We start from the raw sequence: 115007 nt of genomic DNA, 5'->3' as shown, positions 1-115007 counted from the left end.
CCCTGCCATTTGGCATTGTCGTGGCGGTACTGATGGCCCTGCTGACCGACCGGATGGTCTATCGCTTCTATCGCAAGCAAAAATCGGCCACGATTGTCATGGTCATGGCCTCGGTCGGGGTGATGTTTGTCATGAACGGCATCGTGCGCCTTGTGATCGGCCCCGATGACCAGCGGTTCGCCGATGGTGGCCGTTTCATCATCAAAGCCAATGAATTCAAGGACTGGTCGGGCCTGAACGAAGGTCTGGCTTTGCGCAGCACACAATTGCTGACCGTGGTTGTGGCGGTGATGGTCGTGGCATGGATGTTCTGGTTCCTGCAAAAAACCCGCACAGGCAAGGCGATGCGCGCCTATTCCGACAATGAAGACCTGGCGCTGCTGTCGGGCATCAACCCCGATCGTGTGGTGATGATCGCCTGGATCCTGGCGGCTGCCTTGGCCACGATCGCGGGCGTGCTGTATGGTTTGGATAAATCCTTCAAACCCTTCACCTATTTCCAGCTTTTGCTGCCGATTTTCGCCGCCGCCATTGTTGGCGGGCTTGGCCAGCCGGTCGGGGCGATTGCGGGGGGCTTCATCATCGCCTTTTCCGAGGTGACGGTCACCTATGCCTACAAGAAGTTCATTACCTATCTGGTGCCCGAAAGCTGGGCGCCGGAAGGTTTGGCGCAATTGCTGTCGACCGATTACAAATTCGCCATTTCATTCGTCATTCTGGTGGTGGTGCTGCTGATCAGGCCAACCGGCATCTTCCGGGGGAAAGTGGTATGAGAAATGTTCTGCTCTTTGGCGCAATGGGCGCAGCACTTGCCGCTGTCGGCTTCCTGTCAAGCTGGACAGAGGCTGTGAGCATCCTCAACCTGTGCCTGATCTCGGCGCTGATGGCGCTGGGGGTGAACATGCAATGGGGCTATGCCGGGCTGTTCAATGTCGGGATTATGGGCTTTGCCGCGCTTGGTGGCGTTGCCGCCGTGCTGGTGTCCATGCCGCCTGTGGCCGAAACATGGGCCGTGGGTGGTGCTGGCATCGGGCTGACGGTGCTGGCGCTGATCGCCACCGTTGCCATAACGCTGTTCGTGCGCAGCAGGCTGGCGGGCCGTGCGCGCGCCTGGGCTACATTTGCCTGCGTTGTCATCGGCTATTTCGCCATTCGTGAAGTGTTCGACCCGGCGGTTGATGCGATTGAAGCCACCGATGCCGCGCGCACCGGCTATCTCGGTGGGCTAGGATTGCCGATCATGCTGGCATGGGTTGTTGGCGGGCTGTTCGCGGCTGGGGCGGCATGGATTGTCGGCAAAATCGCGCTGGGGCTGCGGGCCGACTATTTGGCCATTGCCACGCTGGGCATTTCGGAAATCATCGTGGCACTGCTGAAAAACGAGGACTGGCTCAGCCGTGGCGTGAAGAACGTCACCGCCCTGCCCCGCCCCGTGCCTTATGAGGTGGATTTGCAGGCCGCGCCCTGGTTCAACAGTTTCGCGGCATGGCTTGGCGGCGATGTGATCTCGCTCGCCTCGATCTTTGTGCAGCTCAGCTATGGGCTGCTGTTTACCATCGTGCTGCTGATTGTGCTGTGGTTCGCCGAACGCGCGCTGAAATCGCCCTGGGGGCGGATGATGCGCGCCATTCGCGACAATCGCGATGCCGCCGCCGCAATGGGCAAAAACGTGACAAAGCGGCATTTGCAGGTGTTTGTGCTGGGCTCGGCGGTTGTGGGGCTTGCGGGCGCGATGATGACCACGCTTGACGGGCAGTTCACGCCGGGCAGCTACCAGCCCTTGCGCTTTACCTTCCTGATCTGGGTGATGGTGATTGTCGGTGGCTCGGGCAATAACTGGGGCTCGATCCTCGGCGGATTCCTGATCTGGTTCCTGTGGATCGAGGCTGAACCCGTGGGCCGCTGGCTGACCGCCAGCCTGGGCGACATGCTGCCCGCCGACTCGCCCATTCGTGCGCAGCTTATCGACGCGGCATCCTACCTGCGCCCGCTGGTGATGGGCACGATCCTGCTGCTGGTGCTGCGCTTTAGCCCGAAAGGGCTTATCCCCGAAAAACACTAGCCGGCGCGCATAAAAAAAGGGGCCCGCGCGGCCCCTTTTTCATGGCTTTTGCCGGGCCTACTGGCCGGCGGTCGCCTCTGCCAGACAGTCTTGCAGGGCGGCCTCTCCAGCGGCGCGGCCTGCTTCGGTGTCGCCACCGGCGGCAAGGGTTGCGGCGGCGGCGGTTGCACCACATGTGGCAAGCTGCTCGGGCGTGGCCTGCATGGCGCTATCAACCGTTGCCGCATCGACGCCGGTTGCGGCTTCGGCGGCCTGTGCGGCGGCAGAGGCGGCGGCGGTGGCGTCTTCAGCGGCGGCGGCTTCGGCAGCAGCAGCGGCCTCGGCGGCAATGGTGGCCGCTTCCGCTTCGGCGGCGGCAGCAGCTTCTGCTACGGCGGCTGCTTCGGCGGCGGCTGCGGCTTCGGCGGCAGCAGCGGCGGTTTCAGCCGCCCTGGCGGCGGCGGCATCAGCCTCGGCCTGCATTTGTGCGGCCTGTTGCTGCGTGTAGTAATAATAGCCGCCACCGGCAGCCGCGAGAATAACAACGAGAATGACGATCTTTTTCATCTGTTTTCCGTTCATTGGTTATGGCGGCACAATCTGCCGCCCTGCCCGCGCATCTACGCAATTGGACGATCGGTTGCAATCAGCATATGGCAAGTCCGGCGGCAAGGCGCAGCAAAGGCCAAATCGGCAACCATTAAACTTCAGTTACTATTTGCCAGCGAGCCCACAAAGCGCGGGCGATAGGTGAGCTGGTTTTCCCAGCGGTCAACCGTAATCCCTACTTTGCGCGACAGCGGATAATAGGGCACATATGTTTCCACAAGAATGACGGTATCCGCATCGGCCATTGTTGGCATCAGGTCGAGATTCAGGTCTTCCTGCAAAAGCGGAACGCTGTTCGTTCCACGGTTTTCTGTCCAGAGAATCTGGTATTCGTCAGCATCCTCGTCATACATGATCGAGGTGATGCGCAGCCAGCCATTGCTGCGGGTTTTGGGCAGAAGGCTGTTTTGAAGCTGGAACAATTCATCGACATAATCATCATCAATAACCGTGAGGCGCGAAATGATGTCGCCAATCGTGAATGTGGCCTTTTCAGCCTGGTTCGAGGCGCGATACGCATCAAAAAACACGAAACTGCCCACCAGCCAGAAAAACAGGAACGGCGCCGAGATGATGAATTCCACCAGCATGGTGGCCCGATCATCGCGCAGATAGTCCTTGAACGAGGTGAGAAGCGCGCGGCGGGTCATCATGCGGGCTCGTTCACAAAGGCGGAATAGGTGATCATCCGGTAGCCGCCGGTATTATCCTTGGTCAGGCCAAGCCCCAGGCCGATGCCGGGGAAGATCGGGTCGGTCACAACGCAGGCGCGGATGAACATGATCTGCAGACGCACGCGTGCGCCGGGGTTGAAGCTGACAACCGGCTCGATTTCTTCGGCGCGGTCAATGCAGGTTGCATTGGTTGCGGGAAAGTCGCTGGGGCTGTCTATTGGCGTAAGTTCGATGATCATGTCGGTATCGCAATCGCGAAAGAACATCGAATTGCTGCACACGCGATCACGAATATCAACGCGGGTCACATTCGGTATTTTGCCAAGCCGCAAGTCACGCACGGCCAGGTCGAGCCCGCGTTCCAGCATCATGTATTTTGTGAGCAGCCAGCCGGATTCGAACACCGAAAACACCAGCCCGAACAGAACCGGCGCGATGATCACGAATTCAACCGTGCTTGTCCCGTCATCGGCGCGGCGAAAGCGCCGCAATTTGCGCCCAAGCCAGCTCATTCGACCAGCCTCAGGTTGGCGATTGTGGCGGCAATCAGCTTGAAGGCCGTGCCAAGGTCGGCGCCATCCACATCGAAGAAATGGCTCGCGGTCGAGGCGCAATAGCGCATGTCGTCATAGGCATCCGAACCGGCATCGATGTCAAACCCGACTGTGAACACAACCACATCATTGGCTTGCGCCAGGTCGCAAAGCGCGCGCATTTCCAGACGAGCATTGTATTCGGTGGTCGATTCATAGCTGCTATTGCTCGAAAGGTTCTGCGTGGCCCATTGCTGCACCTCGCGGTCCGAATTGTAATATTGCGCATAGGGTCGCCGCTGGTAGCGCGTATTGCCATCGGTCATGATGACGATGATTTTCAGCGCATCCGCGCCCAGAAATGGTGCCGGGCGGTCGGTTTGCGTAAATTCGCCCGCATCGCGCAACGCCGTCAGAAATGCCGCATTGTCAGGGTTCAGGATTGACAGCGCCCATTTGAAGGCAATGTTCGAGCCCGTGCCGTCATGCGCGCGGAACGAGCCGATTTCGGCTTTCAGATCGGCTGCGTCATTGGAAAAATAGGTGATCGCGCGCGCATTGCTGGGGCACCAGCCCCAATCCGCCTCGTAGCCACGGCTGCCCTCAAAGGTGAACCACTGGAAATGCGGCGTTTGCGGGCGCGAGCGCCTGCCGGGGATGTTCATGTCATCCATGTCGCCCGAATTGAAGTCGATGCAACGCGAATAATTTTGCGCGTAATTGTTGCCGTTGTTGAGGTAGTTGAACGCGGCCTGACCCGGATTGACCTGCCCGGCATAAGGGATAAGGTTCACGGTCGTCGTGGCGATTGTATCTTCGTTCAGGATCAGGTCGATGAATTCCTGCGCCTTGTCGCGCATCAGCGACAGGCGCCGCTCGGTCGCGCTGCCGCCGGTCAGTTCACGCGCCATCGAGCCCGAAATATCGAGCGCCAGCGAAATTTCGACATGCTGGCGCTGCTGCTCGGCAGCACCCGACGCGGCCACGGTCAGCGTGTTGATGCCGATGATCTTCAAAAAGAAAGTGCGAATCGTAAGCTGCGCGCGGGCCTGAACCCGGCGCGAATTGAGCGATGGAACAACCGGATCAACCTCGAGCGTCACAGGCGCGGGAAAGCCGGCGGTTTTCAGATAGCCGGCCACCACTTCGCGCTCGCCAATCGTCTGGTTGAAGGCGGCCGCCGCCAGCACGCCACGGTCCAGCCCGTTTTGCAACCTTGTGCGCACATTTTCATGGCGCATGAAGTCAATCGCGCCGCCTGCGGCCACGATCATCATCAAAAACATCAAAAGAATATAGGCGATAACGGCGCCGCCTTCGTCTTTACCATAGGACGAAAGGCGTGCAGCGAACCAGGTGCGCACTGTTGTCATATCTGTCAATCCATACCTCGATACCGCAATGCGACATCCCACTTCAGAACCAGTAATCAAACTAATTATTATGCAATTATGTTCATTGGTAACCGATGCAGCACAAAAAGTGAAGAGCTTTTAGTAACGCCATGATATCGCTCGACTCTAGCGGCGCTGATTTCATGCGATATGTTGAATCGATCTGATGCAGTTACTGTGTTTTCAACCAAAGATATAAAACCATTATATTAGGCTTTTAACCAAAGGTATAAGATGAATCCATATTCTGACAAGTAATGATACTACAGCGCGCCAGTGTCGATTTACGGAAGTTCATATAAATCCGTCCGGAATTTTTGTGCGCGCGCCACATAATGCGCCGCCGAGGCGATATGCCTGGCATGATTTTCATCATCCAACATGCGCACAACACGGGCCGGCGCCCCTACTATTAGTGAATTGGGCGGGATCACTTTTCCTTCAGTTATCAATGCATTCGCCCCCACCAGGCAGCCATCGCCCAGCACGGCGCCGTTCAATACCGTCGCTCCCATGCCGACAAGAACGGCATTTCCCAGCGTGCAGCCGTGCAGAATGGCGCTATGGCCAATGGTGCAATCTGTGCCGATGGTGCAGGGAAAGCCCATATCTGTATGAATAACAACGTTTTCCTGAATGTTGGATCGGTCGCCAACGGCAATCGGCTCGTTATCGCCGCGCAGGGCGGCGCTAAACCAGATACCCACATCCAGCCCGATGCGCACATCGCCCATGACATGCGCGCCGGGGGCAAGCCACAGGCGCCTTTCATCGGCAATTTTCGGGGTTTTGTCGGCGAAGGAATAAAGTGGCATCGGGCATCTCCTAGCTGGTGGAGATGGCAGTCTCCACAATTTGCAGGGCACGGTCCAGTTCAGCCTTGGCAATGGTCAGCGGCGGTGACAGGGTCAGCACATTTCCGGCGGAAATCTTGAAGCTGAGCCCCTCGGCAAGACAGGCATAATATATCCGCTCGGCACGCGCCGCATCGGGCGCACGGCGGTCGCGATCGGCGACAATCTCGATGCCAAACATCAGCCCGCGCCCGCGCACATCGCCGATATGCGGCTGGTTTTGCGCAAAATCCCGCAATCGCGCCAAGGCTGCGGCGCCAAGGCTGGCGGCGCGTTCAACCAGCCCCTCATCCTCGATAATCTGCAATGTGGTCAGGGCCGCGCGCGTGGTGACGGGGTTTTTTTCATGCGTGTAATGGCCGATGGCAAACTCGCCCGCCACATCCAGCGCCGGGCGGGCCAGCACGGCGGCAATGGGCAGAATGCCCCCGCCAAGCGCCTTGCCAAGGGTTACGATGTCGGGGGTAATTCCATCATGCTCAAAAGCGAAAAAGCGGCCGGTCTTGCCCAGGCCGGTTGGAATTTCATCCATGATCAGCAGCGCGCCGGCCTCATGGCAGGCCTTTTGCACCGCGGCCCAATAGCCGGGCGGCGGCACGATGGGCACGGCGCGCATGGGCTCGGCGATCACGGCGGCAACATCGCCCTCGCGCTCCAGCACATAGCGCACCATATTGGCGCAGGCGAGGTTGCAGGATTGCGGTCCGGGGTGGCCATAGGCGCAATGGTAGCAATTGAAGGGCGCCACATGCTCGGCCCCCGGCAGCAGCGGCCCGGCAATCTGGCTGCGAAAGGTCGCCTCACCCCCCACGCTGGCCGCCCCAAACCCCGCCCCGTGGAATGAATCCCAGAAGCTGAGCGTTTTGAACCGGCCCGTGGCGGCGCGCGCGATCTTGAGCGCAACCTCGTTGGCATCCGACCCGCCCGTGGTGAACAGAACCTTGGCGCTGCCCTGCATTTTGGCGCTCAGCGCCTCGGCCAGCTCCACGGCAGGCTCGCAGGCAAACCGGCGCGGGGCAAAGGGCAGCGCATCCATCTGCGCGGCAATCGCGGCTTTCAGGCGCGGATGGCCATAGCCGATATGATGCACGGAATTGCCGTGAAAATCCATGTAGCGCCGGCCGTCGAGGTCTTCGATCCAGATACCTTCGGCCCTGGCGATGGTCGAAACACAGGGGGTGGAGAGCGCCTGATGCAGGAACGCCGCGCTGTCACGTGCAAGCAACGCTTCCGATTTATCCCCGGATAAGCGCGCACGGTGCCGGGCCCGCGCAGTGCTACGGTTGGATTCGCCTTCCGTATGCGCGCGGGCCACCGGTGCTACACCCAGGGCAGGCTGTAGGTTTTGACATTGGTGAAGCTCTTCATCGCCTCGATCACGCCTTCCTTATAGCCGTTGCCACTGTCCTTGATGCCACCGAAAGGCGACATTTCGATGCGATAGCCCGGCACTTCCCAAATATTCACCGTGCCGACGTGCAAACCTTTAATATAGGCCTGCATCCTGTTGAAATCATTTGTGCAAACGCCGCTCGACAGCCCAAAGGCGGTGGCGTTCGAAACCTTCATCACTGCCGCGTCATCGTCGGATACGCGCACAATGGGCACGATCGGGCCAAAGGTTTCTTCCATCACCAGCTCGCTTGCATGGTCGACATGGTCCACCACAATCGGCGGCAGCAGCGCGCCCTTGCGGCCGGGGTTATACAGCACCTTGGCACCCTGGGCTTCGGCCATATGGACGCGGCTTTCAAACAGGGCGGCGGCCTTTTCATGCACCACCGTGCCAAGCTGGGTTTTCGGGTCCATCGGGTCGCCAAACCGCAGCGCCCTGGCGCGTTCCAGCACCAAAGGCACAAAACGCTCGGCCACGCTTTCCTGCACCAGAATGCGTTTCACGGCCGTGCAGCGCTGGCCCGAGTTTTTTGTGGCCCCGGCCACGGCCAAATCGGCGGCGCGGGCCAGATCGGCATCGGACAGGTCATTCAGAATGATCAGCGGATCATTGCCGCCAAGCTCCAGCACCTGGCGCTTGTAGCCCGCCTTGGACGCAATCAGCTTGCCCACCGGCACACCGCCGGTAAAGGTGATCAGGTCGATATTGTCGTTGGTGATCATCTCATCGCCAATATCGCCGGGCCAGCCGGTCACGACCGAGAGCATTTCGGGCGGCAACCCGGCCTCATACAGAATGTCGGCCAGGTAAATCGCGGTCAGCGGGGTCAGTTCGGTCGGCTTCACTACCATGCAGTTATTGGTGGCGATGGCGGGCGCGATTTTATGGCTGACCATGTTCAGCGGATGGTTAAAAGGCGTGATCGCCGATATGGCGCGCAGCGGTTCGCGCAGTGTAAAAATCTTGCGCGCCTTGCCTTGCGGGGTCAGATCGCAGCTGAAAATCTGCCCGTCATCAGAAACGCACATCATGCCCGCCAGCGTATATACGTCATAGGCGCGGCCGATTTCATACAGGGAATCCGAAATCGAAATTCCAAGTTCGGCGGTGATGATCGGGGCAAGTTCGGCTTTGCGCGCATTCAGCAACTCGGCCGCGCGAAACAGAATTTGCTGGCGCTCGTATCGTGTGAGCGTCGGTGTGTAACCTGCTGCAATTGCAAAGGCTTCTGCCGCATGGGCAGCATTGCCCGCGGGCACGGAACCGATGACCTCATCGGTAAACGGATAATGCACGGGCACACGGTCTTTCAAATCTACCTTGCGGCCGGCTATGCGCATGGCCTCGTGGCGAAGGGCGATGGGTGCGGTCATGGTCTACCCCTGTGCGGCTGCGGTTGTGGCATAAAAGAACCCGTCGAAATTGCGCAGACTCGGCGCTTCGGGCAGGTCGATGATACGGTTTACAATGAAGGGCACAACCTGTTCGGTCAGCCCGCCATGACTGCGCAACGGCTCGTTCAACGCCGCAAGATCATGGCGGTGCGCCGAGGTGCCGATGGTCATGTTCTCGCCCGAAATCATGGTAATATCACCAATCCGATCGGGTGGAAGCTGGTAGCGTTGGCAGGCATCTTCGCGGCCCAATACCTCTATCATATCAGGGATTTGCGCGAGTTTGTTAATAATTTCCGCACGATCGGCATCTTTGGGCAGATAGGCGGTGGCAAAGGCGCCAAGCGCGCCGTGATGCACGACATATGGGTCGGTGATCGGCAGGATCACGCGGGCCGCGTTCTTGCCCAGCCAGTCATCCAGAATATCCTGCACATAGATGACATTCGGCGCGCCACTCTCATCATGCTTGGGTTTCATGCCGTGGTCGCCGGTCACAACAATCGCGGCCCCCATCGCATCGAGCTTTGTCAGATAGCGGTCGAACATCTCGTAAAACGCATTGGCGGGCGCATCGCCGGGCTTGTATTTGTGCTGGATGTAGTCGGTCGTGGTCAGATACATCACATCGGGCTTCCATTCTTCCAGCAGCTTCACGCCTGCGGCAAAAACAAATTCCGAAAGCTCTGCCGAATAAACCTCGGGCTGCGCGAAGCCAAGCCATCTGGAGGCCGCATCCACCCCGTGTTCGGCCTGCGTGGTGGTATCGGATTTTTCGGCCGAAAAACAGCGCGCGCGGTCGGCATCGAATGCCAGCCCCGCCCCGAGCAAGGCGCGCAGCTTGTCCTTGGCGGTGACAACGGCAACCTTGGCGCCAGCATCGTAGAACTGCTTGAATATCGTCGGCGCGCGCAGAAAGCGCACATCGTTCATCATCACTTCGGTGCCGGTTTCGGGGTCGAACAGGTAGTTGCCGCAAATGCCATGCACAGCCGGCGGGGTGCCGGTGGCGATGGACAGGTTATTGGGGTTGGTGAAGGACGGGATGACCGAATGCGCCAGCCTGTCGGTGCCCTCACGGCGCATCCGCGCCAGTGTCGGCATAAGGCCGGCGGCAATGGCCACATCCAGATAGTCTGGCTCGCAACCATCAAGGCAGATGACAATCGCCGTGGTTTTGGGTGCAGGATAGCTGCGGTTATTGGTGGTCACGGGGGTGGAAATAGTCATGTGCAGTCCTTCAATCGGTCAGTTTTGCGCGTTCGGCCAGGGCCAGGGCGGGGGGTGTGGCGCTTGTCACGCCCATTTCAGCCAGGGTTTCGCCCACGGCGGCGACAACGGCGCGCATTGTATGCGCATCCATCTGGCCAATGCAGCCGATACGGAAGCTTTCAACCGCCGTCAGCTTGCCGGGATAGATGATGAAGCCCCTGGATTTGAGCGCATCGTAAAAGCGCGTAAAGTCGAACGCCGCATCATCGGGGCAGAAGAATGTGGTGATGATCGGCGAAAGCCATTTATCGGCCAGCAGCGTTTCAAACCCAAGCGCACGCATCCCTTCGACCAGCGTGTCGCGGTTATTGGCGTAACGCGCGCCGCGCCCGGCCACGCCGCCTTCCGCCTTGTGCAAGCGCAGGGCTTCCAGAAAGGCGGCTACCACATGCGTGGGCGGGGTATAGCGCCACTGGCCGGTTTTGTTCATATAGGCCCATTGCGCGTGGATATCGAGCGCCAGCGAATGGCTGTTGCCCCTGGCCGCCGCAAGCTCGGCATGTTTGGCCAGCACAAAGCCGAAACCGGGCACGCCTTCGATGCATTTATTGGCCGATGAGACCAGCGCCTCGAACCTCACTTCGGCAGGGTCCAGATGCACCGCGCCAAAGGCCGACATGCTGTCGATCAGCAGCTTGCGCCCGGCCGCATAGGTGGCGGCGGAAATTTCGGCGATGGGGTTGAGAATGCCCGAGGATGTTTCGCAGTGAATGGCCACAACATGGGTGATGGCGGGGTCTTCCGCCAGCATTTTCGCCACTTCAACCCCGCGCGGCGGCAGATAGTCGCCCTTGTCCAGCACCACATGGGCGCGGCCGAAATAGCGCAGCGTTTCGGCGGCGCGCAGGCCATAGGCACCATTGGCCAGCACCAGCACCTTGCCGGATTTCGGGATGAAACTGCCCAGCATCGCCTCGACCGCAAAGCTGCCACTGCCCTGCATCGGCACACAGTCATAATCCGCAGCCGCGGCACCGAGCATCGCCAGAAGCTGGGCGCGCAGGCTGGCTGTCATGGCGCGAAAATCGCCATCCCAACTGCCCCAATCGCGCAACATTGCCGCCTTCACCGAATAGGCGGTGGTCAGCGGGCCGGGGGTTAGCAGATAGGGCTCGCCCAGCCGTGGGGGTTCGATTTGAGGCATATATGCTCCGCGAAATGGCACCATGTGGTGGTGTTATGCGCGAAGTGGTGCCATTTGCAAAATCGTTAATTCAGATCGACCTATAAGCCTGGCTTATTCATCACTGCTGCCGCGGTTGCGCGCAGGCACGGCTTCGATCAACCGGCTGTCGTGCAACTGGCCTTCGCGGTGCAGAATCGAATAGGTGATCGAGGCGAAAAGCGAGTTGATCTCCTTGATGCCGCGCAGGGTTTCGAGGTGGATGTCGGAACTCTCAAAGCTCACCTCCTCGCCGCCGCGCAGGCGTTTCAGGTGCTGTTTGCGGCTTTTGCGCTCCATCATCGTCATCTCGCCCTTTTCCTCGAACAACACGCGGGCAAGGTCGGAATCGCTGGTCAGCAGCACGTTGTAGGAAAGCTGGATATTGGTCATCAGCCGTTCGTGCATCCGCTTCAGCTCGCCCCATCCGGCGGTGGAAAACTTCAGCCCCTTGCGGTTTTTCTCTTCGGCAAGGGTCAGCAGGCGCTTGGCCACGATATCGCCCGCCGTTTCGATGTTGATGGCATATTCCGACAGGTCGCGCAGGCGGCGCACATCGCCTTTGCAAAGCTCCTGCCGGCCCATCAGCGCGGTATAGCGGCGGATATCGGTGAAGGCCTTGTTCACCTGCCTGTCCATTGCGCGCACGGCGGCAATCTGCTCGGCATCGCCGCTTTGGTAAAGGTCCATGACCGGGCGGGTCATGACTTCTACCACCTGCCCCATGCGCAGCACCTCGCGCGACACGGCCCCAAGCGCAAGTTTGGGCGTGGTCAGCAGGCTACGGTCGAGCGCGGAAACCGGGCCAAGCGCGGGCGCCGGGGCGCGGGTGGAAAACAGGCCGGCGATAAGCGGTTCAACCAGCCCCAGAAGCGGCAGCCAGATCAGCAAAATCGCCGCATTGAAGCCCAGATGCACGAATACCAGCACTTGCCCGGCCCCGATGCGCCCGCTTTCAAGTGGCGGCACCAGCAGGTTCAGCACCAAAAGCGCCACAACCGCGCCCGTGCCGCGCAGCATGAGGTTGCCAAAGGGAATGCGCCGCGCCGCCGGGTCTTGCCCGCGGGTCAGCCAGATGGCGATCAGCGCGCCGCCCAGATTGGCGCCCAGCACCAGCGAAATGCCCGCCTGCAAGGGCAAAACGCCAAGGGTGACAAAGGTCACGCACAGCAAAATCGCCGCAACCGAGGAGTGCATGACAAAGGCCAGAGCCGCGCCAAGCAGAAAGGCGGAAATATAGTCACCCGCCAGAAACCCGGCCACAACGGGCAGGAAGGTGCTTTCGCGGATGGGTTCCGCCGCCTCGCCGATCAGCCGCAGCGAGAGCAGGATGAAGGCGATACCCAGCAAAATGCGCCCGGTTTGCTTGGGGCCGCGGGCCGAAAGCTTCAGGAACATCCAGCCCCCCACGGCCAGCAACAGCGGCACCAGCCAATCCAGCCGGAAGGACAGGATTTGCACCACCAGCGCCGAGCCCAGATCGGCCCCGAGCATAACCGCCAGCCCGTTGGCCAGCGAGATCACGCCGGAACTTGCCAGGCCAACAGTCAGCAGCGCAGCCGCCGTCGAGCTTTGCAAGATGACGGCCAGCACCATGCCTGCCCCGGCATTGGCAATGCGCGAGCCTTCGGCGCGGGTCAGAATGCGCTTGAAGGACGGGCCAAGCGCGCGCTCGATTCCGGTTTGCACCATCTTGACCGCGTAAAGCAGCAGCATGGTGGCCCCGGCAAGCTCCAGAATGAAGGTAAGCGTAGTCATTTGGCGTCTTTCAATTTCGGCGGGGCGATGTGCAGATCAACCCCCCAATGCAGCGCGGCTTTGGCAATGGGTTCAGGCGCTGGCTGGTCGGTGACGAGCAGCGCGAACTGGCCGGGCTCGCCCAGTGAAATGGGTGCATTGCGCTCAAACTTGGTGGCGTCGGCCACAGCAATGGCGGTGCGGGCCTGGGCAAGCATGACGCGGCCCAGATCGGCCTCGGCGGCATCGAACTGGCCAAAACCCTGCGCCGTTATGCCCGCCACGCTGACAATTGCAAAATCGGGGGTGAAGCGGCGCAGATAGTCCATCGCCTCGGCCCCGTAAGCGCCGCCATCAGAGGCGCGCAAGGCACCGCCCGCCAGCATGACCTGATGCGCCGCATCGCGCCCCAGCCGCCACGCCACTTCAAGCGAATTGGTGATGATTGTCAGGTTTTTGCGCGCCGCCAGCGCCTCGGCCACATAAATGCTTGTGGTGCCGGTATCCAGAAACAGGCTGGCGCCATTGGGAATGATCGCCGCCACCGCCTGCCCAATGCGCCGCTTGGCGCCCTTTTGGGCATTGAGCCGCGCGCGAAAGGCAGGCTCGCCGTTTTGCGCGGTGAGAAACACGCCACCATGCACGCGCACGGCCAGCCCCTGCCCTGCCAGCCGCTTGACATTGCGGCGCACGGTTTCTTCGGACACATTCAGCGCATTGGCCAATTCCGCCGTGCGCGACGAGCCGCCAAGCGCGCGCAGCATATCCAATGTTGCCCGTTCACGATGCGAGGAATGTTCACCCATATGCGCCACTGCTTTCGGGGCATTATTGCCCGTTTTTGTTGGTTTTGCAGACTATACCCACAATTACCAACAGAATAAAGCAAAGAAAACCCCCGCGCCGTGATGGGCGCAGGGGTTTGGGGCCTTGGCGGCTTCAAGCCTAAAAACAGGCTTTCAGCAGCTCGATCGTGTTGTCCAGCGTCATCTTGCGCGGATTGGCGCCGGCCGTCGGGTCTTCAATCGCCATTGCCGCCAGGTCTTCTATGCGGTCAGCGGGAATGCCAAGTGCGGTCAGGGTTGGTGGAATGCCAAGCTCGGCCCGCAGCGCCAGAACATAGTCATAAAACCCGTCAAACCCGCCGGAAATGCCCAGGTAAGCGGCGATGAGGTTCACCTTATCCTCGACCTCGGCGCGGTTGAATTGCAGCACCATCGGCATGACCACCGCATTCAGCGTGCCGTGATGGGCGTTGTAGACCGCGCCGAGCGGATGGCTCAGCGCATGAATGCCGCCAAGCCCTTTCTGAAAGGCCACGGCCCCCATTGCCGCCGCGCTCATCATATGGGCGCGGGCTTCGATATTGCTGCCATCGGCATAGGCTTTGGGCAGGTTTTCCTTCACCAGTCGCAGCCCTTCCAGCGCGATTCCGGCGCTCATCGGGTGGTAATAGGTGGTGCAATAGGCTTCCAGACAATGCGCGAACGCATCCATGCCGGTGCCAGCGGTAATCGCCTTGGGCATTCCCACGGTCAATTCCGGGTCGGCAATCACGACCGAGGGTAGCACTTTGGGGTGGAAGATGATCTTCTTCACATGGGTCTGCGAATTGGTGATGATCGAGGCGCGGCCCACTTCCGACCCAGTCCCCGCCGTGGTCGGCACGGCGACAATGGGCGCAATGGCATCGGCATTGGCGCGGGTATACCAGTCGCCGATATCCTCGAAATCCCAGATCGGGCGGGTTTGACCGGCCATGAAGGCCACCATCTTCGCCAGATCAAGCCCCGAACCACCGCCAAAGGCGATAACCCCGTCATGGCCGCCCGCCTTATAGGCGGCCACACCGGCTTCCATGTTCTTCTCGTTCGGGTTCGGGTCCACATCGGCAAATATCGCTCGGCCAAGGCCCGCCGCGTCCATGATATCCAGCGTTTTGGTGGTGACGGGCAGCGCGGCAAGGCCACGGTCGGTAACGAGCAGCGGCTTTTTCATGCCCGCCTGCGCGCAAGCCTCGGCCAGTTCGGCAATGCGGCCGGCGCCAAAACGCACGGCAGTCGGGTAAGACCAGTTGGCTTTCAGCTTCATTTTGTCACCTTCTTCAAATGGTAGGATTTGGGCCGCGTCAGGTTGTGATAGCCGATGACCGACAAACCGCCCCCGCGCCCGGTATTCTTGCAGCCCGTCCAGCACAAGGCCGGGTCAAGGTAGTCGGCGCGGTTCATGAACACGGTGCCGGTTTCGATTTGCGCACCAATTTCAGCAGCCCGCGCCGGGTCGGCTGTCCACAGGCTTGCTGTCAGGCCAAACTCGCTGTCATTCATCAGGGCAATGGCCTCGGCGTCGGAATGCACCTTCATAATGCCCACGACGGGGCCGAAGCTTTCATCGCGCATCACCCGCATGGAATGGTCAACATCGACCAGCACCTGCGGCATCAGGTAAGTGCCGCCATCGTCTTCGGGGAAATCGGCCGGGTCGATCAGCGCGCGCGCGCCAGCGGCAATCGCCTCGGCGGTTTGGGCGCGCACCTCGTTGGCAAAACGGATATTCGCCATCGGGCCAAGGGTGGTGGCCGCATCAAACGGGTTGCCCAGCTTGTATTTGCGCACTTCGGCGGCAAAGGCTTGAACAAAGGCATCGTAATGCCTGGCGGTGACATAAATCCGCTCGATGCCGCAGCAGCACTGGCCGGCATTGAACATCGCGCCATCAACCAACGTGGCGACGGCGGCGTCAAGATCGGCATCTTCCATCACATAGGCGGGGTCTTTGCCGCCCAGTTCCAGCCCGAAGCTGGTGAAGGTGCCAGCGCCTGCCCGCTCCATCGCGCGGCCCCCGCCCACCGAGCCTGTGAAATTCACAAAGCGGAAATGGCCCGCGCCGATCAGCGCCGATGTCGTGTCATGGTCCAGAAACACATTCTGGAACACCCCCGCCGGCAGGCCCGCTTTTGCGAAAGCCTCGGCAATGCGTTCGCCCACCAGAAGCGTTTGGCTGGCATGTTTCAGCACCACGGTATTGCCGGCAATCAGCGCGGGGGCAATGGTGTTCATCGCGGTCATATAGGGGTAGTTCCAGGGCGCAACCACCAGCACCGCGCCATGCGGCTCGCGCAGGATCCGGCGTTCGAACTGGTCGCTCTCCTCCACCACGATCGGGGCGAGGGTTTCGGCGGCAATCGCGGCCATATGCTTGGTGCGCTCGTTCAGCCCGCCATATTCGCCGCCATAGCGGGTGGGGCGGCCCATCATATGCGCAAGCTCCGGCACGATGCGCTCTTTATCATCGTTCAGCGCCTGCAACGCGGCCAGCACATAGTCGATGCGCGCCTGCAAGGGCAGCGCGGCCCAGGGCTTTTGCGCGGTCTTTGCGGCCTCGGCCGCTTTGGTCGCTTCGGCCAGTGGCAGGGCGGGCCGTTCGGCATAGATCGAGCCATCAACAGGCGAGATACATTGGATCATCTTGGTCATTTTCAGCCCCTTATGCGCGTTCAAACCCGCGCGAAACTTCGTAATCGGTGACGCGGCGGTCAAAGTCTTCCTGCTCCCACATCGCGGCATGGTGGTAGTGGTCGATCACATCATCGCCAAAGGCCGCGCGCAGCATTTCGGATTTGTGCATCGCGGCTGCGGCCATGCGCAGCGTTTTGGGCACCTCGCGGATTTTTTCGGCCCCGTAAGCATCGCCCTTGAACGGCGCTTCAAGCACGAGCTTGCGCTCGATCCCATCCAGGCCCGCCGCGATTTGCGCCGCCATTGCCAGATAGGGGTTCAGGTCGGACCCGCCCACACGGCATTCAATGCGAATGGCTTTCGTGCCTTCACCGCACATCCGATAGCCCGCCGTGCGGTTGTCGCGTGACCAAACCGCCTTGGTGGGTGCGAAGGTGCCGGCCGCAAACCGCTTGTAGGAATTGATATAGGGCGCAAGGAAATAGGTGGTTGCATCGGCATGTTCGAGCAGGCCCGCCACGTAATGCTCCATGAGTTTCGACATGCCGCCCTTGACAGAGGCATCATAAAACAGCGGCTCGCCGTCTTTGGACCACAGCGACTGATGCACATGGCTCGACGAGCCTGCCGCATCGGTTTTCCACTTGGCCAGAAAGGTCAGCGCGCGGCCCTTTTGCCAGGCGATTTCCTTGCAGCCATTCTTGGTCAGCGCATGGTTGTCGGCGGTCTCCAACGCCTCGGCATATTTGACGTTGATCTCCTCCTGCCCTGCATCGGCCTCGCCCTTGGAGCCTTCAACCGGAATGCCCGCGCCATTCAGCCCGTTGCGGATGGCGCGCATCACATCCTCTTCCTTGGTGGTCTGGAAAATGTGGTAATCCTCGTTGTATTTGCCCAGTGTTTTCAGCCCGGCATAATCGCGCGCGTGCAGGGTTTCATAGCTGTCATCGAACAGAAAAAACTCCAGCTCGGTCGCCATCATCGCGCGCATTCCCAGCGCGTCGAGCCGGGCGATCTGGCGTTTGAGAATGGCGCGGGGCGAATGCGCGATATCGCCGTGGCCGTGATGGTCCATGATATCGGCCAGCACCAGGGCGGTTTTTTCAAGCCAGGGAATGCGGCGCATTGTGGCCATATCGGGGCGCAGCGCATAATCGCCATAGCCCGCCGCCCAACTGGTTGATGCATAGCCCGATACGGTGTGCATCTCCATATCGGTGGCCAGCAGGTAGTTGCAGCAATGGGTTTCGGCATGGCCGCTTCTTACGAAAAAATCAGCCGTGAGGCGCTTGCCCATCAGCCGGCCCTGCATGTCGATTCCCGCGACGATGACCGTGTCAATCTCACCCGCCGCGACCGCAGCCTTCAGCTCGTCAAAACTCAAATTACCTGGCATGATTCCCCCTGATGCGCGCATTCGCCTGTATTCTGTGCCATATCGCACAGAATGTTCAACTCTGAAAATTATTCTACATTCCTGCCCGAAGCGGAGCAGGATGGCGGCGTGCCTACTGGGCCTTGGCCAATTCCTCGGCAAAATGGCACGAGGCGAAATGCTCATCGCCCATTTTGCGCAGTTGCGGCTCTTCCTTGCGGCAACGCTCCTGGGCAAAGCGGCAGCGTGTATGGAACTTGCAGCCCGGCGGCGGCGCAATCGGGCTGGGAATTTCACCTTCCAGCTTTTCACCCTTGCCCCGGTCATCGGGGTCGAGCGATGGCACGGCGGAAAGCAGCGCGCGCGTATAGGGGTGGTGCGGGTTGTTGAACAGCGTGCGGGTTGGCGCGGTTTCCACCAGCCGGCCCAGATACATGACGGCGACATGGTCACACGAATGCGCAACAACCGAAAGGTCATGGCTGATGAACAGAAAGGTCAGCCCAAGGTCTTTTTGCAGCGATTTGAGCAGGTTCAGAATATCGGCCTGAATCGAGACATCGAGGGCCGCCACGCTTTCATCGGCCACCAGAAAGCTCGGATTGGCGACAAGCGCGCGGGCGATGGAAATGCGCTGGCGCTGACCACCGGAAAACGCGTGCGGAAAGCGTCGCAAATGTTCGACATTCAGGCGGCACATGGCGGCTATTTCGCGCACGCGCGCATCGGTTTCGGCGCGGGTTTTTGTGATTTTCATCACTTCCAGCGGCTCGGCGATAATGTCGCGCACGGTCATGCGCGGGCTTAGCGCGGCGTATGGGTCTTGGAAAATCAGCTGTGCCTTCTTGCGGTAATTCTTCAACGCCTGTTTGCGCAAGCCGGCCACGTCGATCGCGCCATCGCCATCATCAAAAGTGACCGTGCCTTCGGAAATGGGCGCGGCTTTGAGCATGGCACGGCCCAACGTGGTTTTGCCGGAACCGGATTCCCCCACCAGCCCGAAGAACGAGCCTTTGGGAATGTCGAGATTGATGTCGTTCACGGCTTTCAGCAGGGTTTTGCGCGACAGCACGCCGCCACCCACCTCGAAATGCACCGACAGGCCCTTGGCGGAAATCAGCGGGGTGTTCTGGCTCATGCGGGCTCTACCTCGGTTGCGAAACACGCAACCGCGTGATGGTCATTTACATTGTGGAGACTGGGGACCGCGCCTTCGCAGCGCCCGGCAATGACCTGCGGGCAACGGGTGTGGAACACGCAGCCCGATGGCCGGTCAAGCGGGCTGGGAATGTCGCCCGGCACGGGGGTCAGCGGCGCATCAAGATCATCGAGCTTGGGCAGCGCGTTGAGCAGGCCAATGGTATAGGGGTGCTGCGGGCGGCGGATGACATCGCGCACCGGCCCGGTTTCAACGATGCGGCCCAGATACATGACCGCCACCCGGTCGGCGGTTTGCGCGATGACCCCAAGGTCATGGGTGATGAAAATGATTGCCATGCCAAAGTCGCGCACAAGGTCTTTCATCAGGTCGATGACCTGCGCCTGAATGGTGACATCCAGCGCGGTGGTCGGCTCATCGGCAATCAGCAATGCGGGCTTGGTCGACAGGGCCATCGCGATCATTGCGCGCTGGCGCATTCCGCCGGAAAGTTCGAACGCGTATTGCTCAAACCGTTTGGAGGCTTCGGAAATGCCCACGCGGTTCAGCATGTCGATGGAAATGTCGCGCGCCTCGGCCTTGGTCATTTTCGCATGGATGCGCAACTGCTCGACCATCTGCTCGCCAATGGTGATGGCGGGGGCAAAGCTGGCCATCGGCTCCTGAAAGATCATCGAAATGGCACCGCCGCGGGCAATAAGCAGCTCTTTGGGTTTTTTCAGCTTGGTAATGTCAACCTGCGCGCCCTTGTGGTTCAGCAGCAGTTTTGTGTGTTCGCCGATCACGGCATTGGCGGCGTTCAACTGCATCAATGCCTTGGCCGTAACCGATTTGCCAGAGCCGGATTCACCCACCAGCCCCAGAATTTCGCCGGGGTTGAGATGGAATGAGACATCATCAACCGCCGTGATCAGCCCCTCGCCGGTATGAAAACGGATGTTGAGGTTCTGAACGTCAATCAGCGGGGCGCTCATTTATTCACCTCCGAATAGGGGTCGGCGGCATCGCGCAGCCCGTCGCCCACCAGCACGAAGGCCAGAACGATGGCCACGAATATCGGCACGGGAATGAAATACCATTGATAGTTGAGCAGCACATCGACCTTGGTGACGTTTTGCAGCATGACCCCAAGCGAGTTGACCGGGTCTTTCAAGCCAAGCCCGATAAAGCTGAGCGCGGTTTCCGACAGCACCATATAGGGGAAGGAAATGACCAGATCGACGATGATGTAACTGGTAAAGCTCGGCAGCAAATGCCGGCGGATCACATGGCCCGAACTGGCCCCGCAAAGCTGGGCGGCAAGCACATAATCGGCGTTGCGTTCCGATAATATATGCGTGCGTATTCGTCGTGCCAGCGTGGTCCAGCCAAGCAGGCCAAGTATGAGTGATATGAAGAAGAACCTCGTTTCCGCCGACCACCCGTCGGGCAGGAAGGCGGCAACCGCCATGAAAAGCGGAATGGTTGGCACAACCTTTATGGAGTCGGTGAAAGCCTGCAAGCCGCTATCAATCCAGCCGCCGAAATAGCCGGATATGCCGCCGATGACCAAGGCCAGCACAAAGCTGATCAGCACACCCAGCGTGCCCACGGCAAGTGAGACGCGGATCGCATGGAAGGTGCGGCTCAAAATATCCTTGCCGGCGGCATCGGTGCCAAAAAAGTGGATATAGCCCCCGCCCTGCACGCCGAACAGATGCGTGGTAAACTCGATTCCCGGCGAGTTGATGTCAAAGCTCTCGCCCGGCAGATTGATCGAAAACTTGCCCACATACCACGACCAGCCATCGCTTGGCAGAAAGGTCAGATAGTTGCGTTCTTCGGTGGGGCGCGTCACCCAGCGAAAATTGGTATCGGCCCCGCGATAGCGTTCGACCCCCTGAATGAACGGCCGCCACGAACAGCCATTATCATCGCAAAACTGCGGGATTTGTGGCGCGCCGTTGGTGTAATTTTCATCGCGCCCGGCCGCTGTCGGGTCATAGGGCGACAGGAAGGGCGCAAACAGCCCCATCAGGATGAAGGCCAGCAGAAACCAGCCCGCGATCAGCGCGCCGCGCTTGGTTTTGAACCGCTGCCAGATCAGCTGGCGCTGGCTGGCGGTGAAATAATCCTCTTTTGAGGCGGTTTTCTTTTTGCGGAAAAACATGAGGCGCCCCTAGAACATAGACCGGCGGACGCGCGGATCTATCAGCGCCAGCAGAATATCGGTGATGAAGTTGAGAAACACGATCGAGCCGGTGATCATGAAGATGATCGCCCCTGCAAGCTGCTGGTCGTTCGATGAGGCCAGAGCTTCGAGCAGCAGCGCGCCGGCATCCGTCAGCACCAGAACCGTGGCCACGATCGGAAGATCGTTGAAAATGCGGTTGAGGTCATAGCCGATCGAGTTGATGACCGGCCCCAGCGCGTGTTTTGCCGGATAGCGCAGCAAAAGCCGTGTGCCAGACACGCCGCGCGCCCGCGCCGCCGTTACATAAAGCTTGTCCTTTTCATCCGACATCAGTGCGCGCACGGTTTGCAGCGCAATGGCGGTGGCCGCCCAGGCCAGAATGCCGATGGGCAGCCAGATATGTTTGAGCAGGTCGCCCACCCGCGCCCAGGACCAGGGCGCATCTTTATATTCGGCGCTGAACAGCCCCGTCAGCGTTTCACCAAAATAGACGGTCATGAACAGCATGACCATCAGCGCCAGCAGGAAGTTTGGCAGCGCAAGCCCAAGATAGGACACAATGCGCAAAACGCCATCGGTCATGCCGCCGCGCAGATTGGCGCTGGCAATGCCGATGGGTATGGCGATGAGGTAGGTGATAACGAGCGCCGACATTGCAATGGTCAGCGACAGCAGGAATTTCTCGCCCACAAGCTGGCTGACGGGCACACGCCACAGGCAGCTATCGCCAAAATCGCCCCGAATGAACACACCGCCAACCCAGTTCACCCAGCGGATGACATAGGGCTTGTCCAGCCCCATGCGCACGATTTCCGCGTCGATATCGGCCTGGGTGACAATGTTCCCTTGGGTGTTTTTATAGGCGATATAGCGTTCCGCGCAATTGCCGGGCACAAGCTCCATCAACGAGAACACGATGAAGGACACCACTGTCAGCGTGAACAGCGCAAGGGCTGCTCGGACCGCGACGAAACGTAGGAATAAGGGCATGGATGCGTTGCTTTCAAAACGGGCGCGCCCCCCGCAAGGGACGCGCCTTTTCTTTCAGTCCCGGCGGCCTATTCCGTAAGCGACCACTGGGTCGGACGGTAGGGCAGATGCCAGTAATACTCATACGACCAGGTATTGGGCGCACGGAAGTTCTGCAGGTTGTTGGAGTGGTAAACCGGCCCCGGCGCCTGCACGAGCGAGATGAGCGGCTGCGCATCCAGCATCATCTGCACCAGCGCGGTGCCCATCGTGTTATAGGCATCCGATCCGGGTGCCTGTGCCTGCCATTCCAGAACGGCGGCTGCCATTTCCTTGGTCCATTCCGGCGGCTCGATGCCTTGCGCGCCACCTGTCTGGTTCCACTGGTCATACAACATGCCGGTGCGCACATCGAAATAGCCGCCAAACGGCACCGTAAAGACCTGCGGATCGGAGCCAACCGAGGCAAGCGGGCGGCCAAAGCGCCAGGTGACAACGTCAAGCTCGTTGGCCGATTGCGCGGCACGATACTCGTCGGATGTCACCTCTTTCACCGTGGCGTTTACGCCAATATCGCGCCAGTTTTGCGCAACAAGCTCAACTTCCGTTGCCGAAATACCCTGGGTAGAGAACTGGATGTTGAAAATCAGCTCGCCACCGCCGGGCAGATCGCGCCAGCCATCGCCATTGGCATCGACAACACCAAGCGCATCCAGCCCGGCAGCCGCGGCGGCGGGGTCATAGGCAATATTGGTATTGCGCTGCTCTTCGGTCACAAAATCAGGTGCCGGGTCGATCCCGATTGCGGGAATGGCGGCACCGAGGTCGAAGAAGGCAACCGAGTTGATCTCGTCACGGTTGATCGCAAGCGACATGGCCTGACGGAATTCGACATTGTTGAACAGCTCGAACTTCACCGGATCATTGGGGGTGAGGTTGAAGCCGATGACCGGCAGCGAAATCTGCGGGCGCAGATCGATCGTGTAATTGCCCGCTTCCTGACCGTCGAGCAGGGTTGGCGCATCGGGCAGGTTCACGTTCTGGGTTTTATAGTCGATCTCGCCATTGAGCATTTTGAGAATGCGCACTTCGTTGTCGCGCACATAAAGCTCGTTCATGCCGTTGATATAGGGAAGCTGGTTGCCCGCCGTATCGACCATGAAGAAATAGGGGTTGGGCACATAGTAGCGATGCTCGGTATCGTCTTCGACGGTGATAAAGCTTTCAAGCGTCGGCACAACCGCGGCCGGAAGGCTTGGCACGCGGGCGGCATCGCGCAGAATGGGCGAGGGCACGTCTTTCCAGTCCGAAGCGCCGTAATAGTAGTTGATCGCCTCATACCCGTCGGCAAACCCCAGGGCCTGCGCATTCGCATTGCCATCGGGGTTGATGTCGGGGTGGAACTGGCCAAGGAAATGCACCGGCTGGAAGGGCTGGGTATAGTCTGCCGCCATACCGGCAAGAAAGCCGGGCTTTGGCGCTGCCATCGTGAAGCGCACGGTCAGATCGTCAAGCGCCTCGACAACCATCGGCTCGCCACCGGCCAGCCACAAATCGCGCGGGCTTTCGATGATATTCGGGTCCATCACCAGGTTGTTATACCAGAACACCACGTCGGCTGCGGTAAACGGCGCCCCGTCCGACCATTTATGGCCAGCGCGCAAGGTAAAGGTCAGCTGGGTGAAATCGTCGTTCCACTCGTAACCCTTGGCAACCATCGGCACCAGGGTCGTCAGATCATCGGCAAAGCGGATGAGGTTGACATGGCGCACCGACATGAAGTCGGACGTGCCGGATTCCGTGGCGTTGGACATACCGTCCAGCACGCCGCCATAAGATCCGATCATCTCATAGGGGGCAACAACCAGCGGCTCGGCGGGCAAACGCTCGGTCAGGGGGGGCAATTCGCCATTGCCATAGATGCGCGCGTTGAATTCCGCAATATCGGGGTTTTCCTGAAAGGTCAGCGTGCAGTTGGCATTGGCCTGAAATTCGGCCAGATCGAACTGCTGGGGGTAGGCACCGGGTGCCACACCCATCGCGTCGGCCACGGTGACTTCCGGACAACCGGCGGCATAGGCCCCGGTGCCGGTCATCAGAACCGCGGCAGTTGCAAGAAGATATCGTTTCATAGCTCTCTCCAATTGGGTGACGAGGGGCGCCAGACTGGCGCCGCGCCGGCATTCACATAGATGTGGGATGCGACGTCTGTGTGACATCGCTAAACTTACTCACACCCCGCAAATTACCGCGGAGTGCCGGATATCGAGATTCGTGTGACGGGCGCCACGCCGAGAATTGGGCGCTAGTGGTCATCAATGAACCCTCCTGAGGTTGGCATACCTTTATCGGCGGCCATCTACCGGGTCTGCCCCGGTGTGCTATGTTGCACCTGCACAGGCTAGTGCGTAAATGGATTGCGCAAAAGGTCCATTAATAAAAAAAACGACAGGCCAATGCTTTTGGCTGTTTTTTGTGCGCAGACTGCTGCATCACTAGGCAAAACGCACATATCAACGGGTATGGACAATGGCAAAAACCACGCAGGGGGCATTGCTAAGCACGATCCTGGTGGATCGCGGCACCGATATTCCGATTCCCGTGCAGATCGCCACGGAAATTCGCGAGATGATTCTCAGCCGCGTTCTGGCTGCCGGACAGCGCCTGCCTTCGAGCCGGGCGCTGGCGCATGATATGGGCGTTGCGCGCTCATCGGTTGTGCAGGCAATGGAAACGCTGGTGTTTGAAGGTTTCGTGACATCGCGCACCGGCGATGGCAGTTATGTGTCATCCGACATCAAACTGCTGCAAGACCGCGGCCCGCAGCGGCGCAAGCCCGAGGCCGGCAAGGGCCAAAACACGCCCCTGCCCCGGCTTTCGGCCCGCGGGCGCGATATCATGGCGCTGGCCTACGAGATGCGGCCAAATCTTGTGCGCGCCTTCACCACCGCCGTGCCCGCGCTCGATGCGTTTCCCACGCGGCTATGGTCGCGGCTTACATCGCGGTTTTTGCGCAACTCCGATACGGCGCATATGGTTTATGGCCCCGCCGAAGGCCATGCGCCGCTGCGCGCCGCCATTGCCCAGCATTTGCGGCTTGGGCGCGGGCTGAATGCCGATCCAGGCCGCATTTTCATTGTGAACGGCGCGCAAATGGCCGTGCAGCTCTGCGCAATGGTGCTGGCCGATCCCGGCGATATGGCTGTGTTTGAAGACCCCGGCGGCATTGGCCCGCGCAATGCGCTTAAAAGCCAGGGGCTTTGCACCATTCCCGTGCCGATTGATGCCGAGGGGCTGGATGTGGCCCGCGCGCGCGCAGCGGCCCCCGATGCACGGCTGGTGCTTGTCACCCCCAGCCACCAGCACCCGACCAGCGTGATCATGTCGTTGCGGCGGCGGTTGGAGCTTTTGGCCTATGCCAAGGCGGCGGGCGCCTGGATTCTGGAGGATGATTACGATGGCGAGCTGCGCTATTCCGGCGTGCTGCAACCCAGCCTTGCCAGCATCGATGCCGATGGTTCGGTCATCTATATCGGCTCTTTCGCCAAAACCCTGTTCCCCAGCCTGCGGCTTGGCTTTGTCGTGGTGCCCGATGCGCTGGTCGATGTGTTTCGGCTGACCATGTCGGCCTGCATTCAGGGCCTGCCCGTGCTGCCACAGGCGGTTGTGGCGGCGTTTATTTCCGAAGGGCATTATGCCGCCCATATCCGCAATATGCGCCAGCTTTATGCGCATCGGGCCGCGCTTTTGCTTGACCACGGCGCAAGGCAACTGGCCGGCAAGATCGACCTGCGCCCGGTGACAACCGGCTTTCACACCGTCGGGCGGCTCGACAGTTTGCTCGACCCGAATGCACTGGAGCGGCGTCTGGCCGAACGGCAGGTCAGGCTTGTATCGGTCAACCGCTACCGCGCGATGCCCGCCAGTGACAACCGGATGATTTTGGGGTTTAGCTGTTGCAACGAAACCATGATCGCCAATGGAATGCAAAGCATCGCCAGCACGATAGAGGCGATGGAAGCCGAACGGAAAGGACGCAGCCACCGTGCCTGAACCCCAGAAGAACGTGCTTTTCATTGTGTTCGACCAATTGCGCGCCGATTGCATTTTCGGCGCTCTGGCCAATGCGGTGCCGCTGCCGAACCTGCGCGCGCTGGCACAGGACTCGGCGGTATTTTCCAACCATTTCAGCGTGGTCAACCCCTGCGGGCCGGCCCGTGCCAGCCTGCTGACGGGGCAATATGCCTTCAACCACCGCTCGGTGCGCAACGGCACGCCTTTGGCGGCTTGGCATCCGACCCTGCCGCGCGAACTTCGCAAGCTGGGGATAGAGCCGCGGCTCTATGGCTATACCGATACCAGCCACGACCCCGAAACAATGCACCTGAATGACCCCGACCTGAAAACCTACGAAGGGCTGATGCCCGGCTTTCGCGAAATGGTCGAAATGCGGCTGGAGCAAAGCTATGAATGGAAGGCCGATCTGAAGGCCAAGGGCTACGCTCTGCCCCAGGGCTTTGCGCCGTTCTTTCAGGGCGTGCCGGACGCGGGCGGCAAGATCGAGGTCAACAGCCCCGCCTTTTATGCCGCCGAAGACAGCGACACCGCCTTCCTGACCAATGCGCTGCTCAAATCGCTGGCCGTGCGCGAGGATGAAAGCTGGTTTGCCCATGCAACCTTCATCCGCCCGCACCCGCCGCTTTGCGCGCCCGCGCCCTATAACACGCTCTGCGCCCCAGCCGATATGCCGCCGCCAAACCGTGCGGCAAAGCGCCAGCTTGAAGCAGCGGCGCACCCCTATCTTGAGGCGACGGTCGGTGCATCGCATCTGAACAACGTCATCTTCGGGCTGGGCGGCCGCATTTCGGTGGATAGCGCGGAAGATGCCCGGGCGCTGCGCGCCATCTATATGGGGCTGGCGGCCGAGGTTGACCATCATTTCGGGCGGATCATGAGCTATTTGCGTGACTCTGGCCAGCTCGACAATACCTTGCTGGTGGTTACGGCCGATCATGGTGAAATGCTGGGCGACCATTACCTTTGGGGCAAACAAACGCTGTTCGAGCCCGCTTTTCATGTGCCGCTGTTCATCCGCGACCCCGACCGGCCTGCCAGTTTTGGCCGCAAGCTCGCCGCGTTTACCGAGGCGGTTGACATTACCCCGACCATTCTAAGCTGGCTTGGCGCCACCCCGCCCGCCGCCATGAACGGGCGCAGCCTGCTTGGGCATCTGGGCGATGTCCCGCCCGAAGACTGGCGCGACCATGTCTTTTACGAGCTTGATTTCGGTGAGCCTGGTGAACCGACCATCGCGCAAGCGGCGCTTGGCCTGCCTTTGGCCGAATGCAACCTTGCCGTGATCCGCGAGCGCCGCTTCAAGTATGTGCATTTCAACGCGGGCCTGCCGCCCTTGCTGTATGATTTGCAGGCCGATCCGGAGGAATTGCACAACCTTGCCCCCGACCCGGCTTTCGCACCCGAGCTGCTGCGCCTGGCGCGCAAAATGCTCGACCACCGGATGCGCCATGCCTATGCCAGCCATTCGGGGCGCAAGATAACCGGCAAAGGCGTGGTCGGACCAGGCTAGGCATGGTGCAATTTTCGGTTTGACCATTTGGTCAAAATCCTGTTTTCATAGGGAAACGATCAAGAAGTGAGCCCGATGGAGCAAAACCCGCGCCCCGCCCGCACGCGCATTCAACGTGCCAATGCCAAGAAAATTTTTCAGGCCGCGCTGGATGTGTTTTCCACCGACGGGTTTCGTGGCGCAACGATCGAGCAAATCGCCCAGGCGGCGGGCATGTCCAAGCCCAACCTGCTTTATTACTACAGTTCCAAGGAAGAAATTTACCGCACGGTGCTGGATGCCACGCTTGCGCTGTGGATGACGCCCTTGCACAGTTTCAACCCCGATGGCGACCCGCTTGACGAGATTCGCCGTTACATTCGCCTGAAACTGGAAATGGCGCGCGAATACCCGCGCGAATCGCGGCTGTTCGCCAATGAAATGCTGCGCGGCGCGCCGGTCATCGGCGATGTGCTGGAAAAATCGGCCAAGGCGGTGAACGAGAAATGCAAGGTGATCGAGGGTTGGATCGCCCAAGGCCGATTGCAGCCCGTCGACCCGCGCCATTTGTTCTTTGCAATCTGGGCCACAACGCAGCATTACGCCGATTTTGATGCGCAGATTTCGGTGATACTGGGGGCCGATGACAAGGACCGCTTCAAAACCGCCGCGCAAAGCATAGAATCGTTGTTCTTTGGCGGCTTAAAGCCCGGCTAGGCGCCTGGCCGAGGCATTGCCCGCCACAAACAGGGCCACCATGCCGCTGGCGGCGATGAGCGCGCCAAGCCATACCGCGCCCGGTGCTGCCTCCAGCCCCAGCGCAAGGTTCCAGAGCAGCACAAAACCGGGGATGAGATAGGTATAGGCCATGACCTGCCCCGCCCCGATGCGCATGGCTGCGAATTGCACCAGAAAGAAGGTCAGCGCCGAGGCCATGATCGAGGTATAAAGGATCGTGACCCAGACAATTGCCGGCAGAGCCGCCCAATCGGTGCGCAGCAGGGCCGGCAGGCCCAGCACAAGCAGCACCAGCGCACAGCCCGCCAGAACACCCAGCGTAAAGGTGACCAGCGGCTCGCCACGGTTGAGCTTCTTGACGAGCGCCGCATAAAGCGCATGGCCCGCACAGCCGATGAAGAACACCTTTTCGCCAATGCCAACCTCGAAGGCCAGAAACGCGGCCCAATCGGCGCGAAATATCACCCATAAAGCGCCGATCGCCGAAAGCCCCATTGCGGCGAGCATGGCCAGACTGGCGCGCTGGCGCAGCAGGAACCAGCCAAATATCGCGCTTAAAATCGGGGTCAGGGTGAACACCGCGCTTGTGGCCACGCCGGTTGTGCGCTGCAAGGCCCAGAACATCGACACAAAATAGCCCGCCATCAGCCCGCCCATCAGCAGATATCGCCAGGCTGCGGCGAAATAGGCGGAGCGCAACACACCGCGCGCCCGCGCCAGAGCCGCCAGCACCGCCACCGCCAACAGCATACGCGGCGCGTTCAGCGCCAGCGGATCGATATGCGGGGCGGCCAGTGCGCCAAGCGAGAACGAGCCTGCGACAATGGCCGCAAAGACCAGCATCGCAAGGTGCCCCGCATTCGCACCCTCAAACATTTGCGCTATTCTGCGGCAACGGCGGGGTTGTTCGGATGGGTCGTCCAATCGCCATGCGCGGCCTCGACCACCTTGCCGGTGCGCGCATCGACCATGCCGGGGGCAAGCTGCTCCATCGTGATGCAATCTTCGACCGGACAGACATTTACACACAGGTTGCACGCAACGCATTCATCATCCTGCACCTCGAACACCCGGTCAGCCGACATGGTAATCGCCTGATGGCTGGTATCCTCGCACACGGCAAAACAGCGCCCGCATTTGATGCAGGCATCCTGATCGATCCGCGCCTTGGTGATGTAGTTGAGGTTCAGGTTGTTCCAGTCAGAGCAGTTCGGCACGGCGCGGCCAATAATGGCATCCAGATTGGCATGGCCCTTTTCATCCATCCACTGGCCAAGGCCCGAGATCATCTCGGTGACAATGCGAAAACCATAGGTCATGACGGCGGTGCAGACCTGCACATTGCCCGCCCCCAGCGCCATGAACTCGGCCGCATCGCGCCATGTGGTTATGCCGCCAATGGCCGAAATCGGCAGGTTGGCGGTTTCGGCATTGCGGGCAATTTCGGCCACCATGTTCAGCGCAATCGGCTTCACGGCAGGCCCGCAATAGCCGCCATGCGCGCCCTTGCCGTCAATCGTCGGCTCGGGGGCGAAACTGTCGAGATTCACCGAGGTGATGGAATTGATCGTGTTGATCAGGCTCACCGCATCGGCCCCGCCACGATGCGCGGCTTCGGCGGGTTTGCGGATGTCGGTAATATTGGGCGTAAGCTTCACGATGACCGGCATTCGCGTATATTGCTTGCACCAGCGCGTGACCATTTCGATATATTCCGGCACCTGCCCCACCGCAGAGCCCATGCCACGTTCGGCCATGCCATGCGGGCAGCCGAAATTCAGCTCGATCCCGTCGGCATTGGCGTCTTCAACATGTGGCAGAATTGCTTTCCATGCCTCTTCCTCGCAAGGCACCATAAGGGAGACGACCATCGCACGGTCGGGGTAGTCGCGCTTCACGGCCTTGATTTCGCGCAGGTTCACTTCAAGCGGGCGGTCGGTGATCAGCTCGATATTGTTCAGCCCCAGCAGGCGGCGGTCGGCCCCCCAGATCGCGCCATAGCGCGGGCCGTTGACATTGACCACGGGCGGCCCTTCGGCCCCAAGGGTTTTCCAGACCACTCCGCCCCAGCCGGCCTCGAAGGCGCGGCGCACGTTATATTCCTTGTCGGTCGGCGGCGCCGAAGCCAGCCAGAACGGGTTGGGTGATTTGATCCCAACGAAATTTCCACGAATATCTGCCATGTCTTAACCTCCGCTATTGCCGGGCCGCTGTTCAGCTGGCCGCAACAGGTTCCCAAAGTTCTACTTTTCGCCCGTCCGGGTCTATTATATGGGCAAATAGCCCAATTCCGTCCATGTCTTCCCGATGGACAGGCAGCACGCCCTGTTCAGCACAGCGTGCCAGAATACCCACCAGATCATCCACCATCAGATTGAACATAAAGCCCTTATCCGCAGCAGCCGCATTGTCACTTTCGCCGCCAAACAGGCTGAAAACTGATGCCGCGCCTGGCTGTTCGGCCGCGCGTGTGGCGGGCAATGCCACGCCGCCCCAGTTTTCAAATTCCAACCCCAAAACCCGATGATACCATGCGCGCAGCGCGTCGGGGTCGGGTGAATGCAGAAACAGGCCGCCAAGTCCGATCACATGCGCCATATCAGCCCGCCTTCATGCTTTCCAAAAGGATGAGATCGCCTTCGCTGTCGCGCAGCATGGCCCAGCGCACACCCGGCTTCCACGGCGCATCGGTATGCCGCTTGAAGCCCAGCTTGCCGGCATAAAAGACCAGCGCACGATGCTGATCGCGCACTGGAATCTGCTGAAAGCTGATGTTTTTGATCATGACAAGGCCCGGTGGATGTCTTCTGCCGCATCGCGCCCCTCGGCGACGGCGGTCACAGTCAGGTCTTCGCCGCCAAGCGCGCAGTCGCCACCTGCCCAGACTCCGGCAAGGCTGGTGCGCCCGCGCGTGTCGGTGACGATTTTGCGGCGTTCAATCTCCAGCCCTTCGGGCGCGCCCAGCAGGGTCTGGCCGATGGCGCAGAACACCTGATCGGCGGCCAGCGTGGTCACTTCGCCGGTCGGCTTCAGCTTGGCATCGGTGCGGTCAAGCTCGATCGCCTCTACCTTGTTGCTGCCGGTAATGGCGCGCGGGGCGGCGTTGAACAGCAGGTTCACACCGTGGCTGGCGGCCAGATCCTGCTCATACCGGCTGGCGCCCATATCCTCGCGCGTGCGGCGATAGGCGAGCGTTACATCCTCGGCCCCCAGCAGCTTGGCCTGCACGGCGGCGTCAATCGCCGTCATCCCGCCGCCAATAACCACCACACGGCGGCCAATGGGCAGGGTGGACAGGTCTTTTGTCTGGCGCAAGGTGGCGATGAATTCCACCGCATCCTGCACGCCGTCCAGATCATGGCCCGGCACGGCAAGCGCATTCACCCCCGCCAGCCCGATGCTCAGGAACACCGCGTCATACTCGGCCTGCAGGCTTTCCAGCGTCAGCCCTGCGCCCAGCTTCTTGCCGTAATGCGGGGTGATACCGCCGATCTTCAGCAACCAGTCCAGCTCGGCCTGCGCAAAGTCATTGGTGGATTTATACGAGGCGATGCCGAATTCATTCAGCCCCCCGCCCTTTTGGCGCGCATCAAACAGCGCCACATCATGGCCCTTCATGGCCAGACGGTGGGCGGCGGCCAGCCCGGCGGGGCCAGCGCCAACCACGGCCACGGTTTTGCCTGTGGCGGCGGCGCGCGTATAGGGGTGCGTGGCTTTGGCCATCAGCACATCGGTCGCATAACGCTGCAACTGGCCGATGATGACCGGCTTGCCCTCGGCCACCTCGCGCACGCAAACCTCTTCGCAGAGCGTTTCGGTCGGGCAGACACGGGCGCACATGCCGCCCAGAATATTCTGGTCAAAAATCGTGCGCGCGGCGGCTTCGGGCGTGCCCGTCGCGATCTGGCGGATGAACATCGGAATGTCGATGCTGGTCGGACAGGCCACCATGCAGGGCGCGTCATGGCAGAAGTAACACCGATCTGCCGCCACCCGCGCCTCATGCGCATCCAGTGGCGGATGCAGGTCGGAAAAATTTTCTGACAGCGCCTCGGCGCCCAGTCGTCCTGCGGCAATACCCGGTTGCATTCTGGCCATTCCTGTTGGTCCTCTCTGGCTTTGATCGGGTCCGGCTTCTTGAGCTTGGCCAATTCCTGATCATTTGGTCAGGAAATGCTAGGCGCGATTCGAAATTTTATCAACTGGTAAAATCGGCCAATTTCAACCGAATAGACGAGTGAAACAGTAAGGAAATAAGGCGTGCAACGCCAATACCGGGCCAAATGCAGCGGGGCGCCCGAAGGCGCCCCGCATGTTCAGTTATTGAAAGGCCAGATCGGTCACGGCATGGGTCCAGGCACCTTCCGGCGCACGGGTAATGACCGGGTCGGACTCGGTGCCAAGCAATGTGGCAACGGTGCGGTCGTAATCGGCAACATCAAGCGTGCCGTTGCTGCCCGCGGTCAGCTTGGCAACCTCGGTCATCATGCGAATCTGGTGCGCCTCGGTCTGGGCACCGGTTTCGTCATATTCCAGAACGATCATGGCGGCATCTTCCGGGTTTTCCTCAGCCCATTTCCAGCCGCGCATCGAGGCGCGCACAAAGCGTGCCATCCGGTCAACGAATGCCGGATCATTCAGGTTGTCTTCCATCACATAAAGACCGTCTTCAAGCGTGGCCACGCCCTGGTCTTCATATTTGAAGGTCACAAGCTGCTCGGGCGTAATGCCGGCATCAATCACCTGCCAGTATTCGTTATAGGTCATGGTCGAAATGCAATCGGCCTGGCCCTGCAGCAGCGGGTCAACGTTGAAGCCCTGCTTCAGCACCTCGACACCATCCGCCCCGCCATTGGTGGGAATGCCAAGCGCGGCCATCCAGCCAAGGAACGGATATTCGTTGCCAAAGAACCACACCCCAAGCGTGCGGCCGGGAAAGTCTTCAGGGCCGGTCACGCCGCTATCGGCCATGCAGGTCAGCATCATGCCGGATGATTTGAACGGCTGGGCGATGTTCACCAGCGGCACGCCACGTTCACGCGCGGCCAGAGCCGATGGCATCCAGTCGACGATCACATCGGCACCGCCAGCCGCGATCACCTGCGCGGGGGCGATATCCGGGCCACCGGCATTGATTGTTACATTCAGGCCCTCTTCTTCGTAGTAGCCGTTTTCCAGCGCAACGTAATAGCCTGCAAACTGCGCCTGCGTGACCCATTTAAGCTGAATGGTCACATCTTCCTGCGCAGTTGCGGCAAGGGGCAGCAGCGCCATTGCGCCCATTGCGGTTCCGATCAGTAGCTTCTTCATCATCGTCTCCCTGTGTTGCGGCGTCTCAGCGCCGTTGGCTTGGATGCCAGAATGTGACGCGCTTTTCAAATAGCGCAACCACGCCGTAAAATGCAGACCCGGCAAGCGCCGCGACTACAATCGTTGCCCAGACCATATCAAGTTCCAGGCGGCCCGCCCCCGTGGAAATGCGAAAACCCATTCCCACGATAGGCGAACCAAAGAATTCTGCAACAATAGCGCCGATCAGCGCCAAAGTGGTGCAGATTTTAAGCCCGTTGAAGATAAAGGGCGCCGCCGAGGGCAGCCGCAGTTTCAGCAGCGTTTGCGGATAGCTGGCGGCATAGGTGCGCATCAGGTCGCGCTGCATCGCATCGGCCGATTGCAGCCCCGCCACCGTGTTGATGAGCATGGGGAAGAACACCATCGCCACCACAACGGCAGCCTTGGATTCCCAGCCAAAGCCAAACCACATCACGAAAATCGGCGCGATGCCGATAATCGGCAATGCGGCAATGAAATTGCCCACCGGCAGCAGCCCGGCGCGCAAAAACGGCGAGCGATCCACCAGCACGGCCACCACAAAGCCGGCCCCGCAGCCCATGATATAGCCGCTCAGCGCGCCGCCGACGAAGGTTTGCACGAAATCGGCCCAAAGCGTGGGGGTTTCGGCCCAGAAACGCGCCCAAATGCTGCTTGGGGCGGGCAGCACAATGGGGGATACGTCAAAGCCCAGCACAATACCTTCCCACAGCACGATCAGCGCCACGCCAAGCGTGATTGGCATGGCAAGGCGCGACAGAAAATCGTTGCGCTGCACCAGCCAGAGATTCACCATGAAGGCGACAACCCAAACCGCGAGCGCAAGAATAAACCACTGGATCATTGCGCCATCCCCATGCGTTTGAGCGTCAGGCCCTGGATGATGCTGATGATCACCAAGAGCAGCCCCGCCAAAACCGCCGCCCCGATCAGCGCCGACCATATCGTCAGCGGCTGGCCAAACTGGCTGCCGACCAGCAGGCGTGCGCCAAAGCCCGCCTTGGCCCCTGTCGGCATTTCCCCCACAATCGCGCCCACCAGACTGGCGGCCATTGCAATTTTGAGACTGGCAAACAGATAGGGCATGGACGCCGGCAATCTTAGCTTCCACAAAACCGAAAGCCCGCTGGCATTGTAGGTTTTCATCAGGTCCAGCAAATGCCCCTCGGGCGCGCGCAACCCTTTGACCATGCCAACAGTCACCGGAAAGAACGACAGATAGGCCGAGATGACCGCCTTGGGCAGCAGCCCCGTCACCCCCATCGAGTTGAACATCACAACCACCATTGGCGCGATGGCCAGAATGGGAATGGTCTGGCTGGCAATCACCCAGGGCATGACCGAGCCATCCATCACCCGGCTATAGACAATGCCAATGGCAATGCTGATCCCAAGCGCGGTGCCAATGGCAAAGCCCAGCAGCGTGGCGGTCAGCGTTACCCAGCCGTGGTAAACAAGGCTGCGCCGCGAGGTGACATTCTGCTCGGCCGTGGTTTTCCAAATCTCCGCCGCCACCTGGTGCGGGGCGGGCAGCACGGGCCGCTCCTGGCCCATCGTATCGGCCACCATTTCAGAGAATGATACCTCGACCCCGGCACGCGCGGCCTGGTCATAGGTCCATTTGGCATTCAGCACCACAGTCATCGCATACCAGATTGCGATGATTGCAAGGATGATGGTGAGGACGGGAAGCAGCTTGCCCTTAATCATAACTATGCCCCGCGCGCAGCCCGTCACGCACCCGCGCCGCAATGGCCAGAAACTCGGCACTATCGCGGATTTCGAGCGGGCGCTCGGCGGGCAAGGTGGACTCGATGATATCCGTCACCCGGCCCGGACGCGGCGACATGACGACGATTTTGGAGGACAGATACACCGCCTCGGGGATGGAATGGGTCACGAAACAAATGGTCTTTTCGGTGCGCCGCCACAGCGCCAGAAGCTGCTCGTTCAGATGGTCGCGCACAATTTCATCGAGCGCCCCGAAAGGCTCGTCCATCAGCAACAGATCGGCATCAAAGGCCAGCGCGCGGGCAATACTGGCGCGCTGCTGCATCCCGCCGGAAAGCTGCCAGGGGAATTTCTTCTCGAAATTCCCAAGGTCCACCAGCTCCAGCACGCGCTTTACCCGCGCCGCATGGTCGGCTTTGGGAATGCCCATAACCTGCAAGGGCAGGCGGATATTGCCGCCAATCGTGCGCCAGGGCAGCAGGCCCGCGGCCTGAAACACATAACCATAGGCGCGCGAAAGACGCGCTTCGCGCGGGGTCATGCCATTAACACTCACCTGCCCCGCCGTGGCCTGTTCCAGATCGGCCACAACCCGCAGAAACGTGGTTTTCCCGCAGCCCGAAGGCCCGATAAAGCTGACAAACTCACCCTTGTTGATGGTCAGGTCCACATCCTTGAGCGCATGGATCGGCCCATCATTTGTTTCAAACGTCAGGCCGAGCTTTTCGGCGGTAATAACTGGATGCTCGCTCATACAGACCTCGTAATCCCGCCATCAACGCGCAGATTCTGCCCGGTAATATACCCGGCCCCCTCGCTCAGCAAAAACGCCACGGTTGCCGATATTTCCCCGGTTTTGCCATAGCGCCCCATCGGAACGCGCACCCGGAACTCGTCTTTCTCGGGCAGGCTATCAATAAAGCCGGGCAGCACATTGTTCATGCGCACATTATCGGGCGCATATTTATCCGCAAACAGCTTGGTATAGGCCGCCAAACCTGCACGAAACACGCCGGAGGTCGGGAAAACCGGGTCAGGCTCAAAGGCGGCAAAGGTCGAGATATTGACGATTGCACCACCGCCCTGCGCCACCATGATCGGTGCCACCAGCCGGGTTGGGCGCACGACATTCAGAAAATACACATCCAGGCCGGTGTGCCAGTCATCGTCGCTCAGCTCCAGAACTGGCGCACGGGGGCCGTGGCCTGCGGAATTGACCAGCGCATCAACCCGGCCCCATTTTTCCATCGTCACATCGACAAGGCGGCGCAGATCATCATTGGATTGGTTGGACCCGGTCACACCCACCCCGCCAAGCTCTTCAGCCAATGCCGCCCCCTTGCCCGAACTGGACAGAATCGCCACCATATAGCCCTCGGCCGCCAACCGCCGCGCCGCATCCGCGCCCATGCCGCTACCGCCCGCGGTTATAATTGCTGTCTTTGTCATTCTGTCTTTCCAGTCTGTTGCAATTCGCTGGCTTGTTCGCGCGCAGCGCATGTCGTCACGCTTCTACACCTCATAAACACCTTTATCTTTCACTGCCCTGAACCTGTTGCCAAGCCAGGGTGATCTCATCAATCAATCTGTCGATATGGCTGTCCATCGTCGCATATCCGATGATGGACACGCGAATGATATGCCGCCCGCGCCATGCGCCATGCGTTGGGTAAACCTTGCCGCGTTGCTGGATGATTCTCAGCACCGCGTCGGTTTGCCGGTCGCCAACCGCGCCCTGCCCAAAGGTTATGGCCACCTGATTGCAATGAACCGTGTTCAAGATCGTCACACCGGGCACAGCGCCAAGCGCCGTGGCCACACGCGCAGCAAGGCGGCAGTGGCGCGCCACCAGTTCACGCACGCCCTTGCGCCCCAAATGCCGCAAAATGGCATAGCTCGGCACACCACGGGCGCGGCGCGAAAGCTCGGGGGTGGAATCTGCCGGTTCCCAATGTGCGGTCAGGTCGGGCAGATAAGCCCCCCGCGCCGACATCGAGCGCACAAGCGGCGCGCGGTCGCGGCAGATGACCATGCCCGCATCAAAGGGCGCGTTCAGCCATTTGTGCAGGTCAACCGCCCAACTATCGGCCAACGCGACACCGCGCAACCGGTCGGCCAGTTCCGGCACCGCCGCCAGCCAAAGGCCAAATGCGCCATCCACATGCACCCAGCCGCCTTTTTCATGCACGGCGGGAATGATTTCGGCAAAGGGGTCAAATGCGCCCGAATTGATCTGCCCGGCCTGTAAAACAACCAAGGGCGGGCGTTCGCATGTGTTCAGGGCGTGCAAAAACGTATCGGGCAGAATCTGCCCCTCGGCATTGACAGGCACCCGCACCAGCCGTTCCGCGCCAAGCCCGGCATAGCGCAATCCGGCAATGGGGGCGGAATGCGCCGCATCGCCCACCAACACCGGGATTTCGGGCGCACCAAACAGGCCCCTGGCTTCAACATCCCAGCCCTGGGCCGCCAGCAGGGCATTTCGCGCCACCATGATACCGGCCATATTGGCGGCGGTTGCGCCGGTGACAATGCCTGCACCGCTGTCATCCGGCAGGCCCAGCAGGTTGATCACCCAATCACAAACCGCGCGCTCCATGCCCGTTATGGCGGGGGTTTCATAGGCCGAACCTGCATTCTGCCCCCAAGCCGATACCAGCATATCGGCCGCCACACCCACCGGATGGGATGCGCCAAGCACATAGCCATAAAAATTGGGCCCGCTCATCTGGTTCAGCCCGTCATCGGCGTTGCGCGCCAAAGTGTTGATCACCTGTTCAGCAGGAATTCCGTCTTCATCCAGCGGGGTTCTGAACCGGGCAACGGCCTCATCAAGCCCGATGCGCGGCGTGACCGGCCTGTCCGGCACAGAGCGTCGATAGGCAATGGCCTGGGCACCCGCCAGTTGCAGCGCTTGTTCCTCATCTGCTGACAGGCCGCCAGCCATGCTAAACCCCGCTCGCCGGAATGCCCGAGCGTTGCACGGGGCGCGGCGCTGTCAGGTCTTTCCACTGGGTCAGGGCGCGGTTGGTCGGGGTGTTGGCCTCGCGTTTCACAAATTTGCCGTGGCCTTCCTGTGTGCGAATCTCGCCATCATGCACCGCAACATGCCCACGGGTAAGGGTAAAGCGAGGCAGGCCCTTCACCTCTTTGCCCTCAAACACGTTGTAATCGATCGATGATTGCTGGCTGCTGGCGGTAATGGTTTTGGATTTCTCCGGATCCCAGACCACCAGATCAGCATCCGCCCCCACCAGAACCGCACCCTTTTTCGGATAGCAATTCAATATCTTGGCGATGTTTGTTGAAGTTACGGCCACGAATTCATTCATTGTCAGCCGCCCGGTATTCACCCCATGCGTCCACAGCATCGGCATCCGGTCTTCCAGCCCGCCGGTGCCATTTGGGATTTTGGTGAAATCGCCCAGGCCATAGCGTTTTTGTTCGGTGGTAAAGGCGCAATGGTCGGTGGCCACCACGCTGAGGCTGCCGCTTTGCAGGCCCGCCCAAAGGCTGTCCTGGTGCATTTTATTGCGGAACGGCGGCGACATGACGCGGCGCGCGGCATGGTCCCAGTCCTTGTTGAAATATTCTGACTCATCCAGCGTCAGGTGCTGGATGAGCGGCTCGCCCCACACACGCTTGCCCTGCATCCGCGCGCGGCGGATGGCTTCGTGGCTGTCTTCGCAAGACGTATGCACGACATAAAGCGGCACGCCGGCCATATCGGCGATCATAATGGCGCGGTTGGTCGCCTCGCCCTCTACCTGCGGCGGGCGGGAATAGGCGTGCGCCTCGGGGCCGGTATTGCCCGCCTTCAGCAGTTGCGCCGAAAGCTCGGCCACCACATCGCCGTTTTCGGCATGGACCATCGCGATGCCGCCAAGCTCGCCCAGGCGGCGGAAGCTGGCGAACAGCTCGTCATCATTCACCATCAGCGCGCCTTTATAGGCAAGGAAGTGCTTGAAGGTGGTGATGCCCTCTTGCTCGATGATCGACTTCATGTCGTCAAACACTTTCTCACCCCACCAGGTAATCGCCATGTGATAGGAGTAATCGCAATTGGCGCGGCCGGATTTGTTGTGCCACATGGCCAGCGCATCATGCAGCCCCTGCCCCTGCCCCGGCAGCGCGAAATCCACCACCATCGTGGTGCCACCGGCCAGCGCGGCGCGCGTGCCGCTCTCAAAATCATCCGAGGAATAGGTGCCCATGAAGGGCATTTCCAGATGCGTATGCGGGTCAATCCCGCCGGGCATGACATAGCAGCCGGTGGCGTCCAGCACCTCATCGCCGCTCAGATTCTTGCCAATCTCGGTAATCACGCCATGTTCGATCTTCACATCCGCCTGATAGGTCAGATCGGCTGTAACAATGGTTCCACCTTTGATGACTTTGGTCATTCGTCTCTCCCTGTTCTCGCTTGCGGCCACATGCCGCGCGGTATGCACCGCCATTATCCATACGCCGTCCCGGGCTTGATCCGGGACCTCGTTTATCCCCACGCCGTCCCGGGCTTGACCCGGGACCTCGAGCCTTCAATCAAACGGGATATCCCCGCTTACATCCCGCCAGTTCGGGTTGGCCTCCATGATCAACTGATCCTTCCAGACTCGTTTCCAGCGCTTGATGCGTCGCTCTTGCTCCATTGCCTCGCCATAAGTCGGAAACGCCTGAAACCAGACCAGCGTTCTGATGTTGTATTTCGCCGTATGCCCACCGGTTGCGCCGCTGCGATGCTGCTCGACGCGCTGGCGCAGGTTGTTGGTGGAACCGGTGTAAAGCGCACCGCCGGGGCGAGATGCCATGATGTAGGTGAAATATGCCAACTGCTGCGCTCCCCTGCTCGAGGTCCCGGGTCAAGCCCGGGACGGCTTGGGCTGTGTGGCCAGCAAGAGCATGGCCGCCCCGGCCCCCGCGCCGGGGCCTCTCGGGATGTGGAGAGAGGTCCCGGGTCAGGCCCGGGACGGCGTGGGTGTTTGTGCTCGCGGTCAAGCGACTATCCCCGCCGTTTCAACAACCGCATGGAACAGCACCTCGGCCCCCGCCGTCGACCATTCCTTGGAAATCTCCTCGGCCTCGTTGTGGCTGAGCCCGTCCACGCAGGGGCACATGACCATCGCGGTGGGGGCCATGCGGTTGATCCAGCAGGCATCGTGCCCGGCGCCCGAAATGATATTGCGGTGGCTATAGCCCAGCCGTTCGGCGGCACTGCGCACGGCACTTACGCAAGCCTCGTCAAACGTTACGGGGTCAAAGCCGCCGACCTTTTCAAACTCCACACCCAAGCCCATATCGTCGCAGATTTTCTGCGCACCGGCGCGCAGGCGGCGCTCCATATCTTCAATCACCGCAAGCTCCGGGCTGCGCAGATCGACCGTGAACACCACCTTGCCGGGGATCACGTTGCGCGAGTTGGGGTAGACATCGATATGCCCCGCCGCCCCCACCGCGTCGGGCGCATGAGAGCGCGCGATTTCATCGACCAGTTCCAGCACGCGCGCCATGCCAAGCCCGGCATTGCGGCGCATCGGCATGGGGGTGGAGCCGGTATGGCTTTCCTTGCCCAGAATGGTGATTTGCGTCCAACTCAGCCCCTGACCGTGGGTGACAACGCCAATATCGATGCCCTCGGCCTCCAGTATCGGGCCTTGTTCGATATGCAGCTCGAAGAAGGCGTGCATTTTGCGCGCGCCGACCTCTTCCTCGCCGCGCCAGCCAATCCGGGCCAGTTCGTCGCCAAAGCGCAGGCCCTTGGCGTCTTTGCGCGCGTAGGCCCAATCCTGCCCGTGAATGCCGGCAAACACACCGCTGGCCAGCATGGCGGGGGCAAAACGGGTGCCCTCCTCATTCGTCCAGTTCGTGGCGACAATCGGGTGTTTGGTTTGAATGCCAAGGTCATTCAGCGTGCGGATAATTTCCAAGCCCGCCAACACGCCAAGCACGCCGTCATACTTCCCGCCCGTGGGCTGGGTATCCAGATGGCTCCCCACATAGACCGGCAGCGCATCAGGCTCGGTGCCTTCGCGCCGCGCAAACATGTTGCCCATCTGGTCCAGCCCCATCGTGCAACCCGCATCCTTGCACCATGTCTCGAACAGGCGGCGGCCCTCGGCATCTTCATCGGTAAGGGTCTGGCGGTTATTGCCGCCCGCCACGCCGGGGCCGATCTTTGCCATTTCCATCAGGCTGTCCCACAAACGGTCACCGTTGATGCGCAGGTTTTCAAGGGGGGCGGACATGGCTCTCTCCGTGTTTGGCGGGGTTCTATTGCCCCTTGTGACGACTCAGACTTTGACCGTATGGTCAGCTTGAAGGCTACACAGCCTGACCATACGATCAAGTTAAATTTACGAAAGGGCGCAAATGGTGGCACAGGGCAATGCATCAAAACGCCAGAAAATCCGTGCCGAGAACGAGCGGATCATCCTGTCTGCCGCCGAAAAGGTGTTTGCCGAGGCGGGGTTCGGCGGGGCGACCATGCAGCTCATTGCCGATATTGCCGGGCTGCCCAAGGCCAATTTGCACTATTACTTCGCCACGAAAGAAGAGCTTTACCGCCGCGTGGTGCAGGAGATTTTCGAAATCTGGCTCCATGCCGCCGATAGTTTTGACAGCGCCATCGGCCCGGCCGAAGGGATTGGCGCCTATATCGACGCCAAAATGGAAATCAGCCGCCGCTATGCCAACGGCTCCAAGGTCTGGGCCGATGAGGTGATGCACGGCGCGCCGGTCATCCAGGATTATCTGGAAACCAGCCTTCGTGAATGGACAACGGGGCGGGTGGAGCTGATCAACCGCTGGATTGCCGAGGGGAAGATGGACCCGGTGGATCCGGAATATTTCCTTTACATGCTTTGGGCGACCACGCAGCATTATGCCGATTTCGGCCACCAGATCGAAACGCTGAACGGCGGCAAACCGCTGAGCAAATCGCAATGGGAAACCGCAAAGGCCACCGTGAAACAGGTGATGTTGCGCGGCATCGGAGTCGTATAAACGAAAGGCGCATCATGGCGGCATTTTGGGTTTCATGGCAATTCTGGGCGCTTCTGGCTGCCGGGTTCGCCGCACTTACTGCGATTTTCGGCAAGGTCGGAGTTGCGGGAATTGATAGTGACTTTGCCACATTCCTGCGCACAATCGTGGTTGCGGTGCTGCTTGGACTGCTGATCTGGGCAACGGGCAAGGCGCAAAGCCTGTCAGCACTTTCTTCCAAAACTCTGGTCTTTCTAACCCTGTCCGGCATTGCGACGGGCGCAAGCTGGCTGTGCTACTTCCGGGCCTTGCAAATAGGAAAAGCCGCGCAGGTCGCCCCGGTCGACAAGCTCAGCGTGGTGTTTGTCGCGGTGTTCGCAACGCTTTTTCTGGGCGAAAGCCTGTCACCGCTGGCCTGGGGCGGCATTGGTTTTATTGCGCTTGGTGCGGTAATGGTCAGCCTGGGCTAATCTGAATGCTGCGCGATTGACCTGAAAACCGGCGCGTAATGCCCCTTGGGGCCAATGTATTTTGCACTACGCTCAAGGCCCAGATCGAACACATTCGGGCGCGCGGCCAGCCCCGTTTCGCAGTTATCGCGGTTGATGACAAACCAGAGCTTTGGCGCCTCAAACAGCCGTGCCGCAGCTGCTTCCAGCCTGTCTATTGCCTGACATGTCAGCCCGAAACCGCCCCAATCATCGGTCACGCGCGCGGTCACGATCTTCAGATTCGGCTGGATGTTCGACCAAAGCAGATGCACAGCCCCCGCCCCCGGTTTGAACGTATTGGCAAGCTGGTGGGTGAGTTTGCTCTGGAAGGCGGCAAAGGCATCCGGCGTTTCGGCGTTCAGAATATCGCGCGCGGGTTCGTGCCAGAAATACAGGCCCGGCAGGTGGCGGTTGATCAGATAGTGCTGGCGGGTCAGCGTGGTATAGGCGCTGAAATCGGCCAGCAGGGGCATCAGGCTGCCATCGGCATAAGCCTCCATCACCCTTGCGCTGGCCGCGGGCGTGGCAATATTCCAATCAAAGAACCCGCCGCGCGGCGGATGATCGGCAAAGCGTTTCTGAATTTGGAATTGTGAAATGCAACTGCACCCGATGGGGATGATATGCCTGCCCTCAATCGTAATCATACCGCCCCCAGCGTTTCGCCGCAGCTTTGCAAAAATAGCGTTAACAAATGGTTACTCGATTTTGTTTCGCTGAAACGCATCGTTCCGTCAGCCGTATTTGCCAAACCTTGCGCCATGCTTAATGCGCCACCGGCGCCTTCTCGTAACATGTGGCGATGATACAAGTCATTGTCAGCCTCTCGAAACTATGCGCGCCGCTGTCTTGCATCTGTGCGGGAGAGGTCCCGGGTCAGGCCCGGGACGGCGGAGTTTGTGTGGAAACATATCAAACCAAATCGGCGCGGGTTGGTCGCAACGGCACACCCAGATAGCGCCGCCCCGGGCCTGACCCGGGGCCTCTACCTGTCGGCTATTTCAACCCCTTCAACACCTCACCCAGCTTGCCGACCAACTCGTCGATCTCGGCCTTGGTAATGATCAGCGGCGGGGACAGCGCAATGATGTCGCCCGTGGTGCGGATCAGTATGCCCTTGTCATAGGCATCCAGAAACGCCTGAAACGCGCGGGCTGTGGGGGCACCGGGAATGGGTTCAAGCTCGACCGCGCCGATCAGCCCGGCATTGCGGATATCGATGACATGCGGCAGACCTTTCAGGCTGTGCAGCGCGTCGGCCCAGTAGCTATCCAGCGCGGCGGCGCGGGTCAGCAGCCCCTCATCGGCATAGGTTTCGAGCGTGGCAAGGCCGGCGGCGGCGGCCATCGGGTTGCCGGAATAGGTATAGCCGTGGAACAGCTCGATCGTGCCTTCGGGGCCATCCATGAAGGCATCGTGAATTGCGGCCGTGGTCAGCACCGCGCCCATCGGGATGATGCCATTGGTCAGCCCCTTGGCCACGGTCATCATATCCGGCACAACGCCATAAAAATCGGCGCCAAAATTCGCGCCCAAACGGCCAAATCCGGTGATGACCTCGTCAAAAATCAGCAAAATGCCGTGCTTTTTGGTAATGTCGCGCAGCTTTTGCAAATAGCCTTTCGGGGGCATCAGCACGCCGGTGGAACCCGCCATCGGCTCGACAATCACGGCGGCAATGTTGTCGGCCCCATGCAGGGTAACAATCCGCTCCAGATCATCGGCCAGATGCGCGCCATGATCGGGCTGGCCACGGGTAAAGGCGTTCTGCTCGGGCAAATGCGTGTGCGGCAGATGGTCGACACCCGTCAGCAGACTGCCAAAGAATTTGCGGTTATTGACGATGCCGCCCACCGAAATGCCGCCGAAGTTGGTGCCATGATAGCCGCGTTCGCGCCCGATCAGCCGCGTGCGCGTGCCCTGCCCGCGCGCGCGATGATAGGCCAGTGCCATTTTCAGCGCCGATTCCACCGATTCCGAACCGGAATTGGTATAAAACACATGTTCGATGCCCTTGGGCGCAATATCAATAATGCGGTTGGCCAGTTCGAACGCTTTGGGGTGGCCCATCTGGAAGGCGGGCGCGTAGTCCAGCTCGGCCGCCTGTTTGGCGATGGCTTCGACGATCTTGGGGCGCTTGTGGCCCGCATTCACGCACCAAAGCCCCGCCGTGCCATCCATCACCTTGCGCCCTTCGGCGGTGGTGTAATACATGCCATCGGCGGCCACGAACATGCGCGGGTTGCTTTTGAACTGCCGGTTGGCGGTAAACGGCATCCAGAATGCGCGCAGGTCATTGGGGACGGTGGGTGTCGGAGCGTTCATGGCGGGCCTCATCGCTGAAACTGAGTCAAATTTGACCGTATGGTCAGATCAACCTAGCAGCGCCATTTGCCGCGTCAATGGGGCTTGAATGCTATAATGCCTGCCAAAGCACCCCCGCTGGTGGCAATGACTGGCCCAGAACCTGCACAGGTGCGGTGGTGTAGTTGAAGAAAAAACGATGGCTTGCCGTGTCGCGCAGGCGCACGCCTTCGGGCAGATCATGGGTTTCAAGCCCGGCTTGCACGCATAATTCACCCAAGATCGCCCTGAATGCCACCGCATCGGGCCAGCCTGCAAGATAGCGCATATTGCCTTCACCCACCAAAGCGGGTGCGCCGCCTTGCGTGGCCAGATGCACACTGCCCGCCCCGTCCAGATGTTCGAACCAGCGCAGGAAAGCCCCTTCGGGCAAGGCGCGCGTGGCACCGGGGCGCAGGCTTTCAACGCGCGAAATGCGTTGGGTGACGCCCGGAATATCGGGCGGCAGGCTGGCAGGAATCGCCATATCGGCGGTTTTTGCCCCCGCGCGCGGACCAAACAGCGCCAGCCCGTTGAAGCGCGCCAATGCCGCGCGCAGATTGTCGCGCAGGCGCATCAGACCGGGGGCCAGCACCAGCTTATAGGCCGACAGATCGGCGCAATCGGGCGGCAGAATATCAACCGAAAGGCCCAGGCGGCGCAGGGCGCGATAGGTGTCAAACACCAGCCGGAAATAGTCAAAGTCCCGTCCTTGCGGCTGAATGGTCCACGCCCAGGCGCTTTCATAGTCAAACACCAGCGCCACGCGCGCCACCGCAGGCGCACAATCGGGCATTGCGGCAAGCTCGTTGGCCACCTGCCGCGCTTCGGCCAGGCCGGGGGCCGCGGCGCTATCGGGGCGCAGCAAGCCCGAATGCATTTGCTCTTGCGCAAAGGGCGCCTGCCGCCAGCGGAAATAGCTGACAACCTCGGCCCCGTGCGCAAAGGCCTCCCAGCTCCACAATCGCACCATGCCGGGCAGCGGTGCCGGGTTCCACGGCGCCCAGTTCACCGGGCCGGGCTGCTGTTCCATGATCCACATCCGCCCACGGCCCACGGCGCGATACAGGTCGTGGTGGAAGGCCTGAAAATCGGGGTCGCCCTGCTGCGAGAAGCGGGCTTTCCAAGACTCGCCCTCGTCCGAGCGGTCCTCCAGAAAGCCAAGCGGATAGCTGTCCCATGTGGCGATATCGAGGTCCGCACCCACATCCCAATGGTCGAATTCCACGATCCGGCCCATGTAATTATGCAGAATTGGCGCAGAGGAATGCGCGCGAATGGCGCGCACCTGAGCGGCATTGAAGGCCACCACCTGGTCAGATGCAAAGCGGCGAAAGTCGAGATGATGCGCGGGGTTTGCTTCGGTCACCGTCAGATTTGGCAGCTCGATCTCATCAAATTCACGATACTCCATCGACCAGAACACATTGCCCCAGGCCGCATTCAGCGCATCGGGCGATTGGTATTTCTGCGCCAGCCAGTCCCGAAACCCGGCCAATGCCGAAGGGCCATAAGAATAGGTCGTGTCATGGCAGCCATATTCATTGTCGGTTTGCCATGCGGCCACAGCCGGATTGGCGCCGTAGCGTCTGGCCAACGCTTCGGTTATGCGCACACATTCGGCGATATAGCCCTTATGTGCAAAGCAGTAATGCCGCCGCGAGCCGAATTTGCGCAGCCGCCCATCGGCATCGACCGCCAGCATATCGGGGTGACGGTCGAGCATCCAGCGCGGCGGGGTGGCGGTGGGGGTGCCAAGCACAACCTTCAGGCCCGCCGCCCCAAGCACCGCAATCGCACGGTCGAGCCAGCCAAAATCATACTGGCCGGGCTGTGGCTCCATCCGGCTCCAGGCAAACTCGCCAATGCGCACATAGGTCAGGCCCGCCGCCGCCATGCGCGCGGCATCTTCCGCCCAAACCGCTTCATCCCAATGTTCGGGGTAATAACAAACGCCCAATGCGCGCTGCATCTCAGCTCTCCAGTATTACGCGGTGTTCATCCTGGCCAATGCCCTGCGGCATGGCGATGCGAAAGGTCATGCCCGCGCTTGGCTGGGCGGCAAGCGCGTCGGGCCCAAGCCCTTCTTGCGCCGAGGTGGCGTAAAGATGCCCGCCGCCAAAGGCCGGGCAGGTCACATGCGCCGTGGGCAAATCCAGCACCTGAAGCAGATTGCCGTCATCATCATAACGCGCCAGCCGCGATGCACCCCATTGCGCATTCCAAAAGCAACCTTCGGCATCGAACACCGCGCCATCGGGGTTAATGCCCGTGCCGGAAAAGTCGATATAGACTTCGGGCGCGCCAAGCGGCCAGCCGGTTTCGGGGTGGAGCGCGACGCGCATCACCTGCCCGCGCGCGGTATCGGTAAAGGTCGCATGGCGATGGTCGGGCGTGAAAGCTATGGCGTTGGGAATGGTGACGGTGCCGAACAGTTTGCGCAATTCGCCCTTGTAGAAACGGTAAATCGCGCCCGCCTGGCTTTCGGCCTTCAGCCCCATCGTGCCGATCCAGAAGCCGCCCTGCGGGTCGGCCCGGCCATCGTTGGAGCGGGTTGCCGGGTTGTCGGCCTCAAGCGGGCAAATCTCGCGCTGTTCGCCGCTATCAAGGTTGAACAGCAGCAGGGCACGGTCACTGGCAACCAGTATTTGCGCCTTGTCCACCCATCCGGCGGCGGAAACATGGTTCCGGAACGCATAGCGCCGCGCATCGCCCTGCCCTTTGGCGAACAAGGTCTTGCCGACAATGTCAAACCAGATCAGCTCATTTCGCAAGGGGTGCCACATCGGCCCCTCGCCCAATTCGCACGCGGTGGTATCGAACAGTTCAACCATTGTCATAAATCAGCTTTCACGCATATTGGCATCATAGGCGGCCACAAGGGCGGCGGCCCGCTCTGCCACATCCTGCACAGCCATGCCGGGCTGGTAAAGCGCCGTGCCAATGCCAAAGCCAACCGCCCCTGCCCCAAGCCATGCGCCAAAATCATCGGCCCCGACGCCACCCACGGCATAGATGCGGGTTTTCGGCGGCAGCACGGCGCGCACGGCTTTCAGCCCGGCCACGCCCAACAGGAAGGCAGGGAAAATCTTCAGCCCATCGGCCCCGGCGGCAAGCGCGGCAAAGCATTCGCTTGGCGTTTGCACACCGGGAAAGCTTTGCAGGCCAAGCGCCTTGGTGCGGGCAATCACCGCCGCGTCGCAATTGGGCGATATGATGAGCTGCGCACCGGTTTCGGCCACGGCGTCAACCTGTTCGGGCGTCAGCACCGTGCCTGCACCAAATTCTGCCCGCGCGCCAAACGCCTCTTGCATGGCGGCGATACTGTCCAGCGGCTGCGGCGAGTTCAGCGGCACCTCGATCTTGCTTATGCCCGCGCCAATCAGCGCACCAGCAATCGGCAGGGCTTCGGGCGGGGTAATGCCGCGCAAGATTGCAATCAGTTCGCGCATGTCAGTCCTTTCCGGGTGGCGCAATGCGCGCGGTAGGCGGCGGTCAGCCCGGCCAGTGTCAGGCCCGTGGCGTCATGCAGGTTTGCGGATGCGCCCTGGCTTTCCAGCGCGCGCGCATAAATGCGCGAAATTTCCTGCGCGCCGATAATGGCAAGGTTTTGCCCCAGCCAATAGCGTTTGGCGGCGGCGAGTTCCGTGCCAATCAGCAGGCCCGAAAGCCGCGCGCGCGCCGCAAGGGGCGACAACTCGGTCAAAAGCGATTCCGCGCGCAGCGAGAACAGCCGCCGCGCAATTGCTTCGGGGCGGGCCAGTGCGTCGGCAAGCCCAGCATCAAAAGCGGCCTCATCCCAGCCGGTTTCGGCGATCGAATGGCGCAGCACCGAGCCGCGCGACAGCAGCGCAAACAGCTCGCCCGTCATATAGGTGCAGAAACTCACCACCTCGCCCGCCGAGATTTGCGCCCATTTGGTATGCGTTCCGGGCAGGCAGGCCACACCGTCAAAATCGGGCTGCGCGGCCAAAAGCCCGGCGATTTGCGTCTCCTCTCCGCGGATCACATCTGGCGGGCTCATCTGCTTCAGGCCCGGCACGACAAGCACCGAAATTCGGGGCGATTGCACCGGCGCTTCGGCCAAGGTTTCAAAGGGGGCCGCCTTGCACGGCACCTGATGATAGCGCGCCTCGACCCAGCCCTGACGGCTGCCGACCATGCCACAGGCCAACACCGCAAGCCGGCCGCTTTCCGGCAACCAACCCTGAAGCTGCGCCAGCAAGGCCGGCTCGAACTCATGCCGCGCCAGCCCGGACATACCGGCATTTGATGCGCGGGCCTCCAGCACAGTGCCATCTTCACCCATTGCCCAAAGCCGAAGGTTGCTGGTGCCCCAATCCACGGCCACCCAGGCGGGTTTGGCTTTGGCGCTCATCCTGTCACCACCGTGCCGCCATCAACCACCAGCGCCTGTGCGGTGATCATGCGCGCCGCGTCCGATGCCAGAAACAGCGTCGCATCAACTACATCGCGCGGGGCAAGATGTTCTTTCAGACATTGCTTTTCCAGATGCGCGGCGAGCCCTTCTTCGGTGGCCCAAAGCTTCATCTGCCGTTCGGTCAAAACCCAGCCGGGCATCAGCGCATTCACGCGAATTTTCTGCGGACCAAGCTCGCGCGCCAGACCGCGCGTCAGCCCGGTAATGCCTGCCTTGGCGGCCACATAGCCGGGGTAGCCCGCATTGCCCATCATATAGGAAATCGAGCTGAAATTGATGATCGAGCCACCGCCCGCCGCCGCCATGCCCGGTGCCACGGCCTGTGCCCCGAACACATGCGGGCGCAGGTTGACATTCTGGCCCGCATCCCAGCTTTCCGGCGTTATCTCGGCCAGGCTGTGGCGCGTGTCATTGGCGGCGTTGTTCACCAGCACATTGACGGGGCCAAAAGCATCCACCGCCTGGGCTATGGCGGCCTGAAGGGCGGCGATATCGGTGATATCGCATTGGATGAACAGCGGCGCATTGCCGTATTTCGCGGCCATATCCGCCACAAATGCGCTGGAATCCGAGCGTTGGACAAAAGATACCGACGCGCCTTGCGCAAGGAAACCCTCGCTCAATGACGCGCCAATACCCGCACCGCCGCCGGTGATGAAGACATGCTTGCCCGCAAGGTCATGAAAGGTTGCAAAGCGTTCCACTAGTGGCTCTCCCGCGTCACGGGGCGCGTGTCTTTGCCCACCAGAAAATCAAGGTCCGCGCCCTTGTCGGCCTGCAAAACATGGTCGATGTAAAGCCTGGCATAGCCGCGCGTGTAATGTGGCGCATCGGCCACCCAGGCGGCGCGGCGGGCGGCCAGTTCCGCCTCGTCCACCAGCAAATCCAGCACACCGGCGCGCGCGTCAAGCCGGATCGTGTCGCCGGTTCTGACCAGCGCCAGCGGCCCACCGGCCTGTGCTTCGGGCGCGACATGCAGCACCACGGTGCCATAAGCCGTGCCCGACATGCGCGCATCGGAGACCCGGATCATATCGCGCACGCCGCGTTCCACCAGTTTGCGCGGAATGGGCATATTGCCGACCTCGGGCATCCCCGGATAGCCCTTCGGCCCGCAGCCTTTCAGCACCAGAATGGTGTTCTCATCGACATCCAGATCGGGGCTGTCGATGGTGGCTTTCATGTCTTCGATATTCTCAAACACATGCGCGCGGCCTTCATGCTTCAGCAAATGTTCCGACGCGGCCGAGGGTTTGATGATTGCCCCATCGGGTGCCAGATTGCCGCGCAGCACACGCAGGCCCGCCGCCGGTTTCAGCGGGGCATCAAGCGGAAAGATCACATCGCGGTTGAAGCATTCCGCGCCATCGGCATAGGCGGCAATATCGCCCCCCAAAACGGTTTTGGCCTTGCGCAGAGAGCCACGCAATTCGGCCAAAACCGCCGGGACGCCGCCGGCATAGCAGAAATCTTCCATCAGGTATTTGCCCGAGGGCATACAGTTGACGAGCAGCGGAATATCGGACGCAATCTCGAAATCTTTCAGCGTCAGCTCCACCCCGGCCCGGCCCGCAAGCGCAAGCAGATGCACCACGGCATTGGTGGACCCACCGGCGGCGGCATTCATCAGAATAGCATTTTCGAAATTCGGCTTTTGCAGGATTTGCGACAGCGGCAGGTCTTCCTCCACCATTTCGACAATCCGCTTGCCGGTCAGATGCGCCAGCGCGGTGCGGCGCGCATCTACCGCTGGCAGGGCTGCGTTTGTGGGCAGGCTCAGCCCCATCGCCTCGACAAGGCTGGCCATTGTGCTGGCCGTGCCCATTGTCATGCACACACCCGCGCTGCGGCTCATCCCGCTTTCGGCCCCCATGAAATCTTTCAAGGTCATTTCACCGGCGCGCACGGCTTCGGAAAATTTCCACACATCGGTGCCCGACCCAATATCCTGCCCGCGATATTTGCCGTTCAGCATGGGGCCGGAGGAAACGACGATGGTCGGCAGATCGACGCTCGCCGCGCCCATAAGCTGGCCGGGGGTGGTTTTATCGCAGCCGCCCAGCAGCACAACACCGTCAATGCCATAGGCGCGGATGCTTTCTTCCACATCCATTGCCAGCAGGTTGCGAAACAGCATCGCGGTTGGCTTCATCTGGGTTTCGCCAAGGCTCATCACCGGAAATTCCACCGGAAAGCCCCCCGCCTCCCACACGCCGCGCTTCACCGCCTCGGCCAGCACGCGCAGGCCCGAATTGCACGGGGTGAGTTCGGACCAAGTGTTGCAGATGCCGATAATCGGGCGGCCATCAAAGGCATGGTCAGGAAAACCCTGGTTCTTCATCCAGCTGCGATGAATGAACCCGTCCTTGTCGTTTTTTCCATACCATGCGGCGGAACGGCGGGGCTTTTTCATGCGGCTTTCCTTAGCTGTGCCCAGTCGGGCAACCAGTTTCCGTGGGCGACAAGCAGCGCATCTACCATTGCGCGGATCTGGTCAAGGTCAAGTTCGGCACCTGTATGCGGGTCTAGCATGGCGGCGTGGTAAATATGCTCGCGGTCTTCGCGCAGCAGCGCCTGCACGGTCATATCCTGCACATTCTGGTTGCTGCGCATCAGCGCCAGCAATTGCGGCGGAATGTCGTCAACCACGGTGGGCTGCAAGCCGTTGCCATCAACCAGCACCGGCACTTCCACCGCGGAACCTGCGGCGAGTTGCGGAATATAGCCGTGGTTGGCGATGTTGCCGTAGATGACCGAAGGCGTGCCGGTAACGAGCGAATTCATGATCGTGGCGGCATATTCGTGGCTTTGCTTCACCTCGATCGTATCGGCCGCCTTGAAGCGTTCGGCCTGGGCCTGCCAATCGGCGATCTGCTCAACGCAACGTTTGGGGTATTCATCCAGCGGGATGCGGAAGCGCTCGATCAGGTCGGCCCGGTCGCGCTTGATGAACCAGGGCACATATTCGGCGAAATGCTCGCTGCTTTCGGTTACAAAGTAACCCAAATGCTTCATCATTTCATAGCGCACAAGGTTCGGGCAACGCGGGTTCCACTCGCTTTCCTTGGGGATGGAGCCTGCCGCATAGCCTGCCTTCAGATCGGGATACAGGTCACGATAGCTGCCATCGGCCTGCCGCGCCTCGAAGTTCAGATAAAACGCCATGTGGTTGATGCCGCCCGCGCGATAGCGCAAATCGCCCACCGGCACGCCAAGGTCGCGCGCCAGTTCCGCCGCCGTGCCCTGCACCGAATGGCACAGGCCGACCTGCTTGATATCGGGGTAGCGCGCGGCAATCGCCCAGGTGTTGATCGCCATCGGGTTCACATATTGCAGCATCAGCGCATTGGGGCAAACGGCGCGCATGTCTTCGCAGATTTTCCACAAATGCGGCACGGTGCGCAGCCCGCGCATGATACCGCCAATGCCAAGCGTGTCGGCAATGGTCTGGCGCAGGCCAAACTGTTTGGGCACCTCGAAATCGGTAATCGTGCAGGGGTCATAGCCGCCGATTTGGAAGGCGACAACCACGAAATCCGCCCCGTTCAGCGCGGCGCGCTGGTTCATTGTGGTTTCAACCTTCGCGCCGACCTTCAGACTGGCGACCATCTTTTTGGCCACCAGCTCCGATTCCGCCAGCCGCGTCGCGTCGATATCCATCAGCGCAATGGTCGCATCGGCCAGCGCGGGCATATGCAGCGCATCGCCGATGATGTTTTTCATGAATATCGTGGACCCGGCCCCGATAAAGGCGATTTTGGTCATTTAACTGCTCCGAGAGTCAAGCCTGCAATGAAGTGTTTTTGCATCAGGAAGAACATGGCCACAGGCGGCAGCGCGGCAATGATCGAACCCGCCGACACGAGGTGCCAAGCCGCCACCCACTGCCCGTTGAGCGAATATAGCCCCGCCGTCACCGGCTGTGTGCTGGCACCTGTTGTCAGCACGGTCGCCCAGAAATAATCGTTCCAGATGAAGGTGAAAACCAGCACCGAAAGTGCGGCAATGGCCGGGCGCATCAGCGGCAGAACGATATACCAGAAGATCCGCCATTCGGCGACGCCTTCCACCCGCGCCGCCTCGATCAATTCACGCGGCAGGGCGCGGATGAAGTTGCGCATGAACAGCGTGCAAAACCCGGTTTGAAAGGCGATATGAAACAGCGCCAGGCCCAAAGTGGTGTTGTAGACACCCATAGACAGGGTCAGATCGCGCACCGGCACCATGAGAATCTGGAACGGCACGAAGTTGCCCGCCACGAACATGAAGAAAATCAGCAGGTTGGAACGGAAACGGTAAATGCCCAGCGCAAAACCTGTCATGCAGCTTAGCGCCACGGCGCCGATGACCGTGGGAATGGTCACCTTGAACGAGTTCAGGATGTATTGCGCAATGGGGGAATTGGCAAAAACATCGTAATAGTTTGAAAAGGCGATACGGCTGGGCATTCCGAAATAATTGCCCGCCGCAAGGTCGGAACTGGGCCGCACCGAGGTCAGCGCCACGCCCAGCAAGGGCAGCAGCCACAGGACAAGCGAGATGGGCAGCGCCACCTGGTAAAGAATGCGTGCATTGCGCGACCGTTGGGCAATAGGACGTGGAAACATCTTAGTAGCCCCCCTTCTCATCGCGGACCATCTTCCAGATGAACCCCGAGATAAACACCATCATGATGCCAAACAGCACCACCGCAATCGCCGCGCCGTAACCCATCCGGTAGCCATATTCCGAAAGCGCCTGTTCATACATGTAATAACTCAGCACGCGGGACGAGCCGAAGGGGCCACCATTCGTCATGATCGAAATAAGGTCGAAACTGCGCAGCGCGCCGATGACGGTGACAACCACGGCAATGAAGGTTGCCGGGCGCAGTTGCGGCAGAATGACATACCACAGCATCTTGATGCCCTTGGCCCCGTCAAGCCGTGCCGCCTCGATCTGGTCGGTTGAAACATTGTTCAACCCCGTCAGATACAAGATCATGCAATAGGCGATTTGCGGCCAGAGCCCGGCGGCGATCACGCCATATGTCACCAGATCAGGGTCGGCCAGCACGGCAATGCCCTTGCCCGAAATCCATTCGGTAAGCTTGTAAAGCAGCCCGAAATTCGGCGCGTAGAACCATGAAAACATCAGACCGACAACGACTTGGGAAATCACGAAGGGAAAGAAGAACAGTGATTTGTAAAGCCGGATGCCGGTTACGGTCTGGTTCAGGAACAGCGCAATCAGCAACCCCGCAGGCACGGCCAGCATGTAAAGCACCAGCCAGATGACGTTGTTTTTCAGCGAGGTTACGAAATTCCGGTCGCCCCAAAGCTCGGTATAATTGTCGGTGCCGATATATTTCATCTCGCCCAGCCCATCCCATTGAAAAAACGAAATGCGAAAGCTTTCAAGGATCGGGTAGACCACATAGATGCCGAACATCAGCAAGCCGGGGGCCAGAAAAAGCCAGGGCGTTAGCCGTTGCTGGTTACGTTTCCACCAGCTTTGCCGGGGTGGTTGGCTTGTCATGGTCATGGCTTACCTCGGCGCGTTCGGGTTTGTCGAAAAGTGCAAAACAAATGGGTGCGGCGGCCCCAATGCGGGGCCGCCAGCTTTAGCTTAGTTGTAAATCCGCTGACGTGCGGCTTCCAGACGCTGCAATATGTCTTCAAGGTTTTCAGGGCGAACCATGAATTCCTGGAAACCCTCCATGCCGATCTTGGCCATTTCAGCAGGTGCGTCACGGTCAAAGAACTGCGCAAGCGCGTAGGCATCCGACAGCATGGCAAAACCGGCGGTCAGATAGGGGTCATCGCCCACTTCCGACTGGTTGTTCACTGGCAACTGGCCAAGTGCGGCATTCAGGCGTGTCTGCGTGTCTGCACGGCCAAGGAAGGCCAGGAACAGCTTTGCGTCTTCCACATTCTTGGCCCCGGCCGGGATATGCACCGTATCGGTTGGTGCATCTTCAGCCCGCGGAATGCCGGGGGTGATTTCCGGGAAGGGCATGAAGCCCAGATTGTCCTCGGTCATGCCGCCATCCATGAAGGTGGCCACGGCAAAGTTGCCCATGACATAGTTGGCAGCCCGGCCCTGCACCAGAAGGGTTGCAGCATCCTGCCAGTCAATCGCGGCGTGGTTTTCGGTAACATAGCCCGGCTCGACAAGCCGTGCCCATTGGGCGAACGTGTCGCGCACGCGCTGGTCTGTCCAGGCAACCTCACCGGCGGTCAGGGCCATGTGGAACTCGTAACCATTGGTGCGCAGGTTCATATAGTCGAAAATGCCGGCCCCCGGCCACAGCGCCGAAGTGCCGGTGGTCAGACAGTCGATGCCAGCCTCCTTGAACAGCGCGCAATTGGCGATGAATTCATCCCAGTTTGCAGGCACTTCAGCACCAACCTGTGCATAGACATCCTTGTTGTAATAGATGCCCCACTGGTAATAGGTATAGGGCACGCCCCATTGCTTTTCATCGATGGTCATCGAGGCGCGGGCCGAGGCCAGGCTTTCATTCAGGCCAGCACTTTCCCAAACATCCGATACATCCATGAACTGGCCCGCATTTACAAACGGTGCCATGCGGTTGCCGGCATACCAGTTGGCAAGGTCGGGTGAATCGGCGGTCAGAAAGTTGCGGATGGCTGTTTTATAGCCTTCGTGGTCGAACATGTTCACCACAACGTCGATATCGGGGTTTTCAGCCTCGAAATCGGCGATCAACTGGTCAAACGCCGCGCGCGGCGCGGGGTCTGATGTGTCGGTGTTGAACACCAATGTCCGCTGCTGTGCCAATGCGCTGCCGCCCGCAAGCAGGGCAACCGACAGGGCAAGACCGGCGGTCTTCTTCAAATGCAACATGTATTCCTCCCATTGTTGCGATTATCGTTCCACTATTTGAAACGTCGTATTGAATATTGAAATGATGCGCAAAGTTGCTATGCTTGTCAACAGATTCGGTGAAATGCCCAGCAGGTTTGAATGATGAAAGACAACGCGCATAAGGACGGCACGGTCGGAAAGGCGCTGGCAATTCTGGATGAGGTTGCCACGGCTGGCCGCCCCTTGCGCCTGTCGGACATGCTTGCAACCAGCGCCTATCCCAAGGCAACGCTGTATCGGTTTTTGCAAACCCTCACCTCGCAGGGGATGCTGGCCTATGATGCCGAGCGTCAAACCTATCGCCCCGGATTGCGGCTGGTGCGGCTGGCACATGCGGCCTGGCAGCAAAGCTCGCTGGCGCCCATCGCCCTGCCCTATGTCGATGCGCTCAGCGCCGAGCTTGGGGAAACCGTGCATCTCGCCCAGCTCGACAACGGGCAGGTGTTATATGTCGACAAGCGCAACGCCGTCTCGCCCGTTGAGATGTTTTCGCAAGCCGGAAAAATCGGCCCGGCCTATTGCACAGGCGTTGGCAAGGCGATGATGGCCTTTCTGGATGAGGCGGAGCTAGAGCGCCTGATCCCCAAACAGGCCTTTCACGCCTATACGGCCCACACAATCACCAGTGCCGATGCCTTGCGCGCCGAGCTTGCCGCCATTCGCAAAGCCGGCATTTCCTTTGACCGCGAAGAACACGAGCCGAGCATCATCTGCATTGCCGCCCCCATCCTCACGCCTGCCGGGCGCGTGGTTGGCGGCCTGTCTGTTACCTCCACCACAACGCGCCACAGCCTTGGCGCGCTGGAAGCGATGAAACCCGCCCTGATTAGGGCCGCAACACATATTGGCAAGGATGCCGCCGACTGGCTGTTTCCAGAACAAGGCCGGAACGGAATTTAGGGAGAATGCTATGTCGGGCGTAAAACTTACGAATGTGGTCAAGAAATACGACAGTGTTCAGGTCATCCACGGGGTGAATCTGGAGGTGGATGACGGTGAATTCTGCGTCTTCGTCGGCCCTTCGGGCTGCGGAAAATCAACGCTGCTGCGCATGATCGCGGGGCTGGAACATACCACCGGCGGCAAAATCGAAATCGGCACGCATGACGTAACCCATGAAGACCCGGCCAACCGTGGCGTGGCAATGGTGTTCCAGACCTATGCCTTGTATCCGCATATGACGGTGGAGCAGAACATGGGCTTTGGTCTGAAAATGAACAAATCACCCAAGGCCGAAACCGCGCGCAAAGTGGCTGAAGCCGCCGCGATTTTGAAGCTGGAACCCTATCTCGACCGCAAGCCAAAGGCGCTGTCGGGTGGCCAGCGCCAGCGCGTGGCCATTGGGCGCGCCATTGTGCGCGGCCCCGAAATCTTCCTGTTTGACGAGCCGCTGTCCAACCTCGATGCCGAGCTGCGCGTTGAAATGCGCGTCGAGCTTGCCCGCCTGCACAAGGAACTGGGCACCACGATGATTTACGTCACCCATGATCAGGTGGAAGCGATGACGCTGGCCGACAAGATCGTCGTGCTGCGGGCAGGCTATATCGAACAGGTCGGCGCGCCGATGGATCTGTATCGCGACCCCGACAATGTGTTCGTGGCCGGGTTCATCGGCTCGCCCGCCATGAATTTTCTGGCTGGCACTGTCGAAGGTGGCAGAATTTCAGTGCCCGGTCTTGGTGGCCGCGCGATTGAAACCAGCGTCGCCCTGCCCGCCGAGGGCCGTGCGGTGACGATCGGCCTGCGCCCGCAAGCCCTGCAACTGTCTGAAGGCGATTCGCTTAAAGTTGACCTTGTCGAGCAGCTTGGCGGCGTGTCCTACGCCTATCTGACGGCAGCGACGGGCGAGCGGCTGGTTGTCGAAATCAAGGGCGATGACGACCCCAAAGCCGACAGCGCCACAAGCATTACATTTGACAGCAGCACCATGCTGGTTTTTGACGCGCAAACCCAACAACGCTTGCGTTAACCGCATGTAGCAGCGCCGCCAAGCCGCTGTTCTGAAAGCAAACGCCGCCACGCGCCGTAATGGCCCTGGCGGCGTTTTACGTTTTGGACCTTCGGCAAAAATTTGCGGGATTAATTTCACAAAGCTTGATTTGCATCAAATCCATTTTTTGCCCGCTCGCGCATAGAGGCTGAGAAATGCCGCCTTATTGCGGCATCCTTTTTAGAGAGGGTTAGCCATGAACGCGCTTGCGGGACCAACACGCAGCCAACAGAACCGCGCACTCGGCCTTAGCACCGTAGCCTTTACGATGAACTTTGCCGTGTGGACGATTTTTGCGATTATCGGTGTGCAGATCAAAAACCAGCTTGGGCTGAATGAAACGCAGTTTGGCGTTCTGGTCGCCACCCCGGTTCTGACCGGCTCGCTGACCCGCCTGATGCTGGGCATCTGGACCGAGCAGTTTGGCGGGCGCATCGTGTTTCCGGCGCAAATGCTGCTGGCGGCGCTGGCGACATGGCTGCTGACCCTGGCCACGACCTACACCATGTTTCTGGTGGCCGCGCTTGGCGTTGGCCTTGCAGGCGGGTCTTTTGCGGTGGGTGTGGCCTATGTCTCGCATTGGTATCCGCGTGAAAAGCAGGGCACGGCGCTTGGCATTTTCGGTGCCGGAAACGTGGGCGCTGCCGTTACGAAATTCGGCGCGCCCTTCGTGATGGTCGCCTATGGCTGGGAAGCGGTTGCAAATATCTGGGCGCTTGGCCTGGCCGCGATTGCGATCATCTTCTTCATCTTTGCCCAGAATGACCCGGTTTTTGAGGCGCGGCGCAAATCCGGTGCGAAGGCACCCACGCTTGCCCAGCAGCTTGAACCGCTCAAGAATCTTCAGGTCTGGCGCTTCTCGCTTTATTATTTCTTCGTGTTCGGGGCTTTTGTGGCACTGGCCCTATGGCTGCCGTATTATCTGGTTGCGGTTTATGATGTCAGCATTACCACGGCGGGCATGGCGGCGGCGGCATTCTCGCTTTCCGCCTCGCTGTTTCGTGCCTATGGCGGGCATCTGTCCGACCGTTTTGGCGCGCGCGCCGTCATGTATTGGACCTTCGGCTTTTCGTTGATCCTGCTGTTCATGCTGGCCTATCCGCCCACCAGCTATTCGATTCATGGCCGCGACGGCAATATCAACTTCACCACCTCTATGGGGTTCGGGGCATTCGTTCTGGCGATATTCGGGCTTGGCTTTTTCATGAGCCTTGGCAAGGCCGCGGTCTACAAACATATCCCGGTATATTACCCCGACAATGTCGGCTCGGTCGGCGGGCTTGTGGGCATGATCGGCGGGCTTGGCGGTTTCGTGCTGCCCATCATCTTTGGCGCGCTGCTCGACCTCACAGGCATTTACACCACCAATTTCATGTTCCTGTTCCTGCTGGTCGGCGTGGCCCTGACCTGGATGCATATGTCCATCCGCAACATGGAGCGCGCCAATCCGGGCGTGGCGCGTGATGCACTGCCGGAATTGCCGGAATTCGCCGATATGCCGGTGCCCGAAGCCCCGGCTGGCGTGCTGACCGAGTGGCAACCCGAAGACGCGACCTTCTGGGAGAGCAAGGGCCGCAAGATTGCCCGGCGCAACCTGTGGATCTCGATTCCCGCGCTGCTGCTGGCCTTTTCGGTCTGGATGGTGTGGTCGGTCGTGGTGGCGCGCCTGCCGGCTATTGGCTTTGACTTTACCCAGGGCCAGTTGTTCTGGCTGGCCGCCCTGCCCGGCCTTTCGGGGGCGACCTTGCGGATATTCTACAGCTTCATGGTGCCGATTTTCGGGGGCCGGTTGTGGACAACGCTTTCAACCGCCTCGCTGCTGCTGCCTGCAATGGGCATTGGCTATGCGGTGCAAGACCCGTCAACACCTTACCTGATCTTCCTCGTGCTGGCGCTGCTCTGCGGTCTTGGCGGTGGCAATTTCGCCTCGTCTATGGCCAATATCAGCTTTTTCTACCCCAAAGCGGAAAAGGGCAATGCACTGGCGCTGAATGCCGGGCTTGGCAATCTTGGTGTGTCGGTCATGCAGTTCCTGGTGCCGATTGCCATTACAATGGGCGTGTTCGGCGCGCTTGGGGGCACCCCGCAAACCCTAAGCGATGGTGGCCAGCTCTGGTTGCAAAACGCCGGCTTCGTCTGGGTGCCGTTCATCATTGCCGCCTCGATCGCGGCCTATCTTGGCATGAATGATATCGCCTCGGCCAGATCATCCTTTGCCGATCAGGCGGTCATCTTCTCGCGCGCCCATAACTGGATCATGTGCATTCTTTACACCGGCACTTTCGGCAGTTTCATCGGCTATTCGGCGGGCTTTCCGCTGCTGATGAAAACCCAGTTCCCGGAAGTGAACGCGCTGTCCTACGCCTTTCTTGGCCCGCTTGTCGGCGCGCTGAGCCGGGCCGGCACGGGCTGGATTTCCGACAGGTTCGGTGGTGGCCGCGTCACGCTCTGGACCTTTATCGCGATGATCGTCGCGGTTCTGGGCGTGCTGCAATTCCTGCCCTCGGGTGGTGAAGGTGGCTTTTTCTGGGGGTTCTTTGCCAGTTTCATGGCGCTGTTTTTCCTGACAGGCGTTGGCAATGCCTCGACCTTCCAGATGATCCCCGTGATCATGAACAAGGAAATCAAGCGCCTGATGCCACAGCTCGATAGCGCCGCGCATCAAAAACAGGCGGGGCGTGAAAGCGCGGCCATCATCGCCTTTACCTCGGCGATTGCGGCCTATGGCGCCTTCTTCATTCCCAAAGCCTATGGCAGCTCTATTGCCATAACCGGTGCGCCCAATGCCGCGCTCTGGGGCTTTGCGGTTTTCTATGCGCTCTGTGTGGCAATCACCTTCGCCTTTTACGCCCGCAAATCGGCCCCTGTGCCCTGCTGAAATTCATGGTGCGCCGCGCAGGTGGCGCGCCTTTCAAACCGGAGACCATATCATGAGCCATCTGCTGGACCGCCTGAACTTCCTGACGCCCAAGCGCGTTGACACTTTTGCCGATGGTCATGGCCAGACCACGATTGAAAACCGCGACTGGGAAGACACCTATCGCAAACGCTGGCAGCATGACAAGATCGTCCGCTCGACCCACGGGGTGAACTGCACCGGCTCGTGCAGCTGGAAAATCTACGTCAAATCCGGCATTGTGACATGGGAAACCCAGCAGACAGACTATCCGCGCACGCGCCCCGGCCTGCCCAACCACGAACCGCGCGGCTGCGCCCGTGGGGCCAGCTATTCGTGGTATCTCTATTCCGCCAACCGCGTCAAAACCCCGCTGATCCGCGGCCATCTGCTGAAAGCATGGCGCCGGATGCGCAAGGACATGCCCGCAACCGCCGCCTGGAAGGCATTGCAGGAAGACCCGATCTTGCGCGCAAGCTATGTAAAAACCCGCGGCAAGGGCGGGTTTGTGCGCGCCACATGGGATGAATCGACCGAGATCATCGCCGCCGCCAATGCCTATACCGTCAAAACCTACGGGCCGGACCGGATTTTCGGCTTTTCACCCATTCCTGCCATGTCGATGGTCTCTTACGCTGCCGGCAGCCGCTACCTGTCGCTGATGGGCGGGGTCTGCATGTCGTTTTACGACTGGTATTGCGACCTGCCCCCTGCCAGCCCGATGACATGGGGCGAGCAGACCGACGTGCCGGAATCGGCCGATTGGTATAATGCGGGCTTTTTACTGCTTTGGGGCTCCAACGTGCCGCAGACCCGCACGCCGGATGCGCATTTTTATACCGAAGCACGCTATCGCGGCACCAAATCGGCGGTCATCTGCCCCGATTATTCCGAGGCCGCCAAGTTTGGCGATATCTGGCTGAACCCCAAACAGGGCACCGATGCGGCGCTGGCCATTGCGATGGGCCATGTCATTCTGCGCGAATACCATCTCGACCGTCAGGCCGAATATTTCGAGGATTACTGCCGCAAATATTCCGACATGCCGATGCTGGTGAAGCTGGAAGAAAAAGACGGCAAGCTCATCCCCGGCCGCTTTTTACGCGCCGATGACTTTTCCGACAAGCTGGGCGAGGCCAACAACCCCGATTGGAAAACCGTCGCGCTTGACGAGGTTTCCGGCGACATGGTTGCGCCCAATGGGTCCATCGGGTTCCGCTGGGGCGAAAAAGGGTCGTGGAACCTTGAGGAACGCGCAGCCGATGCTGATACGCGCCTGAAACTGTCGCTGGTGCTGGATGAAGACCATGACGCGGTTGTCGGCGTTGACTTCCCCAATTTTGGCGGCAAGGCCCATGCGCATTTCCACAAAACCACCCACCCCGATGTGCTGACCCGCAACATCCCCGTAAAAACGCTTGACCTTGCGGGCGGCAAAACCAAGGTCGCCACGGTGTTCGACCTGCTTTGCGCCAATTACGGGCTGGACCGTGGTTTGGGCGGCGACTGGGTCACAACCGATTTCAACGCCGATATGCCCGGCACCCCCGCCTGGGCCGAGAAAATTACCGGCGTTGCAGCCGATAAAACCATTACCGTGGCGCGCGAATTTGCCCGCAATGCCGAAAAGACCAATGGCAAGTCTATGGTCATAATCGGGGCGGCCATGAACCACTGGTATCACATGGATATGAACTATCGCGGTGTGATCAACATGCTGGTGATGTGCGGTTGTATCGGCCAGTCGGGCGGCGGCTGGAGCCACTATGTCGGCCAGGAAAAGCTGCGCCCGCAAACCGGCTGGCAGCCACTGGCCTTCGCGCTCGACTGGCAGCGCCCGCCGCGGCACATGAACTCCACCTCGGCATGGTATGCGCATACCGACCAGTGGCGCTATGAATCGCTCAGCATTGACGACATTATCGCGCCGACCGCACCCAAGGGCGATTGGGATGGCGCGCTCATCGATTACAACATTCAGGCCGAACGCATGGGCTGGCTGCCCAGCGCGCCGCAACTCAAAACCAACCCGCTTGAGGTTGCCAAAGCCGCCAAGGCCGCCGGCAAAGAGCCAGCGGCATATGTGGCCGAACAGCTGAAATCGGGCGAATTGGAGATGAGCTGCGAAGACCCGGATGCGCCGGAAAACTGGCCGCGCAACCTGTTTGTGTGGCGCTCGAACCTGCTCGGCTCGTCGGGCAAGGGGCACGAATATTTCCTCAAGCACCTTCTGGGCACCGATAACGGTGTGATCGGCGGCGACCTTGAGGAACTTGGGATCAAAAAGCCCAAGGAAGTGAAGTGGCACACAGAAGCACCCAAGGGAAAACTCGACCTGCTCGTGACCATCGACTTTCGGATGTCGACCACCTGCGTTTATTCCGACATCGTTCTGCCCACCGCCAGTTGGTATGAAAAGAACGACCTCAACACATCGGACATGCACCCGTTCATCCACCCGCTTCAGGCCGCGGTGGACCCGGCTTACGAGTCCAAGTCGGATTGGGAGATTTTCAAGGCCATCGCCAAAAAGGTGCAAGAGGTCGCACCCGAAATCCTGGGCAAGGAGACCGACATCGTCGCCCTGCCCCTGCTGCATGACACGGCAAGCGAGTTGGCCCAGCCCGATGTGCTGGATTGGAAAAAGGGCGAATGTGACCTGATCCCCGGCAAGACCGCGCCCAATTTCATTGCGGTCGAGCGGGATTATGGCGCGATCTATGACCGTTTCACCGCGCTTGGCCCGCTGCTCGACAAGCTCGGCAATGGCGGCAAGGGCATCGGCTGGAACACCGAGGTGGAGGTGCAGCACCTGCGCGACCTCAACGGTGAATGGGCCGACGGGGCTGGCAAGGGCTGTGCGAAAATCGACACCGATATCGACGCAACCGAAGTCATCCTGATGCTGGCGCCCGAAACCAACGGCGAAGTGGCCGTAAAGGCCTGGGAGGCGCTGGAGAAGTTTACGGGCCGCGAACACACGCATCTGGCCCGCCCCAAGGAAGACGAGAAGATCCGCTTTCGCGATATTGCCGCACAGCCGCGCAAGATCATCTCATCGCCCACATGGTCGGGAATTGAATCTGAGCATGTCTGCTATAATGCCGGCTATACCAATGTGCATGAGCTTATACCCTGGCGCACGCTGACCGGCCGCCAGCAGCTTTACCAGGATCATAAATGGATGCGCGCCTTTGGTGAGGGGTTTGTCACATGGCGCCCGCCGGTCGACCTCAAAACCATCACCGCCGCTGTGCAAACCGATGGGGATGAGCCGCATCTGGTGCTGAACTTCATCACGCCGCACCAGAAATGGGGCATCCATTCCACCTATACCGACAATTTGCTGATGCTCACGCTCAACCGTGGCGGGCCAGTTGTGTGGATTTCGGAGAATGATGCCAAGTCGGTCGGCATTGCCGATAATGACTGGATTGAAGCCTATAACGCCAATGGCGCGCTGACAGCCCGCGCGGTTGTTTCCCAGCGCATCATGGATGGCACGGTCTTCATGTATCATGCCCAGGAAAAGATTGTGAACACACCGGGCAGCCAGAAAACCGGGCTGCGCGGCGGTATCCACAACTCGGTCACCCGCGCCACATTGAAACCCACCCATATGATTGGCGGCTACGCCCAGCAATCTTACGGGTTCAACTATTACGGCACGGTCGGCTCGAACCGCGACGAATTCGTCATCGTGCGCAAAATGAACAAGGTGGATTGGATGGACACACCGGCCGCCACCAAATCGCCCGCATCATTGGAGGAACAGGCATGAAAATCCGCGCACAAATCGGCATGGTGCTGAACCTTGATAAATGCATCGGCTGCCACACCTGTTCTGTCACTTGTAAAAACGTCTGGACCAGCCGCGACGGGGTTGAATACGCATGGTTCAACAATGTCGAAACCAAGCCCGGCACCGGCTACCCGACCGATTGGGAAAACCAGAACAAATGGAATGGCGGCTGGCAGCGCACGCGCTCTGGCAAGCTGATCCCCAAACAGGGGGGCAAATGGCGCATTCTGGCGAAAATCTTCGGCAACCCCGATTTGCCGGAGATTGATGACTATTACGAGCCGTTCGACTTTGACTATGACCACCTGAAATCGGCCCCCGAAATGAACACCTTCCCCACCGCGCGCCCGCGTTCCAAAATTACCGGGCAGCGGATGGAGAAAATCAACAAGGGCCCGAACTGGGAAGAAATCATGGGCGGCGAGTTTTCCAAGCGCGGGGAAGACTACAACTTTGAAGGCATCCAGAAGGAAATTTATGGCGAGTATGAAAACTCGTTCATGATGTATCTGCCGCGCCTGTGCGAACATTGCCTCAACCCGTCTTGCGTGGCCTCCTGCCCGTCTGGCGCGATTTACAAGCGCGAGGAGGACGGGATTGTTCTGATCGACCAGGAAAAATGCCGTGGCTGGCGCATGTGCGTTTCCGGCTGCCCCTACAAGAAAATCTACTACAACTGGGAAAGCGGCAAATCGGAGAAATGCACCTTCTGCTATCCGCGCATCGAAAGCGGCCAGCCGACCGTGTGTTCAGAAACCTGCGTCGGGCGCATCCGCTATTTGGGTGTCATGCTGTATGACGCCGATAAAATTGCGCAAGCCGCCGCCGTGGTCGATGAGAAAGACCTGTATCAGGCGCAGCTTGATGTGTTTCTCGACCCGAATGACCCCAAGGTCATTGCCGAGGCGCTGAAACAGGGCATTCCGCAAGATTGGGTGAAGGCCGCGCAAATTAGCCCGGTTTACAAAATGGCGATGGATTGGAAAATCGCCTTCCCGCTGCACCCCGAATATCGCACCCTGCCAATGGTCTGGTATGTGCCGCCGCTCTCGCCCATCCAGAACCGCGCAGAAGCGGGGCAGATCGGCATGGACGGCGATATGCCGGATGTTGCAAGCCTGCGCATTCCGCTGCGCTACCTTGCCAATATGCTGACAGCAGGTGACGAGGAGCCGATCCGCGTGGCACTGGAGCGGATGCTGGCCATGCGTGGCTATATGCGCGCCAAAACAATCGACGGGATGATCAACGAAGCCCTGGCCGAAAAGGTTGGCCTTAGCCCTGCCCTGATCGAGGATATGTATAAAATTCTGGCGCTCGCCGATTATGAAGACCGTTTCGTCATCCCCACCGCCCACCGCGAAATGGCCGAAGACGCCATGGATATTCGCAGCGGCTGCGGCTTCACCGATGGCAATGGCTGCTCGACCGGCATTTCGCAAGGCTCGCTGTTCGGCGGCAAGGGCAAGAAGACATTCACATTCCCCGAGGAGGCGCGCTGATGCAGAAATCGCTCAAATGCCTGTCGCTGCTGCTGGCCTATCCCAGCACGGAAATCCAGAACGAGATCGAGGCGCTGGGCACAGCACTTGAAGCCGATGGCCAGCTTAACGGGGCGGCGCTGGATGCGCTTGCCCCGCTGATGGCGCGCTATGCCGATGCCGATATCTGGGATTTGCAGGAAAGCTATGTCGAGATGTTCGACCGCTCGCGCACGCTGTCGCTGAACCTGTTCGAGCATCTGCACGGCGAAAGCCGCGAGCGTGGCAGCGCAATGGTGGATTTGCTAGAAACCTATCGCAGCGGCGGCTTCGATCTGGAAACCAGCGAACTGCCCGACCATCTGCCGGTGCTGCTGGAATATCTCTCAACCCGTCCGGTGGGCGAGGTGCGTGAATTGCTGGTGGATGCCAGCCATATTCTGGGCGCGCTGCACACCCGCCTGACACGGCGTTCCAGCCCCTATGCCGGGGTGTTCGCGGCGCTGCTGTCCATTGCCGGTGTGGCCCTGGAGGAGGCGACTTCGCCCGAACTGGTGGCCGAACCCGATGACGACCCGAATGATCTGGAGGCGCTCGACGCCGTTTGGGAAGAGGCCGAGGTCACATTCGGCCCCGACCCCAATGCCGGCTGCCCGCAAGTGCGCGACATGCTGGCCAATATGGACACACCCCCCGCTGCGGCCCGCAGCCAATTGACAGGAGCCGGCAATGCATAATTTTCTTTTCGGCATATACCCCTATATCGCGCTGGCCGTGCTGGCGATCGGGTCTATCGCGCGGTATGAGCGTGACCCGTTCACCTGGAAAAGCAAATCGAGCCAGCTTTTGCGGCGCAAGCAGCTCATCCTGGGTTCCGTTTTGTTCCATATTGGTGTGCTGACGATCTTCTTCGGCCATCTCGTCGGCCTGCTTTCACCGATTGTCATCTGGGATATGCTGGGCATATCGCACACGGCCAAACAGCTACTGGCGGTTATCGTGGGCGGGGTGGCCGGTGTTGCAGCCCTTGTCGGTGGCATTTTGCTGTTGCACCGCCGCCTGATGGACCCGCGCATCCGCGCTACGTCCAACTTCGCCGATATTGCCATTCTGGTGCTGCTCCTGACACAGCTGGTGCTGGGTCTGGGCACGATATTCGTATCGCTTCAGCATCTGGATGGCGGTGAAATGGTGCGACTGATGACCTGGGCGCAAGCGATTTTCACCTTTCAGCCGAATGCGGCAGACAATATCATCGGCATCCACTGGCTCTTCCAGCTGCATCTGGTGCTGGGGCTGACAATCTTTCTGGTCTTCCCCTTCACACGGCTTGTTCACATGCTGTCGGCCCCGCTGCGCTATGTCATCCGCCCCGGCTTTCAGATCGTGCGCACACGCAAACGGGGGATGCGCTGATGGCCCGCCCCTTCTTTCCCGAAGTCTCGGTCAACGGGCATGTGATTGACCGCACGCTCATTGCCGCAGAAGCCCAGAACCACGCCGCCCCGCCGGGCAAACCCGGCTGGGCATGGCAGGCGGCGGCCCGCGCATTGGCCATCCGCTCGGTGCTGTTGCAGCGCGGCATGGCGCTTGGGCTCAACCCCACGCCCGAGTTGAACGAGGACGGTTTGCGTGAAACCGAGGACGAGGCGCTGGTGCGCGCGGTGATCGAGGCGGAAATCACGCCAGAGCCTGCCGATGAGGCCGCGCTTCAGGCGCTTCATGCCAAAGAAGGCGATGTGCGCCCCTATGAGGAGGCGCGCGCCGATCTGCTGGCCGCGCATGAAATGGCCGCCTGGGGCCGCGCGGCACAGGCCTATATCGGCACGCTTGTCAGCAAGGCCACAATCACCGGCGTGACATGGGACCGGCCCGATGGCGCCGGGGCAAAAGGCCAGGCTGGAATGCGCTAGGCCGGGCTGATCCGCGCCAGATCCTCTAGAAGTGCGTCGAGCGCGGCGGGCGCAAGCATGTTCGGCCCGTCAGAGGGTGCGGCATCGGGCGCGTCATGCACCTCGACAAACAGCGCCGCGCAGCCAACCGCCACGGCCGCGCGCGCCAGCGGGGCCACGAAACGGCGCTCGCCACCGCTGCTGGCCCCCTGCCCGCCGGGCAGTTGCACCGAATGCGTGGCATCAAACACCACAGGATAGCCGGTTTCAGCCATGATCGGCAGGCTGCGAAAATCGGATACAAGCGCGTTGTAACCAAAGCTCGTGCCACGCTCGCACAGCAAAATCCGCTCATTCCCGGTGCTGGCGATTTTGGCGGCGACATGGGCCATGTCCTGCGGGGCCAGAAACTGGCCTTTCTTGACATTCACCGCAGCGCCCGTATGCCCCGCAGCAAGCAGCAGGTCGGTCTGGCGGCACAGAAAGGCCGGAATTTGCAGCATATCGACGATGTCGGCCACCGGCGCGCATTGCGCGGGCACATGCACATCGGTGACTACCGGGCAGCCAAACTGCGCCTTCACCTCGGCCAGAATTTCCAGCCCCTGGCTCATGCCAATGCCGCGCGCTGTGGCGTGGCTGGAGCGGTTGGCCTTGTCAAAGCTCGATTTGAAAACGAACCCGCGACCGTGGCGCGCGGCAAGTTCTGCGATGATTTCAGCCATTTTCAGCGCATGGTCGCGGCTTTCAATCTGGCAAGGCCCGGCGATCAGCACAAAGGGCAGATCATTGCCGATAATGTGCCGGCCGACTGTAACATGGCGGGGTTCTGGCGCGTTCATGGCAAGACACTTTCAATGCGGGCCACGTCGGACGGGTTGTTCAGCTCCCAAAACAAACGGCCCCTGGCATTCACTTCAACACAATGCACCGCAACGCCGTTTTCCAAAAAGCGCAATTGCTCCAGGCCTTCCAGCGATTCGAGCCTGCCAAGCGGCCAGCGCGCATAGGCGGCCAAAGCATCGGGGCGGTAGGCGTAAACGCCGACATGGTGGAACACCGGACACGGCACAGGCAAGGGGCCATCGGGCAAAAAGGGCAGCACTTCTTTTGAAAAATACAGCGCCTGCCCGTCGGCGCCAAACACCGCCGTGGTGCCGCCCACCCGGCCTGCAACACGGTCAGCGCGCAACAGCCCGTAGGTTTGCGCATCGCAGCGCAGCACGGGCGTGGCCATTTGCGCGGCGGGGTTGGCCTGCATCGCGGCTTCCAGATCGGCCAGAAACCAATGCGGGGTCAGCGGCGCATCGCCCTGCAGGTTGATGATGATCTCGGGCAGATGCGGCAATTGCTCAACCGCCGCCGCGCAACGCTCGGTGCCGTTGCTGCAGGAAGCAGGCGTCATCAGCGCCTGCCCGCCAAAGCCGCGCACAGCCTTAGCGATGCGCAAATCATCGGTGGCCACGAATATCTCGTGCGCATCGCAAAACTGGCGCGCGCAGTCCCATGTGCGCTGCACCAGCGGCTTGGCCGCACCGCTTTGCCCGCGCAAGGGCGTAAGCGGTTTGCCCGGAAAGCGCACAGACTGGTAGCGCGCCGGAATGATGACCGCCCGCTTCACGCGCCCACCCCGGCGCGCAGGCAATCATGCATATGCAGCACGCCAAGCAGCGCGTCATCGGCCATGACCAGACATACCGAAACCCCGCGCGCCGTCATCAGCAGGGCGGCATCGGCCGCCAAAGCATCGGGGGCAATCTGCACAGGGTTTGGCGAGGCAATCTGTAGCGGTGCCACCTCCCATAACCGATCGGCATTGCGGCGCAAATCGCCATCGGTAATCACGCCCAGCACGCGGTTTTCATCGGCCAGAATGGCAAGCCCAAGCGATTTGGCCGACATTTCAACGACAACATCGCTCATCCGTGCCAATGGTGCGACAAGCGGCAACGCATCGCCGCTGCGCATCAGATCGGCCACGGTCAGCAGCCGCGCGCCAAGCCGCCCGCCGGGGTGGTAGCGGCGAAAATCCTCCGGCAATGCCCCCATGACCACGCTGACCCCCACGGCCAGCGCATCGCCAATGGCCAATGCCAGCGTGGTTGACGTTGTCGGGGCCAGCCCATTCGGACAGGCCTCCTCGATTGCACCATAGCAAATGGCCACGCGGCTGGCGCGCGCCAAAGTGCTTGTGGCGCTGGCGGTGATGCTGATGATGTCGACCTGATTTTGGCGGCAGAACACCAAAAGGTCGCTCAACTCCGAGGTTTCACCGGAATGCGATACCACCAGCACCGGGCTGCCGCGCTGCACAAGCGACAGATCGCCGTGGCTGGCCTCGGACGGATGCAGATACATCGCCATACGGCCAAGCGAACGAAAGGTCGAGGCGAGCTTGCCGGCCACATGCCCCGATTTGCCGATGCCCGCCACGATCAGCGGGCCGGGCGCGGCGGCGATTTCGCGCACGGCGTGCGCGCAGCCCGCGGGCCGTGCGCCAAAGCCTGCAATCGCCGCCGCCTCTTTTTGCAGCACGCCTGCAATCGTGGCCTCCAGTGCCGTATCGTCAGGGGCGGAAACGGGGTTTTGCATATGATCCATTGCACAATTTGGCCGATAAAAAGGTCATAGCGCGGTTTGCCGCACGGGGGCAACTGCACAAGATCGGCGACAGGGCGCAAGCGCCGCCGTTTGGCGTTGTATTACCTTGGGTGAAGCGGCTAAACTCTGCGCGAAACCCACATAATGACAGGCAAAACAACATGGCCAACGCTACTTTCCCCGATATCGTTTACACCAAGGTCGACGAGGCACCGCAACTGGCTTCGGCCTCGCTTTTGCCGGTGATCAGCGCCTTTGCCAAGGCGGCGGGTGTATCGGTTGGCACGATGGATATTTCGCTGGCCGGGCGCATCATTTCGGCATTTCCCGAATATCTGAGCGAGACCCAGCGCCAAAGCGACGATCTTGCAGCCCTTGGTGACTGGGTGAAAACGCCCGAAGCCAATGTCATCAAACTGCCGAATATTTCGGCCAGCACCCCGCAGTTGCAAGAGGCGATTGCCGAGTTGCAGGCCCAGGGCTACGCCCTGCCCGACTATCCCGAAACGCCGGCAAATGACGATCAGCGCAGCATCCGGGCGCGCTATGATGCGGTGCGCGGCTCTGCCGTAAACCCGGTATTGCGCGAAGGCAATTCCGACCGCCGCGCCGCCAGGGCCGTGAAAAGCTATGCCCAGGCCAACCCGCATTCGATGGGCACATGGACGTCGGACAGCAAAACATATGTCGCCACGATGGGGGCGGATGATTTCCGCTCGAATGAAACCTCGATCACCATTTCAGCAGCGCAGGCGGGCGATGCCCGGATCGAGCATATTGACGGCAATGGGGCCGTGACCGTGCTGAAACGCAAGGTGAACTACCCCGCCGGAAGCGTGGTTGACGCAACCTTCATGTCGGCCAGGGCGCTGGATGCGTTTCTGGCGCGCGAAATTGCGGCCGCCAAAGACAAGGGCGTGCTGTTCTCCATCCATCTCAAAGCCACGATGATGAAGGTTTCCGACCCGATCATCTTTGGCCATGCCGTCAAAACCTTCCTGGCCCCGGTATTTGAAAAATGGGGCGCCAAGCTGGCAGCGGCCGGTGTGAACCCGAATTCGGGCCTAGCCACGCTGTATGAACGCGTTGCCACAATGGAGGATGCCGCCGGAATTCAGGCCGATATTGCCGCCACTCTGGCCGATCAGCCCCCGCTTTACATGGTCGATTCCGACAAGGGCGTGACCAACCTGCATGTGCCATCGGATGTGATCATCGACGCCTCGCTGCCCGCGCTTATCCGTGCGGGCGGCAAGGGTTGGGGGCCGGATGGCAAGGCGGCCGATGCCGCCTGCATTGTGCCCGACAGCTCTTATGCCTCGGTTTATGCCGAAAGCGTGGCCTATTTCAAGGAAACCGGCGCGCTTGACCCGGCCACGGCGGGCACGGTGCAGAATATCGGGCTGATGGCGCAAAAGGCCGAAGAATACGGAAGCCACCCCACGACCTTTGAAATGACCGCCGCTGGCACGGTTCAGATGGTGCTGGCCAATGGCGATATTGCCCATAGCCACAAGGTTGAAGCGGGCGATATCTGGCGCGCCGCCGCCACCCGCAAAGCCCCGATCGAAGACTGGGTGCGCCTGGCCATTGCCCGCCAGAAGGCCGAAGGCTGTCAGGCGGTGTTCTGGCTCGATGAAACCCGCGCGCATGATGCCGAGTTGATCAAATATGTGAAGCCGATACTGGAAGCCGAAGGCGTGGAAGACCGGTTCCAGATTCTCGCCCCGCAAAAAGCCACACGGCTGGCGCTTGAAACCATTCGCAAAGGCGAAAACCAGATCGCGATTACCGGCAATGTGTTGCGCGACTACCTTACCGACCTGTTCCCGATTCTGGAGCTTGGCACCTCGGCCAAGATGCTTTCCATCGTCAAGCTGATGCAGGGCGGCGGGCTGTTTGAAACCGGCGCGGGCGGCTCGGCCCCCAAGCATGTCGAACAATTGGTGGCCGAAAACCATTTGCGCTGGGATTCGCTGGGCGAGTTCTGCGCGCTGGGCGAAAGCCTGCAATTCCTGGCCGATGCCAAGGGCAATGCCAAGGCCGGTGTGCTTGGCCGCGCGGTGGATGCCGCCACCAGGGGCATTCTGGACAATGGCAAATCGCCGGGCCGCAAGCTGGGCCAGCCCGATAACCGCGACAGCCATTTCTACTTTGCGCTTTACTGGGCACAGGCGCTGGCCACACAGGCGGACGATGCGGAAATAGCCGCGCATTTCGCGCCCATCGCCCAGGCGCTTGCCAAGAATGAGGCCAAAATTACCGCTGAATTTGCAGCCGCAAGGGGCAAACCCGCCGATCTGGGCGGCTATTACAACACCAACCCGGCGAAAACCACCACCGTCATGCGCCCCTCGGAAAGCTTCAACCGGATTATCGGATAGGCAGGCTTGCAAACAGGCCGCGCCTGCAAAAAGGCGCGGCCTTTCCATTTTCAAACCCGGCACCTGCCTCGGGCCGATGCGCACAAGGCGCAGGGTCGGTTGATTTGCATCAAGTCGCCGCCACGAATTTGCATCTAGACTGGCCTATCGGCCCCTGCTCAAGTGTGTGGCCCTGTTGGGGTTACATGGCCGGGCACCAAATGTTTTGCACCGCCAACACAGGAAGGTCGGCTCACCCCGCGCCCTTTCGCGCAATTCCAAAAGGACACCCGATGACCACGTCTGCCGAAAAAATCCGCGCCTGGACTGGCCCGACGATTCTCAGCTTCGGGTTCCGCCCGTTCTTTCTGCTGGGTGCAATCTGGGCGGCGCTGGCAATGGTGATCTGGGTTTTCATGCTGGCGGGAGCAAATGTTCTGCCAACCGCCTTTGATTCGGTTTCCTGGCACGCGCATGAATTTCTGTTCGGCTATCTGGGTGCCGTGCTGGCCGGGTTTCTGCTGACCGCCGTGCCAAACTGGACAGGGCGTTTGCCGATTGTCGGCTGGCCGCTGGCCGGGCTGGTGGGGCTGTGGGTTGCCGGGCGGGTGGCTGTGGCCATATCCGCGCTTGTGCCCTGGTGGGCAGTCATGGCGGTCGACACTGGCTTTCTGCTTGTGCTGGCCCTTGTGCTGGGGCGCGAAATCATTGCTGGTAGAAACTGGCGTAACCTGGTGGTTCTGCTGCTGGTGCTAGGCATGGCGCTGGCCAATGCGCTTTACCATCTGGATGCCGCCGGGGGCGGTTTTGCTGCGGGTGGCATTGGCTTGCGCATCGGGCTTGGCGCGGCGGTGTTTCTGATCGCCCTGATCGGCGGGCGCATCGTGCCGAGCTTCACGCGCAACTGGCTGGCCCAGCGCCGCAGCCCGGTATTGCCGGTGCCTTTCAACCGGGCCGACCGGGCCGTTCTGGCGCTGACACTTGTTTCCCTGCTCGTCTGGATCATCTGGCCCGCCGCAAACCTGACCGCTGTTTTTGGCGCGCTGGCCGCCCTTGCGCATTTCTGGCGGATGTCACGCTGGGCAGGCTACCATACCGGGGCCGAGGCGCTGGTCTGGGTGCTTCATGCAGGCTATGCCTTCATTCCGCTTGGCTTCTTGTCCATCTCTATGGGCGCCCTTCTGCCCGGCATGGCGGCCGCGGCGGAACATGTCTGGATGGCCGGGGGAATTGGCTTGATGACATTGGCTGTCATGACCCGCGCCAGCCTTGGACATGCTGGCAAACCGCTCCATGCCTCAAGACCTGTCACCGTGCTTTACCTTGCGCTGATCGTGTCGGTTCTGGCACGGTTTGCCGCCGGTGGCCTGCCCGAACAGGCCTGGCTTTTGCATGTGGCAGCCGGGGCGTGGATTGCGGCATTTGCAGGATTTGCGGTGCTTTACTGGCCCATCCTGACGCGCCCGAAAACGGCCCAACGCCGCCCGTCGCACGCTTGAATCCTGAACAGCTTATGGCCTGTTCATTCCCGCACGGTCAAGGTGACGGGCCATGAAGCGTTGAATATCGGCCCTTGTAGGTGTTTGGCCCGTAAACACCTCGACATAATCGGGCATCCGGGCAAGGCGCTGCGCGCGGCTTTCGCTGACCTGCATCGAAAAATAGCCGATCTGCGTGTAAATCATCGTCAAGGCGCGCACGTCTGCGGCGCTTTCACCATAACCATGCCGCAGAAACATCCCCACGATCGCCGCTTTGCGCCGCGCGTCAGATTGCGCAAGCCGGGCCTGCAATGCCGGATCGTTGCGCGCCCAGTTGCGAATGGCCAGATCTAGCCGCGAGTCAAACAGCGCATCATCCAGCCAGCAATCGAACAGGTTGAACACCGCTTCGCAAATACTGTCGGCATAGGCGTTGCAGCGCGCCACAAGTATGCCGGTATTCTTGGCTTCCCAATGGCCGATCATCGCTTCAAGCAGCGCGTCGCGGTCTTTGAAATGCCAGTAAAATCCGCTGCGCGTCAGCCCCAGCCGCTTGGCCAGCGGCATGATCTTCACCGCCTCGACCCCGCTTTCGGTCAGCACATCATAGGCCGCTTTCAGCCAGGCAGCCTCGGTGGTGCGCGGGTCGGTCATATCGATCTGGTTCATCCGCTGGTTATGCAATCTATTGACAGGTGTGTCAATTGAGATGACAATTGTGTTGGTTCACCCAAATCGAAAGGCTGTTGCATGGCTGAAGCGGTTAGCGAAAGCGGAAGGTCGCGCAGGCGCGGGCGCGGTGGAACCGAGGCGCGCAGCGGTGTGCCGGGGCAAAACCCGCATCTGGAAGTGCCTTTTATTACGCGCGGCATTCCCACCTATGACCTGGCCAGCGAAGAAAGCCTTGTCCGCATCGAGGCGGGGGCAGACCGGATTTTAGCCGAGATCGGCATCGAGTTTCGGGATGACCCTGAAACCGTGCAACTGTTCCGCGCCGCCGGCGGCGAGGTGACGGCGCTGACCGGCGAAAGCTGGAATATCAGGTTTGCACCGGGGATGATCCGCGAAATCTTGCGCACCGCCCCTGCCCGCTTTACCCAATATGCCCGCAACCCGGCGCGTTCGGTTGAAATTGGCGGCGATGCGGTGGTTTTCGCGCCCTCCTACGGTTCGCCCTTTGTGATGGATCTGGACAGGGGCCGCCGCTATGGCACGATCGAGGATTTTCGCAACTTCATCAAACTGGGCCAGTCAAGCCCGTGGCTGCACCATTCCGGCGGCACGATTTGCGAGCCGACCGATGTGCCGGTCAACAAGCGGCACCTGGATATGGTGCTGTCGCATATCCTCTATTCCGACCGCGCCTTTCTGGGCTCGATCACCGCGCCGGAGCGGGCCGAAGACAGTATCGAAATGTGCCGCATTCTGTTTGGCGCTGATTTTGTGGCCGAAAACTGCGTGATCATGGGGAATTTCAACACCACCTCGCCCTTGGTGCTGGACGGAGTCACCACAAGGGGCATTCGCGCCTATGCGGCTGCGGGGCAAGGCTCTATCCATCTGCCGTTCCTGTTGGGGGGCGCGGTTTCGCCGCTGACAATCGCCGGGTCGGTTGCGCAATGTCTGGCCGAAAGCATGGTATCATGCGCGCTCACACAACTTGTGCGGCCCGGCGCACCGGCGATTCTGGCCTCGTTCCTGTCCTCCATGTCGCTGCGCTCGGGCTCACCCACTTTTGGCACGCCGGAACCGGCGCTTGGCTCGCTTGTCATGGGGCAGTTGGCGCGCCGGCTGAACATGCCGCTGCGCTGCGCGGGCAATTTCAGCACCTCGAAGCTACCCGATGCGCAGGCCATGCAGCAAAGCATGATGTCGATGATGTCAGCCGTGCAGAGCGGGGCCAATTACGTGCTGCATTCGGCGGGGTTTCTCGATGGGTTGCTGTCGATGTCCTACGAAAAATTCATGCTCGACACCGACCTGTGCGGCGCCTTGCACAGCTATTTGCGTGGTGTCGAGGTCAGCGACGATACGCTTGGTTTCGAGGCGCTGGCCGAAAAGGGGCCGGGCGCGCATTTGTTCGGCACGGCCCATACGCTGCGCCATTACAAAACCGCCTATTACGACAGCGCGCTGGACGATAACCAGCCTTGGGAAACATGGGATGAACAGGGCGGGATCGATGCGGCAAGCCGCGCGAATACGCGCTGGAAATCCACTTTGGCCGCCTATGAACCCCCCGCGATTGACCAAGCCATCAGCACGGCGTTGCATGAATTTGTTGCCAGAAAAAAAGCCGCAACCCCGGATGCCTGGTATTGAACGGGCCTGGGAGTGTGCGGGCCCAGTCTGGGGCCGGTTTGCTGGCAGACGCAAGGCAAAAGGGCGATATCATGCGCCAATAAACGCCGCTAAACCTGGTTGAGGTTCATCTTTTGCAAAAGCCCGATCAGCATTTGCTTGGCCTGCTGGCGGTGGGTTTTGTGAATGCTGCGCGCCGCTTCAAAATCGCCATTGGCGATGGCTTCCAGCACATTGCGGTGGTCCTTGTTGGATTTCTGCGGCACCGGGCGCATGAACAGGGTCATAAGGCGCACGCGGCGCACCTGGTCCGACATCATGGCAACAATGGCTGAAACCCGTGAATTGCGCCCCAGCCGCACCAGTTCGGCATGGAAACGGTCATCGGCATCCGCCCAGCCATGCAGATCGCCCGCATCAATGGCGGCATCCATATCGTTGATCGCCGCCTCTAACGCCGCAAGGTCTTTGGCGGAATAGCCCTGCTTGGCGGCCTGTTCCGCAGCAAGGCTTTCAAGCTCGGTCAGCACATCATAGATTTCGCCCATATCGGCAACAGAAACCGGCAGAATGCGCACACCCTTGCGTTGGCGCAATTCTAACAGCCCCTGCCCTTCAAGAATAAGCGCCGCTTCGCGCACGGGTGTGCGCGACATGCCAAACCGTTCCGCCAGCTCAACTTCCAAATGGTTGGAGCCGGCCGCAAGCTCGCCCGAAAAGATGAGCGAGCGAATTGCCTGCACGGCTTTTTGGGTGTTGGACAATGGCTTATCGCTCACATGCTCTCCAGCTTCAGCTTGCGGCCCTCGCGCGCCGATCTGTAGATCGCGTCTTCGATGCGCATAACCGACAGATAGTCTTGCGCGGTGTTTTCAAGCGCCGTTCCATCGAGTAGAGCCTTTACAACATGGCTTTGCAAGGCGTGAACGCAGTCACCGCCAAACCCCTGCCATGTGCTGGCGGGCAACAACATGGCCGTGCTGGTGCTGCCGAATGCGCGGTGAAACACCGACCCGTCACCGCATAGGCCAAGCGTGCCTTCATCGCCCTCAACCAAAGCCTCGCCCATTGTGCAGCGCAGATTGTCGGCCGCATGGTCAAGATGGCGGTTGCCGTCAAACAGCGCGCGCGCACCATTTTCGTGTTCAAACAGGATATAGCCAGCATCTTCGCCCGCGATGGCAGGGTTCAGGCGGCGCAAATCGGCATAAACCGAAAGCGGCTCACCCAGAAGGTAACGGAAGGTATCCACCCAATGCACCGCCGTTTCATGCACCAAAAACCGCTCCATACGCTGAAAATACGGCTGCCTGTCTAGATAGGCGCGCGGCCCCTGCCCATCGCCGGGGCGCAGCCGGAAGGTCAGCTGTTGCACGCTGCCGATCAGCCCGTCATCCAGCGCGCGCCTGATATGCCGATACCAGGGCTGAAAGCGAAAGTTTTCATGCACGACAATTGTCACACCCGCCGCAGCGGCCTCGTCGGCAATGCTCTGTGCCTCGGCCAAAGATGTGCAAAAGGGTTTTTGGCAGATGATTGCCCTTATGCCCTGTGCGATTGCCGTGCGAATAGCCGTGGCATGGGCAACGGGCGGCAGGATGATGTCCAGCAAATCGGGCTGATGACGGCGCAGCATTTCGCCAAGGTCGCTATAGGCCGGCACGCCCTTTTCAGCCAGTTTGCCAATGTCGCGGTTACAGGCTGCAACAAGCTGCGCCCGCGCCATGCGCGCCCAGCTTTCATAGTGGAACTGGCTGAAATAGCCCGCGCCAAGGCAGGCGACGCGCAAGGGGTCTTGGGCCAATGTCACAGGCTCAACGCCTCCTGCACGGCGGCGGCGGCGGCAATCGTGCCCGCCGTGCCCCCCAGATCGCGGGTCAGGGCGCGCTGCTCGGCAACAACGGTTTCAACGGCGATGCGCAGCCGCGCGCCATCGTCAACCAATGCCCGGTTGTCATGCTTGATGCCAAGCCAATCCAGCATCATCGCGGCGGACAGAATCATCGCCAGCGGGTTGGCAACGCCCTGCCCGGCAATATCGGGGGCCGAACCGTGGCAGGGCTGAAACAGCGCGTGTTCAAGCCCGATATCGGCCGAAGGGGCAAGCCCAAGCCCGCCCATAAGCCCGGCCCCCAAATCTGACAAGATATCGCCAAACATGTTTTCGGTGACCAGCACATCAAACTCCCACGGTTTTTGCACCATCCAAAGCGCGGTGGCATCAACATAGGCGTGATCGGCGCTCAGGTCCGGATGTTTTTTGGCTTCTTCATCAAAAATCTGCCTGAAAAACGCAAAGGCCCGGAAGACATTGGCCTTGTCAACACAGGTAACACGCCCGCGCCCGCGCCCGTTTTCCTTGCGGGTTCTTGCCAGCGCAAAGGCAAAGCGGAACAGTTTTTCCGAAATGTCGCGGGTGATCAGCAGCGTTTCACGCGCTTCGGTGGCGCTGACCTCGCCCCGGCCCTGGGTATGAAACAGCCCTTCGGTGCTTTCGCGCAGCAACACGAAATCTATCTCCTTGCCGGCGGGCATGTTCAGCGGGCTGCGCTGATCCTTGCGCACGGTCACCGGGCGCACGCCCGCAAACAGCACCAGAATTTTGCGCAGGTCGATCTGGGGCGAAATTTCGGTGCCATCGGCATAGCGCACATCGGGCAAACCCATAGCCGACAGCAAGATCGCATCGGCCTTTCTGGCAATTTCCAGCGAGCCCGCCGGAAGTGATTCGCCTGTTTCGCGGTAATGCGCGGCACCCGCGGGCGCATCATGAAAATGCAGCCCATAGCCTTCGGACTTTTGCGCCAGTTTTTGCAGGATATCGAGCGTTGGGCCCATGATTTCAGGGCCGATCCCGTCACCCTGGAACACCGCAATTTCAAATTTCTGCTTCATATACGGGCCGGTCCTTTGATCATTTTTTACAGGAATTTCCGATTGCATGAATCGAAAGTTGACAACGCATTCTTTAACGCATACGTAAATAAATGCAATATACATTCATGCTCTCTGGGAGGGGACAATGACCACAAGACTCGTAAAATTCGCCCGCATGGGCGCAGCGGTTGCGGCAATCAGCCTTGCTGCCGGTGCAATGCAGGCACAGACCATTCTGAAATTCAGCCATACCGACAACCCTGGCGGCTCGCGTGATCAGGCCGCGCAGGTTTTCGCCGATCTCGTTTCAGAATATACCGAAGGGCGCTATGAGGTGCGCATCTTCCCGGCCGGCCAGCTTGGCAATGACCCAAAGGCCATAGAGCAATTGCAGCTTGGCGGTGTGGATTTCACCGTATCGGCCACGGGCTCTTATGCCACGCATCTGCCCTCGCTCAACCTGACAGCCATGCCGTTTCTGGTGGACAGCTACGAGCAGGGTTGGGAATTTTATGACAATTCAGACTGGTTGCAGGGCGAATTCGCCAAACTGCCCGAGGTTGGCTTCCGCGTTCTGGCCACATGGGAGGCCGGGTTCCGCAGCTTTACGACAACCTTTCCGCTCAATTCTCCGGCCGATGCCTCGGGCCGCAAGATGCGCGTTTTCCCGAATGACATGATCCGCTGGACGATGGAAGCCATCGGGTTTCAGACCGTGGTCATGCCAGTCACCGATGTGTATCTGGCCATTCAGCAAGGCACGGTCGACGGGCAGGAAAACCCGGTTGATACCATCGTTTCGCTGAAATTTGCCGAGGTGGCGCCGAATGTGACGCTGACGCGCCATGTCTATTCGCCCCTGCCGCTGACCATTGCCGAAGCGACATGGCAGAGCTTTTCGGAAGCTGATCAGGCCGCAGTGCTGCGGGCTGCCGCCGAATCTTCGGCCTTCAGCCGCGATCTGGTGCGCAATTCCGAAGCCGCGCAGCTTGAGCAGCTTGCCGCAAACGGCGCCACCATCATCACCCCCGAGATTGGCCCGTTCCGCGATGCTGTCGCAAGCGTCTATGACCAGGCGCGCGGTGTTTATGGCGATCAGGTAGACGAAGTGCTGGCCGCGGCCGCCGCAATTCGTGAAGCGATGCCCGTCGAATAAACCAACGACATCCAAAGCCGGGGGCGCAGGCATTGCGCCCCCTGATCGAAGTCTCATACAGGCACGCATGATGGATTTCCGCCCCTACTACCCTTTGCCCTTGCGCGTGCTTTCGCGCTGCATCGATGCGCTTCTGGCCCTTGGTGGCCTGTCCATTCTCATCCTCGTTTTTGCAAATGCCACGCTTCGCGGCTTTGCCGGGTTCGATCTGGCCTGGTCGCTTGAGGCAACGGCGTTTCTGCTGCTCTGGACAACCTTTTTGGGCTGTGCGGCGGCAATGGCGCGCGGCGCGCATATGCGGGTGACCGAAATCACCCAGGCAATGTTTGCGCCGCGCGCCTTGCACTGGCTTGAAATGCTCATCAATCTTGCCATCGTCATTCTGCTTGTATCGCTCATTGATCGCGGCATCGGCATCAGCGAACATACCTGGCGGCAGAAAACCACGGTTCTTTATTGGCCGGTCGGGCTGCTCTATGCCTCGATGCCCGTTGGCATGTTCATCACCCTCATCTTTCATCTGTTCAACTCATGGCTTGGATTGCGCGGCACCGGCCCAGCCCAACCCACGCAAACGCCAAAGGCCACATCATGATTTTGCTGTTTGTTGTTTTCGTTTTTCTGGCAACGGTCTTTCTGGGCGTGCCGCTGGTCTGGGCCATTCTGCTTTCGGCGGTTCTGCCAATTCTGGTGTTCGACCTTGGCTATCCGCTTCAGGCGCTTTACCTCAACTTCATTGGCGGGGTTGAACCGAACCACTTCATCGCCATCCCGCTGTTCATTGTTGCGGGCGAGTTGATGAGCCGGGGCGGCGTTGGCGCGCGCATCATCACCTTTTCGCGCGCATTGCTGGGCTTCATGCCCGGCGGGCTTGGCATGGTGGTTGTGGGTGCTTCCATGATATTCGGCGGCATTTCCGGCTCGGCCATTGCCGATAGCGCGGCAATCGGCTCGGTCATGATCAAGAATATGGCCAAACAAGGCTATAAACCCGCCTTTGCCGCCGGTCTTGTGGCTGCGGCCGGCACGATCGGCATTATCATCCCGCCCTCGATTCCGCTGCTCATTTACGGGTTTGTTGCGGGCGTTTCCGTAAAAGACCTGTTCTTGGCGGGCACGGTGCCGGGCATTCTGTTCGGGCTTTTATTCATGATCGTGTGCTACCGCGTCGGCAAATCCAGCGGCTGCGACGCCGGCGGGCAGAAAACCCATTGGCCAACGCTTGGCCGCTCGTTCTTGGCCACCGCCCCGGCCCTGTTCATGCCCGTTCTTATTCTGGGCGGCATATTCTCGGGCTTTGTAACGCCAACCGAAGCCGCCGCGCTTGCCGTTGTCTACGGGTTGTTTGTCACGATGTTCGTCTATCGTGACTTTCATTTGCGCGACCTGCCGTCGCTGATGATCGACGCGTTTGTGACCTCGGCCATTGTGATGGCGGTTATCGGTGCCACCAGTGTGCTGGGCTGGCTGATTACGCTGGAGCAGATGCCCTCGATTCTGGTCGGCGCGGTGCAGGAACTCTCCTCCTCGCCCTGGGTGTTTTTGCTGCTGGTCAATGTTGTCATGCTGGTGCTTGGCCTTGTGCTGGACCCGGTTCCCGCCATTTTGCTGACGGCGCCGCTATTCCTGCCGACAGCGCAAAGCTTTGGCGTTGATCCCGTGCATCTGGGTGTGGTGATGACCTGCAATGTTGCCATCGGCCTGTTCACACCGCCGGTTGGCGCAACGCTTTATGTGGCCAGCCGCATATCGGGGGTTGGCGTGCTGAGCATTGCGCGGTCTATGGCATCGCTTTACGGGGCGGCTATACTGGCGCTTGCGCTTGTCACCTATATTCCCGCAATTTCCATGACGCTTGTGCGCATGTTCTAGGAAGCCGAGATGTTTGTTGTTACCGTCAAATTCACACTTCACCCCGGCATGACGGGCGAGTTCATGCCGCTGATGCAGCAAAACGCCGCACAATCGCTGGCCGACGAGCCCGGCTGCCAGCAGTTTGATATCTGCTGCGATGAGGCGCGGCCCTACGAGGTGTTTCTTTACGAGGTCTACACCAGCCGCGCCGCCTTTGATGACCATCTCGCCTCGGCGCATTTCAAGGCGTTTGATGCGGCCGTGTCTGCGATGATCCTGAGCAAGGATGTGGCCACCTACCGGCAGGTTTTGCAATGAGCGACTGGGAGGTTTTCGCCCTGAAATATGCCGACCGGAACGCCCGCACCCGGCGCGACAGCTTCATATTCGACGACAATCATGACGCGCCACATGCGATGGATTACTTCATTTGGCTGCTGCGTCGCGGCGATGAGGTGATCTTGGTGGATACCGGCTATGATGCAGCCGAGGCAACTGCGCGCGACCGCCCCATCCGCATTGACCCCGGCGCAGCACTCGCACCACTTGGGCTAAAGCCATCGGATATTACCAGGCTCATCGTCACCCATCTGCATTATGACCATGCGGGCGGGCTGCACTTATTTGAGAATGCAACGCTGCATATGCAGGCCGCCGAAATGGCCTTTGCCACTGGCCCCTGCATGTGCCACGACACGCTGAAAATGCCCTACTCGGCCAGCCATATCTGCGAAGCCGTGCGCAGGCTCTTTGCCGGCAAGGTTGTGTTTTACGATGGCGATGCCGAGATTGCCGAGGGCGTAACCGTGCATTGCATTGGCGGGCATTCGCGCGGCTTGCAGGCGGTGCGCGTGCGCACAAGGGCGGGCTGGATGGTGCTGGCCTCGGATGCGGCGCATTTTTACGAAAACCTGTGGGCGGCCAAACCCTTCCCGATTGTCGTCGACCTTGAAAACATGCTTGCCGGGTTTGAAACGCTCAAAAAACTTGCCTCAAAACCCGATCTCATCATTCCGGGGCATGACCCGCTTGTGCGCCGCTATTTTGCCCAAGACAAAGCGGCGCATATTTCCCGGCTGGACCCCGGCCCGGTGCAAAAGGTTCTGATGTGAAACTGGGCGTTATTGCAGATGATTTTACCGGTGCATCCGATATTGCCCTGACATTGGCCGAGGCGGGCTTTCGTGTGGCGCAGTTTATCGGCCCGCAAAGCAGCGCGAGCGACCCTTCGCTTGATGCGGGCGTTGTGGCGCTGAAAACCCGCACCTGCCCCGCCAAAGAGGCGGTGGCCCAGTCGCTTGCGGCCTGTCGATGGTTGCGCGCGCAGGGGGCGGGGCAGATCATCTTCAAGGTCTGTTCGACCTTTGACAGCACGCCAAAGGGCAATATCGGCCCCGTGCTGGATGCGCTGGCCGCAGAATTGGGGGTGACACAATCGCTGGTCTGCCCGGCCTTCCCCGAAAATGGCCGCGCGGTCTATATGGGCCATCTGTTTGTGCATGACCGCTTGCTGAATGAAAGCGGAATGCAGAACCACCCGCTGACCCCTATGACCGACCCGGATTTGCGGCGCATTCTGGCGGCGCAAACCAGGGCCAAAATCGGCCATATCCCGGTGCAAACCGTGCAAGACGGGGCGGCGGCAATAACCGCGGCGCTGGCTGGAATGACTGGCCATGTCATTCTGGATGCGATTGCCGATGGTGACTTGCTGGCCATAGGTGCCGCGGCCAGGCACAGCCCGCTGCTTTGCGGCGGCTCCGGCATTGCGCTGGGGCTTCCGGCCAATTACGGCGCAAAACCTGCACCCCCAGACTGGCGCGCGGTGCGCGGGCCGGGTGTTGTGCTTTCAGGCTCGTGCAGCCGGGCGACGCGCGCGCAGGTTGCGGCCTACAAGGCGCTCGCGCCATCTTGTGAAATTGATGTCAACGCGGTGCTGAAGGCGCAGGTGAAACCGGAAGCGGTTGCGGAATGGGTGCGCGCGCAGTCGCTTGCCCCGCTGGTCTATTCCTCGGCCGACCCTGAAATTGTTGCCGCCGCGCAGCAAGAACATGGCCGCGACCGGGCCGCCACGGCCATTGAAACCTTCTTTGCCACCCTTGCAGCACATTTGCACAGGCAGGGCACGCGCCGGTTTGTTGTTGCAGGGGGCGAAACCTCGGGGGCTGTCGTGGCGGGGCTTGGCATAGATGCGCTGGATATTGGCCCGAAACTCGCCGCGGGCGTGCCGCTGCTGCGCACAAATGGCGGCATGGCGCTGGCGCTGAAATCGGGTAACTTTGGCGCTCGGGACTTTTTCCAGATGGCCCTGCACCGCATGGAACAAACAGGATGAGCGAAGCTGCGCGCGCGCGCGAAGATATCTGCCGCATCGCCAAATCGCTGTTCGCGCGCGGGCTGACCTGTGGCGCATCGGGCAATATCTCGCTGCGGCTGAGCGATGGTTCGCTGCTGATGACCCCGACGGGCAGTTCAATGGGCTTTCTCGACCCGGCCCGGCTGAGCCATCTGGATGCGGACATGAACCATGTGTCAGGTGATGCGCCAACCAAGGAAATTCCGCTTCACGCCGCTTTTTACGAAACCCGCCAGCAAACCGGCGCAGTCGTGCATTTGCATTCAACCCATTCGGTTGCGCTTTCAATGCTCAAATCCACCGACCCGGATGATGCCCTGCCCAGGCTTACACCCTATGCGATCATGCGGTTGGGCAAGGTCAGGCTACTGCCGTTCTTTGTGCCGGGCGACCCTGCAATGGGGGCGGCTTTGCGCGGGCTTGCCGGCAAGCATTCTGCGGTTTTGCTTGCCAATCATGGGCCGGTCGTGGCCGGAAAAGATGTATGGGCGGCCACTTATGCCATTGAAGAGCTTGAAGAAACCGCAAAACTGGCGCTGATGCTAAGGGGCCATGATTTTGCGGCACTGGACAATGAGCATGTAGAGCAGATCGTCGCGCGCTTCAATCTGGACTGGCCATAGCCGCAATTCCGCTGCGCGAAACCTGGCGCGGCCAACATGATTTTCGGTGAAAATGGCGTTGCGCTTCGCCAAAGAGCTGGGCTTTTCCGCGCCAGAACGCCCCTGAAATGGATTGCAAATGCGCCAAGACAATTGCAATCTACCAGCAATGGAGGTGCCTTTTGGACCAGAACATTGCCGTTGAGGCGCGCAATACGATCAAGACATTCGGACAGGGTGCAACGGCGGTCAACGCGCTGGATGATGTCTCCATCACCATCCGAAAGGGCGAGTTCTTTACGCTTCTGGGCCCGTCTGGCTGCGGAAAAACCACCCTGTTGCGCTGCATCGCCGGGTTTGAAACGCCGACCTCGGGGCAGATTCTGCTATCGGGCGCTGATATTACCGGCACGCCGCCAAACCAGCGGCGGGTGAACACGGTGTTCCAGTCCTACGCGCTGTTTCCGCATCTCAGCGTGGCGGGCAATGTCGGGTTTGGCCTGCAGATGCTGGGCAAATCCAGGGCCGAGCTTGCCAGAACCGTGGCCGATGTGCTGGCGCTTGTGCAGCTGGAAGCATTGGCCGACCGCTATCCGGCGCAACTTTCCGGCGGGCAGCAGCAGCGCGTGGCACTGGCCCGCGCACTCGCCCCCGCCCCCGAGGTTTTGTTGCTTGACGAGCCGCTTTCCGCGCTCGACCTGAAGCTGCGCAAAGCCATGCAAGGCGAGCTGAAGCGCCTGCAATCGGAAACCGGCATCACCTTTGTTTTCGTCACGCATGATCAGGAAGAGGCGCTGACCATGTCCGACCGGATTGGCGTGATGTCAGCCGGCAAGCTGCTGCAAGTTGGCACGCCGCGCGACATTTATGACCGCCCCCATAACCGTTTTGTGGCCGATTTCATTGGCGAAACCAATTTCCTGAACGCCACGGTGGTTGAAGCCGGCGTGCGCCTTGATACCGGCGATGTGCTGGCGCTGCCCACCGGCGCGCATTCCGGCACTGTCTCGCTGGCCCTGCGGCCCGAGCAGATTGGCCTGACGACGCCGGGCGAGGGCGCGTTGAATGCAACCGTGGTTGAGACCACCTATTTCGGCACCGATACGCATGTGCATTTGCGCCTGTCCGACACGACAGTCGTTGTTGCGCGCGTGCCCTCGGCCCAGGCCGTTCAGGCCACCAAGGGCGATGTGTTGGGCCTGCGGTTTGATACTTCTGCCATTCAGGTGCTGGCACCATGAGCCGCGCGGCACGCAGCAAGGGCACGAATGGCTGGCTGCTTTCAGCCCCCGCGCTGCTGCTTTTGCTGATTGCCGCCAACGGCCCGCTGCTGATCATCGCGGTTTATTCCTTTCTGGAACCCGGCGATTATTCGGGTGTGCGCTGGATATTTTCGGGCGAGGCCTGGTTCCGGATTTTGTTCGAGCGTGACATTTTTGACGGCACGGTCAGCCTGGCCGATGCCAACCTGTCGATCTTCTGGCGCTCGATCAAACTGTCACTGATGACAACGGCCATTACCTTTGCCTTCGGCCTGCCCACCGCGTGGTTCATTGCCACGCGCCCGGCAAAACAACGTGCGATCTGGCTGTTTCTGATCACCATACCGTTCTGGACAAACCTGCTCATCCGCACTTTTGCGATTATGGAAGTCATCCGCAACCAGGGTTTGCTCAACACCTTCCTCATCAATATGGGCGTGATCACCGAGCCGATCCAGATTCTTTATACCGATACCGCCGTGCTGATCGGCATGACATATGTCTATCTGCCGCTGATGGTGCTGCCGCTTTTCGCCGCGATTGACAGGTTCGATTTCAAGCTGATCGAGGCGGGGTATGACCTTTATGCCTCGCGCCTGCGCGTGCTGCGGCGCATCATTCTGCCCATAATCCGGCCCGGCATTATTGCGGGCTGCATTCTGGTCTTCACACCCAGCCTTGGCGCCTATGTCACGCCGCGCGTGCTGGGGGGCGGCAAGAATATGATGATCGGGAATTTCATCGAGCTGCAATTTGGCCAGGGGCAGAACTGGCCGCTAGGCGCGGCCTTGTCGCTTATCCTGCTCATCTCGGTCCTTGTTTCGCTGGGCATTTACGCGGCGGTTACGCGCAAGGAGGGCCGCAATGCCTAAGCGCCCGTTCGATGTGACATCGCTGCCCGGCTTTACCGCCACGGCCATTCTGGCCTTTGTGCTGCTCTATGCGCCGATTGTCACCTTGGTGATTTACTCGTTCAACGGCTCGAACTCGGTCAACCTCTGGGGCGGGTTTTCGCTGAAATGGTATTATATCGCATGGGAGAATGAGGCGGTGCAGGGCGCTGCCATGCGCTCGTTCATCATCGCGGGCTGGGCCGCAGCCATTTCCACCACGGTGGCCACAATGGCGGCCCTGGGCACCACACGGCGCGGCAAATTCAAGGGCCAGGGTTTTATCTATATCATGATCAACCAGCCGCTGATGGTGCCGGAAATCGTTACCGCCGTGGCGCTGCTCATCTTCTTTGCCGCGATCAAGGTCGCCACCGGCTATACCGGGCTTGGCTACCTGATCCTTGCCCATTCAGCCTTTTGTGTGCCCTTCGCCTATCTGCCCATCCGCGCCCGGCTTGAAGGCATGGACCTTGCAATGGAAACCGCTGCGGCCGATCTTTACGCCTCGGCCTGGCAAACCTTCCGCTACATTACCCTGCCCCTGCTTTTGCCGGGTATTCTGGCGGGGGCGATGTTGGCATTTGTCATTTCGCTAGACGATGTTATCATCACCGAGTTCGTGAAATCTGCGGGCCAAGATACGCTGCCCACCTATATGCTGGGCCAGTTGCGCCGCGCACTGACACCCGAAGTCAACGCGATTTCGACCGCGCTGTTGGGCGTTACCATCGTCATGCTGACGGCGTTTTTCCTGATTACCAGAAAGCGGACCTGAATCCGCGCGTTTTCAACATAGGAGTGCAAGATGAAGACATTACTGTTAGCCGGAACGGCCCTGGTGGCGGCAACCGTCGCCCATGCCCAAGGCCAGTTGAACCTGTATAACTGGGGCAACTATACCAGCCCCGAAATGATCGAAGCCTTTACGGCTGAAACCGGCATCACGGTCACAATCACCGATTATGACAGCAACACAACCGCGCTTGCCAAGGTTGAAGCGGGCGGGTCGGGCTTTGACCTTGTGGTGCCAACGGCCAACTATGTGCCGATTTTCGTTGAAAAAGGCCTGCTGCAAGAGCTTGACCATTCGCGCCTGTCCAATATCGGCAATATCGACCCTCGCTGGATGGATGTCGATTGGGACCCGGGCCGCGCCTATACCATTCCGTGGCAATGGGGCACGACGGGGGTTGCGGTAAACACAACCGCCTATTCCGGCGATGTGAACACCTCCGACATTTTCCTGCGCCCGCCCGAAGAACTGGTTGGCCTTGTCAATGTTGTGCCGGAAATGAGCGACGTTATCGCCATGACCATTTTCAATGTGGGCGGTGAAGCCTGCACCGAAGACCTGACCGTGCTGCGCGAAGTGCGTGACCTGTTGATGTCGGCCAAGCCAAGCTGGATCTCGATGGATTATGGCACGACCGACAAGCTCAGCTCCAACGATCTGATGGCAACGGTCAACTGGAACGGCTCGACCATGCGCGCGCGTATCAACAACCCCGACGTTGTTTACGGCTATCCGGTCGAGGGCTATCCGCTGTGGATGGACTCTGTCGGGCTGCTGGCCGATGCGCAAAATGTCGATGAGGCCTATCTGTTCCTCGACTTCATCATGCGGCCCGAAAATGCGGCGATGATCTCGAATTTCGCGCGCTATGCCAATGGCATTACCGGGTCGGAAGCCTTCATGGATGAAGTGATGCAGACCGCGCCCGAAATCGTTGTGCCCGAAGAATTTGCTGCCGCCGGACAATTCCTGCCCACCTGCCCGCAATCGGCAACCGATCTTTACACCGCGATCTGGACCGAACTGGTCAAATAATCGCCAGAACAGGGCCGCGTTCATGCGGCCCTGCTCCCACACCCGGGCCTTGCGGCGTGAACCGATCACCGCAAGCAGCCCTGCTGGTGCTTCTTGCACGGCCTGTTTGCATTTTCGCGGGTCTTGCGCCTGGCACCGCCTCGATAGTTTCCAAACATTGTTTCCGCACAAAACCGAACCGGTTTTGCGGCCGTCGAACCACGCGCGAAACCAGCCATAATCTTTAGATTAAAGCCATCATTTAACCTTTGGACCAATTTTCCGACCCCGATTCATCGGGATAGAACCGCCAATGGATGCAAATTCATTCAAATTGGGCAGGTCTTGCTGCAAGCCCGAATGCGTTGGTTGTGGTGAAGCCCATCGGGGCGGACAGCTTTTGGCAACGGGTTCTGAACGCCTCGGAAACCAGTCGCAAAACATTTTGCGGCCCTTGTAACAAAAGGAATAGTAAATGGCATTTATTTATGCATTGGCCGTCGACGGAAACGGTGCCAGTTCAAGCTCGTGGTCGAATTGGGCGGAAGATTATGTTGGTGGCAACAAGGGTGCTGCGCCTGGCACTTATCCCAATTCCAACTGGAACCTTGACCTCGCCAACCCGGCAACGACGTCTGGTTCTGGTGGAACAGACGGGGGCGGCATTCTGATCGGCTCCATCGTGCAAACCTCCGACAATGGCGGAACCTCGACCGACCCGAGTGATGCCAATGACGGCAATCTCGATGCCGGCGAAACCTTTACCATTCAGATTGACAATGGCAGCGGTGGCTACAACACCTATAACGCGATTGTAGACTATTATTTCACGCCCAACGCGAATGCCGACACCTCGCTGATGGTTTTCATTGTTGATGACGGCAACGGCAACCTTACAAAATACGCCTATAACCTTGGAACCGGTGACCCGAACGAAACCGACCCTCAGAAAGTTCTGGGTGGGCGGATTACCGAAGGCATGACCAATAACGGCAAGACCTTTTCATCCTATGAGGACCGCGTCATCGTCTGCTTTGCGCGTGGCACCAAAATTGCCACGCCCGAGGGTGAAAAACTGATCGAAGACATCATGGTTGGCGATGGGGTTCTGACAGCCGATAGCGGCACGCAGATCGTGCGCTGGATCGGCAGCAAGAAAATCAGGCCAAGCCGCGCCACAACACCCATTCGCATCAAGGCCGGTGCGCTGGGTGAAAACCTGCCCCACGAGGATTTGCTGGTATCGCCCGCCCATCGGATGCTGATTTCGGGTTGGCGCGCCGAGCTGCTGTTTGACGCGCCCGAATGCCTTGTGGCGGCGAAAAACCTTGTGAATGACAGCACGATCGTTGTCGCGCATGAAATGAAGGTTGTGGAATACTTCCATATTCTATTCAGCAAGCACGAGATTGTCACCTCGAACGGCGTGCAGAGCGAAAGCTTCCACCCCAATGCCGATGCGCTTGGTGCGCTTGATGAAGAGGCACGCGACGAGGTTTTCGCCTTGTTTCCCGAAATAAAGGCCGGGAACAAGGCATCGACATTTGTCGATGCGCGCCCCTCGCTTTCTGCGCTCGAAGCGGCGCTGCTCAGGTGAGCAGCGACCAGTAACCATTTGGCGACGCTGGGCAAAAACGATTTGCTTTGCCTCAGCGTCGCATGTGCCCGTCGCCTGAATTGATGTTTACCAGTGAGCGCGTTCAACACTCACCATGATAGGATAACAAAATGCTACGTAGGGCAATCTCAACAGCGGCCGCGGCCAGCCTCGCTTTATCGAGCGTCGCCGTCACCACAACCGCCATTTGGACTGTTTCAGCCGAAACGGCTGTAGCAGGCAACGGGAACGGGAATGGCAATGGCAATGGCAATGGGAACCGCAACAGAAGCAACGCCAACAACCGGGGCGGAAATGGCGCCGAAAACCGCGGCAATAATGGCGGCGGGAATGGGCGCGGTCAGATCGCTTCTGCTTTGGGCGCCTTGAACGCGGCCAATGCAAACCAGAACGCGCTGGACAATGCCGCCCCAAATTCGCGTGTGGGCAGGATTGCGACCTATCAAAGCGAAGCTATTCGCACCGGCGAGCTAGACGCCGAGGCCGCCGCCGCATTGGCGGCGCTCGAAGCCCTGCCCGCGCCCAGCCGCACGAGCGTGGAAATTCAGGCCGATATCGACGCGGCCATTCTTGCGGGCACCGATACATCGGCGCTTGACGCCGAACTGGCCGACGCCCTGGCCTATGAAGCCGCCGCGACCACGGCACTGGCAGCCGCCGCTGCTGCCGCCGAGCAGGCCGCCATCGAAGCCGCCGCGCTTGAAGCCGCCGCCAACAAGGATGTGCCCGAGGGTGATGCGCTTGAAGCCCTGCGCGTGATGCTGGGGCTTGACTGAACCTGCACGGGGGCGGCGGGAGCAATCGCGCCTGCCCCCGGCTTTCCGGCCACTCACACGCTGTCCGGATGTGTGTAAAAGCCCTGTAGCACAAGCGGGCTATGGCCGCGCTTTGGTTGAAAATGCCCGCAATTTCAGTGGCTTTGCGGCATAAACTTTAGATTAAACCGCAACTTTAATCCTTGGACCAATTTTTTGCGCGCAGATGTAAGGTATTGCTGTCTGTAAGACAGGATCATTTTAAGTGGTATTTGGCTTCAAACATCGGATATCGCCAAGGGCTGGTCGAAAACTGGGGCAACGATCTTTCGAATTACGCCATCGCCCAGGCCGCACGTCATCCTGCAAGACTGTCAAATTGTTTCGGAAATGAATTATTTTTGAACAATATCAAATGTTTGGTTGGTTTTATTCGGCGCATGTTTGCGCCATGCTTTAACTCTGAGGATGCCGTGACCAGTATGAACCTGAAACCAAGCCTCGCCCGTCTGAAGCGAAAGATTGCCGCCTTTTCCGACACGCGCGGTGCCGTTTCTGTGGAATTCGTTCTGTGGGTTCCGGTTTTCGTGCTGATTCTGGCGATCACGGTCGATGCGACCATTCTGTTCAAAACCCAGGCCAATCTATGGACGGTTGCGCGCGATGCCGGTCGTCAAATGTCAACCGGGCTCTACTCCAACTCGCAAGCCGAAGACTATGCCGCCGGCCAGTTTGCAAGCTGGGGAATAACCGGCACGGCGACAGCCTCGCAAACCAATGACACCGTAACCATGCAGATTTCGGTGCCGGTGGCTGCTGTGACCCCGTTTCGCATTGTGAACGCCTTCACCGACGGCAACATCATCGCCGTGGTGACCCAGCGCAAGGAGCCACAGTGATGTTTGCCCCATTCAACCGTTTCACACGCGCCCTGCACAGTTTCCGCGATGATGAACGCGGCGTGGGCTCGACCTTTGCAATATTCATGGCGCTGATCTGCATTGGTGTTGGCGGCCTTGCGATTGATACATCGAATGCCTGGCAAACCCGCCAGCATTTGCAGACCACAGCCGATGCAGCCGCCCAAGCCGGGGCGCTTATCCTCGCCTATCCCAGCGAAAGCGGAACGCAAACCCCCTATTCCGAGGCTTTGGAGCTTGCGTCTGTCAATATGCCAAGCGAACGCTACGGAACGGTGCTGCGTCAGGAAGATATCGTCGTGGGCCGCTGGGATGTGAATGCGCGCGTCATGGACACAAGCTCGGCCTTCCCCAACGCCGTGCAGGTCACCACACGGATGGATGACACGAACGGCAATCCTGCAAAAACATTCCTGCTGAAGCTTATCGGCTTTAACTACTGGCGCATCTCAACCGTTGCGGTTGCCATGTATGACGTCGCGAATTGCCACAAAGACGGGCTTGTTGCCGGCGGTATTGTCGATCTTACGTCGAATAATGGCTTTTACAGCGGTATGTGCGTTCATGGCCAGCAGGGCGTTGAGATGAACAGCAACAACTTCTTCGACTATGAAGACGGGGTGCGCATTTCAATGCCGAACCCCGCTTCGGTGGCCGATGGCGGCATGTTCGATGTCAAGGGCAACGGAAATATCGGCGCGTGGGAATCGGTGGGCGAGCGGTATATGGAACCATTGCTGGCCAAGGAAGACGCCATTCGCGCGCTTATCGCAGATTTGTCAAACCCGCTTTACGAAGGCCGACCCGACTATATTCTTGTGCCCGTCGCCAACCGCCAGACATTGAGCAATGCCAACCGTTTCAGCATGGCAATGCTGGTGCCGAATGCGGTGAACATTCTGACCTGTGGCAATGGTGAGGCCTCCAAAATATCCATACCTGGTGGCACGACGGTTTCAGACATGATCATCATTGCCGATTGCCCCATCGAATTCGGGCAGGGTTCGAGCATTGAAAACGGCGTATTCATCACAACCAGCCGCGACGCCAATGCCTTCAAAGGCGCAAACAACGTGCGCCTTGGTCTTGCGGATGATTGCACGCCCGGTGGCGGTGCGCAGTTCGTAACGCTTGGCGGTGTGGATTTTGCTTCGGCTATGGAATATCACGGCTCGCAGGTCATCGCGAATGGCAGCGTGCATCTGGCAGCGGGTGTGCAGGGGCTTGCGGGCATTTCGGTGCAGGCGCTTGGCAATATCTCGGTTACGGCCAATAACGTGATGGGCGCATGTTCCGGCGGTGTGGACACTGTCGCCGATCAATATGTGGTGCGGCTGGTCTACTAAGGCGCGCCTTGGCCGATGAATAAGCCTATGCGGCATTTCTGCTGCGCACTTGCTAACCTGAACTGCGCAATGATACTTACAAAGGCAATGTCAAACCTGCACGGCTTTTGCGGTATCAATTTCATGAGTAAGGGTAATATAGTTCCTTTCAATCTTGATCAGCGGAGGCTGATATGCGTATCGGAAAACTGCTATTTGCAACGGCTCTAGCCTTCTCGGTTTCCGGGGGCTTGGGCAATGCACAATCCACCAATGCTGCCAGCGGTGTTCAGATCGTTTACGCCGCCGCGAATTTGGCCGACAGGCAATCTGTGCAGGACATGGTCGCCAGGCTTGTGGCCGACGGGTTCATCTATATCGAGGTCAGCCGCACATTCCTTGGCCGTGCGCGTGTGGTTGGCTATTCGACGACACAAACCCGCGAGGTCGTGATGAATGCGACCACGGGTGAGGTGCTGCGCGACCTTGCGCAAGCGAGCAATGGAGGCCTGCCAGCCCAGGCCAATGCAAATGCGAATGCCAATGCCAATGCCGGCAATAACGGAAACGGCAATGGCAATGGTAACGGCAATGGCAATGGCAATGGCAATGGTAACGGCAATGGCAATGGCAATGGTAACGGCAATGGCAATGGTAACGGCAACGGTGGCGGCAACGGTGGCGGCAACGGTGGCGGCAACGGTGGCGGCAACGGCCGTGGAAACGGAAACGGCCGAAACTAGGCTGGTGGTGCCCGCAACTGGCCTCTATACTCTTTCTGAAGTGAAGATTCCATCAGGAGGAGCGGCGGTTGCTCAAAATTTCGGGTATACGCCTTAGCTCCCTGCTGCTGGGGATCGTGGTTTTTCTTCAGGTCGGATTTTCCCTTTTCTTTATCATAGATATGGTGGTGGAGCTTTTTGGCATCCGTCAGGTTGCGGTCAGCTGGGAATACCGCGAAATCGTGCAATTGGTCACGATTTTGGGCATGGTGCTGGGCGCCGTTCTGGGCATTGTGGTGCTGAAGGGTATGCGCGGCAATATGCGCGAGGTTGATAACCGGATGCTGGTTGCTTCGGGCCAGTTTCACGAGCTGATGGTGCGGCATTTCGACGACTGGTCACTTTCGCCATCCGAACGCGACGTCGCAATCCTAACACTCAAAGGTCTGTCAAACGCCGAAATTGCCGAAGTGCGCGGCAAAAGCATTGGCACGATCAAGGCGCAGTGCAATGCGATCTATCAAAAAGCGGGTGTAAGCGGACGCACGCAACTGATCAGCTTTTTTATCGAGGAACTGATCTAGCAAATTGCGCTCTGCGCCAATGCAAAGTTCTGCAAACGAAGGCATGTAAGCGATGCGACCGCCGCCCTGCTGGGCGACGGTCGAACCTGGTTTACATTTCCATTTCCGCACCGGGTGTTGCGATCTGGCCCATCATGCCCATCTGCATGTGATAGGGCAACATGCACATGAACATCCAACTGCCAGTGCTTTGAATCTCCACAACAAAGCTCATGCTTTCGCCGGGCAGCAGTAGCGATTTTTCGAACAGTGCTTCATGCTCCAGCAGGTTCCAGTCTGCGCGCCGCGTTCGGTAGTTTATTGCCTGCATCTGCGCCATCGCCATGAACATGAATTCATGCAAAATGGTGCCATCATTGCGGATGGTGAAGCGGATGCGCTCGCCCGCCTGGACCTCGATATTCAGATCGGAAAATGTCCATTCCGACATGACGACTTCGATTTCCCGGTCAAAGGTCTGACCGTCATCGCAGAATCCCAGCCCGCTTTCGCCGCTACAGGCAGCAGAACCGGCCATGTCGGTCATTGGCATGGTGGTGCCGTCGGGCATGGTCATCGAACCATCCGCTGCCGGGGCCATATCGGCCATCGGCATGGTGGTGCCATCGGGCATGGTCATCATGCCATCGGCCTGCGGTTCCATGCCCGCCATTGGCGCGGTTGCACCGTCTCCCATTGGCATGGTGCCACCATCGGCCATAGGCATCGAACCATCCGCCGCCGGGGCCATATCGGCCATCGGCATGGTGGTGCCATCGGGCATGGTCATCATGCCATCGGCCTGCGGTTCCATGCCCGCCATTGGTGCGGTTGCACCGTCTCCCATTGGCATTGTGCCACCATCGGCCATAGGCATCGAACCATCCGCCGCCGGGGCCATATCGGCCATCGGCATGGTCGTGCCATCGGGCATGGTCATCATGCCATCGGCGGATGGCGACATGTTCATGCCGCCCATATCCATGCCGCCCATATCCATGCCGCCCATATCCATGCCGCTCATTGCTTGCTCGAGCATCATTTCATCCATAGCTGGAACGTCGAACACACCATGCTCGATCTCTTCATTCTCGTCGAACGGGCCGGTCGGCAAGATACCCTGGGCCTGAAGTTCCGCCACCGATGACATTGTCGGCACGTTCTGAAATTCCGGTTCTTGCCGGACCACGATGAAATAGGCAGTCGTGCCCAGCACGAGCAGCCCGACGATCAGATAAAAACGCATAATCATAGCAGGTTTCCTTTCATTCCGCGGGCTGGGCAGCAGCGCCCGAGGTTACGGCATCATCGCTCAACGCCCAGGGGTCGGCTTCTGATTTCCGGCCACGGCTGGCGCTCCATACGATGTTGGTCACAAAGATGATGAAGCCAAGACCAATGAGATAGGCCGCGCCGGTCAGCACGAATTGTGGCACCGCCCATTGGGGCAACGGCAGAAAGTCTACAACCCAGCGCGGGAAATAGACGAAGCCCAGATAATACATCATCGTGACCTTGGTGAAGATACCAATCTGCCAGAACCAGAAATGCGTATTGGCCAGCCGCTGGTTGAACATCCGCCCGGTGAAATAGGGGTAAAGATAGTAGATCCCCGCCATCGCCATATTGGCCATGAAGCCCACGAACATCGCGTGAAAATGCGCCGGCACGAAATAGGTGTTATGCACAAAGGCGCTGTTGGTGGCGATTTGCGCATTCACATAGGCCGTGACGCCGCCCAGCATCAGAAAGAAGATCGAGGCGACGATGAAGCGGAACGGAATCGCCGCACGGGCCGAGTCTGGAATCCGGTCATACCAGAGCGTTGCGATCCAGTTGAACACATGCAGGGTTGAGGGGATGAAGATGGCCAGAGTCAGAATCTGCGTTATGCGCTGCATCACGCCGCTGACATTTTCAGCCGGCTGGAAATGGTGCGGAAACACCACAAAGCCAAGCACAGTCAGCAATGCAAAGGCCGTGACCGCCGACCAGTAGCTCCAGATCGGGCGGCCCAGAAAACGCGGCAGCAATGTATACAGCACAGCAATGGCGGGCATCAGCGGCAGGTAAACCGCCGGATGGCCATAAAACCAGAACATGAGCATGAATGACATCACATCACCGCCCCGGCCTGTGTCAAATATCGCGGTAATCCCCATCCAGTCGGTCAGCATATAGATGCCGACAAGGCCCAGCATCGGAGTGGAGCCGATCAGCAGGATGCCTTCCGAAATGGCCCCCCAGCCCATCAGCGGCAGCTTGCCCCAGCCGAGGCGGCGCGCAGCCTCCCAGCCGTTGCGCAACAGCACCGCGCCCGCCAGGAATTCGGAAATTGCCACCAGCGTAATTGCGACATAGCCAAGGAATACCAGATCACCCCCGACCCGCAGCGACATTGGCGGATAGAATGTCCAGGTGAAATCGGGCCGCGCAATGATCAGAAACACCGCCGCGATGATCAGCAGCCAGTAGCTCCATTGCGCAGCACCCGCCCAAAGCAGCCTGCCGGTGCCCAGAACCTTGGGCATCATGTAGTAGTTCAGCGAAATGACGAACGGAATGACAAAGCCAAAGACCATCAGCATTCCGTGCAGTGTCATCAACTGCATATAGGGCCGCGCCCCGAAATATTGCACATCCGGCACGGCAAGTTCGGTGCGAAACAGCATGGCCATCAGGCCGCCAAGGCCCAGCATCAAGACCGATGTCAGAATGCCCTTGATGGCAATATGGCGGTAGTCGTTTGAAAAGAGCAGCGATTTCAGCGTCATCTTCCCGACAATGTCTTCGGGTTCCCAATGCGGGGCTTCGCCCAATCGCGCAGCATCATGTGCATGAGACATTATTCATCTCCCTCTAATTTCATCGTGGCCGGGTTCATGACTCGGCGCCTTCAACAACAAGCCATGCCTTCATCTGGGCATGTCCTATGCCGCAGTAATTCAGGCATTGGATCAGATATTTGCCCGGTTCAAGCGGCGCGCGGATCCAGACATCGCGTTCCTTGCCGGGGTCAAACTCGGCGGTTATGCCCACTGCCGGAATGTTGAAACCGTGGATCACGTCATTCGAGAAGATCCGGAACAAAATTGTCTCACCCGGCTGCACAACGGCGGCATTGCGGCTGATTTCGTTACCTTCTGTCAAAAACGCAAAGCCCCATTGAAAGGCGATGACCTTGATCTCCTGATCAAAGTCGCTTGCTCCTTCGAGTGCCGGCTCATCCAGAACCCCGGCTTGCGCCATTTCTGCCTGATAAGCCTCGACAATTTCGGCACTGCGCCAGTCGCCATAACCGACGAATACAAACAGCAGCCCGACAAAGGCAAATTCCATCCAGTATTTGAGCTTCCAACGCACGGGTAAAAACAGCGCCAGGAACAGCGCGCCAATTCCCAATCCGAGGACGACAAAGACGAGAATCATCATTGTTGCCTGATAACTATCCAGGCCGAGGGCGGATTCCATAGTAAGTCTCCTTATAGAAGGGTTAGCCACATCCCCATAGGGCAGGCTAAAAGCGAGTCAGAAAAAAGATAGACTTGGTGGCTGGCGTATCTGCGTGTTTCTACGTGAATTGCCGCCAGCAGTTCAGCCGCGTGGAGGGCGAAACAGCCGGTCCAGCGCCTGTGCGGGCAAGAACACTCCGGCACCTGGCACTTTTGTCTTCAACGACATCGGGTTTGCCGGGCTCCAGCCCTGATCGCGGAATGAAGCGATGAACACGCCACAGCCACCGCTTCCGCCGTGGCCATTCACACAGGTCTGAAAACCCGTGCATTTATACATTGTGCTTGGCTGACAGACCGACGCATCGAGCGCCGCGGAAACCATGCTTTGCTCTTGCATACGGCCAGGCTGCATCTGGCCGGCAAGCGCGTTGCCTGCAAGCCCAAGGGCAAGCAGCACGCAAACGGTCCGGGCAAACCAGGTTACTGTCATGTTGCAACATTCAACTTTTATTCGGTGCGAGGCAAGGATTTTGTTGCAAATCCGGGCCGTCGCGCATGTCGCGCTGAACCGGCAGGGCCAATGGCCGGCAGCATGGCCGGGCTGGCAGGTGGAATGCCGGCACAGCAGCAAACATTGGTTTTCGCGGCAAAAATGCACCGGATTCGGGCGGCTCTGTCAGTCTTCAGCTGGCTGAAGCTCTATGTCGACGGTCCGCAACGCGGCCAATGTGGTCTGGTAATGCGCTTCCAGCAGTTTGCAGGCCAGCGCGGACTCTCTGGCGACAACCGCGTCCAGAATTTCCTTATGCTCTTCGGCAGCGCCTTCGCGGCGCTTCTGACTGGGGCCAACATGCATGGAAATGTTCCGATAGCGCACGGCCTGGTCCATCATTGTAGAACAGAACCCAAGCAACCAGCTCGATCCGCACTGGTTGATCAGTTGCATGTGAAATTCCTTGTGGCGGATTTCCCATTCTTCGGAAAGCGCCGCGCCCGAATCCGGTTCCAGCCGGCGTGAAGTGCGCGCAAGACGATGGAACGACAGCACGAGTCCGTCCTCCCATTCCTCGCTGCCATTGGCAATCGACTCGCTCAACGCCTTAGTTTCCAGCCAGATCCGGGTTTTTACAAGCTCTTCAAGATCTTTCATCGGCAGGGATGCAACAAAGAACCCACGCTGTTTCTTGCGCTCGACCAGCCCTTCTGCGGAAAGTCGGTTCAACGCCTCGCGCACGGGAACCGCGCCAATGTTGTAGCGCTCGGATACCGTTTCGATCTGGAGTTTCTTATCGGGCAGCAAAATCCCCTGCAGGATGTCGCGCCTGATAAAATCATACACCTGTTCTGAAAGGTTCCGGGCTTCAGACAACAAATTTTCCTTCAACAACTTCAACCTACCGGGCCTGCTTGTTCTTCTTTTTGCCAGAACACAATTCTACGTTGCGCCCACAGAACGGTGAAATACAGGAGAAGGCCCAGCAAACTCAAGTAAAGAATAAGTGCGAAAACCCGTGGCGTATCCATCTGGCTGGCCGATTGGCGGATCAAAGCGCCAAATCCCTTGCCGCCCCCAAGAAATTCGCCGGTAATAACGCCCGCCATCACGCCCACCGCGGCAATCTTCAACCCGGTGAACATGAAAGGCAGGCCGGTTGGCAGCTTGAGGCGCAGCAGCGTCTGCATCCGCGTCGCCCCCATCGCCTTGAACAGCATCCGCTCGTTTTCGCTGGCCGCATAAAGGCCGGCCGCCGTTGAAACCACAATGGGAAAGGTGGCAATGAACGCGGCAAGCGCCACTTTCGATGAAATTCCAAATCCGAGCCAGGCTATGAAAAGCGGTGCGAAGGCAATCTTGGGCATTGTATCGATCGCCACAAGATAGGGCAGAACGGCGCGTTCTCCGAATTTCGTTTCGCCAACCAGCACGCCCAGTGAAAACCCGATGCCCAGCGCAATGAGGAACCCCCAGAACACCGTTTGTGTCGTGGTCCAGAATGCCGTGAGCATATAGCCGCCCGTGACAAGGTTTTCGCCGACAAAGATCAGATCATTCAGCGTTTCGCCCGGGCTTGGCAGGATGATCGGCGAGACCCAGACCATGCTGGTTGCCAACTGCCAAATGCCGACAAAGCCGATAAAGAGCAGCGTCATGGCCAGCCAACGCGGGATCGTGTCGATCAGGCTTTGGTGTTCAACCCACACAGTGTCGGGCCGGGTTTCGCTTGCGTGGTCGGTCATGTCGCCGCCTCCTTGTCCAACAGGTCGCGGATATGCGCGACAATCTCGCCGAATTCCTTGGTGTTGATCATCTCCAGGCTGCGCGGGCGCGGCAGCGGAATATCGACCTCTTCAACCACCCTGCCCGGCCGCGGCTTCATCACCAGAATACGGTCGGACATGATAACCGCTTCGGCAAGCGAATGCGTGACAAGAAAGGCCGTTGCCTCGGTTTCGCGGCAAATGCGTTGCAGCTCCATGTTCATGAAGTCGCGTGTCAGCTCATCAAGCGCGGAAAACGGCTCGTCGAGCAGCAAAACGGCCGGCTCTGAGATCAGCATCCGGCAGATCGAGGCGCGCTGCGCCATGCCGCCGGAAAGCTCGCCCGGATAGACATCGGCAAAATCGCCAAGCCCGACCAGCGCCAGAAGCTCGCGCGCCTTGCCATAAGCCGCACGCGCGGCGGCCTTGCCTTCGCGAATTTCTATCGGCATGACGATATTCTCGATTGTCGTTTTCCACGGCAAAAGCGTTGCGTGCTGAAACATCATTCCAATATCCACGCGCGGGCCAGCGACGGGTGTGCCTTCCAGCATCACCCGCCCTTTGGTAGGCGGCATGAGCCCCGACATAATCTTCAAGAGAGTCGACTTTCCGCAACCCGACGAACCGATGACCGACACAAATTCGCCCTTGTGCAGGGTAAGATTGACATCGGTCAGCGCAACCAGCTTGTTGCGGGCATAGGTTTTGGACAGTCTTGAGATTTCATAAACGGGCCGCGCAGATTGCGCAGCCTTTATGTTCATTCGGGGCTCGGCCATAGTCATCAGGCATTCCACGCGGCGACGAATTCATTTGTGTAGACGGCCGAAAGATCGTCGAGCGGTGCAGCCAGCGCGCCCGATGCCACGGCGGAATCATGAATCATCTGCCAATGCTCGGGCGGCTGATAGCCATAGCCTTGGTCAAAGAACTCATCCGTCGGTGTCATGCGGTCAATGGCGCCAGCCAGCAGGCCGGCCGCAAATGCCTTGTCTTCGCCTTCCTGCGGGTTGCCGGCGGCACAATGCGCAAGCACTGTATCCTTGTTTGCAGGATCAACCGCAAACCGCATTCCGCGCACCAATGAGCGGCCAAACTTGGGCGCAAGATCGGGCGTGGCGGCCATCTGGCTTTCCAGCATCGCAATTCCGTTGCCAAAGAAGCCAAGATATTGCGGTGGCGTAATTTCACGCAAATTCATGCCACGCGCGCGCAAAATGGCAGCGTCCGAGATTGCACCGGCATAGGCGCTTACATCGTCGCGCAGAAACGCAACAGCCGCCGTGCCGCCATCACCGACCGGCAGGAAGGTATAGTCGGTGTTTTCCTCCATGCCCAGATCGGTCATGATCGCCTTGGTAAAGGACATTTCAGCGCCATCTGCGGTGCCGATGCCAATGACCGTGCCGCGCAGGTCTTCAGGGGACATTACCGCGCTTTCTTCTTTGACAAGCAGGCCAAAAACAGATTTCGGGAACAGGTTGTAGATGAATTTGACATCTACACCGCGCGCACGCGCCCCAAGGACAGGCCCAGGCCCGGGCGCCCCGATTTGTGCCTGCCCGGCTGCCATTGCCTGCAACACTGCCGAAGAGCCGTCGATCGCTTCAAGCGTCGGCGCAAGCCCCTCCTCGTCGAAATATCCTTCGCCAACCGCAACCCAGTAGGGCATCCATGTCAGCGCCGAAGGGTTTGGCACCGCAAAGGTTATCGCCGACTGCGCGCGCAGCAGACTGGGCGCGCCGATTGCGAAACTGGCAGTTGCCGCAGCGGCCATACCGCCAAAGCCGCGCCGGGTCATCCCCCGGGTAATACCTTTGTCATTCGTCATGTTTCATTCCTCCCTTTTTAACGATCTCATGGCGCTCCTCGCATCCGCAAGATCTGGAACCAGATTATACGATTCTGTCATCAATGCAAAAATAATATACATTTTTTCAAAATTAGCCTTGGAATATCTTATTTAAGGTGCAAGATCGGGGGATCGAACGGTAATCGGCGGATTCGCCTTCGTTCCGAATGAGGAGGAGACATTCATGAATTATGCACTGACGCCTGCAAAACAGGCTTATCTTGACATTACGGGAAGTGACGAAAAGTTTCCTGTCCGCCGTATTTACTGCATCGGAAAGAACTATACGGCCCATGTCATCGAAATGGGTGGTGTGGTCGAGCGCGACCCGCCGGTTATTTTCCAGAAACCGAATGATGCGATCGTGCGCAATGGCGGTGAAATCCCCTACCCCGTGTTCACCAACAATCTTCATTATGAAGGCGAAATGGTTGTGGCGCTCAAATCTGGCGGGCACCATATTGCCACCAAAGACGCATCCAGCCACATCTTTGGCTATGCTGTCGGGCTGGATATGACCCGGCGCGACCATCAGGCCAATGCGCTTGAACTCGGGTTGCCCTGGGAAGTTACCAAAGCGTTTGACCGGTCTGCGCCCGTTGGCCCGGTCACCCGGGTTGAGGATTGCGGCGTTCTGACAAGCGGCACCATCCGCCTGTCGGTAAATGGCAAGACCAAGCAGGAAGCCGATATGTCGCTGATGATCTGGAAAACCGATGAGATTATCGCCAAACTATCCGAACAATATGAACTGAAGGCTGGCGACATCATCATGACCGGAACGCCGGCTGGTGTTGGCGCCGTGGTGAGCGGTGATGTCATTGACGTTCATGTTGACGGGCTGGAGGATTTGCGTGTGACCATCGGTGGCCCCGCCGCATGACACTGGCCGCCGAACTTGCCGCAATCGGAACAGCGACCATAGGCGAAGCCTGGCCGAATGCCTGCATTCTGGACAGGCCGCCGCGCCCCCTGGCCCCTGAAATGATTGTGGCAGGCCCGGCGCTTACCGTGCGCTGCCGCCCGGGTGACAACCTTGCGCTACATCGCGCAATTGCCTCATCCTCTGATGAGGGTGAAGTGCTTGTCGTTGACTATGGCGGCAGTGTCGAGTCCGGCCCCTTTGGCGAGATCATGGCAGTCGCCTGCCTGATGCGCGGAATTGCCGGGCTCATCATTCACGGCGCCGTGCGCGACAGTGCGCAGATTGTCGACCTGGGCTTCCCGGTTTTTGCGCAGGGTCTGAACATTCGCGGCACCGAAAAACGCGATGGCGGCGCTTTGCGATTGCCTGTTTCAATGGGCAATGCGCTCATTCAACCAGGTGATATGATTGTTGCCGACAGCGATGGTATTGTCGTGCTGCAAGCCCAGGATTCTGCCGCCGCCTTGTCGGCCGCTCAGGCCCGCCTGGGCAAAGAGGCCAAGATATTGGCGCGGCTGCGTGCCGGTGAAACGACGATGCAAATTCTTGGGCTACCACATTTGGAGCGAAATTCATGACACATAATCTTGGAATTATCGGCACTGGCCGTATGGGAACCGCATTCGCAAAGCGACTAGTTGAAACGGGCCACAAAGTTACCGTGTGGAACCGCAGCCCGGACAGGACAGCCGCCGCCGTCGCGGCTGGCGCAAACGCGGTGCGCGATATCGAGGCGCTGGCAGGCTGCGACATGATCCTGACATCGCTGACAGATTATTCTGCTGTTTCGGCGGCTGTTGAGCGGCTTGTTGCAACCGGCATAAAGGGCCGCCTGCTGGTTGAAATGTCAACGCTTCTGCCCGCCGAGCAGGTTGCACTGGCAAGCAAGGTCACAACAGCCGGTGGCGCATTTGTAGACTGCCCGGTGGGTGGCACTGTCGGCCCCGCGCTCAAAGGGCAACTCCTTGGCATGGCGGGCGGTGATGCGGCGGCATTCGCGCAAGCCAAACCCGTGCTTGATGCGCTGTGCCGCCGCGTGGAACATCTGGGCCCGGCAGGATCGGGCGCCCGAATGAAACTGGCGGTGAACCTGCCGCTGGCCGCCTATTGGCAGGCCCTGGGCGAAGCGCTGACGCTTCTTGCGGGCGCGGGCATATCGGCTGAGATGGCAATCAGCCTGATGGCTGACAGTTCAGCAGGGCCGACGGTTCTGAAAAACCGCGCGCAAGTGGTTATTGATACATTGAACGGCACCGACCAGCCCGGCACATTCGACATTGCGGGCCTCGCCAAGGACCTGCGCCTGGCGATGGCGCTTGCAGCAGCTGAGAACGCCACATTGCCTATGGCTGAAGCAATCGCGCCGGTTTACGCAAATGCGCTTGCCGAAGGTCTGGGCGGGTTTGACGGTGCGAGCCTGTCCAGACATGTGGTCGAGCGCAGATGACCGACCCCGCCAATCTGGTAACACTCATCGCGGCCTTGGCCCTTGCCGGGGCCGCGATCGGCTTTTTGGCGGGCCTGTTCGGCATTGGCGGGGGGGCAATATCTGTCCCCGTCTTTTACGAGGTTTTCGGCCTGCTCGGCCATGCGCCCGACGTGGCCATGCCATTGGCGGTTGGCACGTCGCTGGCCGTGATCATCCCCACCTCGATCAATTCCGCACGGGGTCACTATCTGCGCGGCACTGTTGATATGAACCTGCTGCGTATTTGGGCGCTTCCTGTTCTGGCGGGCGTGCTTTTTGGTTCATATATCGCAAGCTTCGCGGCACCCTGGCTGTTCCAGGTCATCTTCATTCTCGTGGCCAGCCTGAACGCGATCAAGCTGCTTTCAGGCGGGAGCGGCTGGAGGTTGGCCGAGTCATTGCCCGGCAAGGGAATTTTGCGCATCTATGGCGCCGCAATCGGCCTGATCTCGGCCCTGATGGGCATTGGCGGCGGCGCGGTCTCGAACCTCATGATGACACTGCACAATGTTCCGATTCACCGCGCGGTATCAACGTCGGCGGGTGTTGGATTGCTCATCGCCATCCCCGGAACATTTGGCTATGTCGCCGCAGGCTGGGGCAAGCCAGATTTGCCTGGCGATGCACTTGGCTATGTATCGATTGCAACTTTTCTCATGACAATCCCCACCACGATTTTGACCACACGGCTGGGCGTGCGTTTGGCGCATAACCTGACCCGCCGAAAACTGGAAACTGCTTTCGGACTGTTCCTTTTGCTTGTGTCGCTCAGGTTCATTTTTGATCTGGCCGGATAGGTTTTCAATCGGACTTTGTTGCGCCTGATGGCGGCACATAAAACCTGTGTCTCGGCCAAGCACCGGTTTGCGCTGAAATAACTGAAGTTCACCATGACCGTGGCACCTTTGTGTGATCTCGACGCAGCCTCTTTGTTGTTCCCCCAAGGCAGCTTGCTGGCGCGCGCGCTATGGGCCGGGCCAGTGCCTTAAACAAGGTTCCGGGCGGCCAGGTTCCGCAAAAGATGGCTGGCGCCAAATACCCATTCCGAACACTCTGTTGAAAGCCGAACGGTATTGCGCAATGTGCCAAAGCCGGCAGACGCGATTTCGACGATGTCACCAACTTTATGGGTAAATCCGCTTCCCGGTTGGTCCCTGTCTTGCGTGGGCGCGAACAATGTTCCCAAGAACAGCATGAACCCGTCGGGATATTGATGGTGGCGACCGATAGTCTGGCGCACCAGATCCTCGGGATCGCGGCTGATTTCGCGCATGTCAGAGCGCCCCTCAAGCACGAATCCTTCCGGGCCCGTAATGCGCAAGGTCAATTCGGCGCGTCGAATATCTGCCAGCGAAAACGTGCTGTCGAACAGACGGATCATCGGCCCGATGGAACACGAGGCATTGTTATCCTTGGCTTTGCCCAACAGCAGCGCGGACCGGCCTTCTATGTCGCGCAAGTTCACATCGTTACCCAGGGTCGCACCGACAATCTTGCCAGTGGACGCGACCGCAAGCACGATTTCGGGTTCGGGATTGTTCCACACAGATGATGGATGCAGACCAATATCCGCATTGGCACCCACCGATGACATGACTTGGGCTTTTGTAAAAACTTCCGCATCCGGCCCAATGCCAACTTCCAGATACTGGCTCCAAAGCCCCTCGGCGATAAGGGCCTTTTTGACAGCCGCCGCCTCTGGTGAACCTGGCACAATATTGTGCAAATTCTCACCGATTGCCGACGCGACTTTCAAGCGGATCGTTTCGGCCTGTGCAGGGTCACCCGAAGCGCGCTCTTCGATGACCCGTTCGATCATCGAGCGGGCAAAGGTAACGCCACATGCCTTGATCGCTTGCAAATCACAAGGTGCTAGCAAATATGTGTTGTCGTTGCTGTCATTGGCCGGAAGAAACACAATGTCCTCGATCGCACCCAGATCGACCCCATCACAATTGCGCAGGTAATCCGCAGGGTTATCGAGTTCAAAAACATCTCTGACGGTTGGCGCTTTGAGGCTCGTGATATCGGCCAATCGACCGTTACGCGCGGCAACCACACATGGACCGATGCCCGAACGCCAAATTCGGCCAATGTAAAGGCCGCCCGGATCCAGATCTGACAAAATTGACATTGTTTGCGCCGCCTGTTGTTACGTTTTCCTGCCTGTCGGTTGCGAAATGCATCCCGCAAGAGTTTGTTAAATCAACCAAGGGCGGAATGCCAAGCGCAAGACTGCATAATCGGGCGGATTCAAGCCCGGCGCATCGTGGTTTGGTCTCGGCAAACAGTAATTGGTCATGTGCTAGTCACCGATGCCCAGGCTTTGCTCTAGCTCGGAAATGTCTTCACCACCCGCCATCAAGTTCAGCACTTCCTCACGCGTTTTCGCGCCACGCGCAAATGATGCCGCGACGCGCCCCTGAATTAGCACGCAAAAATTGTCTCCTACTGTCATGGCATGGCGCGCGTTATGGGTAATGAACACGATTCCCACGCCGCTTTCGCGCGCGATAAGCATCATTTTCAGAACCATCGCCGCTTCCTTGACGCCCAATGCCGATGTGGGTTCATCAAGGATAAGTATCTTGGCCCCAAAATACATGGCGCGCCCGATCGACAGAACCTGCCTCTCGCCGCCCGACATTGTGCCAACCAGTTGCCGACCATCAGAAATCCGGGTTATCCCGAATTTTCGCATTTGCTCAATCGCAATCAGATTTGCCTGTTTCGTGTCGATCTGGCGAAACGGCCATCTGCCACGAACGCATTCCGCACCCAGAAAAAAGTTACGCCCCACGCTCATCAGGGGAATAGAGCCGACGTCTTGATGCACGGTGGCGATTCCGCGTTGGCGCGCCTCACGCGGGCTGGAAAACTTCATTTCCACGCCTTCAAACTTCATTGCGCCGCGTGTCGGCTGGTGAATACCGGACAGGATTTTGATAAGCGTTGATTTTCCGGCTCCATTATCCCCAAGCAGGCACAGGATTTTTCCGGGCTCTATCTTCATTGAAACATTGCTGAGCGCCTTTGTAGAGCCGAAGGACTTATCAACATTTACCAGTTCCATAAGCGCGTTTGTCATTTCAGCTCTCCCGGCGGGCGGTTAATGCAAGGCGGCGCACATAGTTGTTTGCAAGAACGGCAATGCCAAGCAGCACCCCAAGGAACAGCTGTATCCAGTCGGTATTCCAACCCGTGTAGAAAATTCCGGTAGAGATTACGCCGAACAAGGACGTTCCCAGCACGATCCCCATCACGCTGCCGTAGCCACCCGACAAGAGTATTCCGCCAATGACGACGACGATGGGAACCTGAAAGACATAGCCCATGCCGTAAGTGGAATTTCCGGAATTCCACTGAACGCCCTGCAAAATACCAACAAAGGCGGCTGCAAACCCGGCGCCGATAAACAAGCTGATCTTAACCCGTTCCACTGGAACCCCCGCGCCGCGTGCGGCTTGCAAGTTGCCACCGGTTGCATAAATCCAGTTGCCAAACACCGTGCGTGAAAGCACCCAATAGCCGATCAATGCGGCAATGGCCCACCACAGGATAGAGATGTTGGCCTGCCCCCAACGTGCCGCGAAAACAAATTTTGCGCTGTCTGTTGTTACAATCGAACTTGATGTGACATTTGCGAGAAGGCGCGAAAACCCCATCGTTGCGCCGATTACAATGAAATTGGTGGACAGGGTTACGATAAAGGACGGCAGGTTGGTTTTCACCACAGCCAGGCCATTGCACAAACCGATAAACATACCCGCCGCCAAGGCCAGGAATATGACCGGCCAGATCGGAAGGCCAAAATGGTTGGTCCCAAGCGCCACAATCATCGAAGCGGCGCCAACGGTCGAGCCGATTGAAAGATCGAACTCGCCCGATATCATCAACAGACCGACGGGAATGGCTATGATCCCCAGTTCTGAGGCCAAATTCAGCCATCCCGCCGTTCCGTTGATTGATATAAAGCCCGCCCCCGCCGTAAATACTGCAAAAAAGGCATATGTCAGCACGAATGCGGCCAGCGCCCCAATTTCAGGCCGGCGAAGGATGGTCATCATTATATGCTCCCAGATTTGATGAAGTTGGTCGCGGCGTCAGTCAGCGCCGCGAACCCCTGCATGGGCCCGATTGACTTCGAGCGTTTGCTCGACATTGGACGCATCAATCACCAGGGGTCCGGTCTTGATGTGGCCGATCGGCTGCAATCCATATTCCAGGAATTGTGATGCGATCTGGATCGACATGAAGCCCTGCAAGTAGGGCTGCTGGTCCATCGCAAATGCAATATCACCCGACTGGATCGCAAGCAGAACTTCGTTTGAAAGATCGGCCGTGCCAATCATCACTTCACCTGCACGCCCGACCTCTTCAACAGCGCGCAGCGCACTCATCGCCGGCACGGCGTTCAAAGTGTAAATTCCGTCAATCTCGGGGTTGGCCTGAAGCGTCCCCTTGATCGCTTGCGTCATGGCCTGCGGGTTTGTGGCATCACCCGTGCCGATGGTTTGATAGATGGTGGCAAGGCCAGCTTCTTCCATTGCGGCGACATACCCGTTGCATCTTTCTTCCACGGTTGGGTTTCCAGGCACCTGATTGAAGCATAGCCCCGTTGTTACACCCGCATCCGCCTGGATTTGGCCGGCCTTGTATCCCATCTGATAGGGATCTTCGCCAACAAAGCCAATTGAACCGTTATCTTCCCACATTGTCTGACCGGAATTATGGATCAGAACCGGAATGCCCGCCGCAGTGGCCTCTCTGATCAATGGGTCCATCCCGTCGGGAAAAAACTCGCCAACCAGAAGCATTCGCGGGTTGCGGCTAATTGCCTGCTGCAAAAGACGCGGATAATCGCTTGTCATATTGGCCGTATCGGTCACGGCAATATATTGGTATTCGATTCCGAATAATTCCGCAGCATCATCAAAGCCCTGCTTTACCGCTGCAAAAAATGGCCATGATAGCGGGCCGCTGACCACGATGATCGGGCCTTCGTCTTGCGCAGCTGCAGGCGTCGCGGTTCCGATTGTAACCGCCACAGCTGCCAACCCAATCGCCCGGGTAAACTTGCTTATCAGCTTCATTCTTCATTCCTCCCTCTGTTGCGTCACAAGGGCCCCACCGAGGATTCTGGCCTTATGACATCATTGATTGATCACCAAAATCCGATCACTGTCAATAGTTATTCAGAGTGAATGAATATTGACAGGGCCCTTTCTGCCACCTAGTGTTTGGCAAGTTTTCGCACGCAACCCCAAGGCGCGCCGTGCCGTTCAGCCCATATGTTTTTGGCTTGCTAAAGGATCAGACTGGAATGAGATCGCTACTTTGTTATGGAGATTCCAACACTTATGGGCAGACAACCGCGCACCGGCCGGATGATCGTTATCCTTTGGACATTCGCTGGCCCGGAATTGTGCGAGCCGCACTTGCTGGCCAATGGCACGTTATCGAGGAAGGCCTGAGCGGTCGGACCACCGTAAGTGACGACCCGATCGAGGGCCAGGACAAGAATGGGCGCACATATTTGCGCCCCTGCATCATGAGCCACAAGCCACTCGATCTGGTTATCATCATGTTGGGAACCAACGATCTCAAGGTAAGGTTCAATAAAACTGCCGGTGAAATTGCGATGGGGGTCAGCGCATTGGTTTCCGATATCAAATCCATGCCCGCCGGTATAAATGGGGGAACGCCAGAAATTCTTATTGTCGCGCCGCCGGTTATCGCTTCGGATCTGAAGGAATGGTCGGGCGTGTTTCAGGGGGCGCTCGAAAAGTCACAATCCTTGGCGCAGGAACTGGAACAAATTGCAGAGGCGCAAGCTGTTCATTTCTTTGCGGCACAACTTGTCGTAACGTCCAGCCCGGAAGATGGGTTTCATCTTGATGTTGATGGGCACCGCGCGTTGGGAAATGCTATTGTCGAGGAAATTCAAGCGATTGGTTGGACCGATGCGCGCAATTAAAAGATAGACGCCCAATTCGCCCACCCCGCTACAAATGAAAGCCCGAAAATGCCCGACATGAGATTTGCCCCGCCGCCCAGCCTTCGCATTGCTGATCGCAGCGGCGGCATGAACCAGATGACCGTCCGCAGCTTCAACGAACGGCTCATCATGTCGTTACTGCTGCAAAATGAAGGTATGACACGGCTGGCAATTGGCCAGGCAAGCGGCCTTTCGGCGCAAACAATCTCTGTCATCGTCCGCGCATTGGAGCGCGATGGATTTGTTTCTCCCGGTGTTGCGGTTCGTGGTCGGGTGGGGCCGCCAACTGTCCCGGTTCGCCTGAACCCTGAAGGGGCGTTTTCCATCGGCGTCAACATCGAAACCTGCAATCTGGATGTCGTTCTGATTGACTTTGTAGGTGAAATAAAATTCCGCAATTCGGTCAAATATACCCATCCGGATTGTCAGGAAATCGCCCGACTGGTTTTGGAGCTGATCGACAGCGCCATATCAACACTTTCGCCTGACAAGCGCGCGCGCGTCGCGGGCGTCGGGCTGACATTACCCGTTGATATCGATGATCGAATCGCCTCGGGAAACAAGGACTCGCTCGCGAATTTCGATTTCGAGTCACTGATACGGGATGCGACGGGGCTTGATGTATATATCCAGGACAATATTACCGCGGCGGCCAGTGCTGAAAGCATGTTTGGTGCCGCAAGGGGGTTAAATGACTATCTCTTTTGCTTTGCCGGCCCCCAAATTTCAACTCGGCTAATTCTTGGAAACAGGATTTATGCAGGTGAACCCCCAAATGCGTTGGATGACAACGCTCTGGCCTTGCTGGACAGGCTGCTCGACATTCGCGCAGCCGACCCTGCCCTTGAAGCGCCCGGGGCGATCGAGCTGACAGAAGAATTCGATGAGTTACGCCAAATCGTCATCACCCTGTCGAAATTCGTTTCGATAAAAACCGTAATTCTCGGGGGCTTGCTGCCGCAAGCCTTTGGGCGGGACATATCTCAAAAGATACAAAGACAACTCGAAGACCACTACGGCACGGACCACGCACCAAGCCTCAAATTCAGTTTGCTCGGCCCTTGGTTGCTTGCAATGGGTGCAGCATGTCTAACCTTTCATTCACGCTTCATGGCTGAAAATACTATTTGAATCAGGGTTGTTTAGGCGCATTAGCCCAAAGCGCGACAAGCGCAAAATATCGAAAATTCAAGCCTCGTCGCCGCAGCCAATTCAGCATGGGATGCTTCAATATCTACCCGTGAACATCTGAATCGAAATTTGCTGACATCATGCTCTGGCAGGGTGGTGGGGGGATCGTTTCGCATGGGGGTTGCATGAATCATTTCGCTTTCAGCATTGGATCATACTTGCGGAACCCCAATAAATAGGGTAGCCCCCTATCCTATGGGACACACTGTTGAAAACAAATCGAAGCTTCTGGCGCGGGTTCGCCGGCTGAAGGGCCAGATGGAAGCCATCGAACGCGCGCTGGAGGCCGAAGCCTCCTGTGCCGAAATCCTGAACCTCGCCGCCTCGGTTCGCGGGGCGACGAACGGCCTTGTCGTTGAACTGCTGGAAGATCACCTGAACAACCATGTCGTCCGCGCTGAAGACGACGCCCTGCGCAAGGCCGGGGCGGATGACATGATCGAAGTCATGAAAAGGCACTTGAAATGAGCGCACACCCCGACACTGCCGCACCACACGATCACGTCTTCCTTGGTGAGAACCACGCCCGCAACGAGCGCCGCACATGGGCCGTGATCGCGCTGACCGCAACCGTAATGGTTGTGGAAATCGTCGCGGGCACGATCTACGGGTCTATGGCGCTGCTTGCCGACGGCTGGCACATGTCCACCCATGCCTCGGCGCTTCTCATCACGGCGCTCGCCTATCGCTATGCGCGCCGACATGCGCGCAACCCGCGCTTCACCTTCGGAACCGGCAAGCTTGGCGATCTGGCAGCCTTTGGCAGTGCCACCGTCCTTGCCATCGTCGCCCTGCTGATCGGCTGGGAAAGCATCGTGCGGCTGCGCAGTCCGGTCCCGATCAGCTATGACGAGGCGATTTTCGTGGCCATCCTCGGCCTTGTTGTGAACCTCGCCAGCGCATGGCTGCTCAGGGACGATCACAGCCACCACCACGGCCATCAGCACCACGACCACGCGCATGATCACGATGCGCCCGCCGCCCGCGCCGGGCACCGCGACAACAATCTGCGCGCCGCCTATCTGCATGTTCTGGCCGATGCGCTTATCTCCGTCCTTGCCATTGCAGCGCTTCTGGCGGGTCGCAGCTACGGCTGGGTCTGGCTCGACCCGGTGATCGGCATCGTCGGTGCGCTTGTCATCCTGCGCTGGTCCTGGGGCCTGCTGCGTGACAGCGGCGCGGTCCTGCTCGACTATCTGCCCGCGCGCGAGGAGCTTCCCTCCGAAGTGCGTGCTGCCATTGAAAGCGAGCATGACAAAATCGTCGATCTGCATGTGTGGCAACTCGGACCGGGCCATCACGGAGCTATCATCTCGATCCTGAGTTCCGACCCGAAGCCCGTCGCAGCCTACAGGGCGCAACTCGCAGACCTGCACGAACTCGCGCATGTCACGATCGAGGTCCAGCGCAGAGCGGCCTGACCGATCAGAACCGGGCTTTGAAGCAGTGGGCCACCGGGTTCTGGCTGCGGCTGCCGCTTCTGGCCTGAACAATCACCGGTAGCCGTCGGGGCCAGAGAACCGGGGCCAGTGACCGCAGATTCCCGGCATCCTGCCACCGCTCAGTCGCGACGATGGATCTTATCGGGCACGATCTCGACCCGGATTTGCCGGTCCCTGCCCCGCCGATTTTCGCCCTACCCAAAGTGGC

107 protein-coding genes (1 of these 107 running past the window's edge) are annotated in these 115007 nt (G+C 59.5%); 43 read left to right on the top strand and 64 right to left on the bottom strand.

Translation table 11 applies throughout. The features are described 5' to 3' along the window. Both LGT41_RS11305 and LGT41_RS11300 read left to right on the top strand, forming a co-directional pair. Positions 1-773: the 3' portion of a branched-chain amino acid ABC transporter permease gene (locus tag LGT41_RS11305; RefSeq protein ID WP_274126991.1), read on the top strand. 241 nt of this gene lie to the left of the window's left edge; only the last 773 of its 1014 coding nucleotides appear in the window; its start codon lies off the left edge, out of view; it ends in the stop codon at positions 771-773. Next, positions 770-2062 (top strand): branched-chain amino acid ABC transporter permease, encoded by a 1293-nt coding sequence (locus LGT41_RS11300; RefSeq protein WP_274126990.1) that lies wholly within the window; start codon positions 770-772, stop codon positions 2060-2062. The genes LGT41_RS11305 and LGT41_RS11300 overlap by 4 nt, the downstream gene beginning before the upstream one ends. A 57-nt stretch (positions 2063-2119) precedes the next feature. Here LGT41_RS11300 and LGT41_RS11295 read toward each other — a convergent pair whose 3' ends face one another. The 19 genes from LGT41_RS11295 to LGT41_RS11205 all read right to left on the bottom strand — a co-directional run bounded on the left by LGT41_RS11295 (position 2120) and on the right by LGT41_RS11205 (position 24332). Then, the gene (locus tag LGT41_RS11295; protein ID WP_274126989.1) at positions 2120-2608 is read right to left on the bottom strand and encodes a hypothetical protein; all 489 of its coding nucleotides are present in this window, start codon (positions 2606-2608) and stop codon (positions 2120-2122) included. Positions 2609-2748: 140 nt separating this feature from the next. Next, the gene (locus LGT41_RS11290) at positions 2749-3303 is read right to left on the bottom strand and encodes a TadE/TadG family type IV pilus assembly protein (protein ID WP_274126988.1); all 555 of its coding nucleotides are present in this window, start codon (positions 3301-3303) and stop codon (positions 2749-2751) included. Further along, a complete protein-coding gene (locus LGT41_RS11285; RefSeq protein ID WP_274126987.1) occupies positions 3300-3836 on the bottom strand; it encodes a TadE/TadG family type IV pilus assembly protein in 537 nt (178 codons plus the stop codon). Before LGT41_RS11285 ends, LGT41_RS11290 begins: the two co-directional genes overlap by 4 nt. Continuing rightward, on the bottom strand, positions 3833-5230 hold the full coding sequence (locus LGT41_RS11280) for a TadE/TadG family type IV pilus assembly protein (RefSeq protein WP_274126986.1): 1398 nt from the start codon (positions 5228-5230) through the stop codon (positions 3833-3835). The genes LGT41_RS11285 and LGT41_RS11280 overlap by 4 nt, the downstream gene beginning before the upstream one ends. Positions 5231-5535: 305 nt before the next feature. Beyond that, positions 5536-6066: a gamma carbonic anhydrase family protein gene (locus tag LGT41_RS11275; protein WP_274126985.1), complete on the bottom strand. Its 531-nt coding sequence runs from the start codon at positions 6064-6066 to the stop codon at positions 5536-5538. Between the two features lie 10 nt (positions 6067-6076). Continuing rightward, positions 6077-7420 (bottom strand): (R)-1-hydroxy-2-aminoethylphosphonate ammonia-lyase, encoded by a 1344-nt coding sequence (gene pbfA / locus LGT41_RS11270; protein ID WP_274126984.1) that lies wholly within the window; start codon positions 7418-7420, stop codon positions 6077-6079. Between the two features lie 5 nt (positions 7421-7425). After that, positions 7426-8874 carry a phosphonoacetaldehyde dehydrogenase gene (gene phnY, locus LGT41_RS11265; RefSeq protein ID WP_274126983.1) on the bottom strand — a complete coding sequence of 483 codons (1449 nt, stop codon included), beginning with the start codon at positions 8872-8874 and terminating at the stop codon, positions 7426-7428. Between the two features lie 3 nt (positions 8875-8877). Then, positions 8878-10125 (bottom strand): phosphonoacetate hydrolase, encoded by a 1248-nt coding sequence (phnA, locus tag LGT41_RS11260; protein ID WP_274126982.1) that lies wholly within the window; start codon positions 10123-10125, stop codon positions 8878-8880. 10 nt (positions 10126-10135) lie between these two features. After that, on the bottom strand, positions 10136-11311 hold the full coding sequence (locus LGT41_RS11255; protein ID WP_274126981.1) for a 2-aminoethylphosphonate--pyruvate transaminase: 1176 nt from the start codon (positions 11309-11311) through the stop codon (positions 10136-10138). A gap of 93 nt (positions 11312-11404) precedes the next feature. Further along, on the bottom strand, positions 11405-13087 hold the full coding sequence (locus tag LGT41_RS11250) for a Na/Pi cotransporter family protein (RefSeq protein WP_274126980.1): 1683 nt from the start codon (positions 13085-13087) through the stop codon (positions 11405-11407). Then, entirely contained in the window at positions 13084-13872 is a 789-nt protein-coding gene (locus LGT41_RS11245; RefSeq protein WP_274126979.1) for a DeoR/GlpR family DNA-binding transcription regulator, read from the bottom strand. The genes LGT41_RS11250 and LGT41_RS11245 overlap by 4 nt, the downstream gene beginning before the upstream one ends. Before the next feature lie 139 nt (positions 13873-14011). After that, a complete protein-coding gene (locus tag LGT41_RS11240; protein ID WP_274126978.1) occupies positions 14012-15157 on the bottom strand; it encodes an iron-containing alcohol dehydrogenase in 1146 nt (381 codons plus the stop codon). Continuing rightward, positions 15154-16542, bottom strand: a complete 1389-nt coding sequence (locus LGT41_RS11235; RefSeq protein WP_274126977.1) for an aldehyde dehydrogenase family protein — start codon at positions 16540-16542, stop codon at positions 15154-15156. Before LGT41_RS11235 ends, LGT41_RS11240 begins: the two co-directional genes overlap by 4 nt. A gap of 10 nt (positions 16543-16552) precedes the next feature. Further along, on the bottom strand, positions 16553-17920 hold the full coding sequence (locus LGT41_RS11230; RefSeq protein ID WP_274126976.1) for a glutamine synthetase family protein: 1368 nt from the start codon (positions 17918-17920) through the stop codon (positions 16553-16555). Positions 17921-18032: 112 nt separating this feature from the next. Beyond that, entirely contained in the window at positions 18033-19037 is a 1005-nt protein-coding gene (locus LGT41_RS11225) for an ABC transporter ATP-binding protein (RefSeq protein WP_274126975.1), read from the bottom strand. Beyond that, a complete protein-coding gene (locus LGT41_RS11220) occupies positions 19034-20032 on the bottom strand; it encodes an ABC transporter ATP-binding protein (protein ID WP_274126974.1) in 999 nt (332 codons plus the stop codon). The genes LGT41_RS11225 and LGT41_RS11220 overlap by 4 nt, the downstream gene beginning before the upstream one ends. Then, positions 20029-21207, bottom strand: coding sequence for an ABC transporter permease (locus LGT41_RS11215; RefSeq protein WP_274126973.1), 1179 nt, complete (start codon positions 21205-21207; stop codon positions 20029-20031). The genes LGT41_RS11220 and LGT41_RS11215 overlap by 4 nt, the downstream gene beginning before the upstream one ends. Positions 21208-21216: 9 nt before the next feature. Continuing rightward, positions 21217-22221, bottom strand: coding sequence for an ABC transporter permease (locus LGT41_RS11210; RefSeq protein ID WP_274126972.1), 1005 nt, complete (start codon positions 22219-22221; stop codon positions 21217-21219). Between the two features lie 68 nt (positions 22222-22289). After that, on the bottom strand, positions 22290-24332 hold the full coding sequence (locus tag LGT41_RS11205) for an ABC transporter substrate-binding protein (protein ID WP_274126971.1): 2043 nt from the start codon (positions 24330-24332) through the stop codon (positions 22290-22292). A 397-nt stretch (positions 24333-24729) separates the two neighbouring features. Here LGT41_RS11205 and pdxR point away from each other — a divergent pair, with 397 nt between their 5' ends. The 3 genes from pdxR to LGT41_RS11190 all read left to right on the top strand — a co-directional run bounded on the left by pdxR (position 24730) and on the right by LGT41_RS11190 (position 28483). Continuing rightward, entirely contained in the window at positions 24730-26253 is a 1524-nt protein-coding gene (gene pdxR, locus LGT41_RS11200) for a MocR-like pyridoxine biosynthesis transcription factor PdxR (protein ID WP_274126970.1), read from the top strand. Further along, positions 26246-27787, top strand: coding sequence for an alkaline phosphatase family protein (locus LGT41_RS11195; RefSeq protein ID WP_274126969.1), 1542 nt, complete (start codon positions 26246-26248; stop codon positions 27785-27787). Before pdxR ends, LGT41_RS11195 begins: the two co-directional genes overlap by 8 nt. 75 nt (positions 27788-27862) lie before the next feature. Further along, a complete protein-coding gene (locus LGT41_RS11190) occupies positions 27863-28483 on the top strand; it encodes a TetR family transcriptional regulator C-terminal domain-containing protein (protein WP_274126968.1) in 621 nt (206 codons plus the stop codon). On the opposite strand, the gene LGT41_RS11185 is transcribed toward LGT41_RS11190, so the two are convergent. The 14 genes from LGT41_RS11185 to LGT41_RS11120 all read right to left on the bottom strand — a co-directional run bounded on the left by LGT41_RS11185 (position 28469) and on the right by LGT41_RS11120 (position 41808). Continuing rightward, the gene (locus tag LGT41_RS11185; RefSeq protein ID WP_274126967.1) at positions 28469-29380 is read right to left on the bottom strand and encodes a DMT family transporter; all 912 of its coding nucleotides are present in this window, start codon (positions 29378-29380) and stop codon (positions 28469-28471) included. The genes LGT41_RS11190 and LGT41_RS11185 overlap by 15 nt on opposite strands. Before the next feature lie 5 nt (positions 29381-29385). Then, positions 29386-30687 (bottom strand): NAD-dependent dihydropyrimidine dehydrogenase subunit PreA, encoded by a 1302-nt coding sequence (preA, locus tag LGT41_RS11180; RefSeq protein ID WP_274126966.1) that lies wholly within the window; start codon positions 30685-30687, stop codon positions 29386-29388. Between the two features lie 31 nt (positions 30688-30718). Further along, complete coding sequence (locus tag LGT41_RS11175) at positions 30719-31102, bottom strand: VOC family protein (RefSeq protein ID WP_274126965.1); 384 nt, start codon at positions 31100-31102, stop codon at positions 30719-30721. A 1-nt stretch (position 31103) separates the two neighbouring features. Continuing rightward, the gene (locus LGT41_RS11170) at positions 31104-31289 is read right to left on the bottom strand and encodes a VOC family protein (RefSeq protein ID WP_274126964.1); all 186 of its coding nucleotides are present in this window, start codon (positions 31287-31289) and stop codon (positions 31104-31106) included. Next, a complete protein-coding gene (locus tag LGT41_RS11165) occupies positions 31286-32602 on the bottom strand; it encodes an NAD(P)-dependent oxidoreductase (RefSeq protein ID WP_274126962.1) in 1317 nt (438 codons plus the stop codon). The genes LGT41_RS11170 and LGT41_RS11165 overlap by 4 nt, the downstream gene beginning before the upstream one ends. A 222-nt stretch (positions 32603-32824) precedes the next feature. After that, positions 32825-33814 carry an ABC transporter substrate-binding protein gene (locus tag LGT41_RS11160; RefSeq protein ID WP_274129715.1) on the bottom strand — a complete coding sequence of 330 codons (990 nt, stop codon included), beginning with the start codon at positions 33812-33814 and terminating at the stop codon, positions 32825-32827. 25 nt (positions 33815-33839) lie between these two features. After that, entirely contained in the window at positions 33840-34679 is an 840-nt protein-coding gene (locus LGT41_RS11155) for an ABC transporter permease (RefSeq protein ID WP_420720184.1), read from the bottom strand. Further along, a complete protein-coding gene (locus LGT41_RS11150; RefSeq protein WP_274126961.1) occupies positions 34676-35545 on the bottom strand; it encodes an ABC transporter permease in 870 nt (289 codons plus the stop codon). The genes LGT41_RS11155 and LGT41_RS11150 overlap by 4 nt, the downstream gene beginning before the upstream one ends. Continuing rightward, positions 35538-36320: an ABC transporter ATP-binding protein gene (locus tag LGT41_RS11145; RefSeq protein WP_274126960.1), complete on the bottom strand. Its 783-nt coding sequence runs from the start codon at positions 36318-36320 to the stop codon at positions 35538-35540. Before LGT41_RS11145 ends, LGT41_RS11150 begins: the two co-directional genes overlap by 8 nt. Beyond that, on the bottom strand, positions 36317-37015 hold the full coding sequence (locus LGT41_RS11140) for an SDR family oxidoreductase (protein ID WP_274126959.1): 699 nt from the start codon (positions 37013-37015) through the stop codon (positions 36317-36319). The genes LGT41_RS11145 and LGT41_RS11140 overlap by 4 nt, the downstream gene beginning before the upstream one ends. A gap of 82 nt (positions 37016-37097) precedes the next feature. After that, positions 37098-38513: a pyridoxal phosphate-dependent decarboxylase family protein gene (locus LGT41_RS11135; RefSeq protein ID WP_274126958.1), complete on the bottom strand. Its 1416-nt coding sequence runs from the start codon at positions 38511-38513 to the stop codon at positions 37098-37100. Between the two features lies 1 nt (position 38514). Beyond that, positions 38515-39969, bottom strand: coding sequence for a dihydropyrimidinase (gene hydA / locus LGT41_RS11130; RefSeq protein ID WP_274126957.1), 1455 nt, complete (start codon positions 39967-39969; stop codon positions 38515-38517). 135 nt (positions 39970-40104) lie between these two features. Next, positions 40105-40395, bottom strand: coding sequence for a GIY-YIG nuclease family protein (locus tag LGT41_RS11125; RefSeq protein WP_274126956.1), 291 nt, complete (start codon positions 40393-40395; stop codon positions 40105-40107). A 162-nt stretch (positions 40396-40557) separates the two neighbouring features. Then, positions 40558-41808 (bottom strand): Zn-dependent hydrolase, encoded by a 1251-nt coding sequence (locus tag LGT41_RS11120; protein ID WP_274126955.1) that lies wholly within the window; start codon positions 41806-41808, stop codon positions 40558-40560. A gap of 124 nt (positions 41809-41932) precedes the next feature. Here LGT41_RS11120 and LGT41_RS11115 point away from each other — a divergent pair, with 124 nt between their 5' ends. Next, positions 41933-42565 carry a TetR/AcrR family transcriptional regulator gene (locus LGT41_RS11115; protein WP_274126954.1) on the top strand — a complete coding sequence of 211 codons (633 nt, stop codon included), beginning with the start codon at positions 41933-41935 and terminating at the stop codon, positions 42563-42565. Positions 42566-42579: 14 nt separating this feature from the next. Beyond that, positions 42580-43014: an EamA family transporter gene (locus tag LGT41_RS11110; RefSeq protein ID WP_274126953.1), complete on the top strand. Its 435-nt coding sequence runs from the start codon at positions 42580-42582 to the stop codon at positions 43012-43014. Here LGT41_RS11110 and LGT41_RS11105 read toward each other — a convergent pair. From LGT41_RS11105 to LGT41_RS11050, 12 genes are all read right to left on the bottom strand, one after another. Next, a complete protein-coding gene (locus LGT41_RS11105; protein WP_274126952.1) occupies positions 43011-43682 on the bottom strand; it encodes a hypothetical protein in 672 nt (223 codons plus the stop codon). The two genes, LGT41_RS11110 and LGT41_RS11105, sit on opposite strands and share 4 nt — an antisense overlap. A 349-nt stretch (positions 43683-44031) precedes the next feature. Beyond that, on the bottom strand, positions 44032-45360 hold the full coding sequence (gene aptA / locus LGT41_RS11100; protein WP_274126951.1) for an omega-aminotransferase AptA: 1329 nt from the start codon (positions 45358-45360) through the stop codon (positions 44032-44034). Positions 45361-45451: 91 nt separating this feature from the next. Beyond that, positions 45452-47350 carry a beta-galactosidase gene (locus tag LGT41_RS11095; protein WP_274126950.1) on the bottom strand — a complete coding sequence of 633 codons (1899 nt, stop codon included), beginning with the start codon at positions 47348-47350 and terminating at the stop codon, positions 45452-45454. Position 47351: 1 nt separating this feature from the next. Next, positions 47352-48218 carry an SMP-30/gluconolactonase/LRE family protein gene (locus tag LGT41_RS11090; RefSeq protein WP_337993011.1) on the bottom strand — a complete coding sequence of 289 codons (867 nt, stop codon included), beginning with the start codon at positions 48216-48218 and terminating at the stop codon, positions 47352-47354. A 3-nt stretch (positions 48219-48221) separates the two neighbouring features. Continuing rightward, on the bottom strand, positions 48222-48830 hold the full coding sequence (locus LGT41_RS11085) for a 2-dehydro-3-deoxy-6-phosphogalactonate aldolase (protein ID WP_274126949.1): 609 nt from the start codon (positions 48828-48830) through the stop codon (positions 48222-48224). Further along, a complete protein-coding gene (locus LGT41_RS11080; protein ID WP_274126948.1) occupies positions 48818-49756 on the bottom strand; it encodes a 2-dehydro-3-deoxygalactonokinase in 939 nt (312 codons plus the stop codon). The genes LGT41_RS11085 and LGT41_RS11080 overlap by 13 nt, the downstream gene beginning before the upstream one ends. Beyond that, a complete protein-coding gene (locus LGT41_RS11075; protein ID WP_274126947.1) occupies positions 49753-50523 on the bottom strand; it encodes an SDR family NAD(P)-dependent oxidoreductase in 771 nt (256 codons plus the stop codon). The genes LGT41_RS11080 and LGT41_RS11075 overlap by 4 nt, the downstream gene beginning before the upstream one ends. Further along, positions 50523-52232, bottom strand: coding sequence for an IlvD/Edd family dehydratase (locus LGT41_RS11070; protein WP_274126946.1), 1710 nt, complete (start codon positions 52230-52232; stop codon positions 50523-50525). Before LGT41_RS11070 ends, LGT41_RS11075 begins: the two co-directional genes overlap by 1 nt. After that, positions 52229-53584 carry an alpha-glucosidase/alpha-galactosidase gene (gene melA, locus LGT41_RS11065; protein WP_274126945.1) on the bottom strand — a complete coding sequence of 452 codons (1356 nt, stop codon included), beginning with the start codon at positions 53582-53584 and terminating at the stop codon, positions 52229-52231. Before melA ends, LGT41_RS11070 begins: the two co-directional genes overlap by 4 nt. Further along, positions 53581-54426 carry a carbohydrate ABC transporter permease gene (locus tag LGT41_RS11060; protein WP_274126944.1) on the bottom strand — a complete coding sequence of 282 codons (846 nt, stop codon included), beginning with the start codon at positions 54424-54426 and terminating at the stop codon, positions 53581-53583. Before LGT41_RS11060 ends, melA begins: the two co-directional genes overlap by 4 nt. A 1-nt stretch (position 54427) precedes the next feature. Next, positions 54428-55342, bottom strand: a complete 915-nt coding sequence (locus LGT41_RS11055) for a carbohydrate ABC transporter permease (protein WP_274126943.1) — start codon at positions 55340-55342, stop codon at positions 54428-54430. 84 nt (positions 55343-55426) lie between these two features. Then, positions 55427-56668 carry an ABC transporter substrate-binding protein gene (locus LGT41_RS11050; RefSeq protein ID WP_274126942.1) on the bottom strand — a complete coding sequence of 414 codons (1242 nt, stop codon included), beginning with the start codon at positions 56666-56668 and terminating at the stop codon, positions 55427-55429. Positions 56669-56791: 123 nt separating this feature from the next. On the opposite strand from LGT41_RS11050, the gene LGT41_RS11045 reads away from it, so the two are divergent. From LGT41_RS11045 to LGT41_RS11010, 8 genes are all read left to right on the top strand, one after another. Beyond that, complete coding sequence (locus tag LGT41_RS11045; RefSeq protein WP_420720214.1) at positions 56792-57589, top strand: IclR family transcriptional regulator; 798 nt, start codon at positions 56792-56794, stop codon at positions 57587-57589. Between the two features lie 10 nt (positions 57590-57599). Continuing rightward, complete coding sequence (locus tag LGT41_RS11040; RefSeq protein WP_274126940.1) at positions 57600-58658, top strand: ABC transporter ATP-binding protein; 1059 nt, start codon at positions 57600-57602, stop codon at positions 58656-58658. A 217-nt stretch (positions 58659-58875) separates the two neighbouring features. After that, a complete protein-coding gene (locus LGT41_RS11035) occupies positions 58876-61557 on the top strand; it encodes a nitrate/nitrite transporter (RefSeq protein ID WP_274126939.1) in 2682 nt (893 codons plus the stop codon). 52 nt (positions 61558-61609) lie between these two features. Beyond that, the gene (locus LGT41_RS11030; protein WP_274126938.1) at positions 61610-65356 is read left to right on the top strand and encodes a nitrate reductase subunit alpha; all 3747 of its coding nucleotides are present in this window, start codon (positions 61610-61612) and stop codon (positions 65354-65356) included. Continuing rightward, positions 65353-66879: a nitrate reductase subunit beta gene (narH, locus tag LGT41_RS11025; protein ID WP_274126937.1), complete on the top strand. Its 1527-nt coding sequence runs from the start codon at positions 65353-65355 to the stop codon at positions 66877-66879. The genes LGT41_RS11030 and narH overlap by 4 nt, the downstream gene beginning before the upstream one ends. Continuing rightward, positions 66879-67595 (top strand): nitrate reductase molybdenum cofactor assembly chaperone, encoded by a 717-nt coding sequence (gene narJ, locus LGT41_RS11020; RefSeq protein WP_274126936.1) that lies wholly within the window; start codon positions 66879-66881, stop codon positions 67593-67595. The genes narH and narJ overlap by 1 nt, the downstream gene beginning before the upstream one ends. Then, positions 67588-68274 carry a respiratory nitrate reductase subunit gamma gene (narI, locus tag LGT41_RS11015; RefSeq protein WP_274126935.1) on the top strand — a complete coding sequence of 229 codons (687 nt, stop codon included), beginning with the start codon at positions 67588-67590 and terminating at the stop codon, positions 68272-68274. The genes narJ and narI overlap by 8 nt, the downstream gene beginning before the upstream one ends. Beyond that, on the top strand, positions 68274-68771 hold the full coding sequence (locus LGT41_RS11010; protein ID WP_274126934.1) for a hypothetical protein: 498 nt from the start codon (positions 68274-68276) through the stop codon (positions 68769-68771). The genes narI and LGT41_RS11010 overlap by 1 nt, the downstream gene beginning before the upstream one ends. Here LGT41_RS11010 and kdsA read toward each other — a convergent pair. From kdsA to LGT41_RS10995, 3 genes are read right to left on the bottom strand one after another with little or no spacing between them, the layout of a single operon-like run. Then, positions 68768-69592 (bottom strand): 3-deoxy-8-phosphooctulonate synthase, encoded by an 825-nt coding sequence (gene kdsA / locus LGT41_RS11005; protein ID WP_274126932.1) that lies wholly within the window; start codon positions 69590-69592, stop codon positions 68768-68770. The two genes, LGT41_RS11010 and kdsA, sit on opposite strands and share 4 nt — an antisense overlap. After that, positions 69589-70371, bottom strand: a complete 783-nt coding sequence (locus tag LGT41_RS11000; RefSeq protein WP_274126931.1) for a 3-deoxy-manno-octulosonate cytidylyltransferase — start codon at positions 70369-70371, stop codon at positions 69589-69591. The genes kdsA and LGT41_RS11000 overlap by 4 nt, the downstream gene beginning before the upstream one ends. Continuing rightward, positions 70368-71342 carry a KpsF/GutQ family sugar-phosphate isomerase gene (locus tag LGT41_RS10995; protein ID WP_274126930.1) on the bottom strand — a complete coding sequence of 325 codons (975 nt, stop codon included), beginning with the start codon at positions 71340-71342 and terminating at the stop codon, positions 70368-70370. Before LGT41_RS10995 ends, LGT41_RS11000 begins: the two co-directional genes overlap by 4 nt. Positions 71343-71512: 170 nt before the next feature. Here LGT41_RS10995 and LGT41_RS10990 point away from each other — a divergent pair, with 170 nt between their 5' ends. After that, on the top strand, positions 71513-73735 hold the full coding sequence (locus tag LGT41_RS10990) for an NADP-dependent isocitrate dehydrogenase (RefSeq protein WP_274126929.1): 2223 nt from the start codon (positions 71513-71515) through the stop codon (positions 73733-73735). A 272-nt stretch (positions 73736-74007) separates the two neighbouring features. Beyond that, positions 74008-75213, top strand: a complete 1206-nt coding sequence (locus LGT41_RS10985; protein ID WP_274126928.1) for an NnrS family protein — start codon at positions 74008-74010, stop codon at positions 75211-75213. Between the two features lie 12 nt (positions 75214-75225). Here the strand turns inward: LGT41_RS10985 and LGT41_RS10980 are convergent, their stop codons facing one another. After that, entirely contained in the window at positions 75226-75864 is a 639-nt protein-coding gene (locus LGT41_RS10980) for a TetR/AcrR family transcriptional regulator (RefSeq protein WP_274126927.1), read from the bottom strand. A gap of 81 nt (positions 75865-75945) precedes the next feature. On the opposite strand from LGT41_RS10980, the gene LGT41_RS10975 reads away from it, so the two are divergent. Next, positions 75946-77517 carry a trimethylamine methyltransferase family protein gene (locus LGT41_RS10975; RefSeq protein WP_274126926.1) on the top strand — a complete coding sequence of 524 codons (1572 nt, stop codon included), beginning with the start codon at positions 75946-75948 and terminating at the stop codon, positions 77515-77517. Between the two features lie 89 nt (positions 77518-77606). On the opposite strand, the gene LGT41_RS10970 is transcribed toward LGT41_RS10975, so the two are convergent. Genes LGT41_RS10970 through LGT41_RS10960 form a run of 3 tightly spaced genes read right to left on the bottom strand, consistent with a single transcriptional unit; the run spans position 77607 to position 80391 of the window. After that, complete coding sequence (locus tag LGT41_RS10970; RefSeq protein ID WP_274126925.1) at positions 77607-78275, bottom strand: GntR family transcriptional regulator; 669 nt, start codon at positions 78273-78275, stop codon at positions 77607-77609. Next, positions 78272-79306, bottom strand: coding sequence for a Gfo/Idh/MocA family protein (locus LGT41_RS10965; protein ID WP_274126924.1), 1035 nt, complete (start codon positions 79304-79306; stop codon positions 78272-78274). The genes LGT41_RS10970 and LGT41_RS10965 overlap by 4 nt, the downstream gene beginning before the upstream one ends. Next, positions 79303-80391 carry an isocitrate/isopropylmalate dehydrogenase family protein gene (locus tag LGT41_RS10960; RefSeq protein WP_274126923.1) on the bottom strand — a complete coding sequence of 363 codons (1089 nt, stop codon included), beginning with the start codon at positions 80389-80391 and terminating at the stop codon, positions 79303-79305. The genes LGT41_RS10965 and LGT41_RS10960 overlap by 4 nt, the downstream gene beginning before the upstream one ends. Before the next feature lie 127 nt (positions 80392-80518). On the opposite strand from LGT41_RS10960, the gene LGT41_RS10955 reads away from it, so the two are divergent. The 17 genes from LGT41_RS10955 to LGT41_RS10875 all read left to right on the top strand — a co-directional run bounded on the left by LGT41_RS10955 (position 80519) and on the right by LGT41_RS10875 (position 96227). Further along, positions 80519-81529 carry a TRAP transporter substrate-binding protein gene (locus tag LGT41_RS10955; RefSeq protein ID WP_274126922.1) on the top strand — a complete coding sequence of 337 codons (1011 nt, stop codon included), beginning with the start codon at positions 80519-80521 and terminating at the stop codon, positions 81527-81529. Positions 81530-81596: 67 nt separating this feature from the next. Then, positions 81597-82124, top strand: a complete 528-nt coding sequence (locus tag LGT41_RS10950; protein WP_274126921.1) for a TRAP transporter small permease — start codon at positions 81597-81599, stop codon at positions 82122-82124. Further along, positions 82121-83401 carry a TRAP transporter large permease gene (locus LGT41_RS10945; protein ID WP_274126920.1) on the top strand — a complete coding sequence of 427 codons (1281 nt, stop codon included), beginning with the start codon at positions 82121-82123 and terminating at the stop codon, positions 83399-83401. The genes LGT41_RS10950 and LGT41_RS10945 overlap by 4 nt, the downstream gene beginning before the upstream one ends. A 9-nt stretch (positions 83402-83410) precedes the next feature. Next, positions 83411-83701: a putative quinol monooxygenase gene (locus tag LGT41_RS10940; RefSeq protein WP_274126919.1), complete on the top strand. Its 291-nt coding sequence runs from the start codon at positions 83411-83413 to the stop codon at positions 83699-83701. Next, positions 83698-84495: an N-acyl homoserine lactonase family protein gene (locus LGT41_RS10935; protein ID WP_274126918.1), complete on the top strand. Its 798-nt coding sequence runs from the start codon at positions 83698-83700 to the stop codon at positions 84493-84495. Before LGT41_RS10940 ends, LGT41_RS10935 begins: the two co-directional genes overlap by 4 nt. Continuing rightward, positions 84492-85718: a 3-oxo-tetronate kinase gene (otnK, locus tag LGT41_RS10930; protein ID WP_274126917.1), complete on the top strand. Its 1227-nt coding sequence runs from the start codon at positions 84492-84494 to the stop codon at positions 85716-85718. Before LGT41_RS10935 ends, otnK begins: the two co-directional genes overlap by 4 nt. Then, positions 85715-86362 (top strand): 3-oxo-tetronate 4-phosphate decarboxylase, encoded by a 648-nt coding sequence (gene otnC / locus LGT41_RS10925; protein WP_274126916.1) that lies wholly within the window; start codon positions 85715-85717, stop codon positions 86360-86362. The genes otnK and otnC overlap by 4 nt, the downstream gene beginning before the upstream one ends. Before the next feature lie 161 nt (positions 86363-86523). Further along, entirely contained in the window at positions 86524-87582 is a 1059-nt protein-coding gene (locus LGT41_RS10920; protein ID WP_420720183.1) for an ABC transporter ATP-binding protein, read from the top strand. Continuing rightward, a complete protein-coding gene (locus LGT41_RS10915) occupies positions 87579-88475 on the top strand; it encodes an ABC transporter permease (protein ID WP_274126914.1) in 897 nt (298 codons plus the stop codon). Before LGT41_RS10920 ends, LGT41_RS10915 begins: the two co-directional genes overlap by 4 nt. Further along, entirely contained in the window at positions 88468-89271 is an 804-nt protein-coding gene (locus LGT41_RS10910; protein ID WP_274126913.1) for an ABC transporter permease, read from the top strand. Before LGT41_RS10915 ends, LGT41_RS10910 begins: the two co-directional genes overlap by 8 nt. A gap of 30 nt (positions 89272-89301) precedes the next feature. Beyond that, a complete protein-coding gene (locus LGT41_RS10905) occupies positions 89302-90324 on the top strand; it encodes an extracellular solute-binding protein (RefSeq protein WP_274126912.1) in 1023 nt (340 codons plus the stop codon). Between the two features lie 454 nt (positions 90325-90778). Further along, positions 90779-91900 carry a Hint domain-containing protein gene (locus LGT41_RS10900; RefSeq protein ID WP_274126911.1) on the top strand — a complete coding sequence of 374 codons (1122 nt, stop codon included), beginning with the start codon at positions 90779-90781 and terminating at the stop codon, positions 91898-91900. Between the two features lie 386 nt (positions 91901-92286). Further along, a complete protein-coding gene (locus tag LGT41_RS10895; protein WP_274126910.1) occupies positions 92287-92697 on the top strand; it encodes a hypothetical protein in 411 nt (136 codons plus the stop codon). Between the two features lie 461 nt (positions 92698-93158). Beyond that, the gene (locus LGT41_RS10890) at positions 93159-93575 is read left to right on the top strand and encodes a TadE/TadG family type IV pilus assembly protein (RefSeq protein WP_274129712.1); all 417 of its coding nucleotides are present in this window, start codon (positions 93159-93161) and stop codon (positions 93573-93575) included. Further along, the gene (locus LGT41_RS10885; RefSeq protein WP_274126909.1) at positions 93575-94942 is read left to right on the top strand and encodes a pilus assembly protein TadG-related protein; all 1368 of its coding nucleotides are present in this window, start codon (positions 93575-93577) and stop codon (positions 94940-94942) included. Before LGT41_RS10890 ends, LGT41_RS10885 begins: the two co-directional genes overlap by 1 nt. Positions 94943-95115: 173 nt before the next feature. Further along, a complete protein-coding gene (locus LGT41_RS10880; protein ID WP_274126908.1) occupies positions 95116-95664 on the top strand; it encodes a hypothetical protein in 549 nt (182 codons plus the stop codon). Positions 95665-95831: 167 nt separating this feature from the next. Then, a complete protein-coding gene (locus LGT41_RS10875; RefSeq protein WP_274126907.1) occupies positions 95832-96227 on the top strand; it encodes a helix-turn-helix transcriptional regulator in 396 nt (131 codons plus the stop codon). A gap of 91 nt (positions 96228-96318) precedes the next feature. On the opposite strand, the gene LGT41_RS10870 is transcribed toward LGT41_RS10875, so the two are convergent. The 8 genes from LGT41_RS10870 to LGT41_RS10835 form a co-directional block, all read right to left on the bottom strand. Continuing rightward, entirely contained in the window at positions 96319-97458 is a 1140-nt protein-coding gene (locus tag LGT41_RS10870) for a multicopper oxidase domain-containing protein (protein ID WP_274126906.1), read from the bottom strand. A 13-nt stretch (positions 97459-97471) separates the two neighbouring features. Continuing rightward, entirely contained in the window at positions 97472-99052 is a 1581-nt protein-coding gene (locus LGT41_RS10865) for a cytochrome c oxidase subunit I (RefSeq protein ID WP_274126905.1), read from the bottom strand. Between the two features lie 34 nt (positions 99053-99086). Further along, on the bottom strand, positions 99087-99677 hold the full coding sequence (locus LGT41_RS10860) for a cupredoxin domain-containing protein (RefSeq protein WP_274126904.1): 591 nt from the start codon (positions 99675-99677) through the stop codon (positions 99087-99089). A gap of 123 nt (positions 99678-99800) precedes the next feature. After that, positions 99801-100151, bottom strand: coding sequence for a hypothetical protein (locus LGT41_RS10855; protein WP_274126903.1), 351 nt, complete (start codon positions 100149-100151; stop codon positions 99801-99803). Between the two features lie 186 nt (positions 100152-100337). Then, positions 100338-101030, bottom strand: coding sequence for a GntR family transcriptional regulator (locus LGT41_RS10850; protein ID WP_274126902.1), 693 nt, complete (start codon positions 101028-101030; stop codon positions 100338-100340). Between the two features lie 20 nt (positions 101031-101050). Further along, positions 101051-101899: an ABC transporter permease gene (locus tag LGT41_RS10845; protein ID WP_274126901.1), complete on the bottom strand. Its 849-nt coding sequence runs from the start codon at positions 101897-101899 to the stop codon at positions 101051-101053. Then, positions 101896-102708, bottom strand: a complete 813-nt coding sequence (locus tag LGT41_RS10840) for an ABC transporter ATP-binding protein (protein ID WP_274126900.1) — start codon at positions 102706-102708, stop codon at positions 101896-101898. Before LGT41_RS10840 ends, LGT41_RS10845 begins: the two co-directional genes overlap by 4 nt. Then, complete coding sequence (locus tag LGT41_RS10835) at positions 102708-103754, bottom strand: ABC transporter substrate-binding protein (protein ID WP_274126899.1); 1047 nt, start codon at positions 103752-103754, stop codon at positions 102708-102710. The genes LGT41_RS10840 and LGT41_RS10835 overlap by 1 nt, the downstream gene beginning before the upstream one ends. A 205-nt stretch (positions 103755-103959) precedes the next feature. Between LGT41_RS10835 and LGT41_RS10830 the strand changes: the two genes are divergently transcribed. From LGT41_RS10830 to LGT41_RS10815, 4 genes are read left to right on the top strand one after another with little or no spacing between them, the layout of a single operon-like run. Further along, positions 103960-104658 (top strand): fumarylacetoacetate hydrolase family protein, encoded by a 699-nt coding sequence (locus tag LGT41_RS10830; protein WP_274126898.1) that lies wholly within the window; start codon positions 103960-103962, stop codon positions 104656-104658. Next, complete coding sequence (locus tag LGT41_RS10825; RefSeq protein WP_274126897.1) at positions 104655-105278, top strand: RraA family protein; 624 nt, start codon at positions 104655-104657, stop codon at positions 105276-105278. The genes LGT41_RS10830 and LGT41_RS10825 overlap by 4 nt, the downstream gene beginning before the upstream one ends. Beyond that, positions 105275-106147, top strand: coding sequence for an NAD(P)-dependent oxidoreductase (locus LGT41_RS10820; protein ID WP_274126896.1), 873 nt, complete (start codon positions 105275-105277; stop codon positions 106145-106147). Before LGT41_RS10825 ends, LGT41_RS10820 begins: the two co-directional genes overlap by 4 nt. Continuing rightward, on the top strand, positions 106144-106965 hold the full coding sequence (locus tag LGT41_RS10815; protein ID WP_274126895.1) for a sulfite exporter TauE/SafE family protein: 822 nt from the start codon (positions 106144-106146) through the stop codon (positions 106963-106965). Before LGT41_RS10820 ends, LGT41_RS10815 begins: the two co-directional genes overlap by 4 nt. Before the next feature lie 188 nt (positions 106966-107153). Here the strand turns inward: LGT41_RS10815 and LGT41_RS10810 are convergent, their stop codons facing one another. From LGT41_RS10810 to LGT41_RS10795, 4 genes are all read right to left on the bottom strand, one after another. Continuing rightward, positions 107154-108302: a fumarylacetoacetate hydrolase family protein gene (locus tag LGT41_RS10810; protein ID WP_274126894.1), complete on the bottom strand. Its 1149-nt coding sequence runs from the start codon at positions 108300-108302 to the stop codon at positions 107154-107156. 171 nt (positions 108303-108473) lie between these two features. Next, a complete protein-coding gene (locus tag LGT41_RS10805) occupies positions 108474-109256 on the bottom strand; it encodes an ATP-binding cassette domain-containing protein (protein ID WP_274126893.1) in 783 nt (260 codons plus the stop codon). 1 nt (position 109257) lies between these two features. Next, complete coding sequence (locus LGT41_RS10800; RefSeq protein ID WP_274126892.1) at positions 109258-110187, bottom strand: ABC transporter permease; 930 nt, start codon at positions 110185-110187, stop codon at positions 109258-109260. Between the two features lie 84 nt (positions 110188-110271). After that, positions 110272-111261: a sugar ABC transporter substrate-binding protein gene (locus LGT41_RS10795; RefSeq protein WP_274126891.1), complete on the bottom strand. Its 990-nt coding sequence runs from the start codon at positions 111259-111261 to the stop codon at positions 110272-110274. A 230-nt stretch (positions 111262-111491) separates the two neighbouring features. Here LGT41_RS10795 and LGT41_RS10790 point away from each other — a divergent pair, with 230 nt between their 5' ends. From LGT41_RS10790 to dmeF, 4 genes are all read left to right on the top strand, one after another. Then, a complete protein-coding gene (locus LGT41_RS10790; protein WP_274126890.1) occupies positions 111492-112145 on the top strand; it encodes an SGNH/GDSL hydrolase family protein in 654 nt (217 codons plus the stop codon). 48 nt (positions 112146-112193) lie between these two features. Next, positions 112194-113297 carry an ROK family transcriptional regulator gene (locus LGT41_RS10785; protein WP_274126889.1) on the top strand — a complete coding sequence of 368 codons (1104 nt, stop codon included), beginning with the start codon at positions 112194-112196 and terminating at the stop codon, positions 113295-113297. A gap of 318 nt (positions 113298-113615) precedes the next feature. Continuing rightward, on the top strand, positions 113616-113825 hold the full coding sequence (locus tag LGT41_RS10780) for a metal-sensing transcriptional repressor (RefSeq protein WP_420720182.1): 210 nt from the start codon (positions 113616-113618) through the stop codon (positions 113823-113825). Beyond that, positions 113822-114778, top strand: coding sequence for a CDF family Co(II)/Ni(II) efflux transporter DmeF (dmeF, locus tag LGT41_RS10775; protein WP_274126887.1), 957 nt, complete (start codon positions 113822-113824; stop codon positions 114776-114778). Before LGT41_RS10780 ends, dmeF begins: the two co-directional genes overlap by 4 nt. The last annotated feature ends 229 nt before the right edge of the window (positions 114779-115007 follow it).

It is taken from the genome of Abyssibius alkaniclasticus (genome assembly GCF_020447305.1).
GTDB classification, from domain to species: domain Bacteria; phylum Pseudomonadota; class Alphaproteobacteria; order Rhodobacterales; family Rhodobacteraceae; genus Abyssibius; species Abyssibius alkaniclasticus.
The sequence above is the reverse complement of the archived record's forward strand: the minus strand, read 5'-3'. Positions and strand labels throughout refer to the sequence as shown.

What these genes read in the sequence shown, in the direction of transcription:
- LGT41_RS11300 (WP_274126990.1), top strand. Translation starts at nt 770, where the DNA reads ATGAGAAATGTTCTGCTCTTTGGCGCAATGGGCGCAGCACTTGCCGCT.
- LGT41_RS11295 (WP_274126989.1), bottom strand. Translation starts at nt 2,608, where the DNA reads ATGAAAAAGATCGTCATTCTCGTTGTTATTCTCGCGGCTGCCGGTGGC.
- LGT41_RS11290 (WP_274126988.1), bottom strand. Translation starts at nt 3,303, where the DNA reads ATGATGACCCGCCGCGCGCTTCTCACCTCGTTCAAGGACTATCTGCGC.
- LGT41_RS11285 (WP_274126987.1), bottom strand. Translation starts at nt 3,836, where the DNA reads ATGAGCTGGCTTGGGCGCAAATTGCGGCGCTTTCGCCGCGCCGATGAC.
- LGT41_RS11280 (WP_274126986.1), bottom strand. Translation starts at nt 5,230, where the DNA reads ATGACAACAGTGCGCACCTGGTTCGCTGCACGCCTTTCGTCCTATGGT.
- LGT41_RS11275 (WP_274126985.1), bottom strand. Translation starts at nt 6,066, where the DNA reads ATGCCACTTTATTCCTTCGCCGACAAAACCCCGAAAATTGCCGATGAA.
- phnY (WP_274126983.1), bottom strand. Translation starts at nt 8,874, where the DNA reads ATGACCGCACCCATCGCCCTTCGCCACGAGGCCATGCGCATAGCCGGC.
- phnA (WP_274126982.1), bottom strand. Translation starts at nt 10,125, where the DNA reads ATGACTATTTCCACCCCCGTGACCACCAATAACCGCAGCTATCCTGCA.
- LGT41_RS11255 (WP_274126981.1), bottom strand. Translation starts at nt 11,311, where the DNA reads ATGCCTCAAATCGAACCCCCACGGCTGGGCGAGCCCTATCTGCTAACC.
- LGT41_RS11250 (WP_274126980.1), bottom strand. Translation starts at nt 13,087, where the DNA reads ATGACTACGCTTACCTTCATTCTGGAGCTTGCCGGGGCCACCATGCTG.
- LGT41_RS11245 (WP_274126979.1), bottom strand. Translation starts at nt 13,872, where the DNA reads ATGGGTGAACATTCCTCGCATCGTGAACGGGCAACATTGGATATGCTG.
- LGT41_RS11240 (WP_274126978.1), bottom strand. Translation starts at nt 15,157, where the DNA reads ATGAAGCTGAAAGCCAACTGGTCTTACCCGACTGCCGTGCGTTTTGGC.
- LGT41_RS11235 (WP_274126977.1), bottom strand. Translation starts at nt 16,542, where the DNA reads ATGACCAAGATGATCCAATGTATCTCGCCTGTTGATGGCTCGATCTAT.
- LGT41_RS11230 (WP_274126976.1), bottom strand. Translation starts at nt 17,920, where the DNA reads ATGCCAGGTAATTTGAGTTTTGACGAGCTGAAGGCTGCGGTCGCGGCG.
- LGT41_RS11225 (WP_274126975.1), bottom strand. Translation starts at nt 19,037, where the DNA reads ATGAGCCAGAACACCCCGCTGATTTCCGCCAAGGGCCTGTCGGTGCAT.
- LGT41_RS11220 (WP_274126974.1), bottom strand. Translation starts at nt 20,032, where the DNA reads ATGAGCGCCCCGCTGATTGACGTTCAGAACCTCAACATCCGTTTTCAT.
- LGT41_RS11215 (WP_274126973.1), bottom strand. Translation starts at nt 21,207, where the DNA reads ATGTTTTTCCGCAAAAAGAAAACCGCCTCAAAAGAGGATTATTTCACC.
- LGT41_RS11210 (WP_274126972.1), bottom strand. Translation starts at nt 22,221, where the DNA reads ATGCCCTTATTCCTACGTTTCGTCGCGGTCCGAGCAGCCCTTGCGCTG.
- LGT41_RS11205 (WP_274126971.1), bottom strand. Translation starts at nt 24,332, where the DNA reads ATGAAACGATATCTTCTTGCAACTGCCGCGGTTCTGATGACCGGCACC.
- pdxR (WP_274126970.1), top strand. Translation starts at nt 24,730, where the DNA reads ATGGCAAAAACCACGCAGGGGGCATTGCTAAGCACGATCCTGGTGGAT.
- LGT41_RS11190 (WP_274126968.1), top strand. Translation starts at nt 27,863, where the DNA reads ATGGAGCAAAACCCGCGCCCCGCCCGCACGCGCATTCAACGTGCCAAT.
- LGT41_RS11185 (WP_274126967.1), bottom strand. Translation starts at nt 29,380, where the DNA reads ATGTTTGAGGGTGCGAATGCGGGGCACCTTGCGATGCTGGTCTTTGCG.
- preA (WP_274126966.1), bottom strand. Translation starts at nt 30,687, where the DNA reads ATGGCAGATATTCGTGGAAATTTCGTTGGGATCAAATCACCCAACCCG.
- LGT41_RS11175 (WP_274126965.1), bottom strand. Translation starts at nt 31,102, where the DNA reads ATGGCGCATGTGATCGGACTTGGCGGCCTGTTTCTGCATTCACCCGAC.
- LGT41_RS11170 (WP_274126964.1), bottom strand. Translation starts at nt 31,289, where the DNA reads ATGATCAAAAACATCAGCTTTCAGCAGATTCCAGTGCGCGATCAGCAT.
- LGT41_RS11165 (WP_274126962.1), bottom strand. Translation starts at nt 32,602, where the DNA reads ATGGCCAGAATGCAACCGGGTATTGCCGCAGGACGACTGGGCGCCGAG.
- LGT41_RS11160 (WP_274129715.1), bottom strand. Translation starts at nt 33,814, where the DNA reads ATGAAGAAGCTACTGATCGGAACCGCAATGGGCGCAATGGCGCTGCTG.
- LGT41_RS11155 (WP_420720184.1), bottom strand. Translation starts at nt 34,679, where the DNA reads ATGATCCAGTGGTTTATTCTTGCGCTCGCGGTTTGGGTTGTCGCCTTC.
- LGT41_RS11150 (WP_274126961.1), bottom strand. Translation starts at nt 35,545, where the DNA reads ATGATTAAGGGCAAGCTGCTTCCCGTCCTCACCATCATCCTTGCAATC.
- LGT41_RS11145 (WP_274126960.1), bottom strand. Translation starts at nt 36,320, where the DNA reads ATGAGCGAGCATCCAGTTATTACCGCCGAAAAGCTCGGCCTGACGTTT.
- LGT41_RS11140 (WP_274126959.1), bottom strand. Translation starts at nt 37,015, where the DNA reads ATGACAAAGACAGCAATTATAACCGCGGGCGGTAGCGGCATGGGCGCG.
- LGT41_RS11135 (WP_274126958.1), bottom strand. Translation starts at nt 38,513, where the DNA reads ATGGCTGGCGGCCTGTCAGCAGATGAGGAACAAGCGCTGCAACTGGCG.
- hydA (WP_274126957.1), bottom strand. Translation starts at nt 39,969, where the DNA reads ATGACCAAAGTCATCAAAGGTGGAACCATTGTTACAGCCGATCTGACC.
- LGT41_RS11120 (WP_274126955.1), bottom strand. Translation starts at nt 41,808, where the DNA reads ATGTCCGCCCCCCTTGAAAACCTGCGCATCAACGGTGACCGTTTGTGG.
- LGT41_RS11115 (WP_274126954.1), top strand. Translation starts at nt 41,933, where the DNA reads ATGGTGGCACAGGGCAATGCATCAAAACGCCAGAAAATCCGTGCCGAG.
- LGT41_RS11110 (WP_274126953.1), top strand. Translation starts at nt 42,580, where the DNA reads ATGGCGGCATTTTGGGTTTCATGGCAATTCTGGGCGCTTCTGGCTGCC.
- LGT41_RS11105 (WP_274126952.1), bottom strand. Translation starts at nt 43,682, where the DNA reads ATGATTACGATTGAGGGCAGGCATATCATCCCCATCGGGTGCAGTTGC.
- aptA (WP_274126951.1), bottom strand. Translation starts at nt 45,360, where the DNA reads ATGAACGCTCCGACACCCACCGTCCCCAATGACCTGCGCGCATTCTGG.
- LGT41_RS11095 (WP_274126950.1), bottom strand. Translation starts at nt 47,350, where the DNA reads ATGCAGCGCGCATTGGGCGTTTGTTATTACCCCGAACATTGGGATGAA.
- LGT41_RS11090 (WP_337993011.1), bottom strand. Translation starts at nt 48,218, where the DNA reads ATGACAATGGTTGAACTGTTCGATACCACCGCGTGCGAATTGGGCGAG.
- LGT41_RS11085 (WP_274126949.1), bottom strand. Translation starts at nt 48,830, where the DNA reads ATGCGCGAACTGATTGCAATCTTGCGCGGCATTACCCCGCCCGAAGCC.
- LGT41_RS11080 (WP_274126948.1), bottom strand. Translation starts at nt 49,756, where the DNA reads ATGAGCGCCAAAGCCAAACCCGCCTGGGTGGCCGTGGATTGGGGCACC.
- LGT41_RS11070 (WP_274126946.1), bottom strand. Translation starts at nt 52,232, where the DNA reads ATGAAAAAGCCCCGCCGTTCCGCCGCATGGTATGGAAAAAACGACAAG.
- melA (WP_274126945.1), bottom strand. Translation starts at nt 53,584, where the DNA reads ATGACCAAAATCGCCTTTATCGGGGCCGGGTCCACGATATTCATGAAA.
- LGT41_RS11060 (WP_274126944.1), bottom strand. Translation starts at nt 54,426, where the DNA reads ATGTTTCCACGTCCTATTGCCCAACGGTCGCGCAATGCACGCATTCTT.
- LGT41_RS11055 (WP_274126943.1), bottom strand. Translation starts at nt 55,342, where the DNA reads ATGACCATGACAAGCCAACCACCCCGGCAAAGCTGGTGGAAACGTAAC.
- LGT41_RS11050 (WP_274126942.1), bottom strand. Translation starts at nt 56,668, where the DNA reads ATGTTGCATTTGAAGAAGACCGCCGGTCTTGCCCTGTCGGTTGCCCTG.
- LGT41_RS11045 (WP_420720214.1), top strand. Translation starts at nt 56,792, where the DNA reads ATGAAAGACAACGCGCATAAGGACGGCACGGTCGGAAAGGCGCTGGCA.
- LGT41_RS11040 (WP_274126940.1), top strand. Translation starts at nt 57,600, where the DNA reads ATGTCGGGCGTAAAACTTACGAATGTGGTCAAGAAATACGACAGTGTT.
- LGT41_RS11035 (WP_274126939.1), top strand. Translation starts at nt 58,876, where the DNA reads ATGAACGCGCTTGCGGGACCAACACGCAGCCAACAGAACCGCGCACTC.
- LGT41_RS11030 (WP_274126938.1), top strand. Translation starts at nt 61,610, where the DNA reads ATGAGCCATCTGCTGGACCGCCTGAACTTCCTGACGCCCAAGCGCGTT.
- narH (WP_274126937.1), top strand. Translation starts at nt 65,353, where the DNA reads ATGAAAATCCGCGCACAAATCGGCATGGTGCTGAACCTTGATAAATGC.
- narJ (WP_274126936.1), top strand. Translation starts at nt 66,879, where the DNA reads ATGCAGAAATCGCTCAAATGCCTGTCGCTGCTGCTGGCCTATCCCAGC.
- narI (WP_274126935.1), top strand. Translation starts at nt 67,588, where the DNA reads ATGCATAATTTTCTTTTCGGCATATACCCCTATATCGCGCTGGCCGTG.
- LGT41_RS11010 (WP_274126934.1), top strand. Translation starts at nt 68,274, where the DNA reads ATGGCCCGCCCCTTCTTTCCCGAAGTCTCGGTCAACGGGCATGTGATT.
- kdsA (WP_274126932.1), bottom strand. Translation starts at nt 69,592, where the DNA reads ATGAACGCGCCAGAACCCCGCCATGTTACAGTCGGCCGGCACATTATC.
- LGT41_RS10995 (WP_274126930.1), bottom strand. Translation starts at nt 71,342, where the DNA reads ATGCAAAACCCCGTTTCCGCCCCTGACGATACGGCACTGGAGGCCACG.
- LGT41_RS10990 (WP_274126929.1), top strand. Translation starts at nt 71,513, where the DNA reads ATGGCCAACGCTACTTTCCCCGATATCGTTTACACCAAGGTCGACGAG.
- LGT41_RS10985 (WP_274126928.1), top strand. Translation starts at nt 74,008, where the DNA reads ATGACCACGTCTGCCGAAAAAATCCGCGCCTGGACTGGCCCGACGATT.
- LGT41_RS10980 (WP_274126927.1), bottom strand. Translation starts at nt 75,864, where the DNA reads ATGAACCAGATCGATATGACCGACCCGCGCACCACCGAGGCTGCCTGG.
- LGT41_RS10975 (WP_274126926.1), top strand. Translation starts at nt 75,946, where the DNA reads ATGGCTGAAGCGGTTAGCGAAAGCGGAAGGTCGCGCAGGCGCGGGCGC.
- LGT41_RS10960 (WP_274126923.1), bottom strand. Translation starts at nt 80,391, where the DNA reads ATGAAGCAGAAATTTGAAATTGCGGTGTTCCAGGGTGACGGGATCGGC.
- LGT41_RS10955 (WP_274126922.1), top strand. Translation starts at nt 80,519, where the DNA reads ATGACCACAAGACTCGTAAAATTCGCCCGCATGGGCGCAGCGGTTGCG.
- LGT41_RS10950 (WP_274126921.1), top strand. Translation starts at nt 81,597, where the DNA reads ATGATGGATTTCCGCCCCTACTACCCTTTGCCCTTGCGCGTGCTTTCG.
- LGT41_RS10945 (WP_274126920.1), top strand. Translation starts at nt 82,121, where the DNA reads ATGATTTTGCTGTTTGTTGTTTTCGTTTTTCTGGCAACGGTCTTTCTG.
- LGT41_RS10940 (WP_274126919.1), top strand. Translation starts at nt 83,411, where the DNA reads ATGTTTGTTGTTACCGTCAAATTCACACTTCACCCCGGCATGACGGGC.
- LGT41_RS10935 (WP_274126918.1), top strand. Translation starts at nt 83,698, where the DNA reads ATGAGCGACTGGGAGGTTTTCGCCCTGAAATATGCCGACCGGAACGCC.
- otnC (WP_274126916.1), top strand. Translation starts at nt 85,715, where the DNA reads ATGAGCGAAGCTGCGCGCGCGCGCGAAGATATCTGCCGCATCGCCAAA.
- LGT41_RS10915 (WP_274126914.1), top strand. Translation starts at nt 87,579, where the DNA reads ATGAGCCGCGCGGCACGCAGCAAGGGCACGAATGGCTGGCTGCTTTCA.
- LGT41_RS10910 (WP_274126913.1), top strand. Translation starts at nt 88,468, where the DNA reads ATGCCTAAGCGCCCGTTCGATGTGACATCGCTGCCCGGCTTTACCGCC.
- LGT41_RS10905 (WP_274126912.1), top strand. Translation starts at nt 89,302, where the DNA reads ATGAAGACATTACTGTTAGCCGGAACGGCCCTGGTGGCGGCAACCGTC.
- LGT41_RS10900 (WP_274126911.1), top strand. Translation starts at nt 90,779, where the DNA reads ATGGCATTTATTTATGCATTGGCCGTCGACGGAAACGGTGCCAGTTCA.
- LGT41_RS10890 (WP_274129712.1), top strand. Translation starts at nt 93,159, where the DNA reads ATGAACCTGAAACCAAGCCTCGCCCGTCTGAAGCGAAAGATTGCCGCC.
- LGT41_RS10885 (WP_274126909.1), top strand. Translation starts at nt 93,575, where the DNA reads ATGTTTGCCCCATTCAACCGTTTCACACGCGCCCTGCACAGTTTCCGC.
- LGT41_RS10880 (WP_274126908.1), top strand. Translation starts at nt 95,116, where the DNA reads ATGCGTATCGGAAAACTGCTATTTGCAACGGCTCTAGCCTTCTCGGTT.
- LGT41_RS10870 (WP_274126906.1), bottom strand. Translation starts at nt 97,458, where the DNA reads ATGATTATGCGTTTTTATCTGATCGTCGGGCTGCTCGTGCTGGGCACG.
- LGT41_RS10865 (WP_274126905.1), bottom strand. Translation starts at nt 99,052, where the DNA reads ATGTCTCATGCACATGATGCTGCGCGATTGGGCGAAGCCCCGCATTGG.
- LGT41_RS10860 (WP_274126904.1), bottom strand. Translation starts at nt 99,677, where the DNA reads ATGGAATCCGCCCTCGGCCTGGATAGTTATCAGGCAACAATGATGATT.
- LGT41_RS10855 (WP_274126903.1), bottom strand. Translation starts at nt 100,151, where the DNA reads ATGACAGTAACCTGGTTTGCCCGGACCGTTTGCGTGCTGCTTGCCCTT.
- LGT41_RS10845 (WP_274126901.1), bottom strand. Translation starts at nt 101,899, where the DNA reads ATGACCGACCACGCAAGCGAAACCCGGCCCGACACTGTGTGGGTTGAA.
- LGT41_RS10840 (WP_274126900.1), bottom strand. Translation starts at nt 102,708, where the DNA reads ATGACTATGGCCGAGCCCCGAATGAACATAAAGGCTGCGCAATCTGCG.
- LGT41_RS10835 (WP_274126899.1), bottom strand. Translation starts at nt 103,754, where the DNA reads ATGACGAATGACAAAGGTATTACCCGGGGGATGACCCGGCGCGGCTTT.
- LGT41_RS10830 (WP_274126898.1), top strand. Translation starts at nt 103,960, where the DNA reads ATGAATTATGCACTGACGCCTGCAAAACAGGCTTATCTTGACATTACG.
- LGT41_RS10825 (WP_274126897.1), top strand. Translation starts at nt 104,655, where the DNA reads ATGACACTGGCCGCCGAACTTGCCGCAATCGGAACAGCGACCATAGGC.
- LGT41_RS10820 (WP_274126896.1), top strand. Translation starts at nt 105,275, where the DNA reads ATGACACATAATCTTGGAATTATCGGCACTGGCCGTATGGGAACCGCA.
- LGT41_RS10815 (WP_274126895.1), top strand. Translation starts at nt 106,144, where the DNA reads ATGACCGACCCCGCCAATCTGGTAACACTCATCGCGGCCTTGGCCCTT.
- LGT41_RS10810 (WP_274126894.1), bottom strand. Translation starts at nt 108,302, where the DNA reads ATGTCAATTTTGTCAGATCTGGATCCGGGCGGCCTTTACATTGGCCGA.
- LGT41_RS10805 (WP_274126893.1), bottom strand. Translation starts at nt 109,256, where the DNA reads ATGACAAACGCGCTTATGGAACTGGTAAATGTTGATAAGTCCTTCGGC.
- LGT41_RS10795 (WP_274126891.1), bottom strand. Translation starts at nt 111,261, where the DNA reads ATGAAGCTGATAAGCAAGTTTACCCGGGCGATTGGGTTGGCAGCTGTG.
- LGT41_RS10790 (WP_274126890.1), top strand. Translation starts at nt 111,492, where the DNA reads ATGAGATCGCTACTTTGTTATGGAGATTCCAACACTTATGGGCAGACA.
- LGT41_RS10785 (WP_274126889.1), top strand. Translation starts at nt 112,194, where the DNA reads ATGCCCGACATGAGATTTGCCCCGCCGCCCAGCCTTCGCATTGCTGAT.
- LGT41_RS10780 (WP_420720182.1), top strand. Translation starts at nt 113,616, where the DNA reads ATGGAAGCCATCGAACGCGCGCTGGAGGCCGAAGCCTCCTGTGCCGAA.
- dmeF (WP_274126887.1), top strand. Translation starts at nt 113,822, where the DNA reads ATGAGCGCACACCCCGACACTGCCGCACCACACGATCACGTCTTCCTT.